This is a genomic window from Actinomadura vinacea, from assembly GCF_039532545.1.
Classification (GTDB): Bacteria; Actinomycetota; Actinomycetes; order Streptosporangiales; family Streptosporangiaceae; genus Spirillospora; species Spirillospora vinacea.
In genome coordinates this window covers 166,279-281,621 of record NZ_BAAARW010000016.1, presented here as the reverse complement: position 1 = coordinate 281,621, position 115,343 = coordinate 166,279, and the positions used below count along the sequence as shown (strand labels likewise).

103 protein-coding genes (1 of these 103 running past the window's edge) are annotated in these 115,343 nt (G+C 69.7%); 59 read left to right on the top strand and 44 right to left on the bottom strand.

Annotation, left to right across the window (positions count from 1 at the left end):
• Window positions 1-910, top strand: the 3' portion of a protein-coding gene (locus ABD340_RS22600) for an inorganic phosphate transporter (RefSeq protein WP_344591666.1). The gene continues 116 nt to the left of window position 1, outside the view; 910 of the gene's 1,026 nt are visible here — the last part of the coding sequence; its start codon lies off the left edge, out of view; the stop codon is at window positions 908-910.
• 221 nt (window positions 911-1,131) lie between these two features.
• Here ABD340_RS22600 and ABD340_RS22595 read toward each other — a convergent pair whose 3' ends face one another.
• Window positions 1,132-2,811: a bifunctional metallophosphatase/5'-nucleotidase gene (locus tag ABD340_RS22595; protein ID WP_344591375.1), complete on the bottom strand. Its 1,680-nt coding sequence runs from the start codon at window positions 2,809-2,811 to the stop codon at window positions 1,132-1,134.
• A gap of 116 nt (window positions 2,812-2,927) precedes the next feature.
• Between ABD340_RS22595 and mshD the strand changes: the two genes are divergently transcribed.
• Entirely contained in the window at window positions 2,928-3,785 is an 858-nt protein-coding gene (gene mshD, locus ABD340_RS22590) for a mycothiol synthase (protein WP_344591374.1), read from the top strand.
• On the opposite strand, the gene ABD340_RS22585 is transcribed toward mshD, so the two are convergent.
• On the bottom strand, window positions 3,766-4,392 hold the full coding sequence (locus ABD340_RS22585) for a hypothetical protein (protein WP_344591373.1): 627 nt from the start codon (window positions 4,390-4,392) through the stop codon (window positions 3,766-3,768). The two genes, mshD and ABD340_RS22585, sit on opposite strands and share 20 nt — an antisense overlap.
• Before the next feature lie 271 nt (window positions 4,393-4,663).
• On the opposite strand from ABD340_RS22585, the gene pstS reads away from it, so the two are divergent.
• The 4 genes from pstS (at window position 4,664) to pstB (ending at window position 8,556) form a co-directional block, all read left to right on the top strand.
• Complete coding sequence (gene pstS / locus ABD340_RS22580; protein WP_344591372.1) at window positions 4,664-5,767, top strand: phosphate ABC transporter substrate-binding protein PstS; 1,104 nt, start codon at window positions 4,664-4,666, stop codon at window positions 5,765-5,767.
• A 98-nt stretch (window positions 5,768-5,865) separates the two neighbouring features.
• The gene (pstC, locus tag ABD340_RS22575; protein WP_344591370.1) at window positions 5,866-6,846 is read left to right on the top strand and encodes a phosphate ABC transporter permease subunit PstC; all 981 of its coding nucleotides are present in this window, start codon (window positions 5,866-5,868) and stop codon (window positions 6,844-6,846) included.
• Complete coding sequence (gene pstA, locus ABD340_RS22570) at window positions 6,843-7,751, top strand: phosphate ABC transporter permease PstA (protein ID WP_425547421.1); 909 nt, start codon at window positions 6,843-6,845, stop codon at window positions 7,749-7,751. Before pstC ends, pstA begins: the two co-directional genes overlap by 4 nt.
• A gap of 28 nt (window positions 7,752-7,779) precedes the next feature.
• Window positions 7,780-8,556 (top strand): phosphate ABC transporter ATP-binding protein PstB, encoded by a 777-nt coding sequence (gene pstB / locus ABD340_RS22565; protein ID WP_344591369.1) that lies wholly within the window; start codon window positions 7,780-7,782, stop codon window positions 8,554-8,556.
• Window positions 8,557-8,802: 246 nt separating this feature from the next.
• Here the strand turns inward: pstB and ABD340_RS22560 are convergent, their stop codons facing one another.
• The 10 genes from ABD340_RS22560 to ABD340_RS22515 form a co-directional block, all read right to left on the bottom strand.
• The gene (locus ABD340_RS22560) at window positions 8,803-9,078 is read right to left on the bottom strand and encodes a hypothetical protein (RefSeq protein WP_344591368.1); all 276 of its coding nucleotides are present in this window, start codon (window positions 9,076-9,078) and stop codon (window positions 8,803-8,805) included.
• 340 nt (window positions 9,079-9,418) lie between these two features.
• Window positions 9,419-9,619, bottom strand: coding sequence for a hypothetical protein (locus ABD340_RS22555; RefSeq protein ID WP_344591367.1), 201 nt, complete (start codon window positions 9,617-9,619; stop codon window positions 9,419-9,421).
• A gap of 19 nt (window positions 9,620-9,638) precedes the next feature.
• The gene (locus ABD340_RS22550) at window positions 9,639-10,463 is read right to left on the bottom strand and encodes a protein kinase (RefSeq protein ID WP_344591366.1); all 825 of its coding nucleotides are present in this window, start codon (window positions 10,461-10,463) and stop codon (window positions 9,639-9,641) included.
• The gene (locus tag ABD340_RS22545; RefSeq protein WP_344591364.1) at window positions 10,445-10,966 is read right to left on the bottom strand and encodes an SPASM domain-containing protein; all 522 of its coding nucleotides are present in this window, start codon (window positions 10,964-10,966) and stop codon (window positions 10,445-10,447) included. The genes ABD340_RS22550 and ABD340_RS22545 overlap by 19 nt, the downstream gene beginning before the upstream one ends.
• A gap of 18 nt (window positions 10,967-10,984) precedes the next feature.
• Complete coding sequence (locus ABD340_RS22540; protein WP_344591363.1) at window positions 10,985-11,119, bottom strand: hypothetical protein; 135 nt, start codon at window positions 11,117-11,119, stop codon at window positions 10,985-10,987.
• Between the two features lie 268 nt (window positions 11,120-11,387).
• A complete protein-coding gene (locus tag ABD340_RS22535) occupies window positions 11,388-11,666 on the bottom strand; it encodes a hypothetical protein (RefSeq protein WP_344591362.1) in 279 nt (92 codons plus the stop codon).
• A complete protein-coding gene (locus ABD340_RS22530; RefSeq protein ID WP_344591361.1) occupies window positions 11,663-11,992 on the bottom strand; it encodes a hypothetical protein in 330 nt (109 codons plus the stop codon). Before ABD340_RS22530 ends, ABD340_RS22535 begins: the two co-directional genes overlap by 4 nt.
• A 51-nt stretch (window positions 11,993-12,043) precedes the next feature.
• Window positions 12,044-13,276, bottom strand: coding sequence for a helix-turn-helix domain-containing protein (locus tag ABD340_RS22525; RefSeq protein WP_344591360.1), 1,233 nt, complete (start codon window positions 13,274-13,276; stop codon window positions 12,044-12,046).
• Window positions 13,277-13,533: 257 nt separating this feature from the next.
• A complete protein-coding gene (locus ABD340_RS22520; RefSeq protein WP_344591358.1) occupies window positions 13,534-14,553 on the bottom strand; it encodes an alpha/beta hydrolase in 1,020 nt (339 codons plus the stop codon).
• A complete protein-coding gene (locus ABD340_RS22515; RefSeq protein ID WP_344591357.1) occupies window positions 14,546-14,797 on the bottom strand; it encodes a hypothetical protein in 252 nt (83 codons plus the stop codon). The genes ABD340_RS22520 and ABD340_RS22515 overlap by 8 nt, the downstream gene beginning before the upstream one ends.
• Before the next feature lie 99 nt (window positions 14,798-14,896).
• Here ABD340_RS22515 and ABD340_RS22510 point away from each other — a divergent pair, with 99 nt between their 5' ends.
• Complete coding sequence (locus tag ABD340_RS22510) at window positions 14,897-15,496, top strand: TetR/AcrR family transcriptional regulator (protein WP_344591356.1); 600 nt, start codon at window positions 14,897-14,899, stop codon at window positions 15,494-15,496.
• Between the two features lie 35 nt (window positions 15,497-15,531).
• Here ABD340_RS22510 and ABD340_RS22505 read toward each other — a convergent pair whose 3' ends face one another.
• The 4 genes from ABD340_RS22505 to ABD340_RS22490 all read right to left on the bottom strand — a co-directional run bounded on the left by ABD340_RS22505 (window position 15,532) and on the right by ABD340_RS22490 (window position 17,555).
• Complete coding sequence (locus ABD340_RS22505; protein WP_344591353.1) at window positions 15,532-16,743, bottom strand: methyltransferase domain-containing protein; 1,212 nt, start codon at window positions 16,741-16,743, stop codon at window positions 15,532-15,534.
• The gene (locus ABD340_RS22500; RefSeq protein WP_344591351.1) at window positions 16,740-16,868 is read right to left on the bottom strand and encodes a hypothetical protein; all 129 of its coding nucleotides are present in this window, start codon (window positions 16,866-16,868) and stop codon (window positions 16,740-16,742) included. The genes ABD340_RS22505 and ABD340_RS22500 overlap by 4 nt, the downstream gene beginning before the upstream one ends.
• Window positions 16,869-16,995: 127 nt before the next feature.
• A complete protein-coding gene (locus ABD340_RS22495) occupies window positions 16,996-17,319 on the bottom strand; it encodes a hypothetical protein (RefSeq protein WP_344591350.1) in 324 nt (107 codons plus the stop codon).
• Complete coding sequence (locus tag ABD340_RS22490) at window positions 17,316-17,555, bottom strand: hypothetical protein (protein WP_344591349.1); 240 nt, start codon at window positions 17,553-17,555, stop codon at window positions 17,316-17,318. Before ABD340_RS22490 ends, ABD340_RS22495 begins: the two co-directional genes overlap by 4 nt.
• Before the next feature lie 124 nt (window positions 17,556-17,679).
• Between ABD340_RS22490 and ABD340_RS22485 the strand changes: the two genes are divergently transcribed.
• Both ABD340_RS22485 and ABD340_RS22480 read left to right on the top strand, forming a co-directional pair.
• On the top strand, window positions 17,680-18,516 hold the full coding sequence (locus tag ABD340_RS22485; RefSeq protein ID WP_344591347.1) for a helix-turn-helix domain-containing protein: 837 nt from the start codon (window positions 17,680-17,682) through the stop codon (window positions 18,514-18,516).
• The gene (locus tag ABD340_RS22480) at window positions 18,513-18,722 is read left to right on the top strand and encodes a DUF397 domain-containing protein (protein ID WP_344591345.1); all 210 of its coding nucleotides are present in this window, start codon (window positions 18,513-18,515) and stop codon (window positions 18,720-18,722) included. Before ABD340_RS22485 ends, ABD340_RS22480 begins: the two co-directional genes overlap by 4 nt.
• Window positions 18,723-18,838: 116 nt before the next feature.
• Here ABD340_RS22480 and ABD340_RS22475 read toward each other — a convergent pair whose 3' ends face one another.
• Window positions 18,839-19,555 (bottom strand): winged helix-turn-helix transcriptional regulator, encoded by a 717-nt coding sequence (locus ABD340_RS22475; RefSeq protein ID WP_344591343.1) that lies wholly within the window; start codon window positions 19,553-19,555, stop codon window positions 18,839-18,841.
• Between the two features lie 206 nt (window positions 19,556-19,761).
• Here ABD340_RS22475 and ABD340_RS22470 point away from each other — a divergent pair, with 206 nt between their 5' ends.
• The 13 genes from ABD340_RS22470 (at window position 19,762) to ABD340_RS22410 (ending at window position 29,160) form a co-directional block, all read left to right on the top strand.
• Entirely contained in the window at window positions 19,762-20,022 is a 261-nt protein-coding gene (locus ABD340_RS22470; RefSeq protein ID WP_344591342.1) for a MoaD/ThiS family protein, read from the top strand.
• Between the two features lie 76 nt (window positions 20,023-20,098).
• On the top strand, window positions 20,099-20,791 hold the full coding sequence (locus ABD340_RS22465; protein WP_344591340.1) for an LmeA family phospholipid-binding protein: 693 nt from the start codon (window positions 20,099-20,101) through the stop codon (window positions 20,789-20,791).
• Window positions 20,792-20,838: 47 nt separating this feature from the next.
• The gene (locus tag ABD340_RS22460; RefSeq protein ID WP_344591338.1) at window positions 20,839-21,375 is read left to right on the top strand and encodes an RNA polymerase sigma factor; all 537 of its coding nucleotides are present in this window, start codon (window positions 20,839-20,841) and stop codon (window positions 21,373-21,375) included.
• Window positions 21,372-22,223, top strand: a complete 852-nt coding sequence (locus tag ABD340_RS22455) for a zf-HC2 domain-containing protein (protein ID WP_344591337.1) — start codon at window positions 21,372-21,374, stop codon at window positions 22,221-22,223. Before ABD340_RS22460 ends, ABD340_RS22455 begins: the two co-directional genes overlap by 4 nt.
• On the top strand, window positions 22,220-23,083 hold the full coding sequence (locus ABD340_RS22450; RefSeq protein WP_344591335.1) for an ABC transporter ATP-binding protein: 864 nt from the start codon (window positions 22,220-22,222) through the stop codon (window positions 23,081-23,083). The genes ABD340_RS22455 and ABD340_RS22450 overlap by 4 nt, the downstream gene beginning before the upstream one ends.
• A gap of 91 nt (window positions 23,084-23,174) precedes the next feature.
• Window positions 23,175-24,683 (top strand): hypothetical protein, encoded by a 1,509-nt coding sequence (locus tag ABD340_RS22445; RefSeq protein WP_344591333.1) that lies wholly within the window; start codon window positions 23,175-23,177, stop codon window positions 24,681-24,683.
• Complete coding sequence (locus tag ABD340_RS22440) at window positions 24,680-25,327, top strand: hypothetical protein (protein ID WP_344591331.1); 648 nt, start codon at window positions 24,680-24,682, stop codon at window positions 25,325-25,327. The genes ABD340_RS22445 and ABD340_RS22440 overlap by 4 nt, the downstream gene beginning before the upstream one ends.
• A 78-nt stretch (window positions 25,328-25,405) precedes the next feature.
• Entirely contained in the window at window positions 25,406-25,897 is a 492-nt protein-coding gene (locus tag ABD340_RS22435; protein ID WP_425547419.1) for a sigma-70 family RNA polymerase sigma factor, read from the top strand.
• Window positions 25,894-26,646 carry an anti-sigma factor family protein gene (locus tag ABD340_RS22430; protein WP_344591327.1) on the top strand — a complete coding sequence of 251 codons (753 nt, stop codon included), beginning with the start codon at window positions 25,894-25,896 and terminating at the stop codon, window positions 26,644-26,646. The genes ABD340_RS22435 and ABD340_RS22430 overlap by 4 nt, the downstream gene beginning before the upstream one ends.
• Before the next feature lie 109 nt (window positions 26,647-26,755).
• Window positions 26,756-27,199, top strand: coding sequence for a TlpA family protein disulfide reductase (locus ABD340_RS22425; RefSeq protein ID WP_344591325.1), 444 nt, complete (start codon window positions 26,756-26,758; stop codon window positions 27,197-27,199).
• A gap of 281 nt (window positions 27,200-27,480) precedes the next feature.
• On the top strand, window positions 27,481-27,918 hold the full coding sequence (locus ABD340_RS22420) for a DUF4395 domain-containing protein (protein WP_344591323.1): 438 nt from the start codon (window positions 27,481-27,483) through the stop codon (window positions 27,916-27,918).
• On the top strand, window positions 27,915-28,754 hold the full coding sequence (locus ABD340_RS22415; protein WP_344591322.1) for a sulfurtransferase: 840 nt from the start codon (window positions 27,915-27,917) through the stop codon (window positions 28,752-28,754). Before ABD340_RS22420 ends, ABD340_RS22415 begins: the two co-directional genes overlap by 4 nt.
• Before the next feature lie 97 nt (window positions 28,755-28,851).
• A complete protein-coding gene (locus tag ABD340_RS22410) occupies window positions 28,852-29,160 on the top strand; it encodes a DUF1416 domain-containing protein (RefSeq protein ID WP_344591321.1) in 309 nt (102 codons plus the stop codon).
• Between the two features lie 474 nt (window positions 29,161-29,634).
• Here ABD340_RS22410 and ABD340_RS22400 read toward each other — a convergent pair whose 3' ends face one another.
• From ABD340_RS22400 to ABD340_RS22370, 7 genes are all read right to left on the bottom strand, one after another.
• Window positions 29,635-31,191, bottom strand: coding sequence for an ATP/GTP-binding protein (locus tag ABD340_RS22400; protein WP_344591320.1), 1,557 nt, complete (start codon window positions 31,189-31,191; stop codon window positions 29,635-29,637).
• A complete protein-coding gene (locus ABD340_RS22395; RefSeq protein WP_344591319.1) occupies window positions 31,188-32,672 on the bottom strand; it encodes an SCO6880 family protein in 1,485 nt (494 codons plus the stop codon). The genes ABD340_RS22400 and ABD340_RS22395 overlap by 4 nt, the downstream gene beginning before the upstream one ends.
• Window positions 32,673-32,838: 166 nt before the next feature.
• Window positions 32,839-33,783 carry a hypothetical protein gene (locus tag ABD340_RS22390; protein WP_344591318.1) on the bottom strand — a complete coding sequence of 315 codons (945 nt, stop codon included), beginning with the start codon at window positions 33,781-33,783 and terminating at the stop codon, window positions 32,839-32,841.
• 231 nt (window positions 33,784-34,014) lie between these two features.
• The gene (locus tag ABD340_RS22385) at window positions 34,015-34,749 is read right to left on the bottom strand and encodes a DUF8175 domain-containg protein (RefSeq protein WP_344591316.1); all 735 of its coding nucleotides are present in this window, start codon (window positions 34,747-34,749) and stop codon (window positions 34,015-34,017) included.
• 22 nt (window positions 34,750-34,771) lie between these two features.
• Window positions 34,772-35,134, bottom strand: a complete 363-nt coding sequence (locus tag ABD340_RS22380) for a hypothetical protein (protein ID WP_344591314.1) — start codon at window positions 35,132-35,134, stop codon at window positions 34,772-34,774.
• A gap of 329 nt (window positions 35,135-35,463) precedes the next feature.
• Window positions 35,464-35,811, bottom strand: a complete 348-nt coding sequence (locus ABD340_RS22375; RefSeq protein ID WP_344591312.1) for a hypothetical protein — start codon at window positions 35,809-35,811, stop codon at window positions 35,464-35,466.
• 16 nt (window positions 35,812-35,827) lie between these two features.
• The gene (locus ABD340_RS22370; protein WP_344591310.1) at window positions 35,828-36,466 is read right to left on the bottom strand and encodes a DUF6668 family protein; all 639 of its coding nucleotides are present in this window, start codon (window positions 36,464-36,466) and stop codon (window positions 35,828-35,830) included.
• Window positions 36,467-36,918: 452 nt separating this feature from the next.
• Between ABD340_RS22370 and ABD340_RS22365 the strand changes: the two genes are divergently transcribed.
• The 7 genes from ABD340_RS22365 (at window position 36,919) to ABD340_RS22335 (ending at window position 44,515) form a co-directional block, all read left to right on the top strand.
• Window positions 36,919-38,169, top strand: a complete 1,251-nt coding sequence (locus ABD340_RS22365; RefSeq protein WP_344591308.1) for a C40 family peptidase — start codon at window positions 36,919-36,921, stop codon at window positions 38,167-38,169.
• Entirely contained in the window at window positions 38,166-38,789 is a 624-nt protein-coding gene (locus tag ABD340_RS22360; protein WP_344591307.1) for a hypothetical protein, read from the top strand. The genes ABD340_RS22365 and ABD340_RS22360 overlap by 4 nt, the downstream gene beginning before the upstream one ends.
• Window positions 38,790-38,845: 56 nt before the next feature.
• Window positions 38,846-40,621, top strand: a complete 1,776-nt coding sequence (locus tag ABD340_RS22355; protein ID WP_344591306.1) for a type IV secretory system conjugative DNA transfer family protein — start codon at window positions 38,846-38,848, stop codon at window positions 40,619-40,621.
• A 353-nt stretch (window positions 40,622-40,974) separates the two neighbouring features.
• The gene (locus ABD340_RS22350; RefSeq protein WP_344591304.1) at window positions 40,975-41,820 is read left to right on the top strand and encodes a YbaB/EbfC family nucleoid-associated protein; all 846 of its coding nucleotides are present in this window, start codon (window positions 40,975-40,977) and stop codon (window positions 41,818-41,820) included.
• A 132-nt stretch (window positions 41,821-41,952) separates the two neighbouring features.
• The gene (locus ABD340_RS22345; protein WP_344591302.1) at window positions 41,953-43,119 is read left to right on the top strand and encodes a S8 family serine peptidase; all 1,167 of its coding nucleotides are present in this window, start codon (window positions 41,953-41,955) and stop codon (window positions 43,117-43,119) included.
• A gap of 225 nt (window positions 43,120-43,344) precedes the next feature.
• A complete protein-coding gene (locus ABD340_RS22340; RefSeq protein ID WP_344591300.1) occupies window positions 43,345-43,656 on the top strand; it encodes a hypothetical protein in 312 nt (103 codons plus the stop codon).
• Between the two features lie 106 nt (window positions 43,657-43,762).
• On the top strand, window positions 43,763-44,515 hold the full coding sequence (locus tag ABD340_RS22335; protein ID WP_344591299.1) for a hypothetical protein: 753 nt from the start codon (window positions 43,763-43,765) through the stop codon (window positions 44,513-44,515).
• Between the two features lie 8 nt (window positions 44,516-44,523).
• Here ABD340_RS22335 and ABD340_RS22330 read toward each other — a convergent pair whose 3' ends face one another.
• From ABD340_RS22330 to eccCa (ABD340_RS22320), 3 genes are all read right to left on the bottom strand, one after another.
• Complete coding sequence (locus ABD340_RS22330) at window positions 44,524-45,294, bottom strand: GIDE domain-containing protein (protein ID WP_344591297.1); 771 nt, start codon at window positions 45,292-45,294, stop codon at window positions 44,524-44,526.
• Entirely contained in the window at window positions 45,291-45,875 is a 585-nt protein-coding gene (locus tag ABD340_RS22325; protein ID WP_344591295.1) for a hypothetical protein, read from the bottom strand. Before ABD340_RS22325 ends, ABD340_RS22330 begins: the two co-directional genes overlap by 4 nt.
• A gap of 163 nt (window positions 45,876-46,038) precedes the next feature.
• A complete protein-coding gene (eccCa, locus tag ABD340_RS22320) occupies window positions 46,039-50,016 on the bottom strand; it encodes a type VII secretion protein EccCa (protein ID WP_344591294.1) in 3,978 nt (1,325 codons plus the stop codon).
• Between the two features lie 618 nt (window positions 50,017-50,634).
• Here eccCa (ABD340_RS22320) and eccD (ABD340_RS22315) point away from each other — a divergent pair.
• The 7 genes from eccD (ABD340_RS22315) to ABD340_RS22285 all read left to right on the top strand — a co-directional run bounded on the left by eccD (ABD340_RS22315) (window position 50,635) and on the right by ABD340_RS22285 (window position 57,711).
• Complete coding sequence (eccD, locus tag ABD340_RS22315; protein ID WP_344591293.1) at window positions 50,635-52,032, top strand: type VII secretion integral membrane protein EccD; 1,398 nt, start codon at window positions 50,635-50,637, stop codon at window positions 52,030-52,032.
• A gap of 9 nt (window positions 52,033-52,041) precedes the next feature.
• Window positions 52,042-53,448, top strand: coding sequence for a type VII secretion protein EccB (gene eccB / locus ABD340_RS22310; protein ID WP_344591292.1), 1,407 nt, complete (start codon window positions 52,042-52,044; stop codon window positions 53,446-53,448).
• 297 nt (window positions 53,449-53,745) lie between these two features.
• Entirely contained in the window at window positions 53,746-54,066 is a 321-nt protein-coding gene (locus ABD340_RS22305) for a WXG100 family type VII secretion target (RefSeq protein WP_344591290.1), read from the top strand.
• Window positions 54,067-54,110: 44 nt separating this feature from the next.
• Window positions 54,111-54,404 carry a WXG100 family type VII secretion target gene (locus ABD340_RS22300; RefSeq protein ID WP_344591289.1) on the top strand — a complete coding sequence of 98 codons (294 nt, stop codon included), beginning with the start codon at window positions 54,111-54,113 and terminating at the stop codon, window positions 54,402-54,404.
• 247 nt (window positions 54,405-54,651) lie between these two features.
• Window positions 54,652-54,972, top strand: coding sequence for a hypothetical protein (locus ABD340_RS22295; protein WP_344591288.1), 321 nt, complete (start codon window positions 54,652-54,654; stop codon window positions 54,970-54,972).
• Between the two features lie 35 nt (window positions 54,973-55,007).
• Window positions 55,008-56,210: a hypothetical protein gene (locus tag ABD340_RS22290; protein WP_344591287.1), complete on the top strand. Its 1,203-nt coding sequence runs from the start codon at window positions 55,008-55,010 to the stop codon at window positions 56,208-56,210.
• A 103-nt stretch (window positions 56,211-56,313) separates the two neighbouring features.
• Window positions 56,314-57,711 (top strand): S8 family serine peptidase, encoded by a 1,398-nt coding sequence (locus tag ABD340_RS22285; protein ID WP_344591285.1) that lies wholly within the window; start codon window positions 56,314-56,316, stop codon window positions 57,709-57,711.
• Window positions 57,712-57,741: 30 nt separating this feature from the next.
• Here the strand turns inward: ABD340_RS22285 and ABD340_RS22280 are convergent, their stop codons facing one another.
• From ABD340_RS22280 to ABD340_RS22270, 3 genes are all read right to left on the bottom strand, one after another.
• Window positions 57,742-58,620, bottom strand: coding sequence for an ADP-ribosylglycohydrolase family protein (locus ABD340_RS22280; RefSeq protein WP_344591284.1), 879 nt, complete (start codon window positions 58,618-58,620; stop codon window positions 57,742-57,744).
• Window positions 58,621-58,686: 66 nt separating this feature from the next.
• The gene (locus tag ABD340_RS22275) at window positions 58,687-59,475 is read right to left on the bottom strand and encodes a hypothetical protein (RefSeq protein WP_344591282.1); all 789 of its coding nucleotides are present in this window, start codon (window positions 59,473-59,475) and stop codon (window positions 58,687-58,689) included.
• 125 nt (window positions 59,476-59,600) lie between these two features.
• Window positions 59,601-60,248, bottom strand: a complete 648-nt coding sequence (locus ABD340_RS22270; protein WP_344591280.1) for a hypothetical protein — start codon at window positions 60,246-60,248, stop codon at window positions 59,601-59,603.
• Window positions 60,249-61,090: 842 nt separating this feature from the next.
• Here ABD340_RS22270 and ABD340_RS22265 point away from each other — a divergent pair.
• Genes ABD340_RS22265 through ABD340_RS22255 form a run of 3 tightly spaced genes read left to right on the top strand, consistent with a single transcriptional unit; the run spans window position 61,091 to window position 62,918 of the window.
• Window positions 61,091-62,284 carry a MinD/ParA family ATP-binding protein gene (locus ABD340_RS22265; RefSeq protein ID WP_344591279.1) on the top strand — a complete coding sequence of 398 codons (1,194 nt, stop codon included), beginning with the start codon at window positions 61,091-61,093 and terminating at the stop codon, window positions 62,282-62,284.
• Complete coding sequence (locus ABD340_RS22260; RefSeq protein ID WP_344591277.1) at window positions 62,281-62,742, top strand: hypothetical protein; 462 nt, start codon at window positions 62,281-62,283, stop codon at window positions 62,740-62,742. The genes ABD340_RS22265 and ABD340_RS22260 overlap by 4 nt, the downstream gene beginning before the upstream one ends.
• Window positions 62,743-62,768: 26 nt before the next feature.
• Window positions 62,769-62,918 carry a hypothetical protein gene (locus ABD340_RS22255; RefSeq protein ID WP_344591275.1) on the top strand — a complete coding sequence of 50 codons (150 nt, stop codon included), beginning with the start codon at window positions 62,769-62,771 and terminating at the stop codon, window positions 62,916-62,918.
• Window positions 62,919-62,950: 32 nt separating this feature from the next.
• Here the strand turns inward: ABD340_RS22255 and ABD340_RS22250 are convergent, their stop codons facing one another.
• Window positions 62,951-63,901, bottom strand: a complete 951-nt coding sequence (locus ABD340_RS22250; RefSeq protein WP_344591273.1) for a DUF6177 family protein — start codon at window positions 63,899-63,901, stop codon at window positions 62,951-62,953.
• Between the two features lie 176 nt (window positions 63,902-64,077).
• Here ABD340_RS22250 and ABD340_RS22245 point away from each other — a divergent pair, with 176 nt between their 5' ends.
• Window positions 64,078-65,559, top strand: a complete 1,482-nt coding sequence (locus ABD340_RS22245) for a S8 family serine peptidase (RefSeq protein WP_344591271.1) — start codon at window positions 64,078-64,080, stop codon at window positions 65,557-65,559.
• 157 nt (window positions 65,560-65,716) lie between these two features.
• Here the strand turns inward: ABD340_RS22245 and eccCa (ABD340_RS22240) are convergent, their stop codons facing one another.
• On the bottom strand, window positions 65,717-69,736 hold the full coding sequence (gene eccCa, locus ABD340_RS22240) for a type VII secretion protein EccCa (protein WP_344591269.1): 4,020 nt from the start codon (window positions 69,734-69,736) through the stop codon (window positions 65,717-65,719).
• A 215-nt stretch (window positions 69,737-69,951) separates the two neighbouring features.
• Here eccCa (ABD340_RS22240) and eccD (ABD340_RS22235) point away from each other — a divergent pair, with 215 nt between their 5' ends.
• From eccD (ABD340_RS22235) to ABD340_RS22165, 15 genes are all read left to right on the top strand, one after another.
• Window positions 69,952-71,319, top strand: a complete 1,368-nt coding sequence (eccD, locus tag ABD340_RS22235; protein ID WP_344591267.1) for a type VII secretion integral membrane protein EccD — start codon at window positions 69,952-69,954, stop codon at window positions 71,317-71,319.
• A 7-nt stretch (window positions 71,320-71,326) separates the two neighbouring features.
• A complete protein-coding gene (gene eccB, locus ABD340_RS22230; RefSeq protein WP_344591265.1) occupies window positions 71,327-72,778 on the top strand; it encodes a type VII secretion protein EccB in 1,452 nt (483 codons plus the stop codon).
• A gap of 210 nt (window positions 72,779-72,988) precedes the next feature.
• Window positions 72,989-73,303, top strand: coding sequence for a WXG100 family type VII secretion target (locus tag ABD340_RS22225; RefSeq protein WP_344591264.1), 315 nt, complete (start codon window positions 72,989-72,991; stop codon window positions 73,301-73,303).
• Between the two features lie 14 nt (window positions 73,304-73,317).
• Window positions 73,318-73,608, top strand: a complete 291-nt coding sequence (locus ABD340_RS22220; protein ID WP_344591263.1) for a WXG100 family type VII secretion target — start codon at window positions 73,318-73,320, stop codon at window positions 73,606-73,608.
• Window positions 73,609-73,663: 55 nt separating this feature from the next.
• Window positions 73,664-74,296, top strand: a complete 633-nt coding sequence (locus tag ABD340_RS22215) for a hypothetical protein (protein ID WP_344591262.1) — start codon at window positions 73,664-73,666, stop codon at window positions 74,294-74,296.
• Window positions 74,297-74,355: 59 nt separating this feature from the next.
• A complete protein-coding gene (locus ABD340_RS22210) occupies window positions 74,356-75,495 on the top strand; it encodes a hypothetical protein (protein ID WP_344591261.1) in 1,140 nt (379 codons plus the stop codon).
• Between the two features lie 99 nt (window positions 75,496-75,594).
• Complete coding sequence (locus tag ABD340_RS22205) at window positions 75,595-75,996, top strand: YbaB/EbfC family nucleoid-associated protein (protein ID WP_344591259.1); 402 nt, start codon at window positions 75,595-75,597, stop codon at window positions 75,994-75,996.
• The gene (locus tag ABD340_RS22200) at window positions 75,993-76,301 is read left to right on the top strand and encodes a WXG100 family type VII secretion target (RefSeq protein ID WP_344591258.1); all 309 of its coding nucleotides are present in this window, start codon (window positions 75,993-75,995) and stop codon (window positions 76,299-76,301) included. Before ABD340_RS22205 ends, ABD340_RS22200 begins: the two co-directional genes overlap by 4 nt.
• A 9-nt stretch (window positions 76,302-76,310) precedes the next feature.
• Window positions 76,311-94,871, top strand: coding sequence for a WXG100-like domain-containing protein (locus ABD340_RS22195; protein WP_344591256.1), 18,561 nt, complete (start codon window positions 76,311-76,313; stop codon window positions 94,869-94,871).
• A gap of 451 nt (window positions 94,872-95,322) precedes the next feature.
• Window positions 95,323-96,012 carry a hypothetical protein gene (locus tag ABD340_RS22190; protein WP_344591255.1) on the top strand — a complete coding sequence of 230 codons (690 nt, stop codon included), beginning with the start codon at window positions 95,323-95,325 and terminating at the stop codon, window positions 96,010-96,012.
• 48 nt (window positions 96,013-96,060) lie between these two features.
• The gene (locus ABD340_RS22185; RefSeq protein WP_344591253.1) at window positions 96,061-96,882 is read left to right on the top strand and encodes a hypothetical protein; all 822 of its coding nucleotides are present in this window, start codon (window positions 96,061-96,063) and stop codon (window positions 96,880-96,882) included.
• Window positions 96,879-98,294 (top strand): MinD/ParA family ATP-binding protein, encoded by a 1,416-nt coding sequence (locus ABD340_RS22180; RefSeq protein WP_344591251.1) that lies wholly within the window; start codon window positions 96,879-96,881, stop codon window positions 98,292-98,294. The genes ABD340_RS22185 and ABD340_RS22180 overlap by 4 nt, the downstream gene beginning before the upstream one ends.
• Window positions 98,291-98,704, top strand: coding sequence for a hypothetical protein (locus ABD340_RS22175; RefSeq protein ID WP_344591249.1), 414 nt, complete (start codon window positions 98,291-98,293; stop codon window positions 98,702-98,704). The genes ABD340_RS22180 and ABD340_RS22175 overlap by 4 nt, the downstream gene beginning before the upstream one ends.
• Before the next feature lie 108 nt (window positions 98,705-98,812).
• Complete coding sequence (locus ABD340_RS22170) at window positions 98,813-100,285, top strand: LCP family protein (protein WP_344591248.1); 1,473 nt, start codon at window positions 98,813-98,815, stop codon at window positions 100,283-100,285.
• Window positions 100,286-100,533: 248 nt separating this feature from the next.
• Window positions 100,534-101,538: a glycosyltransferase gene (locus tag ABD340_RS22165; RefSeq protein ID WP_344591246.1), complete on the top strand. Its 1,005-nt coding sequence runs from the start codon at window positions 100,534-100,536 to the stop codon at window positions 101,536-101,538.
• Window positions 101,539-101,615: 77 nt separating this feature from the next.
• On the opposite strand, the gene ABD340_RS22160 is transcribed toward ABD340_RS22165, so the two are convergent.
• Window positions 101,616-105,239 (bottom strand): hypothetical protein, encoded by a 3,624-nt coding sequence (locus ABD340_RS22160; RefSeq protein ID WP_344591244.1) that lies wholly within the window; start codon window positions 105,237-105,239, stop codon window positions 101,616-101,618.
• Window positions 105,240-105,388: 149 nt separating this feature from the next.
• Window positions 105,389-106,519, bottom strand: coding sequence for an alpha/beta hydrolase (locus tag ABD340_RS22155; RefSeq protein ID WP_344591243.1), 1,131 nt, complete (start codon window positions 106,517-106,519; stop codon window positions 105,389-105,391).
• 102 nt (window positions 106,520-106,621) lie between these two features.
• Between ABD340_RS22155 and ABD340_RS22150 the strand changes: the two genes are divergently transcribed.
• Window positions 106,622-108,043: a family 43 glycosylhydrolase gene (locus ABD340_RS22150; RefSeq protein ID WP_344591241.1), complete on the top strand. Its 1,422-nt coding sequence runs from the start codon at window positions 106,622-106,624 to the stop codon at window positions 108,041-108,043.
• A 37-nt stretch (window positions 108,044-108,080) separates the two neighbouring features.
• On the opposite strand, the gene ABD340_RS22145 is transcribed toward ABD340_RS22150, so the two are convergent.
• The 7 genes from ABD340_RS22145 to ABD340_RS22115 form a co-directional block, all read right to left on the bottom strand.
• Window positions 108,081-109,184, bottom strand: a complete 1,104-nt coding sequence (locus ABD340_RS22145; RefSeq protein WP_344591239.1) for a methyltransferase domain-containing protein — start codon at window positions 109,182-109,184, stop codon at window positions 108,081-108,083.
• Window positions 109,185-109,350: 166 nt separating this feature from the next.
• The gene (locus ABD340_RS22140) at window positions 109,351-109,689 is read right to left on the bottom strand and encodes a hypothetical protein (protein WP_344591238.1); all 339 of its coding nucleotides are present in this window, start codon (window positions 109,687-109,689) and stop codon (window positions 109,351-109,353) included.
• A 34-nt stretch (window positions 109,690-109,723) separates the two neighbouring features.
• On the bottom strand, window positions 109,724-110,578 hold the full coding sequence (locus ABD340_RS22135; protein WP_344591236.1) for a helix-turn-helix domain-containing protein: 855 nt from the start codon (window positions 110,576-110,578) through the stop codon (window positions 109,724-109,726).
• A 3-nt stretch (window positions 110,579-110,581) separates the two neighbouring features.
• Window positions 110,582-111,097 (bottom strand): DUF6879 family protein, encoded by a 516-nt coding sequence (locus tag ABD340_RS22130; RefSeq protein ID WP_344591234.1) that lies wholly within the window; start codon window positions 111,095-111,097, stop codon window positions 110,582-110,584.
• A 73-nt stretch (window positions 111,098-111,170) separates the two neighbouring features.
• Window positions 111,171-111,302, bottom strand: a complete 132-nt coding sequence (locus ABD340_RS22125; protein ID WP_344591232.1) for a hypothetical protein — start codon at window positions 111,300-111,302, stop codon at window positions 111,171-111,173.
• A gap of 288 nt (window positions 111,303-111,590) precedes the next feature.
• A complete protein-coding gene (locus ABD340_RS22120; protein ID WP_344591230.1) occupies window positions 111,591-111,800 on the bottom strand; it encodes a DUF397 domain-containing protein in 210 nt (69 codons plus the stop codon).
• On the bottom strand, window positions 111,797-112,573 hold the full coding sequence (locus ABD340_RS22115) for a helix-turn-helix domain-containing protein (RefSeq protein ID WP_344591663.1): 777 nt from the start codon (window positions 112,571-112,573) through the stop codon (window positions 111,797-111,799). Before ABD340_RS22115 ends, ABD340_RS22120 begins: the two co-directional genes overlap by 4 nt.
• Window positions 112,574-112,761: 188 nt before the next feature.
• Between ABD340_RS22115 and ABD340_RS22110 the strand changes: the two genes are divergently transcribed.
• The 3 genes from ABD340_RS22110 (at window position 112,762) to ABD340_RS22100 (ending at window position 113,524) form a co-directional block, all read left to right on the top strand.
• Window positions 112,762-113,001: a hypothetical protein gene (locus ABD340_RS22110; protein ID WP_344591228.1), complete on the top strand. Its 240-nt coding sequence runs from the start codon at window positions 112,762-112,764 to the stop codon at window positions 112,999-113,001.
• A 33-nt stretch (window positions 113,002-113,034) separates the two neighbouring features.
• Window positions 113,035-113,202 carry a hypothetical protein gene (locus ABD340_RS22105; RefSeq protein ID WP_344591227.1) on the top strand — a complete coding sequence of 56 codons (168 nt, stop codon included), beginning with the start codon at window positions 113,035-113,037 and terminating at the stop codon, window positions 113,200-113,202.
• A gap of 79 nt (window positions 113,203-113,281) precedes the next feature.
• Window positions 113,282-113,524 carry a DUF4158 domain-containing protein gene (locus tag ABD340_RS22100; protein WP_344591225.1) on the top strand — a complete coding sequence of 81 codons (243 nt, stop codon included), beginning with the start codon at window positions 113,282-113,284 and terminating at the stop codon, window positions 113,522-113,524.
• Between the two features lie 91 nt (window positions 113,525-113,615).
• On the opposite strand, the gene ABD340_RS22095 is transcribed toward ABD340_RS22100, so the two are convergent.
• From ABD340_RS22095 to ABD340_RS22085, 3 genes are all read right to left on the bottom strand, one after another.
• A complete protein-coding gene (locus ABD340_RS22095; protein ID WP_344591223.1) occupies window positions 113,616-114,170 on the bottom strand; it encodes a hypothetical protein in 555 nt (184 codons plus the stop codon).
• Window positions 114,167-114,427 (bottom strand): TetR-like C-terminal domain-containing protein, encoded by a 261-nt coding sequence (locus ABD340_RS22090; protein WP_344591662.1) that lies wholly within the window; start codon window positions 114,425-114,427, stop codon window positions 114,167-114,169. The genes ABD340_RS22095 and ABD340_RS22090 overlap by 4 nt, the downstream gene beginning before the upstream one ends.
• A 107-nt stretch (window positions 114,428-114,534) precedes the next feature.
• Complete coding sequence (locus ABD340_RS22085; RefSeq protein WP_344591221.1) at window positions 114,535-115,146, bottom strand: TetR/AcrR family transcriptional regulator; 612 nt, start codon at window positions 115,144-115,146, stop codon at window positions 114,535-114,537.
• Window positions 115,147-115,343: the final 197 nt, after the last annotated feature.

Here is a 115,343-nt window from a genome sequence, read left to right as displayed (position 1 = left end):
GATCGCCACCTCGGTGTCCACCCGGGCGCTGACGCCCCGGGCGGCGCTGCTGATGGCGGCCGTGATGAACATGATCGGCGCGCTGCTGGGCGTCGAGGTGGCCAAGACGGTCAGCGAGGTGATCACCCCGCCGACCGGGCTGCACGGCCTCACCGTGGTCGCCGCGGGCGTGCTGGGCGCGATCACCTGGAACCTGATCACCTGGTACTTCGGGCTGCCCTCGTCGTCCTCGCACGCGCTGATCGGCGGTGTGGTGGGCGCCGGTCTCGCCTCGGCGTCCCAGGTCAGCTGGGACAAGGTGGTCGACAAGGTGGCCATCCCGATGGTGGTCTCCCCGGTCGTCGGGTTCTTCCTGGCCTACCTGGTGATGGTGGGCCTCCTGTGGACGTTCCGGCGCGCCCATCCGAGCCGGGTCGGCCGCCGGTTCCGGATCGCGCAGTCGCTGTCGGCCGCTTCGATGGCGTTGGGGCACGGGCTGCAGGACGCCCAGAAGACCATGGGCATCATCGTGCTGGCCCTGGTCACCACCGGGCACTCCGACGGCGGCACCGTCCCGCTGTGGGTGATCGTCTCCTGTGCCGGGGCGCTGTCGCTGGGCACCTACGCGGGCGGCTGGCGGATCATGCGGACGCTGGGCCGGAAGGTGATCGAACTGGATCCGCCCAAGGGGTTCGCCGCCGAGGCGACGGCCTCCGTCATTCTTTACGCGGCCGCCTACATCTGGCACGCTCCAATCTCCACCACCCACACGATCACCTCGTCGATCATGGGGGTGGGGGCGACCAAGCGGCTGTCCGCGGTCCGCTGGGGCGTGGCCGGCAACATCGTGATCGCCTGGGTGCTGACGATGCCGATGGCCGCCGCCGTGGCCGCCGTCGTCTACTGGCTCGTCCACCTCTTCGGCGCCTGACCGGCGGCGGTTGACCGGCGTGCCAGTCGACGATCCGCTCGACCCCGCGGGACGGCGAGAACAACATCTGGTACCGCGCGCTCCCGGCGGGCTGCCGCGAGGCCGACAGCGTGCGCGTCACCAAGACCGCGCCCTGAACGCCGCGTCCTGAAAAGCAGTGCCCTGAGAACGCTGGTGGCCGGTGAGGACGAGCCCCACCGGCCACCGTTCCCGCCGGTCCTCTACTGACCGGAGATGCGGTTCAGGGCGGGCGGCGCGACCGGGGAGTTCGCGCCGAAGTACGCGACGAACGCGTCCAGGTCGATCGGCCCGAGCACCTGGTCCTTCCCCTCGGTGAACGTCGTGAAGCCGTCCCCGCCGCCGAGCAGGAAGTTGTTGGCGGCGACCTTGTAGGCCGCGGCCGGGTCCACGGCCGCGCCGTCCACCGTGATGCCCGAGACGCGGTCCCCGACCGGCTTGCTCCGGTCGATGGTGAAGCGCAGCGTGGCCGAGGGCTGCAGGATCTTCTCGCCCGAGCCGGTCCACTGCTGCTCCAGCAGCTTGTCGAGCTGCGCGCCGGTCAGCGACACCACGCCCATGACGTTGTTGAACGGCTGCACCGCGAACGCCTCGCCGTAGGTGACGACGCCGTCGCCCTCGGAGCCGGACGCCTTGTGCACCAGGTCGGTCCGCACGCCGCCGGGGTTCATCAGCGCGATCCGCGCGCCGTGCTCCTTCATCGACGCCAGCTGCGCGTCGGCGATCACGTCTCCGAGCGCGGTCTCACCGGAGGGCGAGGCGGCCCGGGTCAGATCGGCGGTGATGTTGCCGATCGGCTTGTTCGCGATCGCCGAGACCCGGTCCTTCCACGTCTGGACGAACCGCTCGGTGGACGGGTCCGCCGGAACGTCCCGGGTGACCACGTGGTTGTCGCCCTTCAGGGACGACCGCACGACGTCGCCGCTGCGCCGGTCCACCTTGAAGTCGACCTGGCTGACGACCCGTCCGAACGACGACCCGGACGAGTACAGCCGGGGCCGTCCCGCGGGGTCGGTCACCGAGCACATGTACTGCTGGTGGGTGTGCCCGGACAGCACCGCGTCGATCTCGGGGTCGGCGTCCTTGGCGATGCGGGTCCCGGCGCCGGGGACGACCCCGCACGCGTCGGGCCGCTGCCCGGCCGGCGTCTGGTCGCCCTCGTGGACGAGCACGACCATCGACCGGACGCCCCGCTTCTTGAGCTCCTTGGCCGCGCGGTCGGCCGACGCGACCTCGTCGTCGAAGGTGAGCCCCTTGATGCCGTCGGCGCTGACGATCGACGGGGTGGTCTTGGTGACCAGCCCGATGAACCCGACCCGGACCCCGTTGATCTTTCGGATCGTCCAGGGCTTGACGGCCGGCTTCTTGTCCTGCTCCGTCAGCACGTTCGCGCCGAGGTAGTCGAACTTGGCGCCCTTCCACTCGCCCGCCGGGGAGCAGCCGTCGACCGGGTGGCAGCCGCCGTTCTGGATCCGCTGCAGCTCCCGGTAGCCCTCGTCGAACTCGTGGTTGCCGACCGCCGACGCGGTGACGCCCACCTTGCCGAGGAACTCCACGGTCGGCTCGTCGTGGTACGCGGCGGAGATCAGCGGCGTGCCGCCGATCATGTCGCCCTGCGCCACGGTCAGCGTGTCCCGGTTGGCCAGCCGCTTGAGGTGGGTGGCCACGTAGGCCGCGCCGCCCGCGGGGACGGACGCGCCGTTCTCGTCGATGGCGGTGCCCGAGCCGCCGGACGGCGGCTCCAGGTTGCCGTGGAAGTCGTTCAGTGACAGCAGCCGGACGGACGCGGTGGGGGCGGGCCCTGCCGCGGCCGGCTGTGCGGCCACCGCCACCGCGGCGGCCGCCGCGGTGGCACACGCCAGGATGATTCGTCTTCGAGTCATGCGGGCACCGTAGGAGAACGCGGCGTCTCCTTGCCTGCGCCTCCATGACGTTTGCATGTCGGTTTGATCAGACGGTCGGGAACGGTTGACGGGCGCGGCCGCATAGGCTGGCGATCATGAGCGAGGCACGGCTGACCGGATCCGAGATCACCCAGGTGCTCGCCCTGGTGGAGGCCGCCACGGCGGCCGACGGGGTGGGGCCCCTCTCCGAGCACGCGCTGCTGCGCCTGCGCGACGGCGGCCACGGCCTGACGGTCGGGTCCGGCGGGATCGTCGGGTACGCCCATCTGGACCCGGCGACCGAGGACGAGAGCGCCTCCGCCGAACTGGTCGTCCACCCCGCCCATCGCCGCCAGGGCCACGGCCGCGCCCTCCTGCGCCGCGTCCGGGACGAGGCCGCGGGCCCGGTCCGCGTGTGGGCGCACGGCGATCTTCCCGCGGCCGCCGGGCTCGCCGGATCCGAGGGCCTCGCGCGCGTCCGGGCCCTGTTCCAGCTGCGCCGCCCCGCCGCCGCCCCGCTGCCCGAGCTCAAGGTCGCCGACTCGGTGCGGCTGCGCACCTTCGTCCCGGGCCGGGACGAGGAGGCCTGGCTGGAGGTCAACCGCCGCGCCTTCGCCGACCACCCGGAGCAGGGCGCGTGGACGCTCGACGACGTCCGCCGGCGCGAGGGCGAGCCGTGGTTCGACCCGCTCGGCTTCTTCCTCGCCGAGAACGACCGGGGCCTGCTCGGCTTCCACTGGACCAAGATCCACCCGGACGGGCTGGGCGAGGTCTACGTGGTGGGCGTCGACCCGGACGCCCAGGGCCTGGGCCTGGGCCGCACCCTCACGCTCGCGGGCCTGCACCACCTGCGGCGCGAGGGCGTCCCGCAGATCCTGCTGTACGTGGACGAGTCCAACACCTCGGCCGTCCGCCTCTACGAATCGCTGGGCTTCACCCGCCACACCGTCGACGTCATGTACGGCACTCCCTGACGGGTTCGCAGGCGGTCTTCAGCAGGCCGGCCACGGTCAGCAGATCGCGGACGCGGAAGTACTCGGCGTCCGCGAACCCGGACGGACGGTTCCGCAGACGGCGTTCCAGCTCCTCACGGCAGACCTGGAGGGTCTCTCGATCCGCCGGGGCGAGTCCGCCCTCGGACGCGAGGCAGGCCGCCACGCAAGCGGCCAGGGCCCGTGCCGTCTGGTCCTTGCGGGTGAGGAGGGCCGGCAGTTGGCTGCCCTGCCAGTACCGGACGGCATGTAGGGCGGCCTCCTGCGGGGCGCCGTACCAAATGGTGGGGCTGAACGGCCCTGACCAGCGTGGCTTGCGGTGCCCCTCGCGCTTGGCGTCGCGGCGGGCCTGGTCGTACTCCCGGATCGCGGCGTGCCAGGCGGCGCGGCTGGACTCGATGAGGGCCAGGGCGCGGAGCAGCGCCGCCTCGTCGCGTTCGAACGGGCCGGCCTTGGCCTCCAGGTAGTCGAGCGTCGCGTGGAAGCCGATCGGCCGGTAGAGCTGGACGCAGGAGCGGAGCGCCGATGCGCGCCAGGCCTGTGGTAGTGAGGGGTCGCGGACCTTGCGGGCATGGACGGTGAAGCTCATGGTCCTCCGTGAACGCTCAACTGTCCGAAACGCCAGGTATGCCCCACCTTGAAGTGGCATGTGACCTGCGCTGTTTACCCGCTGTCTATGCCCCGGTGAGGCAACCTTCGCAGCGTCTGTGCTTCACGTTCATTCTCCGTTCACCTGGATCGGGGTGGCTGGTCACCTCCCGTGCCTACCGTCGCAGACGACGGTGGCCCCCTTACCTGGACAAACCTATCCAGCGCCCCCGCTCGGGACACCCTTACCGAACTTTAGAGGAGACCTACCGGTGAAGAACGGTTCTCGGCTTGCCGCCCTCGGCGGTGTGGTCGTTGCGGGCGCGCTCGCGCTCAGTGCCTGCGGGAGCGACAGCAACCAGGGCGGCAACACGGCCAACGTGCCCGCCGGCGACATCGACTGCGCCAAGGCCACGGTGAACTCCGCCGGGTCCAGCGCGCAGAAGAACGCCATCGAGGAGTGGACCAAGATCTACTCGCAGAAGTGCGCGGGCGCGAACCTCAACTACAACCCGAGCGGATCGGGCGCGGGCATCGAGGCGTTCACCCAGGGCCAGGTGGCGTTCGCCGGCTCGGACTCGGCCCTCAAGCCCGACGAGGTCACCGCCGCCAAGCAGCGTTGCCAGGGCAACAACGCCGTCAACCTGCCGATGGTGGTCGGCCCGGTCGCGGTGATCTACAACGTGCAGGGTGTGAACGGGCTCCAGTTGTCCCCGGAGACCATCGCCAACATCTTCTCCGGGAAGATCAAGACCTGGAACGATCCGGCGATCGCCAAGGAGAACTCGGGCGCCCAGCTGCCCAGCACCCCGATCAAGCCGGTCTACCGCTCCGACGAGTCCGGCACCACCGAGAACTTCACCAAGTACCTCAAGGCCACCGCGCCCAAGGCGTGGACCTTCGAGCCGGCCAAGAAGTGGGCCGCCTCGGCCGGACAGGGCGCCGCCAAGTCCGACGGCGTCACCGCCCAGGTGAAGAACACCGCGGGGACCATCTCCTACGTGGAGATGTCCTACGCGGAGACCAACAAGCTGTCCACCGCCAAGGTCAAGAACGGTGCGGGCGAGTACACCGCGCTGTCCGCCGACAGCGCGTCCAAGGCCGTGGCCGGAGCCAAGGTCGTCGGCACCGGCAACGACGTCGCCCTGGAGATCGACTACGCCACCAAGGAGGCGGGTGCCTACCCGATCGTCCTGGTGACCTACGAGATCGCCTGCGAGAAGGGGCTGCCGTCCGAGCAGGCCCAGTTCGTCAAGTCCTTCCTGACCTACACCGCCAGCGCGGACGGCCAGAAGGTCCTGACCAACATCGGTTACGCCCCGGTGCCCGCCCAGGTCCTGACCAAGGTGCAGGGCTCGATCAAGGCGCTGTCCTGACGCACGATCCCGACGACGACCGCCCCGCCACCGCTCAGTCCGGTGGCGGGGCCGCCGCGGGTTCCGACGAAGCCGCAGTCATCCGAGGAGGCTCTCCCGTGACCACCGAGACCGGCGTCAAGACGGCCGCCGGCGCCAAACATCGCGCCCTCGACCGGCGCATGAGCACCGGACGCGCCGGAGACAAGATCTTCGTCGGCGCGGCGCGCGGCTCGGGCATCATCGTGCTGGTGATCATGGCCGCCATCGCGGTGTTCCTGATCTGGAAGGCGATCCCGGCGCTGCGCGACAACCAGGCGAACTTCCTGACCTCGGAGGCCTGGGACCCCAACGCCCAGCCGCCCAAGTTCGGGATCGCGCAGCTGGCGTTCGGAACCGTGGTCTCCTCACTGCTGGCGATGCTGATCGCCACCCCGGTCGCGATCGGGATCGCGCTGTTCATCTCCTTCTACTCGCCGCGCCGGGTCGCGTCCGGGCTCGGCTACCTGGTCGACCTGCTCGCGGCCGTGCCCAGCATCGTGTACGGCCTGTGGGGCCTGATCTTCCTCTCCAAGCACATGGAGGGGATCAGCGGCTTCCTCAACAGCGTGCTCGGCTGGATCCCGCTGCTCGGCGGCGACAGCCCCGGCAAGAACTCGATCTTCACCGCGTCCGTGGTGCTGGCCATCATGATCCTGCCGATCATCTCCTCGATCTCCCGGGAGGTGTTCCTGCAGGTGCCGCAGTCGCACATCGAGGCGTCGCTGGCGCTGGGCGCCACCCGCTGGGAGATGATCCGGATGTCGGTGCTGCCCTACGGCCGCTCCGGCATGATCGGCGCCTCGATGCTCGGCCTGGGCCGCGCGATGGGCGAGACCATCGCGGTCGCGATGGTGCTGACCTTCGTGCCCGGCATCAACTGGCACATCCTCGAGGACGGCGGCGCCACCTTCGCCGCCAACATCGCCAACAGCTTCGCCGAGGCCTCCCGCACCGGCCAGGGCGCCCTCATCGCCTCCGGCCTCGTCCTGTTCGTGATCACCCTGCTCGTCAACATGGCCGCGCGCGCCGTCGTCGCGCGCCGCAAGGAGTTCGTGTGACCTCCGTGTCGACCGCCCCGCACAAGAGGGGCTCGCAGCTGACCTCAGTCTCCACCGGCCGCAAGGTCAAGGACCGGGTCGTCCAGGTCCTGGTGTACTGCGCGTTCGCGCTGGCCGTCATCCCCTTGCTGTCGGTGCTGTGGACCGTGATCACCAACGGCCTGGCCCGGCTGGACGGCACGTTCTTCTCGTTCTCCATGAACGGGCTGAGCGGCCGCGACGCGGGCGGCGGCGCCTACCACGCGATCATCGGCACCCTCGAGCAGGTCGTCATCACCAGCGTGATCGCCGTGCCGATCGCCATCCTCACCGCCATCTACCTGGTCGAGTACGGCAACGGCGGCCGCCTGGCCCGCACCATCAGCTTCTTCGTCGACGTCATGACCGGCATCCCGTCGATCGTCGCCGGCCTGTTCATCCTCGCCCTCTGGCTGCTCACCTTCGGGTTCGAGTACTCCGGATTCGCCGGCGCCCTCGCGCTGACCATCCTGATGATCCCCACCGTGGTCCGGGCCACCGAGGAGATGCTCAAGCTGGTGCCCAACGACCTGCGCGAAGCCTCCTACGCGCTGGGCGTCCCGCGCTGGCGGACGGTCTGCTTCGTCGTGCTCCCCACCGCGCTCACCGGCATCGTCACCGGCGTCATGCTGGCCGTCGCCCGCGTCATGGGAGAGACCGCCCCGCTACTGCTGACCATCTTCTTCACCAAGGCGATCAACACCAACCCGCTCGAGGGGCCGCAGGGCTCCCTGCCCACCTTCATCTGGGAGCAGGCGTCCGACCCCAACCAGAACTCCATCGACCGGGCCTGGGCCGGCGCCCTGGTGCTCATCCTGATCATCATGCTGCTGAACCTGGGCGCACGCCTGGTCGCCCGGTTCTACCGCCCCGCCGGCGGACGCTGACCGAACCTCGACAAGGAGCATTCACCCCATGGCCAAGCGGATCGAAGTCTCCGGGCTGCACGCCTACTACGGCGGCGTCCACGCCATCGAGGACATCTCGATGACGGTCGAGCCCCGCTCGGTGACCGCGTTCATCGGACCTTCGGGCTGCGGCAAGTCCACCTTCCTGCGCACCCTCAACCGCATGCACGAGGTCATCCCCGGCGCCCGCGTCCAGGGCAAGGTCATGCTGGACGACGAGGACCTCTACGCGCCCGCCGTCGACCCCGTCGCCGTCCGCCGCGTCGTCGGCATGGTCTTCCAGCGTCCCAACCCGTTCCCCACCATGTCGATCTACGACAACGTGGCGGCCGGGCTGAAGCTGAACGGCGTCCGCAAGAAGTCCCGGCTCGACGAGATCGTCGAGGAGTCGCTGCAGGGCGCCAACCTGTGGAACGAGGTGAAGGACCGCCTCTCCAAGCCCGGCGCCGGCCTGTCCGGCGGCCAGCAGCAGCGCCTCTGCATCGCCCGCGCCATCGCCGTCCAGCCCCAGGTCCTCCTGATGGACGAGCCCTGCTCGGCCCTCGACCCGATCTCCACCCTGGCGATCGAGGACCTCATCGCCAAGCTGAAGAGCCAGTACACGATCGTGATCGTGACCCACAACATGCAGCAGGCCGCCCGCGTCAGCGACCGCACCGCCTTCTTCAACATCGCCGGCACCGGCCAGCCCGGCAAACTCATCGAGATCGATGACACCAGCAACATCTTCACCAACCCGGAGCAGAAGGCCACCGAGGACTACATCACCGGCCGCTTCGGCTGAGCAGTATTTACCTGGGGGCCACCCCCAGACCCCAGGCGGGGCGAACGGCCCCCTCCGGTCGCTGGCGCTCCCTCCAGGGTCCGCCCACCCCGGCAGGGGGCCAGCCCCCCGCACCCCCCGGCAGGGCTCCGCCCCACACCCCGAATCGGTCCTCGCTCCGCTCGGGCCGCGCCCACTGGGCTCCCGCGAGGGCAGGGGGCTCCGCCCCCCAAAAAACTGCCTTGGCCGTTGTGAAAGCAGCGGGCTTCAAGGAACTCGGGCGTTGCGGTGCATGACCCACTGCTGGGCTGCGTTCAGAACGGCCTTGGCCCAGGGGTTGGTCAGGTTCCAGAATGCGTGCAGCCAGGCCGTGGCGACGGTACGGGCGTAGTAGTCGAGGTCGAGGGGATCGGCGTGCTGCCAGGCGGGAAGGTCGGCGACGACCGCTTCGGCCTGGCGCGGCGGGTGGCCTGAAGCGATCAGGCAGATGACGAAGTCGGCGGGATTGACGAACCGTGCGCCGCCAGTTGGCGCGGGCGCCATCGACCCAGTCGAAGGCCAGCAGGCGCCATCCACCGGCCTCGACCGCGTGTAGCAGTTCGGGGGCGATCGCGGTGACGTGCGGTGCGACGGCCTGCTCGCGGGCCAGTTGCAAGCCGGCGCGGGTGCCGTCATCGGGGGCGGCCTTGACGAACAGGCGGTTCCCCGCCCGGGTGGTGAACGCGGTGACCAGCGGTGTACGCCGGCCCTCCACGATCGTCTCCACCTTGGCCGGGGGACCGACTTGGTCGGCAACGGCCTCGCGCAAGGCGAGCGGCAGGCCCTCCCAGTCGACGCGTGCGGTGCGATTGAAGTCGGCCATGTGCGAGAGCCTGCCAGGTGATCAGGCCGTGGCGGGAGCGGACGCGCTCGCGGTCATGGCCGCTTGGTTCTCCCGCCGCTGCGGGTTGGGCTGGGTGGGTTTGACCATGCACGGGTCGGGTGGGCAGCAGCCGTAGCCGGGGCCGTCCCAGAACGCCTCGTCCACCAGGTAGCCGGTGGCGTACAGCGCGGGCAGCGTCGCGTCAATCTCCTCGGCCGTCATGCGCTGCCCGGGCGCCGTGCTAACCGGCCACAATGCCCCGGTGGCCCGCCCATTCCTGGGCTGCCACCAGCATCGCCTTCAGCCACGTCGTGTCAGGATTCCGTTCCACACGTTCCCGCCACATCCGCTGCGTGGCTGCGGCGAACGCATCGACCGCGGCTGGGTCGGCGGCCTTCCACGCTCGGCACTCGCTCACCCACGTCTCGGCGGCCTCAGCATCGTGCCCACTGGCGATCAGCTGCATCACCAGGAGTGCCGGGTCGATAAACGCTGCTCCCCGGGTGGGCCATGACCAATCGACCGCCCAGGTGTCACGATCCCCGATCAGCAGGTTGCTCTCGTGGATGTCGGTGTAGAGCAGCGCGTCGCCGCGGAACAGGTCGGCATCGCCGTCCTCGGCATATCGGTCCCAGCGGGTCTCCAGCCAATCGTGAGCGATGTCCGGCAATGCCAGCTGCCCGATGCTGTTGAGGATTTCGACGATTGCGGGCAGATCCGATGAGCCGGGGGTGAAGTCTGAGGGGCGGCCGTTGATGACTTCGAAGCCCAGCGCCACCCAGGCCTCATCCTCCGCACGCCACCGCAGAGCTGGTGAGATGGGCTGAACGAACCGGTTGACCAGGCCTTCCCGAATCAGAGAGTCGCGGCGTCCGCCCGGCCGATTGGGAACGGCCTTGACGAAGAACGGCCCCTGGGAGCACTCGACCATCCCCGTGAACGCGGAACCATTCCCGCGCGCGGTGGGGCGGATATCGGCAAGGTCGCCGGTGTGGGGACGGATCAGCGCCTCGAATCCTGGTCCGGGAAGGCTGGTCATCGCTTCCTTCAGGTCCTCGGGTTGCACTCACTCCCGGGGTGGCCGGGGGAGCACTCTCCATCGGGATCGCACGCCTGCGAGCGGGCGACGGTTCGGATCGAGGCGTTGGCCTCGGCCATGGCGGTGCCGGCGAGGATATCGGCCAGCGCTTGCTCGTGGACGTTCCCCACGCTCATCCAACTGGACATGATGCACGGGGACACCGAGCCGGACGGGCCGATGGCCGCCTTGCCGTTGCCGCACCGGCCGCACAGGCCGGCCTTGTCCGGGGCCTGGCCGTCGGCACCGCGGCCGAAGGGGCGGACATGGTCGACGTCGATCCTGTCGACCCCGATGACTTCCAGTTCGCGGCGCGTCTCCTGCACGCGCTGGGCGTTGCCCGTGTCGATGATCCCGATGCGGATCGGGATGCCGCGGCTGACCGCTCGCTGGATGTTGGCGTGGGTGCGAGCGTGCGGGGTGAAGGGTCGGCTCGCCGCCGATGAGCTGGATGCGCTCGATGCGGCAGGCGGCGGCCTGGTCCAGGACACGCTTCCAGTCCTGAGCGGTCATGGTGCCGTGGTCACCGTCGGGGCCCGAGGAGTGTAGCAGTGCGAGCAGGACAGCTGGCACTTGCGAGTCAGGTCGAGCCAGAGCATCCGGGTTCTGGTCTGCTCGATCGTCCGGTCGGCTGTGATGGTCATGCTCTTTCTCCGTTCGTGAACGGTGAATGGGGGTGGAGCTGTTGGGAGCCTCCTTCCGGTGTGGTGGCCCGTCCAGGGCACAGTCGGGTGTCGGCCGGGTCGTACGGGCGTGGCGGGTCGCGGCGCTGAGGGGGCAGTGCACCCCGCGACCCGCCACGCGATCGACGCACGGCCGCCCGATGAGTCCACGGGGAGGGAAGAACGGCCATACGACGTTGGTCACCCGCGGCCCGCAGGTGCGCGCCACAACCTGCGGGCCGCGGGCCGTCTACACGGGCGCTCGCCCCCGCACGAGCGCGCCCAACTCCCGCTCGACGTAGGCGACGGCGCGCGGAATGTCGTCGCACCAGGCCATGAGCTCGAGCGTGGACGAGCGGAACCACGGCCCCGACCGATGGGACATCACACGCACGGTCTCGCCGAAGCCCGGCATGGACGGGTGGAAGACCCGCAGCCGCACGGGACCGTCGTCATGCAAGGGAACGACACACCAACCCTCGCCGACGAGCGCCAGGCCGAGGGCCTCTAGGAGTTCGGCGTCGCTCATGTGCCGCTCCCGACGCCGGTCTCGTCGGGGTCGGGCTGGGTGCAGCGGCCGAGACAGGCGCCGGCGCCGATCTGGGCCACACAGGCACACGGCTCCGCGGGCGACGGCTCGGGGGAGTCGATCTCCCGCAGCTTCGCGCGCAGCTGCTCAGGAGCGTCCGCGATGATCTCCGTGACGTCGTTGCCTCGCCACCCCGGCTCCACGTCCGGGCGCCGCAGTGCCCACCAGCGGCCCGTGTCGCGCGCGTGGATGATCGACCAGTTGGGGAACTCACGGGCGAGCGCGCGCCTGGCCTCCACGGCGCCGGCCGATGTTGTCTGCGTCACACGCCAAGACTCGCCCCACCTGCAACAGCGAAGGGACAGGATTCCTGTCCCCTACACCAACAGACCGATCCTGTCCGCCAGCTCCCGCGCCGGGCGACGGAGCGCGCCCTTGCCTTGCGCGATCTCCCGGGTCATGCGGTGGGCATAGCTGTTGTAGCGGATCGTCTCCGGCGCGGCCTTGTAGGCGTCGTCCAACGTCCCGAGCGTCGCGGCCTCGTCACCGGCCAACTGCCACGCGCGAGCAACCTCGATCAGGTGACGGCCCCTGCGGGGTTGCGACGGGATCGCCGCGGTTGCTGCCCGCTTCGCCTGTTTGCGTGCCTCGCCGCCCTGTCGCAGTTCGACCGCAACTGTGACGGCGTGAGCGCCCATGATGACCCGGGAGAACGACGTCATCGGCTCGTAGTAGGCGGTCGGCAACTGCTGGGCGATCTTGTCGGCCTTGTCCCACCATCGCCACGCAGTGCCCTTCTCCCCCGCCCGCGCGGCTGTGTACGCCAGCTCGTGGTGCAGCGCCCCCCACAGCGCCCGCAGCCTTGTCCCGGCCTGCTCGACGTGCGGGGCCACGAGGTCGATTCCTTCGAGGTTCACGGCCTCGGCCGCGGCGAAGTCGTTCACGTCCCGATGCGCCTGCGTGGCAAGCCAAACCGCGCCGGCGAACGCGCGGGGGTCCTCCGACTCTTCGGCCGCCATGATGGACCGCTCGACCACGCGCCACAGCAGGTCCGCTGACGGCTGATAGGCGACGAAGAACTGGGCAAGGTTATAGATCTGCGCGAGTAGGGACAGGGCTCGGCGTCGCTCGGCACCCTCGTAGGCGCGGGCGGCGTGTTTGGCGTCCCGGATCAGCTCGGGCAGCAGCGAGCCCAGGACGGTGCGATGGTCGGGGGAGGCGTGCCGCGCGCGCCACGCCGCGTCGAGGCGGGCCTGGAGATGATCCAGGGGGGAGGGAGGCCCGGTCATCGACCCGGTGACCGAGTTGATCGCGTCGCGGACGCCGGCGAGCGCAGGGTGACCAGGGCTGCGGAACATCTCCGTGGGCAACGACCGGCTGCCGGTGAGGCGCGCGACGTCGGACAACTTGAGGGCCGCGGCAATGCTCAGCAGCATCGGGAGTTTCGGCTCGCCGATCTCTCCGCGCTCAACCGCCTTGACCCACCGGGTGCTCTTGCCGACGAGGCCGCCGAGGACCTCGCGGGACATTCCGCGCTTCTCCCGGTAATACTGGACGCGCTGCCCGACAGACAGGTCCGGGTCGGCGGGATCAGGTGTACGGTCGTTCATAGGCCCTGCACCTTCCTGAGGACGTCGCATTCCCAGGGTAAGGCGTAGGGCCGAAATACGTCATGGGCCTGGGCGCGGTCGGTGACCGTACGTGGCTCCCAGGGGCAAGACCCGAGTGACCAGGTGGCCTTCTAGCGGTTCTTGAGGGCTTGTCTTCTGCCTTGGGGCTGGGGCGGGAGCCCCAGTGAGTGCAGCCCGAGCGGAGCGAGGACCGAATTACCTGGGAGGCCTCGGTGAAGAGCCGGTTCTGCGGGCCCCTAGAGACTTTCGCTGAGGACCGCGGCGAGGTCGCGAGGGTTCTCGGGGCCGAGGTGAGGCGCGGGCACTGAGCGGGTGGTGAACCGGTTGCGCGGGGTGGCCGCGTCCGCTTCGGCGATCATGCGGTCCTGGAGGGGCAGGGGGATGGCCCGGTCGCGGGTGTAGCGGACGTAGGTGCGCGGGACGCGGCCCCAGGTCGCGGGGTTCCCGCGGGCGTCGTCGGTGGAGACGGCGGCCGCTTCGTCGGGTTCGAAGGTGTTGAGCGCCGCGAGGAAGGCCGCGTCGCTGTAGCCGGCGGCCAGGGCGGCCTTGGCGGCGGCGATGAACTTGCCGTCGGCCGAGCGCCAGTTGGTGCGGCCGACGCCCAGGTGCTCGGGGGTGGGCACGGCGGGGATCAGCGGCAGCAGCGTGGTGGCGGCCTGCGGGGTGAGGTAGCAGTCCAGGACGCTGCGGAGCCGGACGCAGCAGAACGCCGACAGGTACACCAGCCGTTCGATCAGGTCGGGTACGTGGTCGGCCACGCGGGTGATGGTGGCGCCGCCCATGCTGTGGCCGACCAGGACGACCGGCCCGTTGCGGGCGACGCGGCGCACGGTGCCGACCACGTGCCGGACGTTGTCGTCCAGCGAGGTCTTGCCCAGTATCGGTGAGGGGGCGGCGGCGAAGGCGGCCAGGTCTTGGGGTGCCTGGTAGGAGCGCGGGAAGTTGCCGGCCGGGCCGTGGCCGGGCAGATCCACCGCCAGCGCGCGATGGCCCGCCTCGGCCAGTGCGGCCACCAGCGGAGCGAAGGAGTAGGCGTTGCCGTTGGCGCCGTGAACGATCACGAAGGTCGGTTGCCTGCCGCGGTCGGCGGGACGAGCCGTGGCCGGGCCGCTGGCGGCGGTGGCGACGAGTGCGCTCGCGCCACCGGTCCCGGCCAGCGCGACGGCCGCCCGCAGCAGCCGCCGGCGCTCGGGTCGGCGCGGCGCCTTGGTGTGCGCAGTGCCGTTGTGGGCGGTGTCGTGTCCCGGCTCAACCATGGGCCCGCTCCCGCCCGCCTGCGTGGTGCCAGGCCAGCGCCCAGATGAGCAGCACGGTCCCGGTGGTGCCGAGCAGCAGGTCGGTCCACTGCGGCAGACCGGCGGCGCGCAGCAGGGCGGCCACGCCGAAGCTGGTGTCCCACAGCGACTGGGTGATGGCCGACCCGAAGCCCTGGACCAGAAGCAGTGTGCCCAGGATCCAGCGGGCGCTCTGCCCGCCCGAGCCCGTTCGTCGTTGCGCCATGCGGATGTCTCCGTCCTCCGATGCGCACCGACCGTTCCGATGCGCTTGCATCGGAACGTAGCATCGTTTCGATGCAAGCGCATCACTTAGACTCGGGCTGTGCCCAGACAGGTGGATCACGACAGCCGGCGCCGCCAGATCGCGCAGGCGGTCTTCGACCTCATCAGCGAGCGCGGCATGGAAGGCGCCACCCTGCGCGACGCCGCGCAACGGGCCGGGGTGTCCATGGGGGCCGTGCAGCGCTGCTTCTCCACCAAGGAGCAGATGGTCGCCTTCGTGATGGAGTACATGAACCAGCGCATCACCGAACGCGTCCAGGCGCAGATCCCCGACACCGCCGACCCCGCGGCGGCAATGACGACGCTGGAGCACACCCTCGCCGCGACCCTGGCACTCGACCCTCCGAGCCAAGCCGAAACCAGGGTCTGGCTGGCCTTCACCGCCCAGGCCGCCATCGATCCGGCCCTGGCCACCGTCCAACGCAACCAATACACCGGCCTGGCCGACCTCATCGCCCTGCTCATCGGCGCCGCACAAACCCACGGCCACGCCCGCCCAGACCTCGACCCCGTCCAGGAAGCCGAAGCACTGATCACCCTCACCGACGGGCTGAACATCCAATTACTACTAGGACGACACACCCCCGAATCCGCCCGCACCGCACTGCACCACCGGCTCGAGGCCCTCCGCACCCGATGACCTCCGCGAGGGGGTTGCCCTCCAAGCGGGAATGTTTACCGAGTTTGCGGACCGATGACGTTGTCGGCCGAATCGAGCCAAATGTGTTGACCCTGCGGCGTGACGGTCACGCCGTAGCGGTCGCGTCCAGGCTCACCTGCGTCTCGCCACCACTGGTAGGCACCGGTCACCTCGTCCCACAACCGGCGGGCGCCGTACTGGTCCACGGCGTAGGTGTCGTGTCCGGGCACGTATTCGACCACGGCCCACGAACCGGCGCCGCGTCCCCGGTCGGTTTCGATCAGCCAGTACGTCGCCTCGCCCGAGCCGTCGTCGGCCTCCCGGAGACGGGCCTGGCAGCCAGGCACCTTTGCGCCGATGCCCAGTTCCGCCCCGTACCCGGCTTGACCGATCGTGCGGGGGTCGATCGTGGTCCGCGTCCTGTCCGCGTCGTCTTCATGGTGGAGGTACGACCCCAGAGGGCGCGGGTCGTACCGCTGGCGACGAAGCATCATGAAGCTTGCGGCGTGCGGGAACCGGCCGGTCGCGGTCCCGTCGCCGGAGACTTCCAGCCGGGTGAGGTGCCCGTCTCCGTCGCTGAACTCGTTGATGCACGGGACGACGATGATGCCGCCCGGGCGGGTCTGTTCCACCCATGCGTAAGGAATGCGGGTGACCGAGCACGTGATGTGCACCCGGTCATACGGGGCCGCGTCCGGTAGTCCGGTCTCGCCGTCTCCGACGACCAGATGCGGGACGTACCCGGCTGCCTTGAGGTTCTCAGCGGCCTGAGCGGCGAGAGTCCGGTCGATCTCAATGGTGGCGACGTTGTCCGGCCCGAGCCGGGACGACAGAAGACCAGCGGTCCAACCGGTCCCGGTCCCGACTTCCAGAACCCGGTTACCGTCCTGCACCGACAGGGATTCCAGGAACTCGACCACCAGACTCGGAGCGGAGTTGGAAGAGGTGGGCCTCTTCCCACCGGAGGCAAGATCGCTCGCCCCGTCGTCGTACTGGGTGATCAGAACCGTGTCGCTGTAGACGGCATCCCACCAGGCGGCCGGACTGGCCTTGCGGTTCACCAGGTACGGCGGTTCTGAGCCACCAGGGGAAGCCCAGGCGACATCTGGCACGAACAGATGCCGGGGAACATCGCTGAGCGCTTCCCGCCAACGGGCCCCGGTGAGTGCGCCGTCAAGGGACAAGCGCCGGGTCAGACGCTCGATATAGGCGGCGATTTCACCGGGCGTAGGGTCGCGGTCGCTCATTTGCTCGACTTACCGTCGTCCTTGTTGTCCTTGGTGGAGTCGCCTGAGCCGCGCCGTCCGCCTTGAGGGGAACTGCCATCGGTCGGGGTCTTGCCGTCACTGTCCTCGCTACCGTGCTTGGCCATGTCCGAATCCTTTCCTGAGAGGGACTGTCAAGGCGTGACCTCCGGGCGATCCCTTGTCTCCCGACGGCCACATGTTCATGAATGCGCTGTCCGATCGCCCCGGTTTCGTCCAGGGCGCTGAGGACGCTCACCGGCTCACCTCGCCCAACTCGTGCGCGATCACATCGGCTGTGCCCGTGACGTCCCCGACCTGCGCGATCATTCGACCGTCTGTCAGCCACACGAACCACCACCCGCCCCTGCGGAAGTCGCACCCGACGTCGACCTTCCGGTGCGGTGACCCGTCACGGACGACGTACAGCCGCACCACGCCACGCCGCTCGACGAGCCGGCCCCCAATGCCGGGGTGCGCGTTGACCCCTGCCCAAAGCTTGGCCAGGTGCTCGCGCCGGTCGTTGTGCGGCTGGGGCTTGTCGACAGTTGCCGCATGCCGTCCCCTGCCGAAGCTCATCGGAACCCATCCCGCTTGCCCTTGGCCCGTTCGGCTTCCTTGAGCAGCGCGGCGCGCAGTTCCTCGGCCGTGGGCCACATGACGGTCGGGTCGACTCCCGCGCGCGGGTCGTGCAGCGAGGCGACCCACTCGCCGAGCAGACCGTCAGAACGGATCGCCCGAAATATCCGGTGACCGGTGAATTCCTCGCGAAGACGCGCGAGGGCTTGATCATCTGGATGTGTACGCGTGTCCATGACAGAGAACCTTCATGTTCGGCCTGCGTGGAGAAATGTTGTGACCAGACTCACGCGTTTGGCTACGCTCAGCTATAGCCCCAGCACACCCCAGATGGCACCCCACATCGGCAGGGACACCCCCATGGCCCAGGACGACGGCGGTTACACGCGAGATCCTTTGCTCCGGAGCTTCGGCGCGGTGCTTCGCGCCCATCGCGAAGCGGCGGGGTTGTCGCGGCCCCAGCTTGCCGAGGCGCTCGGGTGTCGGCCCGGATGGATCGAGAAGCTGGAAACCGCCCAGAAACCACCGTCCGAGGCCACGGCTGACGACCTCGATGTCTTTTTCAACACCGGCCCGGGACGTACCTTCTGGACCATGTGGCGAGAGATCAAGCGCGAGGGCAAGAATCTCGCCGCACCGCCCGGATTCGACAAGTACACGGAGTTGGAAGCCGAGGCAGGGGCTATTCGCAAGTTCGACCCTCAGGTGGTGTCCGGACTCCTTCAAACACCCGCCTACGCGCGGGCGACCCTGATAACAGGGCAACCACTGGATGAGGTGGAGGGACACGTTGCGACTCGCATGGAGCGACAAGAGCACCTCGCTTGCAACAAGAATCCGCGCAAGTGGTTCGTCCTTGACGAGGCCGCGCTACGACGGCCCGTAGGCGGCGCGGCCGTCATGAGGGATCAGCTCGAGCGGTTGATCGTGGTGGCCACCTCGGACCCCCGGACGGAGATCCGCGTGCTGCCGTTCAGCTCGGTGACTTATGCCGGGCTCGACGGCTCCTTTACCGTGCTGACCCTCGTCGGAGGCGTAGACGTCGCCTATCACGAGGGTCCCGAGATCAGCCAGGTGATTGAGGACGGAGCCACGGTGGCGGAGTTCAGAGTACGCTTTGACCTGGTGATGGGAGAGGCGCTGCGTAACGATGAGTCTCTCGCATTGATCAGGAAGATCCTGGAGGACTACACGTGAGCAACCCGGATCTGTCGGCCGTTCGGTGGCGCAAGAGCAGTCACAGCACTGGGCAGGGTGGCGATTGCGTTGAGGTCGCGAACATCGCACCTGCGATCGCTGTCCGGGATTCTAAGGACCCGGACGGCCCCAAGTTGATTCTCGATGCTGCCGATTGGCGTGTGCTCGCGCGCCGGATCAGGGCGAGCGAACGCGACTCGGCCTGACTGCACGCACTCGACGAGCCCTCGACCTGGTGGCCCAGGTCGGGGGCTTTATTTCGTGAGGCGACGTTCCGCAGGCAAGAGCGGTGGATTTCGCGGTGCAGGGGGCGTCGTTCCCACTAGGACGGGACGGCGGTGGGTTCTTCTTGGCCGCCTGGGCGGTGGTCTGGGACGAAGCGGTAGCCGACGTTGCGGACCGTGCCGATGAGGGACTCGTATTCGGCGCCCAGCTTGGCGCGGAGGCGCCGGACGTGGACGTCCACGGTGCGGGTGCCGCCGAAGTAGTCGTAGCCCCAGACCTCCTGGAGGAGCTGGGCGCGGGTGAAGACCCGGCCGGGGTGCTGGGCCAGGTATTTGAGGAGTTCGAACTCCTTGAAGGTGAGGTCGAGGACGCGGCCGCGCAGGCGGGCGGTGTAGGTGGCCTCGTCGATGGTGAGTTCGCCGCTGCGGATCTCTCCGGGGACGTCGTCGGCTTCGGCGACGGCGGCGGCGCGGCCGACGGCGAGGCGGAGCCTGGCTTCGACCTCGGCGGGGCCCGCGGTCTGGAGCAGTACGTCGTCCAGGCCCCATTCGGGGCTGAGGGCGGCCAGGCCGCCTTCGGTGACGATGCCCAGGAGGGGGCAGTCCAGGCCGGTGGTGCGCAGCAGACGGCACAGGCTCTTGGACTGGACCAGCTCGCGGCGGGCGTCGACGAGGACGACGTCGGCCGGTGGCGCGTCGATCAGCGCGGACGCCTCGGCCGGTGCCACCCGTACCGAGTGCAGCAGGAGGCCCAGCGCGGGCAGGACCTCGTCGGAAGGTTCCAAAGCGTTGGTCAGCAGGAGCAAGCTGCTCAAGTGCCGCCTCCTCGCCTGAAAAAAGACGTAGGACCCAGGCGGTCCATCGTCGAGCCCGGCCAGGCCGACGGCTCGCGACGTGGTGCTGGGTCTTCGGATGAACTCCCTGGCCCCATCGCCCGGATCCCTCTTCGGAGAGCATATCCGAGGTGCGGTTCGGGGCAATGGGGGCATCCTGGCGGCCACGAAGATGAGACTCTGGGGTTATGGCCAAGGGAACGATCAGATACTGGGCGGCCGCGAAGGCCGCCGCGGGGGTCGATGAGGAGCCGTACGACGCGGCGACCCTGGCCGACGCGCTGGCCCGGGCGGCCCTCCTGGACGGGCGGGGCGCGGATTTCGGCCAGGTCGTCGCGCGCAGTTCGTTCCTTGTCGACGGCGCCCCCGTCGGGACGCGGCCACACGAGGCCATCGACTTGCCGGAGGGTGGCGTGGTCGAGGTGCTGCCGCCGTTCGCGGGTGGCTGAGATCACACGATTTATCCAATTCTTTGAAGTGAGCGTCTAGGGTGTGGCCGTCCGCGCCGTCACCTCGAGGAGAGCCATGCGGAAGGTACTGGTCGTTTTGCTGGTCCTGGTGATCGGCGGTGTCGTGGCCGCGGACCGGCTCGGCGTCCGGTTCGCCCAGGACGAGATCGGCCGCCAGGTGGCGACGCAGTACAACCTGCGGCAGCAGCCCGAGGTGAAGATCCACGGTTTCCCGTTCCTGACCCAGGCGGTCGGCGGTGAGTACGACCAGATCGACGTGACGATCGCCGACTGGACCCAGGCCGGGGTGACCCTCCGGGACGTGAAGGTCGAGATGCGGGGGATCGGCGCCCCGCTGGGCGATGTCATGTCGGGCAACGTCAACAACGTCACCGTCCGGACCGCGACGGCCTCCGTGGTGGTTCCGTACGAGGTGCTCCAGCAGCGCGCCCCCAAGGAGGTGCGCAAGATCGGGCCCAAGGGCGACGACCTGCAGGTGGACCTGTCCGGGCAGGTCCTGGGCTTTCCGGTGTCGGGCAACGCGGTGGTGTCGGTGAAGGCGACCGGCAAGGGCATCGCGATCACTCCGGTGTCGGCGAACTCCGGGCAGATCCCGCTCAGCGCCCTGCGGAGCCGGCTCACCTGGACGGTGCCCCTCACCAACCTGCCCGTCGGCTCGAAGATCAACGAGATCCGGCCCACCCCCGAGGGGCTGCGCGTGTCCGCGACCGCGAACGATCTGCGCATGAGCAACCTGCGCGGCACCTGACCGCCGCCCCCGTGAACCGGAACGGGCTCGCGTTCCGATGAGGGGGTGTGAGCGAGGTAGACGACGGCGCGCTGGTGCGGGCCGCCGCCGATGGTGATCGGCGGGCTTTCGAGGAGCTGTACCGCCGGTACGCGCCCTGGCTGGTGGCCCGGCTGCGCGGGCGGTGCGCCGACCCCGCGATCGTCGACGACGTCGTCCAGGAGACCTTCCTGGCGGTGTGGCGCGGCACCGCCCGCTACCGGCACGACGGCGATGTCGCCGGGTGGCTGTGGCGGATCGGCTCGCGGCGGCTGATCGACGCGTTGCGCGGTGACGGGGCGCGCGGGCGGCTGCGGCAGGCCCTGGCGCGGTTGCGGCATCGGGACGAGCGGTCGGCCGAGGAGCACGTGCTGGCGCGCGTCGAGCACGGTGATCTGGCCGGTTCGCTGGCCCGGCTGTCGCCCGAGTTGCGCGCGGTCATCCAGGCGACCGTGATCGACGGGCTGACCACCAAGGAGGCCGCCGCGCTGCTCGGCGTGCCCGCCGGCACCGTCAAGACGCGGGCGATGCGGGCCCGCAAGATACTGCGGCAGGAGTTGGCATGACGTGGCATCTGCCCGAGGAGGATCTGCGGGCGTACGCGGCGGGCGGGCTGGAGCCGCCCCGGCTGTGGTCCGCGGATCGGCACCTGATGGCGTGCGGCGAGTGCCGTGCCGGGCTCGGGGCGGCGTTCGAACCGGCGGACCTGGAGGCGGGCTGGGACCGGATCCAGGACGAGATGGACGCGCCGCGCCCCGGCCCGGTGGAGTCGCTGCTGCTCCGGGTCGGGGTTCCGGACCACACTGCGCGGCTGCTGGCCGCCACGCCCGTGCTGCGCGGGTCGTGGGTGCTGGCGGTGGTCATCGTCCTGGCGCTGTCGGCGCTGGTGGGACGGACGGCGACGCCGCTGCTGCTGCTGGCGACGGCGCCGTTGCTGCCGCTGGCGGGCGTGACGCTGTCGTTCGGGCCCGGGCTGGATCCGACGTACGAGATGGCGGTTGTGGCGCCGCTGCACACATTCCGGCTGCTGATGCTGCGGGCGGTGGCGGTGCTGGCGACCACGTTGCCGGTCGCGCTGGCGGTGAGCCTGGCGGTGCCGTCGTTCGCGGTGGTCACGGCGGGCTGGCTGCTGCCGGCGCTGGCGCTGACCGCGTTGGGGCTGGCGCTGATGCCGTGGCTGGGGCCGGTCGCGGCGCCCGCGCTGGTCGGCGGCGGCTGGATGGCGGCGCTGGTGCTCAACAAGCTGCTCGTCGAGGACGTGCTGTTCCCGTTCACCCCTGCGGGCCGGGCCGCCGGGACGCTGGCGGCGCTGGCGGCCGGCGTGCTGCTGGTGGTCGTGCGCGACCGCTTCGACCGCGTCCGTCGCCTCGATCTCAACCCTTCCTTCCGATTCGCGGCCAGGAGGCTGTCATGAGTACCCCTGAGCCGGTCGTCTCGGCGACCGGCCTGACCCTGTCCTATCGCGGTACGCGCGCGGTCGACGACGTGTCGCTCGACCTCGACCGGGGCGTGGTGGGGCTGCTGGGTCCCAACGGCGCGGGCAAGACCACCCTGCTGCGGATCCTGGCGACCGCGACGCCCCCGGACCGGGGTTCGCTGCGGGTGCTGGGACATGACCCGGGCACCGTGCGGGGCCGTACCGAGGCGCGCCGGGTGCTGGGCTACCTGCCGCAGAACCCCGGTTTGCACCCTGGATTCACGGCGTTCGAGTTCGTCGACTACGTGGCGATCCTCAAGGAGATGACCGATCGCCGGGCCCGGCACGCGGAGGTGCGGCGCGTCCTGGACGGCGTCGGGCTGGCCGAGGTGCGCGGCAAGCGGATCCGGGCGCTGTCGGGCGGCATGCGGCAGCGGGTGGCGCTGGCGGCGGCGCTGGTCGGCGATCCGGGGTTCCTGGTGCTGGACGAGCCGACCGTGGGCCTGGACCCCGAGCAGCGGATGCGGTTCCGGGAGCTGATCGCCGAGGCGGGCGCGGGCCGGACCGTGCTGCTGTCCACGCACCAGACCGAGGACGTGGCGATGCTGTGCCGCCGGGTGATCGTCATGGACCGGGGGCGGGTGCGGTTCGACGGCACGCCGCAGAAGCTGGCGGCGCTGGCGGGCGGCCGGGTATGGGCGAGCGCGGAGCGATCGTCCGGCGCGCTGGCCGGGTGGCTGACCGGTGCGGGCGAGTTCCGCAACGTCGGCGACCCGCCCACGGGAGCCCGCCTGGTCGAACCGACGCTGGAGGACGGCTACCTGCTGGCCCTCGACGAGAAGGGCGTAGCGGCATGACCGAGCGAAGCGAGGGCTTGAGCGCTGTTCTTGCCGGGGGGTGTGGGGGGTCGTCCCTCCACGGTGGATCGTCCCCCCACGAGGAGGAGGCATGACGGTTTTGGAGAGGCCGGTGGAGGCGGCGCCGGAGACCGGGGCGCCGGTGCGGGCGATGATGGCGCTGGCGCGGATCGAGGCGCGGCGGTTGCTCCTGCACCCGCTGGTGGTTCTCGCCGTGGTCGGGTACATGGTGCTGCTGCTGTGGCCGGGTGGGGGCTCCGAGTCGTATCCCGTCCTGCACGAGGTGGACCGCGAGTCGCAGCTCGGGCCGTTGCTGATCGGGCTGGCGGGCCTGCTGGCGGTGAACGCGGCGGTGCTGCGCTCGCGCCGGCACGGGACCGAGACGCACTTCGGGGTGCTGCTCCTGCCGCCGTGGTGGCGGACGGCCGCGCACGCGCTGTCGGTGGTGTCGCTGGTGCTGGTCGCCTCGGTGATCGTGGCCGGGGGGTTCGCGCTGGAGGCGGCCCGGGCCGGGGCCGTCGGGCAGGCTTCGTTCGCGGAGCTGGCGACCGGGCCGCTGATCGTGCTGTTCCTCGGTGCGGTGGGGGTGCTGCTGGCGCGGCTGGTCCCGTCGGTGCTCGTGGGGCCGCTGGCGGTGGTCGTGGTCCTGGCGCTCACGTTCGTGTTCGTCGGGCGCGGAGGGCCGTGGCGGTGGCTGGCGCCCCTGGTGGCCGACGAGGGGGTGCGGCCGCTGCCGTCCGATCTGCTGGGCAGGGCCGCGGGCTGGCATGCGCTGTACCTCGTCGCGGCCGCGGCCCTGGCGGCCCTGGCCGCCGTCTGGGCGGCGGGCGCGCGTAGGGCGGCCCTTCACGTCGCGGCGGCCGGTGCGCTGGCCGGCACCGTCGCGGCCGGGGTGATGCAGGGCGCGGGGCCGTCCGACGAGCTGGTCGCCGCGCGGGAGCGCGCCACCCGGGAGCCCGCCGCCGTGCAGGACTGCACGCGGCACGGCCTCACGACGTACTGCGCGTTCGGCGACTTCAAGCCCTGGATCGGCGAGTGGCGGAAGGTCGCGGACGGCGTGCGCGCGCTGGCCGGGCCGGCCGCCGCGACGCGGCCGCTCACCGTGCGGCAGCGGGTGAACGCGCTCAAGGGCCCCTCCGGCATGGACGAGCCGCCCCCGGCGCCCGGCGGCGAGGTGACCGTCGGCACCGCCTGGGACGGCGAGCGGCGGCTGGAACTCTCCGCGAGCGTCGCCCGGGGGTTCGTGGTGGGCTCCGAAAGCCACGACGGCGTCTTCTGCGACGCGCGCGGCATCCTCACCTTCTGGCTGGCGATCAAGGGCATCCCGGACGGCGAGGCGCGGTACCGGGAGGTCCAGTCCCAGATGGGCGGGGGCGGTGGCACGATCTGGGCGCCGGTGAATCTGCTGTCGGTGCGGGACCGCGAGTACGCCGTCGTCAAGGCCCTGCTCGCCCGGCCGGACGCCGAGGTTGCGGGACGGGTCAAGGCGTCCTGGGCCGAGCTCGTCCGGAAGGGCACCACCACCGACCGGGCGGCCGCCCTGCTCGGGGTGACCGCCCCGGCGGAGACGGCCGCCGACCGCGAATGGAACTGCGGATGACGCGAGGAACGGCCTGGGCGCTGCTGCGCCCAGTGACAAGAACGCTGCCGTGGACGGCGCTGGCGGGCGGAGGCGCCCTCGGCCTGCTGCTGTTGTCGGTGCCGATCGCCCTTTCGCTCGACCCCGACGTGGATTTCGCGCTCTACCTGCTGCGGATGGCGGCCCTCGCCGGGGCGCTGGGGGCGGCGTTCGTCCTGGACGACCCCGCCCGGTCCACCACCGAGGTGCTGCCCGTCCGGCGGCTGCCGCGGCAGGGCCTGCGGCTCGCGCTCGTCCTGCCGCCGGTCGCGGCGTGGTGGGCGGCGGCGTGCGCACTGGCCCGCGCGGGGGCGGGGCCGGACGGCGCGGAGATCCCCTTCGGCGCCGCGACGGTGGAGGCGGCGGCATTGTTCGCCGTGGCCCTCGGAGTGGCGGCGGGGACGGTGCGGTTCACCGGGGCCACCTCGCCGGGCCTCGCGGCGGGCGGCGCGGTGCTCGCGTTGGCCGTCGCGGCCGCCGTGCTCCCCGCCGACCTGGCGCTGGTGGTCCCGACCGAGCACGACCGGTGGGAGGAGGCGCACCGCGTGTGGGCGGGGGTGCTGGCCCTGGCCCTCGTCACCTGGACGATCTTCGCCCGGGAGCCCGCCGGCAGGCGTCCGGTCTGAAGAAGATCTGGAAAACCGTGTGAACCGGACGGGGCGCGCGTACGTGTGAACGGTGTGGGTCCGACCGCGGATGAAGGGTTGCTGCGCGCTCTCTACAACGAGCACGGCGGTCCTCTCCTCGGCTACGTCCTGCGCCTGACCGGCGGCGATCGTCCTCAGGCCGAGGATGTCGTCCAGGAGACGCTGCTGCGTGCCTGGCGGCATCCCGAGGCGCTCGACGGGCGCCCCGTCCGGCCCTGGCTGTTCACGGTGGCGCGCAACCTGGTGGTGGACGCGCACCGGGCCCGCCGCGCCCGGCCGCCCGAGACCGGCATCGACGAGCATCTGGTGATGACCGAGGCCGGGCCGGACGACATCGACCGGGCCCTGGAGTCCTGGACCGTCGCCGAGGCGCTGGCCGACCTCAGCCCGCAGCACCGGGCCGTGCTGGTCGAGACCTACTACCAGGGACGATCGGTGGCGGAGGCGGCCAAAACGCTCGGCGTTCCACCCGGCACCGTGAAGTCCCGCACCTATTACGCCCTTCGGGCGCTCAAGCTCGCATTGGAAGAGCGGGGGTTGGCCCCGTGAACGACTGCGCGGAGGTGCGCGCCTCGCTGGGCGTTTACGTCGTCGGCGCGATCGACCCCGCCGATCGCGCCAGGCTGGAGGCCCACCTGGACGGCTGCCCGGCGTGCCGGGACGAGCTGGCCGGGCTCGCGGGCCTGCCCGCCCTGCTGGGACGGGTGAACCAGGCGCAGCTCACGCAGGTGGCGGGGCCGCCTCCGGAACTGCTCGACTCCCTGCTCGCGCGGGCGGTGGAACGGCGGCGCGGCGTCCGCGGGCTGCTCGGACGGCTCGCGGGCGGCGGCAGGTCCGGCACCGGACGGCTGTGGTGGACGCCGGCCGCCCTCGCCGCGTGCGCGCTCCTGCTGGCCGGGGCGCTCGCCGGCGGCCTGGTGACCGAGCTGGCCCGGGACGGCCGGCCGGTCGCGCGTCCCACCGCCACTCCGGCCTCACCACCGGTCCCCGCCGAGCCCGGAGGCGAACGGCTCAACGCCGCCAACGCGTCCAACCAGGTGAAGGCCGTGCTGGTCCTCTACAAGAAAAAGTGGGGCACGAAGGTCGAGCTGCAACTGGCGGGCGCGCCGTTCGGAGGGCATTGCCGCTGGTACGCGGTGGCGCGGAACGGGCAGAAGGACATGCTCGGGAGCTGGTACGTGGCGTACCGGAAGGGCTACGGCGTCTACGAGAGCTCCACCATGTTCCAGCGCGAGCAGCTCTACTCCTTCGAAGTCGTCACCCTCGACGGCCAGCCGATCCTCAGCATCCCCGCCTAGGGCTGTTCGCGCGACGCTCTGGCACGCACGTGGACGCCGCTCGCGGCAGACAAGATCTACAAGGCGCGTGCTGGGAAGAGTCGGCGGCCGGGCATGGTTGCATCGAGGCGTGGAAGGCACACTCGTCGCGGTCGTGGTCATCGCGGTCGCCACCGTGTTCGGTCTCGTCCGGCGGCGACTCGACGGCAGGCTGCGCGTACACCGGAAGGGGAGTGCCGGCGTGACCGGTGCGGCGGACGACGGCGGCGGGCTCGAGGCGGCCGATCTGGGGGCCGACCTCGGCGAACGCGCCACCCTGGTGCAGTTCTCCACCGCGTTCTGCGCCCCCTGCCGGGCGACGCGCAAGATCCTCGGCGAGATCGCCGGGATGATCGACGGCGTGGCGCACGTGGAGATCGACGCCGAGTCCCGGCTCGATCTGGTCCGCAGGCTGGACGTGCTGCGGACTCCGACCGTCCTGATCTTGGACGCGCGGGGGCGGATCGTCCGCCGGGCCGCCGGACAGCCCCGCAAGGCCGACGTCATCGCGGCTCTGGGCATGGTCATCCAATGATCCGGACCCCGCTGACCTGCGCGAAAGGTAATGTCACTGTCTCGAAAGGCGAGACAGATGTGACAGCGCCACGGAAGTCGGCTTACCATCGGACCGTGCGTTACCGGACAGAGCAGCTGCTCACGAAGCGACGCGCGGTCGATTTCTGCCGCGTGTCCGCCGCGCTCTGTCGCCCGGCCTGAAGGCGCCGAGCCGCCTGACCCGTTCTGACGGGTAGCCGTTCCCGAGCATTCCGACGATTCAGCTCGTACGCACAGACTCCCTCCGCCAGGAGCACCCCGATGCAGGTTGATCCGCGTGGGCAGCGTTGGGCCGCGGCCATCACGACGGTGGTCCTCATCGCGGTCCTGGTGACGGGAAGCTGGGTACTGCTCGCCGTACAGGCCGCGGTTTTCGCGATCGCGACCGTCTGCGGCGTCCGGTACGCACCGTACGGGCTGATCTACCAGGCCCTCATCCGCCCCCGCCTCGGTCCGTCCGGGGAACTGGAGGACGCGGCCCCGCCGCGGGTCGCCCAGGGGGTCGGCTTCGGATTCGCCCTGGTCGGCACGGTCGGTTACGCCTTGGAACTGACCTGGCTCGGCATCGGTGCCACCGCCTTCGCGCTGGGGGCGGCGTTCCTGAACGCGGTGTTCGGGTTCTGCCTCGGCTGCGAGATGTACCTGCTGATCCGCCGCATCACCAAGAAGATCCGCTCCGACAGGGAGGTTCCCGCATGAGCCGCTCCGACGTCCTGGTGGACGCCGAATGGGTCGAGTCCCACCTCGACGATCCCGGCCTCGTTCTCGTCGAGGTCGACGAGGACGTCTCGGCCTACGACAAGGGCCACATCCGTGGCGCCGTGAAGATCGACTGGAAGACCGAGCTGCAGGACCCGGTCCGCCGCGACTTCGTCGACCGGACCGGCTTCGAGCAGCTGCTGTCGGCCAAGGGCATCGCCAACGACGACCTGGTGATCCTGTACGGCGGCAACAACAACTGGTTCGCCGCCTACGCGTACTGGTACTTCAAGCTGTACGGCCACAACAAGGTCCAGCTGCTCGACGGCGGCCGCAAGAAGTGGGAGCTGGACTCCCGCGAGCTGGTCACCGACGTGCCCGAGCGTCCCGGCACCGAGTACAAGGCCAAGGACCAGGACCTGGCCATCCGCGCCTTCCGCGACGAGGTCGTCGACGCCATCGGCAAGGACAACCTCATCGACGTGCGCTCGCCCGACGAGTTCAGCGGCAAGCTGCTGGCCCCGGCGCACCTGCCGCAGGAGCAGGCGCAGCGGGCCGGTCACGTCCCGACCGCGCGCAGCATCCCGTGGTCGAAGGCGGCCAACGACGACGGCACGTTCAAGTCCGACGAGGAACTGCGCGAGCTCTACACCGAGGCGGGCGTCGACCTGAACAAGCCGACCATCGCCTACTGCCGGATCGGTGAGCGCTCCTCGCACACCTGGTTCGCGCTGCGCGAGCTGCTCGGCCTCCCGGACGTGAAGAACTACGACGGTTCCTGGACCGAGTACGGCTCGCTGGTGGGCGTGCCGATCGAGCTCGGCGAACCCAAGTAACACGGCTCGGCCAGGCCGAGCGAGCCATCCGAACGACCAGACGACATCCGCCCGGCCGGCGGACGAGCTTTACCGTGAAAACGGAGATGGAGGAATCATGACCCAGGGCTGCGCAGCGCCCGCGCAGACGGCGCACCTTCCGGCGACCGTCGACCTGGCCAACGAGGCCGTCATCCAGGGCACCGTCACCCGTGACGGCACCCCGGTGTCCAGCGCCTATGCCCGCCTGCTCGACTCGACCGGCGAGTTCACCGCCGAGGTCGTCACCGGTGACGAGGGAGTGTTCCGGTTCTTCGCCGCCGACGGCGACTGGACCGTGCGCGTCCTGGCCGCCGGCGGCGTGAGCGTCGACAGCACCGTCAGCGCCAAGACCGGCGAGGTCGCCGCCCTCGAGGTCGCGATCTGATCCATCCGGACTCCACCGGTGCCGCCCGGCACCGGACCGAGCCCAGACCCCGGCCCCGCCGTCCGCCCCGCGCGGACAGCGGGGCCGGCTCTTTCCCGGGAGCCGACGCCTTTTCCGGGCGGCCCTCCTTGTCCGCCCTCCGAGAGAAGGCGGGTGGAGGCGATCGGCGGGCCGCCGGTGGCGGCACTTCAGTGGGTCGTCCCTTAGGGATCGACGTTCTGTTGCGCGCCGCCCAGGCACGCACCTCGCCGCGTTGTCGTCGGCCGACAGCCGAACCCGGGCGGGTGCGGCGCGGTTGGTGGGGCGGCCGGCTGGAGCGATCGTGCATGCCCGCGGCGCCCAGCTGCCGGTAACGGTCCGCTCAGCGGGCAGCGGTGGGACACGAGGGCCTCCTGCAGATGTCGCAATTTCACACCGAACCCGGCAGGCCCTCACCTGTTCAAGCACCCAGTCCGCGTGCCCGGAACAGCACACCTAGGCCGTTCTTGTGGTCGAGTTGGTCCAGCGCTTGTTGGTGTCGTTGACGTTCGCTTCGGTGGAGGTGAGTTCCACCTTGAACGGGATGCCGGGGCGGCCGCCGACCTTGACGAGGAACTTGCCGCGGCCGGGGGGCTCGCTGTCCTGGTTGAGGCTGGGATCCCAGGAGGGCGGCGACGACCAGTCCACGATCATCTTCTGCTCGGTGGACGACAGCCGGACCACTTCGTTCACCATGGGCATCTCCGACTGCGGCAGCCCGCCGCAGATCACCATGCCGGCGCGTTCGGCGAAGCCCTTGGCCTTGAGCTGGTCGGCGTGGTCGGCCAAGGCCAGGAGGTCGGCCATGGTGTGCGTGACCATCGCCTGCCCCAGGCCGCGTTGCCGGTTGAGGCGGGTGAGGGCGTCGACCCGGTCCACCAGGCCGCGTCCGGACCGCAGCACCCGCCACAGCTCGTCGAGGACGACGAAGAAGTGCCGCTGGGGCGCCAGGCCCTCGTCGGCCAGGGCGTGGGCGGCCTCCACCGCGCCGAACCCGTCCGACCAGCACGCCAGCAGGACGGCGGCCTGGAGTTCGGCGTCGGCGTCGTCGATCCCGCTGATGTCGATGCAGACCCCGCCCGGGTTGTCCAACTGGATCGCGGTGGTGGTGGGGTGCGCGAACGTGTCTCCCATGGGGCCGTCCAGCAGACCGAGCAGCGAGGCGTGCAACGGGTCGACGGCCTTGCGGTAGCGCTTCTCGTCGCCGCGGGACAGGGTGACCGAGCGGAGCCGGTACGGTCCCTCGTCGATCACGCGGATGAGGTCGGGGAGCACGGGCACGCCAGGGTGGCGTTCGTCCAGCACTCGCAGGGCGGCGTTGAGAATGGTGCGCTCGGTGTCGGCGACGGGGGCCGAGCGCAGGATGGTGATCAGCGCGGCGACCATGTTCAGCCGGCGGCCGTGCGCGTCGGCGACCAGCTTGGCGCGGGCCTGCTCCGGAAGCCTGGCCGCCACGGAGGCCGTCGCGCCGGGGTCGAGCACGTTCAGCGAACCCAGCCCGCGGCCCAGTTTGATGATCTGCCCGCCCATCGCCTGGATCAGGTCGACGTAGTCGGGCTTGAGGTCGCCGAGCACCATCGGGAACACGCCGTACCCGGCCATCCCCACCACCATCCGGCGGATCAGGGTTGACTTGCCCAGGCCGGGTTTGCCCAGCACCAGGACGGACGGGTTGTGGATCAGGTTGGCGCGCTGGAACCAGGAGATCGGATCGCAGCACAGTGTGGCACCGGAGGTCAGTTCCCGGCCGAGCGGCACACCCACCATCGGCGTCCCCGACCCCGCCCCGAACGGCCACAGCCCGCACAGCTGGACGGTGGTTCCGCGCACTTCCGGAGGCGTCTCCACGTAGGAGACCCGGCCGCCGCCGCGCCCGCCGAAACCCCGGTATCCGGGCATGCGCGCGGCTTTGTCGGGCTCCTTCGTTTTCTTCTGCTTGCCCTTGGCGCCGACGTCCAGGGCGGATGCTTCAGCGTCCGCGGCGTCGAAGAACGGTTCCAGCGGCCTGTTCACAGGGCCTCCCTTACCACTGAAGGCACCTGAAGATGATCGGGAAGGACGAGGCCCAGCGGCAGGGCCGCCGTGAACGCGGATGCCTGGGAGCCGTACATGCGGCGCAACCGCACGCGCGCGGGGGGCGCGAGCGTGTCGACGGCGGCCGCGGCGAGCTCGAGTTCCTGGGCCGAGCGGACGGTGGCGGTGACGAGCATGGTGAACCGGGTCAGCCCCGCGCCCTTGGCCTCCTCGATGGCCGACTGATCGCTGTTGACGACGGCGATCTCGTCCCGGGCGGCGGAGTTGGCGCCGGTGAGGCGGAAACGCGCGTCTTTGCGGTCCCGTTCCACGATGGTGGTGGCGGCGGCCGGATCGTAGGGACGGTAGAGGAAGGTGACGCGTTTACGGGCGATGTCGCGGTGCGGCGATACCAGCCCGGTCATCACGTTGGAGAGGACCTCGCCGCGAGGCGCCTCCGCCATGCCCCAGGTGATGGAATGGCCGCTGTCGTGCACATAGTGATCCCAGAATTCCTGCGCCGCGACCGGCCCGGCATTCTCCCAACGCGGTTCCTGGCCCTCCGCGGCCTCCAGGGCCGACTGCGCGTCCGGATCGTAGGCCATCCGCACGGCCGTGGCGAGCTGGCCGGCGGTCATCGGGCGAGCGGCTCCGGCACCGGTCATGCCCAGTTCGGAGGCCAGCCCGGCGACGCGGGTACCGATCTCCCGAACGATCTCGTCCTGGCTGCGGCGCTTGACCCCGGGGCGCGCCGCGGCCGAATAGGTGAGGGCGATCCGGGTGGAGACCCGGGCGCTCCCCTCCGGGTAGTTCCGGAGGATCTCTTGCAGGGCCGCCCGGGCCATGTCCGGGGCGTTCGGATCGGTGTTGGCGGTGACCTCCTCCCGCAGGCGGTACCCGAGGTCCGGGGCCGTCTCGATGGTCACGCTCGCGGCGGCCAGACCCGGTTCGAAGGCCAGCGCGCCCAGCCAGTGCCCCCAGTGGTCCACCCAGGTGTCGATCTGCTCCTGATCGACCAGCGAGGCGCCGTCGGCGCTGCATTCGAGCACCACGGTGTAGTGCTCGGTGGACGGGACCACGACCAAGGCGAACGGGCGCCCGTAGGAGTCCTGCGCCTCGACCAGCCGGGACGCGGCGAGCAGCCCCGGAAGCCGGTGGGAGCCGAAAGCGGTGATGCCCAGCGGTCCCGAACGGTAAAGGTGCCAGCCCTGGGAGCGGCCTGACCACCAGGCCATCCGGGCCGTCATCGCCTGGAGCCCGTTCCGGCCGTACCGGTCCTGGATCGTCAGCGGCAACATGACCAGCCCCATCACCGCTGCGCTGATCAGGCCGGCCAGGAGCGACACCATCGCGATCAACGTGACGACGACCATCCCGGCCATCAGGATCACGGTGCCGATCAGGCCGAGCCGCCAGATCCCCGGTGAGACCGGCTTGCGCCAGTTTCCGTAAGTATTGGGTTCACGATAGTTGGTTGCCATCAAGCACGCCCTATTCCTTTGGCATTCCGGTTCGTGCCGGCCTGCTCGCCCTTCCTGCTAACGCTGTGCTCCCAACGGGCCATCACAGTCGCAAGGGGATGGGCCTGGTTGATCGCCGTATCTCATCGACGGGCCAGGGCAGGTTCAGGTTCCAGCGGCATGGACCCTATTTTCCCTTCTGGGTCCACTTGAAGAATCTGGAGATGACTTCGGGCTTGAAGCCATGGACGTTCGCGGCCGTGCTCCCCACTACGAGGTGGCCGGCGGTACGTGCGTTACCGGCGACGCTGTGGCCGACGCTGTTGACTTCCGTGATCCAGGGCACGAATACACGCATGGTCGCGGGAAGTGCGAATACTGCTCCAGAGATGAGAAACAGGGCCATCATGGAGTCGACAAAGCTCTCACTGCGCAGCATGTGGAAGGCCCCAGCGTAGATTGTCGCGGCAATGGGCTTGTAAAAGGAGAACGCGAACGTCCAGGCGAGCGCCTTCTTGTAGGCTTGGTTCCCATGCGAGGTGAATCTCGCTGCGGCGAGCAGCGGAGCCACCCCGACCAGCACCACGATGATCGCGTTCCGGAACATCATCAGTGCGAACTGAATCATTGACGATATGAGCGACGTGAGCATCAGGCCACCGAGGATCATCCACTCTATGCCCTGCTGATTGCTGGCGGTCCCCAATAGCCGAAATCCCCGCGAAAGGGCGATGGCCCAGTTTCCCTCGCCCGGCTCTGCCGATTTTAGAATCCACGTTGAATACGCATCGCCGGCTGAATTGAGCAGGTTCACGCCGGCGGCCAGGGCGAATACGATCACGACGAGGTTGACGAGATCCTGAAATGCCGCTCGAAAGGGCTCGCCCTTACGCTGGATAGCTACTCTTCCGGCCGCCACAAGCAGACCGATCAACGCCGTGAAAGCGGTCAACCATCCAGTGCGCTCGCGCAGGAAAGTGAGCGTGCCTCCCGGGCGATCCGAGAGTGGGAGCGTAGGTATGTCCAGCCAAAATGTCATCAGCATCTGGAGCATTTGAACGGCGGACTTTGTGAGCTCCCCCATGAACCAATCTCTGAGGGCGTTGAAGATGGGATCGTACAAGAGGTTCATCAAGTCGCCCCGTCATCTAGGGTGGGTGTGCAGGGGTCGATCTCTGCCTCCCGGAATGTCGTCATGATCTCTGCTTGGAGAATCGTGTCGATCGGGCAGTGGATGCCGGCAATGAATCGCGCAGATCGCCTGCCCGAACCAGCAAAATTGCGCGGGCGTGCAATGCCGTATGGAGGTCCGACATTTTGGCCGAGGTCAGCGACTGAATCGGTGGGTGAAGTGCAGAAGTGCTCACACTCCTCCCCAGAGAATGTAGCCGTCCAATGACGGAATGGTGCGCCCCTGAGCATCGGTGCTCCCGTTCGACGAGAATTCGAGTTGCCAGTCGCTCCCGGACCATTTCACGGTCAGCGCGTTCGCCGACATTCGCCCTGTGAAAAAGCGCATGACGAGCTCGATCTCCGCCGCATGCTGACTGTAGGAGATGAACTTGAAACCTGCGATCTGCCCAAGACTGCCCGGCTTGATGGAATTTCCGGGACGCGTCCTCCCGAACTCCTTGATAAAGGCGTCCCTTCCTGGGCCTGGTACCACCTGCCGCTCGGTAACGGCACGCCATTCGTCGGAGAAGGCGGACCGGGTGCTGATCTGCGCAGCGGCAATGAGCGCCCCTGCGGGGGTCGGTGCATAGCAGCGCGCGATCTCCCCTTCGAGGACGAGAGGGCCGGCAGTACGCGAGTACGGCAACGCCACCGTCTTGTATATCTGCCAGGCCACCCCGGCAGGCGCTTTCCGGGGGACGAGCCGCCTGGCGTCCGTGGGACGGCAGGTAGGGGTAGAGCCGTTCGAATTCCCCGCCGATGGCTGCTGGGGCCGGCTCGTCGCCGATCCGCGGGGCTCCGCCTGCTGCGTGCCGGAATCGCGGATGAGGATGCCCACGGGGAGGAGGGCGACGACGGCGAGGAATCCGGCGGACAAGGTGAAGGTGGGCCCGCGGAACGGACTCTGTTTCTCTTCGGAGGTCATAGGGCGGAATGTTTCATTTTCGTTACCCCAGAACGCCGCCGATGATGGCCGATGCGGAACCGGCGACGGCGCAGGCGGTCATAACCCAGCCCAGGCCGGTCATGTGTGCGCCGGCCTCGCCGTTCTTATGCTTGATCGCCATCTGTGCGGCCACGATGAGCACTCCCCCGACACACAGCGCGAAAACACACCATGCTATCCATTCCAGGATTGTTGTCAGCGGGCGGGAGACGCCTTCATCGACCTGTTGCAAATCCGGCGGAGGGATGTTGGTCGGTAGCGGACCACCGGGCCTTTGAGCCGGCGTTGGAACGCTCGGTACTTTCGGCTTCTCAGTCGGTATCTCAGGATTGGACACGGCGATTGGGGAGATTGTGCCGGACATTTTCAGATCCGTAGTCGTCCTGCGGTGGAGCGCAGGACCGGCTGGAACGCCGGTGGTTGCGGGCCGCGAGAGGTGAACGGACATGCTGTCGGCCGCCCGGGAGCGTCCTGCCGGATGCTTGCTTGGAACGTTCCAAACCGCTTCGCCAACGGAGCCGTGGTGAACAGGGTTCGAGGGCCGGCCATGAGCGAACCCGATCGCGCCCAAGCCGGCGACCCCCACGACTGCGAGCAGAGTGATGAATCCTGCCGATGCGACGGAGACACGCCGTCGTCGCAGCCCCGAACATTCACGGCGCCTTCCGGAGACAGCGCGGGCGGGCGAGCTCATCATTCTTGGACGCTCAGGATTCCGGTGACGAGGAGCGACGCGGATGCGGCGAGGATGCAGGCGGTCAGCACCCAGACCAGGCTTGATGCGTGAGCGCCGCCCTGACCGCTCTGGTGTTTGATCGCCATCCGACCGGCGACGATGAGTACGCCTGCCACGCACAATCCGAAGACGATCCAGGCCATCCACGACAGCATCGCTTCCAGCTTTCTGAATCCCGGAGGAGGCGTGCCCCCACCGGGGGTGGGGACGACCTGGCCAGGGGTGAGGGCTCCCCCGATGTCCGAGAGGGGCATGTGTGCTGTGCCCTGAACCAGGTGTGCGGCGTTCTGAAGCAGCTCGCTCATCCACGGGATCATCACTTCAAGCATGTGCTTCCTCTGAGACTGTTCGGCGCAGGTCATTGGCCAGTTTTGAGTAGGCGGACGGCAGTTTGATCTGGGTCGGGGGTTCGCCGAGACGGAGGGCTTCCACCCAGGGAAGCTCCCACACCTGGGGGAGACCTCCGGCGATCAGACGCACTAGATCGTTGAGCGGTTTCGGTCTTTTTCCGGGTGCGTCGGCGACCACTGCCAACCCCAGCAGCCGCACGTTCGGGAGTACGCCCGCGGCCCACTGCCGGGTGGCGGCCTGAGCCGCGAGAAGCCCGGCGGCGTGGTCGCGCGCCACCAGAACCACTCGGGCCTGACCAGGGGCGTCGAGCGCCGGCCAATACTGACCGCTGCTCATTCCGGCGGGAATGAGAGTGATCAACGTGGTGATGCCGGATCCCCCGTGGCATGAAGAGAACCAGAGTGCCGGTCCAGGACCGGTGTAACTGGCCAGCCCCAGCGGGCTCGTGGGCGATGGCAGCAAATGCGCCGGCGTGATCGCTTTGCCGCGGAGTCGCCCGCGCTGGGTGGCAGCCTCCTGGTGGAGGGCGTTCGGCGCTGCGGCCGACGTGCTCGGCAGGCCCCCCGGGCCGGACGCTTGGCGTGGCCGGGCATCCGTCGGAACATGCATACTCATGTACTCCTCGTCGAGCAGATGATCGAATGTAACGTTCCAGAATGAGGATGTTCAGGCTGGAGTCAGCGGCAAGCATGGTATAGCGTGACCGTCCGCATGTATAGCGTGACAACGTACATCGATAGCGAAACGGGTGAAATGCGGTTGATCAGTGGCTGGACCGGTGGTTAGCCTCACCCGCTGCCGCGTTGTTGCTCAACCAGGTCGGGCGGGTCGTGAGTGCGGACCAATCAGATGATCAACGCCAGGGCGTGGATGACGACCCTGGCTTCCACTTCTGCGCGAGACGGGCGGTGGCCCTTGCCCCTGAGGTCGAACAGGCGTTCGGTCAGGAGCGAAGTGTGGTGAGTGTACATGGCATCGCGCGGGCTTGGCGACAGCGATGGCGACGGCTGCGGCGACGCGGTGCGGGCGTGCGCGACCAAGGCGCCGCTTCAGTGGGAGTCATGGCGGGACTCGGCTGCCTTGGCGGCATCGTCGCCGTCGTCATGGTGCCGTTCCTCATCGGCGGGGTATTGTCGGCCGTTCTTTCTTTGGGCGGCGGCTCTGGTGGCATGCCCATATGCAGCACGTCCGTCGTGACGGGTGCACAGCAGCCGAAGGCGTCCGGGGCGGCGAACTCCATACCCCGGAACTACTTTGATCTGTACCAGCGGGCGGCCGCAGAATGGAACGTTCCATGGACGGTGCTCGCCGGCATCGGATCGGTGGAGACCCACCACGGCACCTTGAAAGCGGCCGGCGTTCTATCCGGTGAGAACCATATGGGCGCCGGCGGGCCGATGCAGTTCCTGCAAGGCACGTTCGAGCGGGCAAAGGTGGACGGGAACGGGGATGGCGTAACAAGCCGGTATGACCCGGCTGACGCGATCTTCAGTGCGGCCAAGCTGCTCAAGCTCCATATTGTTCGCGGCGGTAGTCCGCGCAGGGATGATGGCGGCCTTAAAGAGCGGACGCTCACGCCGGAGGAGCTGCGCAGGTCGATCCATCGATACAATCCCACCCCGGACTACAGCTACCTCAACAAGGTGCTGGCGGCGCAGAACGGCTACGCCGAGGGCTACAACCTGGGGCCGGACAACGATGCAGGTCAGGGCTGTTCGCCGCTGGGTGTGGCCGCCGCTCAAGCGGGGCCTTTCGGTCAGCGGATCATCAATTCCGCGGTATTTTATGCGAGGCGGGATCCGGGTAAGCCGAATCCGCCTAATTGGATCGGCAGGCTAATTCCCTATTCGTGGGGCGGCGGAAACGGCAAGGGGCCTAGTCGCGGTATCCGTTCAGACGGCAATGACGGGACCATGACCGTTGGTTTCGACTGCTCTGGACTTGCGCTGCACGCCGTTTACCAGGCGTCCAACGGGCAGGTCACGATGCCCCGCACGGCGGGGGCGATGTTCCACAGCAACAAGGGGGTCAGGGTGCCCCGAAATCAGTTGGCGCCCGGGGACCTGGTCTTCTTCAACGGTTATGAGGACCCGGGGCACATGGCCATCTTCTACGGCGAGTTCGCTGGCAAGCGCTGGATGGTCGAAGCCCCTCAGGCCGGTGACTTCGTAAAGTTCAGCGAATTCGACACCAGATCGAACTATGTGGGATCCCTTCGGGTCGCCCCGCCTCCTGGCCTGGAAAGCCCGCGGCCTCCAGGCCCGCGGGGCGCTCTTTCCGGAGCGGGCGTCGGCGGAAGCGGTGCGATGTGACCGGTCTGTTGGCGGCCGGCGCCCGTTCCGCGTTCTGTGCCGTGTCGGCAGCCGTCCTTGCGGCCGGGTGCAGCGGCGGCGAGGGGGCGCAGTCGGGCGGGCGGTCGTCCGCACCGGGCGAGGCGACCGTCATTCCGACGGTCAGCGGCGGTACGCCTTTTCCGTCGCGGAGTCCTCGGATCCCCGGTGGTCTGCCGGATCCGGGCCGGGTCGACCAGAAGGATGCGACGGCGCTGTCGCGGGCGGCGCTGACGGTCATGTATTCGGTCGACAGCACCGTGGATGCGGGGTTGCTGAACGCGAAGCTGCGGGCGGTGGGCTACCTGGCCCCGGCCTACGCCGCCGAAGTCAGGGCGGAGCCCGTGCAGTACGTCCCCGAGGAATGGCGGCGTCACCGGGCCTATCTCGCGGTGCGGCTCCGACCGATCGAACGGGATGCGGGCGCGCCGAAGGACGGACCGACCGCGGCCTACCGCCAGTGGCGGTTGATCACGACCCCCACGGGGCGGGACGGCTGGCGCGGCCGTCCCAGTGAATTTGTCGTCTTCATGTCGCTTACCAGGTCGTCCAAGCGTGATCCCTGGCGGATCTCGGACACCACCTCCACGAACGGAGGGTAGCCGCGTGAACACTGGAGCGGCCGAAGCCGGATTGGAAATCGGAGGGAGGAGCCTTCGTGAGTAACGACGATGACGACCAGGTCTATGCCCTCTTCTTTGGCATCGCCAATGTGATCGTCCTGGCGGGCGCGGCGTTCAGTTTCCTGACCTGGCTGGCGGGTCAACTGTCCGGCGTGCTCGCGGGCGGCGGCTGGCCGGATTCCAGCCCGAAGGACTGCCTGAGGATCGCCTACAACTTCGTGCGGGATCCCGGTGATCCGCACGGTGCGTGGCCGCCCGCGGCGGCGGCCGCGCTGGGACCGGCCTCGGTGTTCTTCGTGTTCCTGATCCTGCTCCTCGCCGTGGCGACGGTGGGGATCTACTTCCTGGTACGGCTGTTGCTGAACGCGCGGCGTCACCGGCCGGTCCGGCGGATGCGCCTGGGCTTCGCGTCCGGCTGGGAGGTCCGCAAGCTGCTCAGCGACCGGACCGTCCTCAGCAAAGCCCGGCAAGTACGGCCGTCCACCGCGACCCGGCCCGCACGCGAGGTGAAGCCCGAGGACGTGGGCTTCTACATCGGGCGGGACATCAGGTCGCGGCGGAAGCTGTACGCCTCGATCGAGGACACCGCGATCATCGTCGCTCCGCCGCGGCAGGGGAAGGACGTGCACTTCGTCACGCCTTTCACCATCGATGCGCCCGGTCCGTGCATCGTGACCTCGACCCGGCGGGAGACGTTCGTCAACACCGCGAAAGTCCGGGCGCAGTTCGGTGAGGTGTTCGTGTTCGATCCCTTCAACTGGACCGGGTGGCCGAACCGGATGCGCTGGTCGCCGTTGCAGGGATGCGAGGACCCGAACGTGTGCGCGGTCCGCTCGGCGACGCTCGTCCAGTCCAGCCATCTGGAGATCAAGCGCGAGGGGGCCCACCTCACCGGGGTTTTGACCATCATCCGCTGCCTGCTGCACGCCGGCGCGATCGGCAAGGTCAACTTCCGGGAGGTGATGGGCTGGATCTACGAGGCCAACGCCGACGAGGCATTGGCCATCCTGCGTGAGAACGCGGAGAGGGCGGCCCCGGGGTATGCGGCGCAGTTGGAGTTCCAGAGGAGGGACGAGAACGTCTGGTCGACGGTGATCCAGGTGATGCACTGCTTCTCGCACCCGAACGTGCTGGAGGACTGCTCGCCGCCGCCCGGTGAGGAGTTCGACTTCATCAACTTCCTCAAGGGACGCAACACCCTCTACTTCGTCGGCAAGCAGCAGCCCGACTGGGGCGGGATCGCGCCGGTGGTCACCACGATCATCGAGCAGTACTTCCGGTCCGCCCGCGGCACGGCGATGAAGAACCCGACCGGGCGCCTCGACCCGCCGCTGACCTTCGAGCTGAACCAGGTGACCGACATCTGCCCGTTGGGCGGTCTTCCGGTGTACATGGGAGAGTCGGGCGGCTACTCCATCGCGGTCCACGTCTACATCACCTCCCTGGCCGACGCGCGTGCCAGATGGGGCAGCGACGGCGCCGCACGCCTGTGGGAGAACTCAGCGGTCAAAATCGTCTCGGGCGGCAGCGGAAGCGCCAAGGACCTGGACGAGCTCTCCAGCCTCGTGGGCAAGGAGAACGGGAAGCAGGTGCTGCCTCCCGAAGAGCTCAGGACCATGCCCTTCGGCCGCGCGGCAGTTGTCGCGGGCACGGCGCGTCCCGTCGAGATGTGGCTCACCCCTTGGTGGAAGCGCAAGGACCGGGACGCCATCGCCCAAGGCAAGGAGGCGGTCGAACACTTGATCAAGCAGCAGAACCTCCCGGTCCAGGACCCGGATCCGGAGGAAGAGGAGCCCAAGCCCGCGACCTGAGGCGCGTTCGGAAACGCTGGACAGGCCGGGATGGACCTGATGGGCCGCCGGTTCGAGTCCGGTGAGCGGCGCGACCAGCTTGGAGACCCCTTCCGGCAGTGCCGGAAGGGGTCTCCGCACCTGCGGCTGGGCGCGGCGACAACGTCTCCTGGAATGCGAACCGGCGGGGGAGGGGGAGGTCGGAAGCACGGCGGATGCCCGGTTTGTGGGCCGCCCTCGCGCTCGCGCTGCTGCGCATGGGGGCGCCGGGGAGCACCGGCTCAGCCTGATGAAGGGGCCGGTGGCCAGCGTGGCGTCGCTGCTCACCGTCAGCCTGCTGGTGATGCTCGCACTTCAGGGTGGCCCCGTGGGCGATGGGCAACGACGAGTCGGTGACCGGCGCGATGAGCCGGGCCGTGCTGCCCTTCGTGGTGTTCTACCTGGCCTGGGGGGAATGCAGGTCGACGACGCCCGGGAGTCCGCGGCCGTGGCGCCGCGGCTTCGCCGCGGGCGGATTGGAGGGGCAGGTTCAGGGGCTGGAGGAACAGCATCTGGGCCTGGCCATCGGCCTCAGCGTCGGGTTCCCGGCGCTCAAGCTCCTCGCGGAATGGGTGCTGCAGAAACGGCTGGTCCAACATCACAATGTGGAACAAAGCCCCAAATTGGAATGCCCGGCGCTCGTATGCTCGCTCGGGGTGCCGGCGGCCGTGTGCCGCGGTGCCGGGGAGACCAAGGGAGGGACAACCGGTTTGACGGAGTTCTCGGAGGCGGACCTGGATCGCGTGCTGGGCGAGGCCCGCGCGACGCTGGAGTCGATCCGCGCCCGCCGGCCGGAGGCCGCGGCCGGCGGAACGGAGGCGCCCGCGGGCGCCGGCACCGCCGCGGACGGCCGGATCAAGGTGACCGCCGCGCCGACCGGACGGCTGACGGAGGTGGAACTGGATCCCGAGGCGATGCGTCTGTCCTCTGACGAGTTCGGCCGGCAACTGGTCCTGGCGGTGAACGCGGCGCTCGACGACGCGCGCGCCAGGAGCGCCGCCGCGACCGTGGCGTCGGCCGGTACCGCGGGGAAGACGAAGAAGAAGCCGAAGGGCGCGAAGAGCGCCAAGGGCGCGACCGGCGAGGACGGGACGGAGGACGGTACCGAGCAGGATCCCGGGCTCCGGCAGATGGCGCTCCTCACCCAGGCGATCAACGAGGCGCTCGCCAGGATCGGCTGAGCCGCCGGCTCGCGCTGCCCGCTACGGCTTCATGATCGCCGTCCGCGACGATACCGGGACGGATGGTGCCGGTAATGTGCTCATATCGGATCTTGCGATGGCTCTCTGGAACCGGTCCGCGGGAGGGGTGGCATGAGGCGAGCACGATGGGCGGCGCTCACGTCCGCGCTGGGGGTCGGGCTCGTGTGCGCCCCGCCGCTGCCGCTCGCGCACGCGGCCGCGCCGGTCCAGCGGGCGGCCCCCTGCCCCCAGCCGCGTGAGGCCGGGCAGCCCAGGGCGCAGCTCCCGGCCCAGCTCTGGCCGCAGGAGCAGCTCAACTTCACCGAGGCGTGGGAGCTCACCCGCGGCCGCGGAGTGAAGGTCGCGGTCATCGACAGCGGCGTCGACGCCACCCATCCGCAGCTGCGCGGCAAGGTCAAGCAGCTCGACGTCACCAAGACCGGCACCGAGGACTGCGTCGGGCACGGCACCGAGGTCGCCGGGATCATCGGCGCGACCGACATGCGCCGCCAGGGCATCCCGTTCCTCGGGGTGGCGCCCGGCGTCCAGCTGATCTCGATCAAGGCCGCGGTCGGCGGCGAGCAGAACGACCCCAAGTGGGCGCCCGCGGCGATCCGGCGCGCGGTCGACCTCGGGGCCAAGGTCATCAACATGTCGTCCCAGTCCCCCGACTACGCCGAGCTGCGCGCCGCGGTGCAGTACGCACTGCAGAAGGACGTGGTCATCGTGGCGGCCGCGGGCAACCTGAAGGACCAGAGCCAGACCGCCCGCAACGCCTACCCGGCCAGCTACCAGGGCGTGATCGCGGTGGGCGCGCTCAACAAGGACGGCTCGCTGGCGACGTTCTCCAACCAGACCACTCCGGTCACCGTGACGGCGCCCGGGCAGTCGGTGGTGAGCACCTGGCCGCAGGGCACTTACCACGTGGCGGACGGCACCAGTCAGGCCGCGCCGTTCGTGGCGGGCACCGCGGCGCTGATTCGCTCGTACCATCCGAAGATGAACCGGGAGCAGGTCAAGCGGCAGATCGAGCTGACCGCCGACGGCTCCCGGGGGCAGGGCACGGGCTCCGGGGTGGTCAACCCGCTGCGCGCGGTGACCACGGTGGCGCGCGGCCAGGCCGCGGTGGCCAACGGCCCGCAGAAGGTGAAGCTCGACCAGCCGCCGCCGGACGACCCGGTCGGCCGCATGATCGCGCTGTCCATCGCCGGCGTGACGCTCACCGCGGCCGCGGGCGTGGCCGTCGGCTCGGTCGTCATCCCGGCCGGCCGTCGCCGCGGCTGGCGCGCCGAAAGCTGATCCACCCCGGCCACGGCTCCCGGCCGGTCGGCGCCGCGGCTGGCGCGCCGAAAGCTGATACCAGCCCGACCGCGACGGCGGCAAGGTGAACAGGGCGTTGATTCGGGAAGTCTTGATCTTTACGTCACGGCAGCCTTACTCTCAACGGCAAGATGACCGTTGTCGGTCGTTCGGGTACACGGTTCGGTCTTGAACGGCCGAGCATCTGGGGGTAAGGAGGCGCGCATGGCGCCCGAAGTCGAGAACAACCGGGAGTTCATCAGGCGGCACGGGGATGACATCGAGCAGCGGGTGAAGGCCAAACTCACAGAGGCCAAGCAGCTGTTCAGCGCCGACACTCACGGAAATTACATCGGCCTGTTCTGGTGGAGCGTCTGCGGCGTGGCCACCGCCGCCGCTTATCCGGGCGCGGCCGAGTTCGTCGAGTTGCACACCCAGAGCCAAATCGACTTCACCCGCTCGGTCGGCGTCGCACTGGACAATGTGGCGAAGACCTGGAAGGGCGCCGATGATGCCAGCGAGGTCCGCGGCGGTTGACGTTCGGGGTGCGCACGGTTACGGGCGGTCAGTCCGCGGAAGGGTCGGTTAAGTAATGTCGAAAATCGGAGATGCCGCCGATTTCACCGTGAAAAACGGATTTGAAATGACGATGGCGGCCAACATCCTGGCCTGGTACGCCGCCGCCGTCATCCCGAGTGCCGCGACCGCGGCGGCCGCCATCGGAAACGGCACCGGGTCCTCCGCGGACGTCAACCGGGTCGCGGCGCAGAAGTGGCTGCCGACCGCGGATCTCATCCGGGAGGCGCAGCAAGAACTCCAGGGCCTGGTCGACAGAATTCCCAAGGAGATGTGGAGTGGCGCCGACAAGGACGCCTACGCCGAGCGGATAAAGAACTACAGCGATCAGCTCGACGCCTTCGAGAGCTACGTCAAGATCTGCGGCTACACCATGGTCGTGGCGTCGTACGCGCTCGCCGCGTTCGCCGCGCTCAGCATGGCCATCGGCACTTTCCTCGCCGCGATCGCGACCATCGCACTCGCCGTCGCCGCGTTGCCGATCGCCGGTCAGGCGTATTACTCCTTCTGCGTCGCCGCGGCCGGCGTCTGCGGCACGATCATGACCGTGGCCTGCAAGGTCCTGCTGGCCCTCTTGAGCGCGGTGGCGGTGGTCCTGCAGGGCGGCGCGCTCGTGGAGGTCGGCGTCGAAATGGTCAACGGCTCGGACACCGCGTGGAACGACTTCAAGCACGCCGACGCCCTGCATTGGCGGGACTCGCTCCAGGCGATCATGGTCGGCGGAGTGTCCTTCGCGGGCCTCAAGGGGGCCGGAAGCACGGTCCGGGGCGGCACCAAGATCACTCCTGGCGGCATCAAGAACCCGCCCGGGACGCCCTGACCGGGCCTTCAAACGAGCTGAACGACCAGGCCGAGGCAGTAGGTGAGCGCGAGGCACAGCGGGCTCACCAGCAGGATCAGAATCCGCACCAGGGCCTTTTCGCTCCGTACTTCGTCAATCGGAGCGACGAGCGTCAGGAGAAAGTTCCCGGACGGCGGCTTCTCCAGCACGAGGCCGCCCTCGCTCATTCGCAGTATGCCCCGGATGTAGACGTCGGCGCCCTTGGGCAGGATCCATTCCTCGCGCCGCCAACCGCCGACGCCCCGCTTACGGAAACGGCGGTTCTTGTCGAATTCGTCCACGGTCTTGACGAGCCGGTCCGCGCGGATCTCATCAAGCTGCGATGCGGGGGACGACCCCAGAGTGAGTCCATCGGGAGATACCGCGACCTCGCCGGACGAGTCACGCAACACGAACGGGGCGGATGACCGTTGCCAGTCGGGGCGTCCCGAGGCCTTCGGTGACGGAGGCCCCCAGAAGGACGGGCCGTATTCGACGGTCCGGGACGTGAACCACACGCACTCGCTCCCGGAGAGCCGCGACTTCACCGGCCCGGCGGCGCCGGGTGCGGCGGAGCCGCGTATCCACACCTCCCGGCCGACGTGGTCCGCCCCGGCGCCGCAGCTCAGGACCGAAGGATCGCCGATGGCCCGGATCCTGCGCCGGCTGCGAAGGACGCCCCATGTCACCAGCGCCCCGTCCACCAGCAGCGCGATCGCCACAAGCATCAGCGGCGACGTGAGGTCCAGGCCCTCGCCGGCGGCGAGCGCGCCGCTCACCTCGTGTCCGGGTCTTCCAGCGACCGCAGCAGCCGCTGCATCGATTCGCTGGCCTGGCCCATCGACTGGGTGAACCGCTCTCGGGCGTCCTGGATCTTCTCGCGTGCCAGTTCGGGATTCTCGAGGTATTCGTCGGGGTTCGCCGCAATGCCGAGTTCCGCCACGACCTCGTTGAACTTGGTCTGCAGGTTCTGTATGGCCGCGTTCGTCGTCCGCTTGATGCTCGCCGCGAGATCTTCCGACGGAAGGCGCAGCGCACGCGGATTGATCTCGAGGACCGAGACGCCCGTGGTGCCGTACTCGACCCTGATGTACCCGTCCTCCGATTCCGCGACGCCCACTTGGGTTTTCCCCGCCTCGGCCAGGATGCCCAGATGTCTGAGCTTCTCGTCCATGTCGCCGAACATCTGGCGCATCTCGGATTCGGTGTATCCGGTGAACCGGCTCGGGTCGCTGAACTCCTCGGAAAAGTCCGTCAAGACCGGTCCTCCTCGATGCATCCGCACACAGGTTTTTCTGTTGTGCGCATCCTTAATGAGGGTTTCGAGTTCGGTGGATAATTCCGCCTCTTCGATCCTCACTTGATCAAGAACTATGGGTAAGGTGTGCGAGCTTATAGGTATGTCAAGGTTCTGTCCAGATGTGGCGATCCCGGGGCACCCGGCCATCGCACTGGACCGTTTATGCGCGAAGGTCCCGCACCCCCGATGAGGGCGCGGGACCTTCGCGGTGGACGGACCTGGATCAGTGCTGGATCTCCTCGGTGAAGACGGTCTGGATCAGGCGGGTGCCGGTGCGGCGGTCGACGTGGTAGCCGCGCCCGACCGGCAGCTTCTCCGGCTTGACGTTGCCGAGCAGGATGCCCTCCTCCTTGCTGCCCGACATCACCAGTCCCGGCGAGCCCATCTCCTTGACACGCGTGAGGGCCTGGTCGAACATGCCGCGTCCGGCACCGCCCATCGCCCGCGCAAGGATGATGTGCAGCCCGATGTCGCGCGACTGCGGCAGCAGCTCCACCAGCGGCCGCAGCGGGTTGTCGGACGTGGCGACCATCTCGTAGTCGTCGATGATCAGGAACAGGTCGGCGCCCGTCCACCACGACCGCGAGCGCAGCTGGTCCGGGGTCAGGTCGGCCGGCGGGAGCCGCTCCATCATCGCGCCGCGGATGTCGTTCACCAGCGAGGTCGCGGCCGGCGCGGACGCGGCGAACCCGATCTGGTGCTCGGTGGTCGCCACGTCCAGCAGCGACCGGCCGTAGTCGATGAAGATGATCCGCGCCTGCTCGGGCGTGTACCGGTCGGTGATACCGGTCGTGATGTGCCGCAGCAGGTTGGACTTGCCGCACTCGGTGTCGCCCACCATCAGGAAGTGCGGGTCGCTGGAGAAGTCGAGGTAGACCGGCGACAGCGTCTCCTCGTCGATGCCGATCGGGATCCGCAGCCCGGTCTCGGCCGGGGTCGGCAGCTGCGTGGCGGGCAGCACGTCCGGCAGCATCCGCACCTGCGGCGCCCGCGGTCCCTGCCAGTTCTGCGCGACCGCCTCGCACATCTTCATCACGCCGTCGTTCAGCGACTCGTCGGCGCCACCGCCGTCGATCCGGGGCAGCGCGGTGAGGAAGTGGAAGCCGTCCCGCGACAGGCCGCGGCCGGGCCGCCCCTCCGGCACGTTGCCCGCCATCTTCCGGTCCATCTCCGACTCGTACGGGTCGCCCAGCCGCAGCTCCAGCTTGGTGCCCAGCAGGTCGCGCACGTTGGTGCGGAACTCGGACCACTTGTTGGTCGCGGCGACGATGTGGATCCCGTAGCCCAGCCCGCGCGCGGCCAACTGGGTGACGGTCTCCGCCACCGCCTCGTAGTCCTGGCGCAGCGTCAGCCAGTTGTCCACGACGAGGAACACGTCGCCGTAGCCGTCGCCGTGGTACTCGCCCGCGGCCCGCATCCGCCGGTACGTGGCGATGCCGTCGATGCCCCGCTCGGCGAACTCCCGCTCCCGCTGCTCCAGCAGCGCCCCGACCTCCGCGACCGTACGGCGCACCCGGTCGGCGTCCAGCCGGGTCGCGATCCCGCCCATGTGCGGCAGGTCGGCCAGCGCGGCCAACGCACCGCCACCGAAGTCCAGGCAGTAGAACTGGACCTCGGCCGCCGTGTGCGTGAGGGCCAGTGAGGCGATCAGCGTGCGGAGCGCGGTCGACTTGCCGCTCTGCGGACCGCCCGCGATGCCGACGTGGCCCCCGCTGCCCGACAGGTCGAGCCAGTACGGGTCGCGCCGCTGGTGGAACGGCTTGTCGACGATCCCCGCCATCGCGTACAGCTTCCCGCGGCCTTCCCACCCCGCGGTGGTCAGGCCGTGCTGCTGGGTCACCGACAGCTGGGGGAGCATCTCGTTCAGCGGCGGCGCGTCGTCCAGCGGCGGCAGCCAGATCTGGTGCGCCTTCGCGCCGTGCCCGGCGAGCTGCCCGACCACCACGTCGAACAGGGACGCCTTGTTCTTGTTCTCCTCCGGCTGCGGCTCCGGCCGCCCCGGCTCCTCGATCACCTGCGGCCGGATGTAGCCCGACATGTACGGCACCACCTGGGCCGCTATCTGGCTTCCGGTATCTCCGCCGCCGCTCTGGACGGCCGTCTCGTCGACCGGGCCGGAGACGTAGGCGGCCTTGAACCGCACCATCGGCTCGGTCGCGAACTTCAGGTAGCCGTTGCCGGGAGCGGGCGGCAGCTCGTAGGCGTCCGGCACGCCCAGCACGACCCGCGACTCCATCGCCGAGAACGTCCGCAGGCCGATCCGGTACGACAGGTGGGTGTCCAGCCCTCGCAGCTTGCCCTCTTCCAGGCGCTGCGAGGCCAGCAGCAGGTGCACGCCCAGCGACCGGCCCAGCCGGCCGATCATCACGAACAGCTCGGCGAAGTCGGGCTTGGCCGACAGCAGCTCGGAGAACTCGTCCAGCACCAGGAACAGCGTCGGCATCGGCGGCAGGTTCGCGCCGTCCAGCCGGGCCTTCTCGTAGTCGCGCAGCGAGGCGTAGTTGCCCATCTGCCGCAGGTACTCCTGGCGCCGCACCATCTCGCCGTGCAGTGCGTCGTACATGCGGTCGACCAGGGGGAGCTCGTCCTCCAGGTTGGTGATGATCGCCGAGACGTGCTCGAGGCCGTCCATGCCCAGGAACGTCGCGCCGCCCTTGAAGTCGACGAGGACGAAGTTGAGGATGTCCGGCGGGTGCGTCATCGCCAGGCCCAGCACCAGCGTGCGCAGCAGCTCCGACTTACCGGAACCGGTGGCGCCGATGCACAGGCCGTGCGGGCCCATGCCGCCCTGCGCGGACTCCTTGATGTCCAGCTCGATCGGACGGCCGTCGGCGTCCAGGCCGATCGGCACCCGGAACCGGTTGCGCTGCGCCCGCGGCCGCCACACCTGCGCCGGGTCGACCGCGTACGGGTTGTCCACGCCCAGCAGCGAGGTCAGCGTCATGTTGCCCGACAGGACGTCGTCCTCGACCTCGGTGTCGGTGGCGCTGCTGCGGAACGGCGACAGCTGCCGCGACAGGCCCTCCGACTGCGCGATCGAGACGTCGTCCGGCTTGCCGATCGCGGTCGGGACGTCCTTGCCGGTGCGGTCCTTCTTCAGCATGTGGACGCGGTCGGGCGCCACGTTCAGCCGCAGCGTGCCCGCCTCGGTGGTGCCGCCGACGGTCTGCGACAGGTCGATCACGCAGACGCCCTCGATGCCGTCGGCGGCCAGCTGCGAGTCGTAGGAGGCCATCCCGCCGTCCACCACGACCACGTGCAGCGGCAGCTCGCCGGACGACCGCCCCGCCACGAACCGGGCCCGGTCCTTGACCTCCTGGCCGAGCATGATCTCCAGCTCGGCCATGGTCGGCGCGATCAGCCGCACCTGGCCGGCGGCGTCGTACTCGGTGGGGTGCAGGGCGTGCGGCAGCCACTTCATCCAGTCCCAGTAGGGCAGCTGCTCCTGCGAGGTGCAGACGCTGATCCGCACGTCGTCGGGGGTGTGGAAGGTGGCCAGCTGCATCAGCATCGCGCGGACCATCGCGCGGGCCGCCTCGCCGTCGCCGGACAGGAAGATCCGGGAGAAGGAGCGCAGGTTGATCGCCACCGGCAGGGCGGGGACGGTGGAGTGGGTGCGCACGAACCGGCGCAGCGCGCCCGCGCTCATCGGCTCCAGGTCCTCCACCGGCTTGGTCTCCGGCGGGATCAGCTGCACGCCCAGCTTCTGCGGGCCGGCGCCGACCCGGACCTGCCCGAAGTCGCCGTCCTCGGGACGCCGCTCCCACAGCCGGGCGCTCATCACCAGCGACCACAACCGGGACGGGTCGGGGTTGTACCACTCCAGCGCCTCGCGCTGCTGCGAGGCCGCCTTGCGGACCTTGGCGCGGACCTGGCCGAGGTAGCGCAGGTAGTCGCGCCGGTCGCCGTTCAGCTTGGACTTGCGTTCACCGCTGCGCTGCCCGACCTGCTGGAACATCATGCCGAACATCGACAGGCCCATCATCCCGCCCGCGATCATCTGGATCGGGTTGGAGTTGGGATTGAGGAACATGAACGCCATGGCGCCCGACCCCGCCGCCATCGGCAGGAACGTCAGCACGTTCCGGAACCCGTCGGTGATGACCTCGGGCAGCTCGGGCGGGGACTCCAACAGGATCTCGCCGCGCGGCATCTCCGGCGGCCTGCGGCGTTCCTTGCGCCGGACCACAACGGTGCTCACTGGCTCAGGCTCCCCTCATCGCTCGCGCGACAGTTCACGCGTGGTCATCTTACGGACGGGTCCTTGAGCGGTGGCATGCCGTGATCGTCACGATCGCGACACCCGCGCCACTCTCCGCGCTCCATGCGTGAGATGTCGCACGCCCCTTGAACGTTCCCTACTTGGCGATTTGTCATGTTCCCGCGCGCCTGGCAGGGCATTTCGAGGACATCAGGGCATCACCGCCCTGTCGTCGCGGTCCTGCAGTCGCGGCCCGAGCCGGGCCGCGGCCGTCGTCCGGAAGGGTTCATGACCTGGGCGGGACGGTATGACGAATTCCATGGAACGCCCGGGAGTCGGCCGCCCAAGCAAAGATCGAATACCCGCGCTCTCCGTGGCGGCGCACTTGTCCTCCCATATCTAAAGGGGGCAACCTAAAGATCGACGACACCGGCGGATGGGGGTGGTGCGTCAGATCGTGCGTGAGCCGTGCGCACGACGGCGGCGACAGGTCGGGTACCTCCTGACGCCCAGCCTCACAGGCTGTCGCGCGTGGATCGACTCACCGTTTATGTTGTTACGGTTTCCGCCGTGTCGGACTGCCCAGGGCGGCCCGTGCGAACAAAGTGAGGGAGATCAGTGGCTACAGTCACGGGGGCGGAGTTGTGCCGGGTCACGGTCGTGGCCCCCAAACGCCGCATCGACATCTCGCTGCCGGCACACGTCCCGTTCGCCCAGCTCTTCCCGGCGATCCTGCACTACTCGGGCAACCAGATGGCGGACGCCGGGCTGGCGCACGGCGGCTGGGTCCTGCAACGCCTCGACGAGGCCCCGTTCGGCGGCGGCACCACGCCCGCCCAGGCCGGCCTGCGCGACGGCGAGGTGCTCTACCTGCGGCCGGGGATGTCGCAGCTGCCCGAACTCGCCTTCGACGACGTCGCGGACGTGGTCGCGACCGCGCTCAAGGACCGGCGCGACCGCTGGCGCCCGGAATGGACGCGCAACTACTCGCTCGGCGTCGGTGCCGGCGGCTCCGGGGTCGCCGCGGTGATGCTGCTGCTGGCCGGACCGTCCTGGATCGTCCCGGCGATCTGCGCGGGCGTGATCGCGCTGCTGCTGGTGGTCGCGGCCGTGTCGGTCTCCCGCGCGGCGGGCGACACCCAGGCCGGCACCGTCCTCGGCTTCGCCGCCATGCCGCACGCGTTCCTGGCCGGGCTGCTGGGTCCCGCCCGCGACACCGCGTTCGGCGACTTCGACGCCCTGAACGTGCTGGCGGGCTTCGGCGCCGTGGTCCTGGTCGCGATGATCTGCGCCGCGGCCGTGTCCGACGGCCTGTCGGTCTTCTGGGGGACGGTCGTCGGCGGCCTGCTCGCCTCGATCGGCTCCGGGGCGGCGCTGCTGTTCGACGATCTCGATCCGGCCGGCATCGCCGCGTTCGTGGTCGTGGTCGCGATGATGCTGACCCCGCTCACCCCGACGCTGGCGTTCCGGTTCTCCAAGGTGACGCTGCCGCCCGTCCCGCAGAGCGCGGAGGACCTGCGGCGCGACACCATCATGGTGGACGGCCGGCAGGTGCTCACCCGCACCGCGCAGGCCGACCGGTTCGTCACCGGCTTCACCGTCGGGCTCGGGCTGACCGCGTTCCTCGGGCTGATCCCCTCGGCGTTCGACGACGGCTGGCTCGGCCCCGTCACCGCCGGCGTCATCTCGCTGCTGATGCTGCTGCGCTCCCGGCTGTTCCGCGGCCGCACGCAGCGGCTGGCGCTGCTGGTCCCCGGCATGGCCGGGCTGGGCGTGCTGGCGATCGCGATCGCCTGGGACGGCTCCATGCTCACGATGGTGGCCGCGGGCCTGGTCCCGGTGCTGGCGCTGACCGCGACCGTGGTCGGCGTCGGGCTGTGGCTGCCCGGCCGGCGCCCCTCGCCGTTCTGGGGCCGCGCCGGCGACATCCTCGAACTGCTCATGCTGATCGCGCTGGTCCCGCTGGCGGCGGGTGAGTGCGGGCTGTTCTCGTTCATGCGCGGGCTGGCCGGTTAGGAGCTCGTCGTGCAGACACGCAAGGACCTGCTGCAGGCCCATCGGCTGATGACCCAGCGCGCCTCGCTCGCGCTGATCTCCGGTGAGCCCGACAACCCCGAGCTGCCGCTGCGCCGGATGAACATCGGCGCGTTCAGCGGCGTCATGATCGCGATCCTGGTGTGCGCGGCGTTCGGCATCTTCGGGATCATCCGGCCGGGCGGTGCCAAGGGCCTCGACAAGCCCGGCATGCTGCTGGTCGAGAAGGAGACCGGGGCCCGCTTCATCTGGTGCGAGGGCAAGCTGTGCCCGGTGGCGAACTACGTCTCCGCCCGGCTGGTCGCGGGCAAGGACAAGAAGAGCCGCCGCACGGTCTCCACCGGCTCGCTCAGCAAGTTCGAGCGCGGCCCGCTGATCGGCATCCAGGGCGCGCCGAACACCCTGCCCGAGCCGAAGAAGCTCACCAAGGCGCCCTGGTCGGTGTGCGTGCGCACGGCGAACAGCACCTCGTCCGGCCGCCAGTCGCTGGTCACGCTGGTGGCCGGACGCAAGGTGGGCGGCACCCCGGTGCGCGACGACCAGGCGCTGGCCGTCGCGGCCGACGGGCAGAACTGGCTGCTGTGGCGCAACACGCGGCTGCGCCTGCCGCCGTACGCGCTGCCCACGCTCGGTGCCACCCCCGCCCAGATCTCCGGCAAGTGGTTCGACTCGGTGTCGCAGGGTCCCGACTACGCCGCGCCGCAGATCCCGGAACTGGGCCGGCCCGCGCAGGGGCCGACCGGGAAGGCGCAGGTCGGCCAGGTGTTCAGCGTCAGCACCTCGTCGGGCGGGGCGTCGTCGTACGTGCTGCTGGCCGACGGCCTGGCGCCCATCACCCCGATCCAGCGCGACCTGCTCGTCGCCGACCCGCGCACCCGTGCCGCGTACGGCGACCAGCAGGCCCAGGCGATCCAGGTGGACGCCGGGCGGGTCAACTCGATGCCGCAGTCGCGGCAGCAGGTGCGCGACGCGCGGCTGGACGGGCAGGCGCCAAAGATGGCGCCGTACCAGGAGACCAGCGCGCTGTGCGCGGTGTACGACGACCCGAGCGGCAACTCCGACGCCAAGCTGACCCTCGGCGGCACGCTGCCGTCCCCGCCCGGCGGGCAGCAGCCGGTGGGCGCGGACCAGCTGGTGTTCCCGCCCGGCAGCGCGGCGCTGGCCGGCCGGGTGCCGAGTCCGGGCAAGGCGAACGAAGTCAATACCTACTACCTGGTGGCCGAGGGCAAGCGATTCCCGATCAAGGACCCGCAGGCGGCGGAGAGCCTGGGATACGCGCTCCCCGGAAACGCCGCCAAAGTCCCGGCGGGCGTGCTGGACCTGATCGCACAAGGGCCGGTGCTGGATCCGTCGGCGGTCTCCACGACCGTTCCTCTGAACGCTCAACAGGCAAACTGATCAATCTTTTCGGATCGGGTCGAACTGGACGTGATCTGGATGCGTCTAAGTAAGTGAGTAAATGAAGGATCGGGCTGGAGAAGTGAGACGTCTGTCTCGGAAGGTAAGGGATGGACATATCACGATCAAGCCCCTAGCCTGGAGTTGAAGTGTGTGCTGTGGTACGCGACTCCCCGCCAAGATCATTCAAAGGGGTTTTCGTGCCGCGGAAACCGGGGGCCTATGGCGCGTTGACCCGGGCGCCTCTGCCCTGCCGATCCCCACGGGTCTCGGTATCAAGATCGCTGGAGGTGACGGATGGGGCAGAACTCTGCCGCCGACAGAGCAGCAATGCAGCAGGCCGCCGAGGACATCGACGCGTCGGCGAACATCATCAAGGGCCTGAAGGTCCAGCTCTTGCAGCACAAGGACGAGGTCCGCGCGGGGTGGGAGGGTAACGCCTCCATGACCTTCGACAAGGTCTTCACGGCATTCGACCAGGACTTCGGGAAGGTGCTGGCCGCCCTCGAGGGCATGTACACGAGCCTCACCCAGAACAAGATCACGTACGAGTCCAATGAAGAGATGACCGAGCAGGCTGTCAACAAGGTGCAGGACCTGCTGAACAACCGCACCTGATCGGCCCTTCCGACTCGGTTATCGGCACTGGATAAAGGAGAAAGATGGGCGACTACACCAGGGCGAATTTCAATGTCCTGACCGAGGGGGAGGCCCAGTTCACCAGGGCCGCCCGCGCCCTCATGGACGAGCTGAGCGACCTGGAGGGCAAGCTCAAGTCCAAGCTCAACATGTGGGAAGGCCAGGCGCAGGACGAGTACTGGAAGTTCCAGGGGCAGTGGCAGGCCGCCGCCCAGGACATGCAGCGGATCACGGGCGAGCTGGGTGCGGTGATCAGGAACGCGCACGACAACTACCAGGCGGCCGAGAAGAAGAACTACGGCGTCTGGGCCGGCTGAGCGCCGCTTTGGCGAGCAGTACCCGGAGTGCTGGGACGTGGCGGGCCCTGGTCGCATGTGGCCAGGGTCCGTTCCGCCGGTTGGAAGTCCGAACCGAGTGAGCTTCTGAGCCGTCTCATCTCCCGGGCGGCCGATGGGGAATAAGAGGTCGGCAATGGCCGACAGGAGGTAATCAGGGATGGCACCAGCTCCTGAAGGTGGAGGCAGCTACCCCCGGAACCTGCCTCAGGCGGGCCGGGAAATCAAGATGGACCACGATGCCCTGAAGACGATCGCCAACCGTCTCCAGGAAGACCTCGACCGGCTGCGCGACGCGCGCTGGAAGGAGGCCATCGAGGACTACGGCAATCCTGGTCAGGCCGCGATCGGCAACTACTCGGCGGGCACGGGTCTGCACAACACCACGCGGACGGCGCAGACGGCGATCGGCACGACCTTCTCCTCGTTCCTCGACGCCTACCAGAACGTGATCACGGCCCTTCGCGACACGAATACGAACACGCGCGACGCGGACGACGATTCGCAGGCCGGCGCCAACGCCGTCGGCGGTTCCCGGTTCGCCACATGAGCGTCTCGAGTTTTTCACCGAGAGGGGTGAAGTAAGTGTCACCACCACCCGCTCCGAGTGGGGGGCCCGGCGGCCAGCAGCAGATCCGCCAGGACGTCGGCGGCGCCTCCGACGGCATCGGCGGCTGGAACAGCCTCAAGATCTGGGAAGACCAGTTCGACAAGCTCAAGGAGCTGGTCGACGCCATGCGGCCCGGCACCGTGAAGACGGCCGGTGAGAAGTACACCGGCATGAGCAACGCCATGTACGACAGCGTGTCCCTTCTGCACAACCAGTCGTACAAGATCATCGAGGCCTGGGGCGGCGACGACGCCAGGCAGGCGATGGAGCAGATGAACAAGGCCTACCGCGCGGCCCTGGAGGTCTACGAGAAGGGCCGCGCGACCGGGCAGGCGCTGACAACGCACGCGCAGACGCAGACGCAGTGGCAGCAGGCGTACGGCTCGGGCAGCGCGACCGACAGTTGGGTCCGCGAGGTGGCCCGCTGGGGCGCCGGGCCGCTGGTCCCGGCCAGCATGGTCACCAGCTTCCTGGCCAACAACATGGGCGCCGGCGAGGCGATGCACCAGGTGAACGTCGGGACCGAGCAGTCCAACGACAGGTTCCCCGAGGGCATCCGCCAGGACATGCCCCAGACGAACCCGAACGTTCGCGACAACACCCCCGGTCCTCCCGACACCCCGGGCGGGCCCGGTTCGCCGAAGATGCCCGGTGGCGGCCCCGGTGGCGGTCCCGGCGGGATGCCGTCGGGCCCAGAGGCCGGCGATCTCCCCAAGGGCGGCGTGCCCCAGCCTCCGGAGTACCCCGGCGGTCCGGACGGTCCCGGCGGGCCTGACATTCCCGGCGGTCCGGGCGGTGGCCCGGGTGGCATCCCGGGCGGCGGGGGCGTCCCGGGCGGTGGCCCCGGCGGGCTCGGCAGCGACCTGGCCAGCATGCCCGGCGGCGGTCCCGGCGGCGGCGCCGGCGGCGGGCTCGGCGGTGGGGCTCCCGGCGGCATGCCGGGCGGTGGTCCCGGCGGCGGGCTCGGCAGTGCCGGCGGTGGCCCCGGCGCGGTCCCCGCGGGCGCGTTCGGAAAGGGCGGCATGGGCGCCGGCGGCATGCCCATGGGCATGCCCATGGGCGCCGGTGGCGGAGCCGGGGGCAACGACAACGAGCGCGAGCGTTCCACCTGGCTCACCGAGGACGAGGACGTCTGGGGCGGTAACGACGACACCACTCCACCAGTGATCGGCGCCTGACGCCAGACCGGGACGTCGACGACGTGATGACAGTGCGGGCAGGCCAGGAATAGCCTGGCCTGCCCGCGCCTTTCTTGGCGATCGCGGTGCGCGAGGAGTTCTGATGCGGCGTTGGAGCCGGGTTGTGGCCAGGTCGGCGCTGGCCTTGCTCGTGGTCGGAGGGGTGGCGTCACCGGGCTCGGCGGCGGCCGCGGCCAAACCGCTCCCACAGCAGTGGTGGTTCACCAGCTGGGGCGTGCAGGACCGGCTCTGGCCGTCGTCCAAGGGCCAGGGAGTGACGGTGGCGGTCATCGACACCGGCGTGCAGTCCGCTCTTCCCGACCTGTCAGGCGTGGTCCTGCCCGGGATGGACGCGGAGGGCGGCGGCGGTGACGGCAGGACCGACGTCGACCGGACCGAGTCCAACGGCCACGGCACGGCCATGGCCTCGCTGATCGCCGCGCAGGGGCGCGGCACCGGGCTGCTCGGCGTCGCCCCGAACGCGAAGATCCTGCCCGTCGTCGCGCAGAGCAAGCCGGCCTACGCCAAGGGCATCCGGTTCGCGGCCGGCCGCGGGGCGAAGGTCATCAGCCTCTCCCAGGCCGTGGCCGGGCCCTGTCCGGCCGATCTCCAGGAGGCGGTGACGTACGCGCTCGGCAAGGACGCGGTCGTCGTCGCCGGCGCCGGGAACGACGGCAACGGCTCGAACAGCTCGATGTCTCCGGCCAACTGCGCGGGAGTGGTCGCGGTCGGTGCGGTGGACGGTCAGTTCCGGCCGTGGGCGAAATCCCAGCGCCAGTCGTATGTGACCGTGGCCGGGCCCGGTGTCCAGACGAGCGCCATCCTGCGGGACGGGAAGGTCTCCTTCGGTAACGGGACCAGTGACGCGACCGCGTTGACGTCGGCGGCGGTCGCGCTGGTCAGGTCCAAGTTCCCGAACATGTCGAACCGCGAGGTCGTGCAGCAGGTCATCGGATCGGCGATGGACGTCGGCCCGCGGGGCAAGGACGACCAGACCGGTTTCGGATTCATCCGGCCGTACCGCATCTTGAACGGCACGGTGCCGAAGAGCGGGGCGAACCCCGTGTTCGACGCGTACGACCGGATGGCCAAGAACGCGCAGAAGACCGAGGCGCCCGCAGCGGGTGACGGGCCCAAGGGCGGGGCCGATATGGCGAGCGTCATCGTGCTGGCGGCGTGGGCCGGCCTCGGCGCGGTGCTCATCGTCGTCATGCTGTTCGTGGTGATGCGGCGGCGGAAGAAGGGCCGGCCCGCTCCGGTGGGGCCGGTGCCAGGAGCGACGCCGAGCTTCGGGGCTCCGTATCCGCCGCAGGGCCCGGGGCCGCACGGTCCAGGTCCGCAGGGGCCGGGGCCGCAGCCTGGTTATCAGCAGGGCTACCCGCAGCAACCGCCTCAGCCAGGTCCGCCACACGGTCCGCCACACGGTTCTCCGCAGGGGCCCCCGCCAGGTGGGCTTCCGCCGCAGACCTACCAGGACATCCCTCAGCAGCCGCCGCAGTGAAACGCGGAGGCGTTCGTCAACGGGAGACGGTCACAGCGTGAACCAGCGGGGAAGCGGTTCGCGTGCCTCGAGCCATTCCGTCGGGACGCACAGCGCGCCATGGTGGGCGGCGATGACGCCGCCGACGATCGCGGCCATGGTGTCCATGTCGCCGCCGACCAGGGTGCAGGTGCGGATGGCGGTCTCGTAGTCGTCCAGGTGCTCGCCGATCGTCCAGAGGGCGAAGGGGACGGTGTCGGGCGCGCTGATTCTGGAGCCGTTGCCGACCTCGTCCGCGACCTCGGACGCGGGCCGGTCGCGTAGTTCTCCGGCACGCCGGATCCCGTCGTGCACGTCGCCCGCCGGTGTGTGCGCGAGGACGGTCTCGAACAGGTCCGGGACGGCACGTCCGCGGTGGGCGGTGACGTGGGCGGCGGCCACCGCGATGGCGACGCCGCCGGCGATGCCCTCGGGGTGGGCGTGCGTGACCTCGGCGGACGCGGCGCCCTCGGCGGCGGCCTTCCGGAGGTCGTCGTGGAAGTAGGCGCCGAGCGGGGCGACGCGCATGGCGCCGCCGTTGCCCCAGGAGCCGGCGCCGTCGAAGAGCTTGGCGTTGATGGCGCGCCAGCCGCCGCCGTGGAGGACGTGGTCGATGAACTGCAGGGCGCCCATTCCGTAGTCGCGGAACGTCTCGGCGTGTGCGGCGAACGCCTTGGCCAGGGCGTTCTGGTCGACCGTCCCATGGCGGTCGAGGACGTCCAGGAGGGAACAGGCCATCTGGGTGTCGTCCGTCCAGGACCACACTTCGGGCGGGTGGATGGGTGCCCTGACGCGAAGGTGCGGCGGGAAGGCCTGGTTGCCGACCGCGTCCCCGACGGAAAGGCCCGTCAGGGCGTCGATCGCCAGGGCCAGCCGGGTGCGGTCTGTCATGATCAAATTATCGTCCAGGCCGCCATGGAGTGGCAATTAGGTTGTTCATCCGAAAACGGCCGGGAGTCAGCCCCGGCAGGTGGTGCAGGACGCCAGATATTGGACGATCTCCCGCGCGACCGTACCGGCGTCCTGGAGCGCCCGCGCCTGGCCGGTCGCGACCTTCCGGCCGTCCTTCTCGTCCGACATCGCGAAGGAGAAATCGACGAGCGTGTTCCCGGTGCGGACCATGACCAGGACGCTGCCGGACTCGTCCGAGCCGTCCTTCGAGGTCGAGTAGGCGGCGAACGCCTCGTGGCCGACGCCGGGAAGGTTCTGCGGGGTGACGCGCTTCTGCTGCAGCACTCGGTGCGAGGCGAGTTCGCGCTTGGCGGTGTCGGCGCCGCTGGCGACGGTGTCGTCCTGGTAGGCGGTCATCTGGAGCGTCAGGTGGCGGCCGGGCCGCCCCATCCAGCGGCACCCGGCGCGCGGGTCGGCACCCGGCTGAGCGGAGGGGATGGTCTCGGCCGACGGGATCAGCCTGCCGACGGTGGCGGCCGTCACGACCTCGCACGGGTCGGCGGGAAAGGACCGGATCATCGGCTTCTCGGCGGAGTGCCGGACCTCGCCGACCTTGCCGTTCCGTCCGGCGAGATCGCGCGCCGCGACGGCGATGACGGCGACCGCGAGCACGGCGAAGACGCCGGCGACGACGAGGAAGGCCTTCCGCCGGCTCCGTGACGCCCGTGGAGGCGCGGGCGGCGGGCCGTTCATAGGCGGAGGCGGGGCGGGGCGCGGCGACGCGTCCTGGGACGGCAGGAAGTCCGGTCTTGCCGCGGGACGGGCTGGTGGCGCGTTCTCGGGGCCCTGCGTCACGGAGCGCTCCTGCGATGTGGCCGTGCGGCTGGTCGTGCACGCGAGCGTAGCAACGCCCTAGGACACCGCCGGGAACACCGAGAGCCCGGGGCCTTGGGGGCTCCGGGCTCTCTGGGGGTGGGTATTCAGTTGGCCCAGGTGAGAGTGTTCGCGACGTCCACGCCCAGCTCGCCGGCGGTGTTGAAGACGGTGCCGGTACGGCTGCCGGGGTCGCTGCCGCTGGCCCAGTAGCCCTGGGCGTAGATGACGTACTCGCTCCTGGTCCAGCTACGGGTCCAGGACGGCGGCGTGCGGGTCAGTGCGGGCAGGCCACTGCCGGGCGGCGGGAGGAGCAGCGTCGGGTTGGCGCCCTCGCTGGTCTCGTCGCTGACCGCGGCGGCGGCGGTGGCGTCGGCGAACTTCAGGATGGAGACGACCGTGATGATGGTGCGGGTGGAGTTGGAGTAGAGCGCGGAGTCCATGTTCTGGACGCACGCGTTGCTGCGCAGCGCGCCCAGCAGGTCGGCGTCGGCGCGGCTGATGCAGCTGCCGTTGCGGATGACGCCGGCCCGCGTGAAGGTGTTGCCCTGCGCGGTGCTGATGGTCGGCTTGAGGATGGTGCTCATGTCCGACGTGGTGGCCTGCTGGGAGGAGTTCGTCGACGGGCTGGCCGTCGTCCTCGTGGCGATCGGCTCGTTGTCGTCATCGCCGTCGCCCCGCACCACGAAGAACACGCCGGCGCCCACGATCACCAGTACCAGGAGGGCTCCGACGATGAGGAGGGGGATCAGCACGCCGCCGCCTCCACCGCCGGGGGGCGGGCCTGGGGGCGGAGGCGGGAAGCCGGGGGGACCGTATGGGGGACCTTGCGGCGGAAATCCCGGTTGGCCGGGCTGATACTGGCCAGGCCATTCAGGGGGGTTCATCGCAGCTCCAGGCCGATAGTCATGTCAAAGCTGTGTTTAGCACTAAAGATCGGGCAAGACTACCCGGATAACCGGTTCCGGCACACGGTGGACCTGCGAAACGGCGAGCTGGAACACCTCTGGTCACTTCCTGCGCTCCGATCCGGCCCGGGTTGGCGCTGCGCGAGATCGCCCGAGTCTCGTAGGCTTGCGACGGAGAAAGGAGGCAGGTGTCGGACTCGGGTTGGCAGCAGGGCGTGCTGCATGATCTTGGCGCGTCGCAGCGAGGTCTCGCGGTCCTCGAACCGGGAGCGCCGGACGCGGATCCGCCCCCTCCCCCCGCGGTGGAGCGGTCCGAACCGATGTCCGCCGCGCCGGAGCCTGCCACCGCCCCCGCGGACGCGGTGCCACCGCCCCCACCTCCGCCACCTCCACCGCCCCCGCCGTCGTTCGTGACGCCGCAGCCCGCGGCCGAGGCCGCCCCGCCGCCTCCGCCCGCCCCGCCGGCGCCCGCGCCTGTTCAGGACGCACCCGCGCCCGCGGAAGACGCCCCCGCGCCTCAGCCTGCGCCTGCGACCCTCCTGGACGCGCCTCCACCGGCGCCGCCCGGTCCTGAGCCGGCGCAAGACGCACCCGCGCCTCCGCCTCCATCTCCTCCTGGGCCGGTGCAGGAGGCGCCCTCGCCGCCTCCGCCCTCGCCTTCTCCTCAGCCGCCTCTGCCCGATCCCCAGGTGGCCGCACCGCCGGGGCCGCCGCCTCCGCCGGCTCCTCCGCCGTTCCTGCAGCCGGACGTCGCGTCCCAGCAGAGTGCCGGCGAGCAGCCCGCGCAGGAGCAGCCACCCGAGTACCCGTCGATGGTGCGTCCCGAGACGGGTGCGTTCGGCGCGTCACTGGCGTTCGGTTTGCTCGCCGGGGTCGACCCGGACGAGCCCTTCGTCGCGGAAGCGGCGCCGCCGGGCCCTGCCCAGCAGGCACCCGCGCAGGAAGCCGCCGCGGCGGCGGGCCACCAAGGGCCCCGCCCGCCCGCTGAAGACCTGGTGAGCAAGGACCAGCACGGCGACCGGCTCGTCCGCCGGGTGGGCCGCGGGATGCGCAAGGCCGTCGGCGGCAACTCGTCGCGGGACGCCCAGTGGCAGGCCGCGTTCGCCGAGCTGATGCAGCATCCGGTACCCAGCTGCCGGCAGCTGGCGGTGGCCAGCGTGCGCGGCGGCGCGGGCAAGACGACGATGGCCGCGCTGCTGGCGACCGAACTGGCCCGCCACCGCGGCGACCGGGTGCTGGCCGCCGACGCCGACGCCGAGCTGGGCTCGCTGCCGCTGCGGCTCGGCGTGCACGCCGAACGTTCGCTGTTCGACCTGGCCGAGACGAACCCGCGCTCGTTCGAGGAGGCCGCGCAGTTCCTGTCGCGGACCGGCGACGGGCTGTGGGTGATGTCGTCCACGCGCGGCGGCCGGATCGCCGGGGAGTTCACCCTCGACACCTTCCAGACCGCGCTCGGCGCGGTCAACCGGTACCTGTCGGCCGCGGTGGTCGACTGCGGCGCGGGCATCCTGACCGAACTGAACCGGGGCATCCTGGCGGCCTCGCACGGGCTGGTGCTGGTCACCCCCGGCACGGTGGACGGGGCGCTGAGCGCGCGCGGCGCGCTGGAGTGGTTCGCCACCAACAACGAGCAGGGGCTGCTGTCGCGGACGGCCATCGCGATGGTCTCGCACGCCCCGCAGGCCAACACCAACCTTGAACGCGCCCAGCAGATGCTCACGGCCTGGGGGCTGCCAGTGGTGCACGTGCCCTACGACCGGCACGTCGCCACCGGGAGCGCGCTCGACATGACGAAGATCTCGGCAGCGACCCAGAAGGCCGTGAACCGGATCGTGCACGAGGTCTTCGCCCGTTCGCTCTCCGCGCCCGGAGCGTCCCGATGAGCACTGACCTGATCGCGCTGGTGCGCCGCCGTCCGGACGTGCACGCCGTGGCCGACGGCCTGGTCGCCATGGGGGAGCCGCTGGAACTGCGCGGCGGCGAGCCCGAGCCGACCCGGCTGTACGACGCGGAGGGCCGGCTGCTGGTGTCCATCGAGGATCCGGTGCAGGTCATGCTGCAGAGCGAGGTCGCGCGGCTGCTGGGGCCGGAACTGGCGTCCCGGGTGTCGACGCCGGTGTGGTGGGTCGACGTGCGGGCGGTGGGCGACCTGCCCGACGCGGTGCGGATCGCGCGCAAGTTCACCGAGGCGCTGGTGCACTGGGTGGGCGGTACGAGCTATCCCGACGGGCAGCCCGACGCACCGGCGCTGAGCTGGCGCGCGACGGACCCGTCGGAGCCGGACGCGAGCCCGTCGAGTGTGGAGGACACGGCTTTTCCCGGCGGGGTCATCGGCGGCTGATCGCCGGGGATTGCACGAAGCGGGGCATGCGCCGGATCGGGGCGGTCGGCTGCAACCTGCGTGAGCACGGCCTTCCGCCGGAACCCGGGTTGGTGGCCCACATCCGTGGCAACGGCTTCGAGCTGCCCGACGTCCTCAAGCACCTCGGCAGCGGCTTCGAGTCGGGGCCGTCGTGAGCGATCTGCCTCGCGAAGGTGGCGGGGGCCGGTCAGGCGTGCGCCGCGGTGGACTGCAGGTGCTGCATCAGCATGCGGTGGCGCTGCCAGCCGTCCGGGGAACGGCCGTCGCCCAGGGGGAAGAGGGTGAGCGGGTTGCCGGCGGGGCCGACCTGCTGGCCGGGGAGCCCGGCGGGGCCGGTGACGGTGCCGGTGACGGCCATGCCGATGGGGGCGGCGGCGCCCGTCCAGCGGGCCTCGACGGTGAGGTCGGCGCGGCCGGGGATGAGCTGTGCGAACAGCGAGGACAGCGGTTGCGCGGCCCCCATCGCGCCGATCAGCGAGGGCAGGTGCTTCAGCGGCGGCGTGTCCTCGGGGGCGTAGCCGACGGTGACCGTGGTGACCTCGGAGACCGCGCCGCCGTCGGCGGCGAACTCGCCGACGGCCTGGGCGGGGCGCGGGCCGTCGCCGACGACGATGAGCCGGGCGGCGGCGCGGCCGCGCACGTACTCGGTGAGGCGGTCGGGGTGCCACGGGTGCTGGAGCGGCTCGGCGGGGCCCCAGCCCGCCGGGGCCTTGCCGGTGAGCAGTTGCAGCAGCCGTTGGACGGGGCCGCCGAGGGCGCCGCCGGATCCGTGCCGGAGCCGGTAGGTGAGGCTGAGCTGGGCGCCGATCGGGGCGGTGGGCCTTGTGGTGAAGCCGGGGGCGTAGTCGCGGGCCTCCGGGACGGGCATGAACGTGCCGCCGCTCCATTGCAGGGGACGCCCGGTGAGGCCCTCGTAGTATCCGTCGGCGTTGCGTACGACCCACTGGACGCCGGGGCCGGACGCCACGACGCGCAGGGGCAGCGACAGCCGTGAGTCGAGCGGGGTGACCAACTGCAGGGTACGGCCGGATTCGGCGCAGTCGCCGATGGCGTCGGCCATCCAGGTGGTGAGCGGCACGACGGGGCGATCCTGCAGCAAGACCATGGCCTGGTCGGTCAGTACGTCTACGGTGCTCATCTTCACCCGAGTCTAGGGCCTGTCTCGAAATGGCCTCAGGTACCGCGCGGGTGCGTCACCTGGCCTGTGAAGCCATGCAGGAGGCGAGCGTAACCGGCAGGATCGCGCTCGCCCCGGGACTTTGAAGCGCAGTCTAGCCGCGCTCCGGGGTGCGTCCGGGACAGGGAGCACGGCTGGTGCTGGGCAGCCTCACAAGTTACGGCTTCTGGCGCGGCTCGACGGCTGGATCGACCGCCGCGCCGGGTGGGCGGCTCAAGGTGGTGGAACTGGACGCTGAGGCGATGCGTCTGTCCTCCGATGAGCTCGGCCGACTGCTGGTGCCGGCGGCGAACGCGGCGCTGGACGACGCTCGTGCCAGGCAGGCCGAGCCCGCGAAGGAATCGAACGACGAGGCGGCCGGGCAGCCTGGCCGGCGGTCGAACAGTGATCAAACGGGCAACGGGAGACTGAGCATGCGCGTCGCTGGGGTGGTGGCCGGAGCCGGGGCCGTTCTACTGACCACGGCGCTCGCGCCGCCGGTCGCCGTGGCGGCCGGGGCCGCGCCGGCGGTGCGGGCCGGGGCGCCGCCGTGCAATCCCGCGCAGGGCCGGCCGGCCGGTCAGATCAAGCAGCAGCCCTGGCCGCAGCGCCGCCTGGACTTCGAACAGGCGTGGACGGTCACCCGCGGCGAGGGCGTGACCGTCGGGGTCGTGGACAGCGGGATCAGCAGCAGGCATCCGCAGCTGGCCGGGAAGGTCGTCGCGAGTTTCGACGCCACCGGCACCACCCCCGAGGACTGCTTCCAGCACGGCACCGAGGTGGCCGGCATCATCGCCGGCAGCGACCTGCGGCAGACCCATGGCGTCCCGTTCGTCGGGGTGGCGCCGCGGGTCAAGCTGGTGAACGCCAAGTTCGCCGCGAGCGAGAGCACCCAGGACAACACGCTGCTGCCCAAGGCGATCAAGTGGGCGGCCGACCGCGCCCAGGTCATCAACGTCTCGGTGACCGCGCCCGACACCCCGGCGCTGCGTGCGGCGGTACGGTACGCCCAGAGCAAGGACGCGCTGATCGTGGCGGCCGCCGGCAATGTCACCGACCGGCAGCGCGGGCAGGAGCAGCAGGCATACCCGGCCGGTTACCCGGGGGTGCTGTCGGTCGCCGCCGCCGACGAGGCGGGCACCATCGCCGAGTTCTCCAACCTGAAGACGCGAGTGGACGTGTCCGCGCCCGGTGTCGGGCTCGTCTCCACCGGTCCCACCGGGTACATCGGCGGGCTGGGCGGCACCAGCTTCGGCGCGCCGTACGCCTCGGGCGTGGCAGCGCTGGTGCGGTCCCGCCACAAGAAACTGAACTACCGGCAGGTCATCCAGCGGATCAAGGGCACCGCCGAGGGCGATAACGGCAGCGGCAGCGGCAGCGGCATGATCAGCCCAATGCAGGCGGTCAACGGGCTGTTGAACGCCGGCCCGGGACACCCCGGCCGGCAGCGGGTGCCCGGAGCGATCGAACTCGGCGGGGCGGCGCCCGTCGACCACCGCTCCCGCGCCATCGCCGGCGGCATCGCGGCCGGCGCGATCCTGCTGGCCCTGCTCGTCGCGTTCGGCGGCGTGGTCATCCCGCTCGGCCGCCGTCGCGGCTGGCGCCCCGCCCGCGGCCACATCGCCGCGAGCGACGACTGACCGGCGCCCGGAGCGGAGCGGAGGGCGACGGTCAGTCTGCCCTTGCCGGGGAGTCTGAGGGGTCGCCCCCTCAGAAAGAAACTGACCTGACGTCGACCCGCGGCGTGTCCGCCGGGAACACCTCCCGCGGAGGCGAACACGCCGCGAGTCAACGGCCTCACCGGGTCATCGTCGTCGAGGTGGCACCGCCCGGGCGGCCCAGGAAGGCGGTCTGGATCAGCCGCCGGCCCGCGCGCCTGTCGACGAGGACGCCGCGGCCGGGCGGCTGCGGCGAGGGGCGCACGTCGCCGAACAGCTTGCCCTCCTCATCGCTGCCGGACATGATCAGCGCCGGGCCGGCCATGTCCTTCATCCGCTGAATGATCGGGTCGTACATGGACCGTCCCAAACCGCCCATCGCACGCGACACGATCACGTGCAGGCCGATGTCGCGGGCCTGTGGAAGCAACTCGGCGAGCTGCGCGAGCGGGTTGCCGGACGGGGTGGCCACCAGGTCGTAGTCGTCGACGATCAGGTACAGGTCCGATCCTGTCCACCAGGACCGGCTGCGCAGCTGCTCGGGCGTCAGGTCGGACGGTGGGAGTCGGCTCACCAGCGCCCCGTGGATGTCCTTGAGCAGGTCCTCGGCGGCGGTGGAGGACGCGGCGTAGCCGATCACATGGTCGCCCCCCTCGGCCACGTCCAGCAGGGCGCGGCGGTAGTCCACCAGGACGATCCGGGCCTCGTCGAGGCTGTTCCGCGCCTTGATCGACTGGACCAGCAGCTGCAGCAGGTTGGACTTGCCGCACTCGTTGTCGCCGACGACCACGAAGTGCGGGTCGTTGTCGAAGTCGAGCAGGACGGGCGACAGCGTGTCCTCGTCGATGCCGATGGGGATCCGCTTGCCGGTGTCGGCGACCGGCGGGAGCTGCGCGGCCGGCAGCACGGCCGGCAGCATCCGCACCGGCGGCGCGCCGGGCCGGCCGCGCCAGCCCGCCGTGACCGTCTCCACCAGGTGCCGCAGGCCGTCGGTCATGTCCTCGGACGTGCTCCGCCCGTCGATGCGCGGCAGCGAGGTCAGGAAGTGCATGCCGTCCCGGTTCAGGCCGCGGCCGGGGCGGCCCTCCGGCACGTTCACCGCCAGCTTGCGGTCGATCTCCGACTCGTACGAGTCGCCGAGCTTGAGCTCCAGCCGGGTGCCGAACAGGTCACGGATGGTGGTGCGGAACTCCGACCACTTGTTGGTGGCGGCGATGACGTGGACGCCGAAGCCCAGGCCGCGCGCGGCCAGGTCGGTGATGGTGGCCTCGACCTGCTCGAACTCATGGCGCATGGTCAGCCAGTTGTCCACGACGAGGAACACGTCGCCGAAGCCGTCCCCGGGGATCTCCCCGGAGGCCCGCAGCCGCCGGTAGGTGGCGATGCCGTCGATGCCGCGCTCGGTGAAGAACCGCTCCCGGGATTCCATCAGCCCGGCGACCTCGGCGACCGTGCGGCGCACGCGGTCGGGGTCGAGCCGGGTGCCGACGCTGCCGACGTGCGGCAGCCCTTCCAGGCCGGCCAGCGAGCCGCCGCCGAAGTCGAGGCAGTAGAACTGCACCTCCTGCGGCGTGTGCAGCAGCGCCAGCGAGGTGATCAGTGTGCGCAGCGCGGTGGACTTGCCGCTCTGCGGCTGGCCGACCACGCCCACGTGCCCGGCCGCACCGGACAGGTCCAGCCACATCGGGTCGCGGCGCTGGTGGAACGGGCGGTCGGCGATCCCGGCGAAGGCGTGCAGCCGACCGCGCCCGTCCCAGCCCGCGGTGGTGAAGCCGAACTGCTCGGTGTGCGCCAGCCCGGGCAGCGCTTGGTCGAGCGTGCCGGGCTCGTCCAGCGGCGGCAGCCAGATCTGGTGCGGGTCGGGCCCGGCGGCCGCCAGCCGCTTGACCACCAGGTCGAACAGGACCTCCTTGGGGCCGTCCTCCGTGGGGCCGGCCTGCTGCGGCTGCTGCGGGAGCTCCGGCGGACGGATGTACTCGGGCCCGAACGCGGTGATCTGCGGGGCCGTCTTGGGGGCGTTGCCGACCGACGACCGCTGGGGGTCGGTCTGCGGCTCGTAGGGGCCGGAGACGTAGGCGGCGCGGAACCGGGTCATCGTCTCGGTGCCGACCTTGAGGTACCCGTGGCCGGGTTCCTGCGGCAGTTCGTAGGCGTCCGGCACGCCCAGCACCACACGCGACTCCGCGGTCGAGAACGTGCGCAGGCCGATCCGGTACGACAGGTGCGTCTCCAGGCCGCGCAGCTTGCCCTCTTCCAGCTTCTGGGACGCCAGCAGCAGGTGCACGCCCAGCGACCGGCCCAGCCGCCCGATCATGGTGAACAGCTCGGCGAAGTCGGGCTTGGCGTCCAGCAGCTCGGAGAACTCGTCCAGCACGAGGAACAGGCTCGGCATGGGCTTGAGCGGCGCACCTTGCTCGCGGGCCTTCTCGTAGTCGCGCTGCGAGGCGTAGTTGCCGGCGCTCCGCAGCCATTCCTGGCGGCGCACCATCTCGCCGTGCAGCGCGTCGTACATGCGGTCGACCAGGGGGAGCTCGTCCTGCAGGTTGGTGATGATCGCCGAGACGTGCTGGAGCCCCTCCATGCCGAGGAACGTCGCGCCGCCCTTGAAGTCGACCAGGACGAGGTTCAGCGTCTCGGAAGAGTGCGTCATGACCAGGCCGAGCACCAGCGTCCGCAGGAACTCCGACTTACCGGAACCGGTGGCGCCGATGCACAGGCCATGCGGGCCGAAGCCGCCTTGCGCGGCCTCCTTGATGTCCAACTCGACCGGGCGGCCCTCGGTGTCGGAGCCGATCGGGACGCGCAGCCGGTTCCGCGGCGCCCGCGGCGGCCAGGCGGTGCGCGGGTCGAGCGCGCGGAGGTCGCCGGTCTGCATCAGCTCGGGGAACGCCAGCGGTGCCGCCAGCATGTCAAGTTCCTCGGCGCCACCGCCCGCGGACGCGCTGGCCCGCAGCGGGGCGAGCTGCCGTGCCAGCCCGTCCGCCTGGACCTGCGACAGCCAGTCCGGGCGGCCCAGCCGGGTCTGCCGGTCGCTGCCGGTGCGGTCGCGGCTCAGCATCGCCATGCCGTCCTCGGTGACCCGCAGCCGCAGCATCGTGTTGTCGGCGGTCGGGGTGACCGTGCCGCTGAGGTCGATGACCAGGACGCCCTCGATGCCGTCCGCGCCGATCTGCGAGTCGGGCGGCACCGCGCCGCCGTCCACGATCACCACGTGGTAGGGGAGGTCGTTCGGGGACATCCCCGGAGAGAAGCGCGGCCGGTCCTTCAGCTCGGCCGCGAGCATCCGCTCCAGCATCGACAGCGACGGCGCGATCAGCCGTACCGGCCCGGCCGCGTCGTTGTCGGTGGGGTGCATGGCGTGCGGCAGCCACTTGGTCCATTCCCAGTGCCGCACCGTCTCCCGCGACGCGCACACCGAGATCCGCAGGTCGTCGGGGGAGTGGAAGGCGGCGAGCTGCACCAGCATCGCCCGCACCATGCCGCGGATCACGTCCGGGTCGCCGGTCGGCAGGATCCGGGCGAACGACGGCATGGCCGCGGAGATCGGCAGGTTCGGGACGGTGGAGTGCGCCCGCACGAACCTGCGCAGCGCGCTCGCCGTCATCGGCTCCAGGTCCTCGACCGGCTTGGTCTCCGGCGGGACCACCTTCACGGCCAGCTTCTGCGGGCCGTACCCGATGCGGATGTTGCCGAAGTCCTTGTCGGCCGGGCGCCGTTCCCACAGCCGGTTGCTCATCACCAGCGACCACAGCGACTCCGGCGGCGGGCTGTTCCACTCCAGGGCCTCCCGCTGCTGCTCGGCCGCTTGGCGGACCTTGCCGCGCACCTGCCCGAGGTAGCGGTGGTAGTCGCGGCGTTCGGCGTTCAGCTTGGACTTGCGCTCGCCCGAGCCCCGACCCAGCTGCCCGATCATCATGACGCCCATGGCGAGCGCCATGCCGCCGCTGCTGACCATCATGATCGGGTTGCGGGTGCCGCCCCCCAGGAAGGTCAGCCCCATCATGACCGGCATCACGATCATCGGGAGAAAGGTCAGGACCTGCTGGAAGCCGGCGCTCTGGGCCTCGGGGAGTTCCGGCGGCGACTCCAGCAGGATTTCACCCTTCGGTTCGGGCGGCGCCTGCCTGCGCTCTGGCCGCCGTACGAGGATGGTGCTCACGTTGGGATTCCTCCGTAGGCAGGATTTGCGTGTCGGTTCCCGCATGCAGTCGGCATGCGCCGCACGGGAACGTAGCGATAGATTTCCGTACGATCGGGTGATCATTATCCTAAGCTGCGCATTGTGACTGCCAGTGGCACTGTAAGACGAGTCAGTCACTACCAGAGGGACTTGGAGGACTCGTGAACACGTCGGCCGCTCCCGCGCTTTGCCGAGTGACGATCGTCGCGCCGCGACGCCGTGTCGACCTGTCCATGCCGGCGGACGTGCCGCTCTCGTACATGCTCCCCACGCTGCTGCGCGCGGCCGGGGAGAGGCTCGGCGACGCGGGACTCGCCCACTCCGGCTGGGTGCTGCAGCGCTTGGACGACCCGCCCTTCGATCCCGCCCGCGACCTGACGGCGCTCGGCGTGCGGGACGGTGAGCTCCTGTATTTGCGGCCGCGCTCGGCGCGGTTGCCCGAGCTGGCGTTCGACGACGTGGCCGATGTGGTCGCCAGCGGGATCCGGGAGCGTCCAGACCGCTGGCGGCCCACCACCACCCGCTCGTTCGGGCTCGGTGTGGTCGGCGCGGCACTGCTGGCCGGCGCGGTGGTGATCGTTTTGTCGGGACCGTCTTGGAACGTTCCAGCCATCGCCGCCGGGGTAATCGCGCTGGTCACCGTGATCGCGGCCGGGGCGCTGTCGCGCGCACTCGGCGACGCGGGCGCGGGCGCGGTCCTCGGGTACGCGGCAATGCCCTACGCGTTCCTGGCCGGGCTGCTGGCGCCGGCACGCTCCACCCTGGAGCTGAACGCGCTCGGCTCCCCGCACATGCTGGCCGGGTTCGGGGTGCTGGCGTTCACCGCGGTCGTCGCGGCGTTCCTCGTCGTGGACGGGTTGCCGGTCTTCCTGGGCGCGGCCATCGCGGCGCTGTTCGGCGCGGTCGGGTCGGCCGTGGTGTTCTTCGCCCCGAGCCTGGAGCCCGCCGGCATCGCGGCCGTCGCCGCGGTCATCGCGATGGCGTTCTCCGCGGCGATCCCGTCCTTCGCCTTCCGGCTGGCCCGGGTGCCGCTGCCGCGCATCCCCGCCAATGCCGCCGACCTCAGGAACGACACCGCGTCCGTCGACGGCCGCGGCGTGCTGGCCCGCACCGACGCGGCCGACCGGTACGCCACCGGCCTGATCTCCTGCGTTGCGATGATCGCCCTGGGCGCGCTGGCGTTCCTGTTCAGCGCCGGCGGCTGGGCGGGCGCGGCCACGACCGGCGCGCTGTCGCTGTCGCTGCTGCTGCGCTCCCGGGTGTTCCGCAGCATCGCCCAGCGCGCCTGGCTGATGGTCACCGGGCTGATCGGACTGGGGCTGCTGGCCGTCGGGACCGCGCTGAGCCACGGGCAGGCGGTGTCGCTGGCCGCCGCGCTGGTCCCGCTGCTGCTGACCGGCGGCATCGTGACCGGCCTGGTGATGTGGCTGCCCGACCACCGTCCCACCCCGTTCTGGGGCCGGGCGGGCGACATCCTCGACGTGATCATCGTGGTCTCACTGATCCCGCTGGCGCTGGCCGTGCTGGACGTCTACGCGCGCGTGCGCGGGCTGGCCGGGTGAGCGGCTGATGGAGCAGAGCCGGAGGGATCTCCACCAGGCGCACAACCTGATGATGCAGCGGGTCGGGCTGGCGCTGCTGAGCGGCGAACCGGACGCCGCCGAGTCACCGATGCGCCGGAACACCGTGGCCGCGCTGTCCGGCCTGGTGATCGCGATCGTGCTGGTCGGGGTGGCGGCCATCGTCGGGTTCCTGCTTCCCGGCGGCGCCAAGGGCCTGGACAAGGGGGACATGGTCATCATCGAGAAGGAGTCCGGCACCAAGTACGTCTACGACACCAACTCCAAGAAGCTGCTCCCGGTCGCCAACTACGCCTCCGCGCTGCTCGCGGTGAACAAGCAGGGCACCAAGTCGCGTTCGGTGTCGCGCAACTCGCTGACCGGGTTCGAGCGCGGCCCCATGATCGGCATCCCGAACGCGCCCGACTCGCTGCCGGACGCCAAGAAGCTGATCAGCGGCCCGTGGTCGGTGTGCGTCCGCGAGGCCGATCCCGGCAACGGGGTGCGCCGTTCCATGACCACGCTGGCGGCGGGCCGCGAGGTCGGCGGCCGGACGAGGGGGGCCGACGAGGCGCTGCCCGTGCGGGCCGGCACGGAAAGCTGGATCCTCTGGCGGGACCGCCGCCTGAAGCTGCCGCTGCCGCCCGCCCAGATCTCCGCCATCACCGGCGGCGCCCCGCCCGTCCAGGTGGCGCCCGCCTGGCTGAACTCGATCCCGTCCGGTACCGACTTCGCGGCCCCGCAACTGCCCGGGCAGCGCGGCCGCGCGGTGCGCGGGCCCGGTGGCCGGCCGGCCCGGGTCGGCCAGGTGTACCGGGCCGACACCGGCGGCGGCGTCAACTGGTACGTCATGCTGGCCGACGGGTTCGCGCAGATCTCCGAGACGCAGGGCCGACTGCTGCTCAGCGACCCGCGGACCAAGGCCGCCTACCCGGGTCGCCTCGCCGAGGCGCTGCCCACCGACCTGCCCTCGGCCACCTCGATGCAGTCGCGTACCCGGCTGTTCAGCGACGGACTCCCCGCCACCATGCCCAAGTTCACCGCCTGGAACCCCGCCGAGCCGCTGTGCGCCGTGTACTCCGGGGGCAAAGAGACCAATGCCAAGCTCACCATCGGGGGCTCGCTGCCGCCGCCCTCGTCCACCGCGCTCGGCGCCGGATCGGGCGGCGGCGCCGCCGTCGACCAGCTGGTGCTGCCCCCGGGCGGGGCCTCGCTGGTGCGGCAGGCCCCCGGTGGAGCGGCCAACGCCACGGGCACCGGCGCGGTGGGCTCCCTGTCCATCATCAATGATCAAGGAATGCGCTTCGCGATTCCGTCGTCCGAAATAGCCGCCAATCTGGGTTACGACGCAGGACATGCCGCCCCGGTTCCCGCGAGTGTTCTTCAACTCATTCCCAGCGGCCCCGCCCTGGACCCCAGGGCGGCCACGATGCCGGTACGGAACTCCAGCTCAGGGGGTTAGTGGAGTGATCTTCGCGTGCTCCGGCGGAGCCCTTGGGCAGAGCCCGCGGCGCTTGGACGAAATTCGCTATCCGGCTGCCCTGGACATTCCGCAAGATCACTCCTAGGGTAGGTAGCCAATTTGGGTGCCTGGAACGTTCCAAAGTGCTCGCCTCAGAGGGGCGGGGCCGGCCGCGCCGGCGGGGCACCCACATCGCATCGGAGGTGAAACATGGGCGACCAGTCAGCACAGGATCTGGAAGGGATGCGGCAGGCGGCTCAGCGCATCGAGCGGTCTATGGGCGTCATCAAGGGGCTCAGGGGCAGGCTCGAGAGCCAGAAGGGCCAGATGATGACGGGCTGGGAAGGGCCGGCCGCCCGGAATTTCGATTCGCTCTCCAACGATTACCTTGGGCGGCTGAACGATGTGTCGCAAAGGTTGAACGCGATCCACGGGAAGCTCACGGAGAACATGAAGGACTACGAGCGGAGCGAGCAGCAGCAGCAAGAGGAAGTCGGCAAGATCGCAAGCATCATCAATCACTGACGGCGGGGACTGGCATGACATATATCCGGGTGAACGCGGCTGCCCTGCAGCAGGGTGAACAGGACTTCAAGCAGGGTGGCAACCAGCTGAAACAAGAGCTGACCGAGCTCCATGCGGACCTGCAGAAAACCCTGGCCCAGTGGGAGGGCAGCGTCCAGCAGGCGTACGAGTCGCAACGGCGGCAGTGGGACGAGGACGCGAACCGGAACGCCGAGACGGGCCTGAAGATCTCGCAGCTCATCAACGCGGTAATTGGAACGTACCAAGACACCAACCGCAGGGGCGCAGGTGTCTGGCAAGGCTGATCGGCCTCGCGAGAAGGGCGGGGTTCGGATCCGATGGTTTTGGTGGAGGTGAGAAGTGGGTTCACCAAGTGCTGGGGCGTACGACCCCGATGGTGGTCGAAATGACGGCAGCCGTACCGGGAATCTTAATGATTACGATCGCGAAGCAGTTGCGGATCTTACCAACGAAAGAGTCCGGCAACTGTATGACCACTACAGATCTTCCGGCCAGATAGAAAAGCACCCGGAACTCGCTGCTCAGTACCGGCTGAACCAGCGGGAGGAGCAGACCGGCGGAAAGACCGTCGAAGTCGAGAACTTCGACGGGTTCGAACAGAAGCCGGCCCCCGGCCGCCCGGGCTGGAACAAGGCGGCGGCAGAGGGTTTCAAGTTTGATGGGGACGCGCTGCGGTCCCTCAGTAAGACCATAGGCGATGATTTGCAGAGCCTTACCGGACGCCGCGACGGATTTCGCTTTCTCCAGACGTGGCCGGGCCCGGACGGGTGCGGCGGCGATGCGGGCAACCACACTAATGGCAGCAAGATGAAGGTGACCTCCGACCGGATCCGCGCTGCCGCCGAGGTGCAGTTGACCGCCGTCATGGATGCCATGAACGGCATCATGGAGAACTTGCGGGCCACCTGCGACCAGGTGGAAGACGGCGAGCAGGCCAACGTCGGAATGGTCAAGGAAACCTGGCGGGTCTAGCCGCCGGCGGTGTCGCGGCAGAGTCGGCTTTGTGTACGCCGTCAGGAAAGGGGGACAAGGTGACGGTTCCGGGTAAGGGCAGAGAGGAAATCTGGACCCAAGGCGCGGACGAGCAGCCCGCAAGATCGGAGGGTATCCCCTTCGGCGAGGTCAAGATGCGCTTCGTAAAGCTGGGCGAGGGTCCGGCGCAGAATTTGGGTAAGTGTTTTCTCGAGGCGGCCAACGCGCTGCGGGATTACCAGGGGAAGCTTGAGGGCTATGCCGACACCTTGATCGCGAACTGGGAGGGGAAGCCCGCCCAGCTGGCTCTGGACCAGTTGCGCAGAGTGTACGAGACCTGCAGTAAGACCGCGGATGTGTTTCTGACGGCGGCCAGGGCGTACACATGGCTCGGCTCAGAGATCCTGCCTTTCTACAAGGATCTGGGCCTGACCATGCAGGACGGCATGCTCAATACATCGGGAGACAACGAGTACGCCGCTGAAAGGTTGAGGGCGCTGCACGGGCGTGTCGCTCAGGCGCACAACCTTCTCCCGCAGGGCATCGACAGGGACCTGCCGGATCCGCCTCCCCAGAAGCCTGCCGGCAACACGCCCCGCCATCCCGGGGGTGCCGCGAGTCCCGCCGGTACCGCGAGCACACCTGGCGGCGGTGGCGGCTTCGGAGGCGGGGGAGCCGGGGGAGCCGGCGGCTACCCCTTCAGCCCCAACGCCCCCGGTTCGACTCCGTACCTGAGTCCTGCCGGCTCGCAGTTGGCCTCGGCCGCCGCTGGTCCCATCGGTGGTCCCGGAGATGGTCCCGGCGGCTTCCCCACGTACGGCCAGCCCGGTTTCGGCGGGAGCCAGCTGTCGAGCATGGGGGATGGTTCTTCGCCACCTGGCGGCGGTTTCGGCGGTGGCGCCGGAGGCGGCATTTCCAGCGGAGGCAACCTGCCGGGCGGTGCTCCGGGCGCCATGCCGATCGGAGGCCCGGGAATGGCCGGCATGGGAGGCACCGGCGGAACGGGGCCCGGGGCCACCGGTCGCGCGGGGACGGCAGGGATGTCCGGCTACCCCATGGGGATGGGACCGATGGGTGGGCCCCCCGGTGGGCAACCAGGCCAGGGCGAGCAGGAACACACGAACAACTACTTGCAAGCGCAAGAGGATGACGTCTTCAGCGCGGATGACGACACCTCCCCTCCCCTGCTGGGCGGCTGAGCTGGGTTGAGAAGCACGCGCGTGCGCGGACGGCTGTTGGACGGCCGTGAAGGCTTGCGGGCCTGACGGCGAGGATCGGAACGCAGGGGGTTTTGCCGCATGCGTGAGGAATGGCAACTGCACATCGACGAACTGCTCGACCAGTACAAGCAGCAGCGGCAGCAACTGGCGGACATGCAGGCCAAGCTGGCGTCCATCGGCGCCACCGGCGAGGCCGCCGACGGGATGGTCAAGGTCACCGTCGGTGCCCAGGGACAGCTGACCGACGTCGAGTTCGATTCCCGCGTGTACCGCAAGCTTTCCTCGGAGGAGCTGGCCGAGGCCGTGCTGGCGGCGTCCAACGACGCGGCTCGGCAGATCGGCGAGCAGCGCCGGGAGGCGATGTCCGGCACCGTCCCCGATGAGGTGCTCAACGGCGGCATCGACAAGCTGCTGCCCGATGCCACCGCACTTACCGACTTCGAGGCGGTCCGCGCACGATACGGCCTGCGTGCCCGATGACCGGTTTCAAGGTCGATCCAGAAGCGCTCCGCCGCTGCGCCCTCCCTTTTGAGACGGCGGAGTCGTCGCTGCGGGAGCTGGCGGCAACGGTCAAGACCGCTGTTTCCGCCGAGGGCGAATGCTGGGGCGGCGACAAAACCGGTGCCCAGTTGGGAGCGACCCTCAAACCGGGCCAGGAGGCTGCCTTGAAGGCAATGGAGGACCTTCCGGGCAACTTTCGGAAGATAGCGGACAGCATCCTCCGCATGGCCGACGAATTCGAGCGTGGCGAAGGCCGGAACGAAGAGGCCATCGGGAGCGTATGAGCCATGGGAATGGAGTTTCCCAGCGAGCTCCGGTGGCTGAAGTACATCGTCGGCTCGGAGTGGCCCGAGGGCGACGAGGACGCGATGCGCCGACTCGCCAGGATGTGGCGCGATGCCGCTGCTCGCCTCCGTGGCCTCCATGAGGAGCTGAACGCGGCGGCCGGCAGGGTCGGATCGACCGGAGAGGGCCCGGCTTTCGACGCCTTCAGGCAGTACTGGGAGCAGTACTCCACAGTGGATCCTCGTGTCATCCCGAGCCTGGCCGAAACGTGCGATCACCTGGCGAAGGTCCTCGAAGACGGCGCTCTCGACATCGAGGCCGCCAAGTACATGTTCTACGCCATGCTGATCATCACGGCGATCGAGGTCATCGCGCTGATCGCCGCCGCCTGGGCGACGTTCGGCGCTTCCATGGCCGGCATTCCGCTGGTGGAGATGACGGCACAGCTCGCCGCCCGCACGATCGCGCAGAAGCTGCTGACCGCGATCCTCCGGCACGCCGCCTCCGGGGCACTCGAGGAAGCCGCCCTCACTGCCCTCATCCAGGGCATTCAAGTTCTCGAAGGCAATAGGAAGGGGCTGGACGGGGGCGAGATCCTCACGGCCGCCAGGGACGGAGCGATCGGCGGCGCCATCTCCGGCGGCCTCAAGGCGGGCTCGGCAAGGGTCCCGGGACTCGGCGACGCGGCGGGCGACGGCCTCGCCGCCACCGTCGGCAAGCACGCTGTTCGCGACGGTGCCGGCGAGGCGATCGCCGGTGTGGCCTCCACGGCCGCCTCGGCCGGGCTCTCGGGGCAGGGGGTGACCTTCGAAGAACTGCTGATGGGGGCGTCCAGCGGCGCGGTCGGCGGCGGCGCCGACGGCGCGAAGGAAGGCTTCAAGCTCCGCACTCCCAACATGTCCGACCTCGGCGACGTCCGCGTCGCCGGGCCTCCCCCGGCCGCTCCCGCAGGCGCCGAGGCTGGTGGCCCAGGCGATCCCGGCGGCGGTGATTCCGGCAGGGGCACCGCACATGCCGGGGGGCCTCCTCCGGGAGCGCAGCCCATCCCCTACGGTCCTGCCGACGTTGCCCCGGGAACCGGAGGCGGTTCTGACACCCTTGCCCCCGTTTCTTCGGAGCCGGACCATGCCCTGGCCAGAGGCGGCGGCGACCTCGACGGCGGCGGAACCGGCGAGGGTAATCGGATCGCGGCCGTGTTGGGTCCCGGAAGCAGCGATGGCGGCGGGCCCGGTGCCGCTCCCCCTCAGGGCGGCGCTGCGGGGGAGCCGAACAAGATCGCGGCGGTATTGGACGGCGGTGGCCGTGGCGGCGGCTCCGAGCTCGCGGCCACCGGTCCCGCCGAAGGAGGCGGTGCCGGGGCCGGTGGTGCGGCTCCGGGCGGTGCTCAGGCCGGCGGTGCCCCCGCTGCCGGGACCGCCGGCCCCGTTCCGGGCGGCGCCCCAATGGGCGGTGTGGCTCCCGGAGGTGCACCGGTGGCCGGTGGCCCCGGGGTCGGCGCACCGAGCACGGGTGGACGCGGCGGCGGGCGTCCGACACCCGCCTCGACGAACAGTGAGACCGGCTCGACCGGGCCATCCTCCAAGACCGACGCGCCGTCGGCTTCGCGAGATCCCAGCGGCGGCCACGATGCGGGCACGCCGCCTCGAACTGAGGAGTCCGTCTCCCAGCCCGCTGCTTCACCCGAGACCGGGCACGCCCAGGCGTCGCCCCTCGGCTCCGACACACACGGCGACGGCGTCCATGCTTCGGACGGCATGCCTGATTCCGGTACCGGCCGTACGTCGTCCAGCGCCGACCAGCGCGCGGGAACGGGCGACACGGCGCCCGGCGCTGCGGACGAGGCCGGACGGGTTGCTTCCGGACCCGCCGATCAGGGCGGGCCGCGGCCCGGGGACCGCCGAGAGACGGAAGGGCAAGAGCAGAACGGCCAGGACGCGCCGCTTACGTCCGGGGTGGCCCCGGCGCAGCCGCTCCCGATGACGGGCCAGGCGGCAGGTCCCGCGGATGGCCGCCGCGCATCCGTGCCCAGGACACCGCAGGCCGCGCCTGGGCGTGCGGCGGATGGTTCTCGCCCTGAACAACAGCCGAGGGCCGTGGCGCGGGGTGGCGCGGGAACGCCCGAGCCCGCCCTTGCCCGTGGCGGTGCTGGGGAGCAGGGCGCCCCTGCTCCCCAGGACCCTTCGGCGGCGGGGTCGCCGGGTGGTGCGGACAGGCCGGAGACCGGGACGCCGGAGGCGTGGTTCGAACAATGGGATGCCCAGGTCGAGGCTCGCCGGGCGGCCTTGCAGGATGCCATCGCCTCGGGCCGCAAGGAGGTGCGGAAGCTCGGCGGCGGAGAGAACTCCAGGGTGACGTTGTTCGAGGGCGGAAATGGCGTCCGGTACGTTGAAAAAACTGTGACCAATGATGAAAACAGGCCGAAGCTCGACGGTGACGAGTACGGCTCGATTACCGCTCAGGCGATCGGCGCCCTCGCGCCAATTGTTATTCGCAAAGACCCTCATACCATATATATGGAATATGTAGACGGGGACGGCGGTCGTGGCCTGGACAAGTCCTTCGAGGCCATGGTGGACGAGGGGTATGGTCAGACCACCGACGGTTGGCTGCTCAATATCCTTGATGTACTGACCGGCAATCCCGACCGCAACATGGACAATCTAAAGGTGGTCCGGCCTGGAACGAGTCACAAAGGGGTCGAACTCGGTCCAGGGATCAACCAGAAAAAGTTGGGTCGGATCTGGGGGCTGGATTTCGGCGAGCTGTTTGTGAGTGGGCTCGAGAGGATGGCAAATCCTCGGGATAACCCCCTTATTCGCGGTCTTGTCGAGGGAATCAAGCGTGACGCAAATAATAAACCGGTTGATTACATCTGGAAAGAGAAGAGCAGTCTGAGTCGGCGCGATGCCGAGTCCATTGAGCGTCGCCTGGCCGGCGTGCAGCAGCAAATCTTTGATCTACCCTTCGCGTCCAGGGAATATGCAAAGATGAAGGCCCGGATGACGGCGATCAAGGAAAATGCTGCCGGCGTCGATTCGATCTTTGTTCAGAAGGCTCAAAGGCTGTCGTTGCGGGACGCGCCCGATACGCTCAGTTGGCGGTTGCGCGAGTATTGGCTTGTCGCCAACCAAGTCGGTACCGAGATCGGAGCCGGGCGGCTCTACCCGGAAGCCCCCCTTCACCTAAGGACCCATGCCAGGGAGGCGCCAGCGAATGCTGGTTCCTTCACGGTGATCGCGGATGGTGAACCTGGTGTGGTGCGCATGGGCTCCCGCCGGATCGACGATCCACAGGATCTGGCGGCTCTCCTCAAGCACGATCGGAATCGCGCGCCCGATCAGGATGTTGTTCTTCTGGTGCCCGGTCTTGGGGATGGGCCGTTCATCGAAGCGGTCGCTGCCGAACTCGGGGTCCGGGTTTCGGCGCCTTCGGGTGATTTCACCATCAAGGCGGATGGTGCGATCGATCCTCCGGGCCTGCGCACCGTTGGTGTGAACACCCACCGTGGGACTGTTCCTGCGCAGCAGAACACCCCCCAGGCCCCGCCGGGCCAGCAGATGCCCCCAGGAGGGCCTGCCGCGGGGCAGATGCGTTTCGTGCAGGGGTGGCAGCAGGGGCAGCCCCCGCCCCCGAGGCCGCAGGGGCCGGCGGTGGATCAGTACGGGCGTCCCATGCCCGGTGGACAGCAGTTCTCGCCTCTGCGTTTTCAGGGCGCTCCGTCCGCTCCCGGACAGCACGGCCATCAGTCGATGCCCGGTCGGCCTCCGGCGCAGCAGGGCATGCCCCAGCGACCGCCGAGGCTTGATGAGACGGTCCTTGGCCGGGCATATCAGCACCTGCCGCCGGAGGTGCAGCGTGCGCTGAACGATTGCATGGCCGGCCGGGGGGCGGGCAGGCAGTCTGGTTACTTCGAGTTGCTGCAGACGAGCAATCCTGGGCTGTGGAGAGCTTTTTACCAGGATCTCGGTGGGAAGCCGAGTTTCCAGTTGTTCGCCGAGCGTTTTGCGCAGTTCCGGCAGAACCCGCACCGGATACCCCGCGTGGCTCCCACGCCGCCACAGGTACCAGGGCAGCCGGGCGGGGTTCCCCCGCGGCCCCCCGGCCCAGCCCGCCCGCATACTCCCGGACAGGCCACTCCCAGTCACGCGCAGCCCCCGCATCCCGGGCCTGGTGAGGGTGGCGCCGGGGGTCCGCTGGCGCGCTTTGGGGACAGCCCGGCCGGTGACGGTGACCTGGGCAGCGTCAATGTCGGGGCGGTGGTGGGTGACCCGCCTCCAGAGGGGCTGCCCGAGAGGCTGCACGATGTGTGGAGCCGAAGTAGGGGGACGGCTGCCGGGCGCGCTTACTTTGGCCAGGGCCATGAAGCCCACCACGACATGGCCCAGCGGGTGGCGCCGGACCCTGACCGGTTCGTTCTTGACGTTCACGGTGATCGGGATGGGTTGTGGATTCGTGATCCTGAGGCATCCGAGGGAAAGCGTCGGCTCAGTATCGAAGATGCCGCCGCTCTGATCGAGAACGATCCGGGCTGGGAGCAGCGTCCCCGTCAGGTCATGCTGTTGTCGTGTGAGACCGGGGCCGGTGATGTCGCCCGGGACCTGTCGCGGCGGTTGGATGTTGCGGTCACGGCGCCGAAGGATCTGGCGTGGTCGGACGTGGACGGGAACGTTTACTCCACCTCAGGCCGCTGGACGGACGGAAGGCTTCATCCCAACCATCCGCCGGACAGCGAGTGGACGACCAGTCAGCCCGATGGCACGGAGACCCCAGCCGGTTCCGGTGGTTACGCGCCGGGGCATCCGCGGCCCAAGACGCAGTTCACACCGGAAGACCAGGCCGGCACCGCTGTACCGCGCCCGCAAACCGACGAGCAACCAGGCACGGATCCCGCAGGCTCGTACGGCGGCGCGCAGAAGCAGGACGGCGGCAGCGAGACGGACCAGCAGCCTTCACGCATTGAGGCGCTCCTCGCAGGATTGGTGGAGCCTCCGGACGCGGACGTCGTTGCGCCTGCGGTCGGCTTGACCCCCCAGCCATCGGATTCGGCGGGTACGGACGCCTTGGTGAGCCAGTGGGCGTTGGCGTCCTTCGCATCAGGGGTGCTGCCGGACCGGCTGCTGTTCGGCGGAGCAGAACGGCAGTACGAGCTGCGTGGCCTGAAGATCGGGTTTGAGTCGGAGCAGGCGTTGCTCAGCGCGGGCAACGGCGTCATACCAGGGGTGCGTCGTCTGCGGCGGCTCTGGGGAAAGATGGAACCGGGTTCGCAAGAATGGAATCTGCTGGATCAGGTGTTGACGGACCCCAATCCAAAGCAGCGGTTGCAAGAAATATCGCGAGCAGCTCGCCTGTGGAAAGATCTGCGCGAGATCACTGGTGATGATTCACCAACGGTGGAGACGGTCGACCAGCATCTCCGCCATCTTGATCGTGAGACCGACCACCTGCTTCCGGAGCCAGAGCGGGTGCATTGGGGGATGCATGCGCTTGATTTCGCGCAGTTGGTCGGGTTGCCGGACGATGTCCGGCTGGGTGACTGGGATCCCAGGTCTCTGGTAGGGACGAGTCGGACGACAGGTAGGCATGTACGGGGGACGCCGTACCCGGAACCGGTTGACGGGGACGGGGTGCCATATGGTTTCCGGCTTCATTTGGATGTGCCTGCGGGGGCGCAGGGGGTACGCGTAGACGGGCGGGTGGTCCTGTCGCGTACCACTCGGTACCAGATCACCGACGTTGTGCTGGCCGGAAGGGACGCCAACGGACGTCCCGTCTACGACGTCTCGGCCACGGTCTTCCCATCTGACATATCCACGCTGCCTGCCCACCTGCGAGAGGTCTGGCGTTGGAGTTCGCCAGTCGCCTCGGGTCGGTCGCTTCGCGAACCGGGCGATCCGTCGAGCAAAGCCGATGAGTCCTACAAGCGGGACCCGAACCTTTATGCCCTCTACGGGCATGGCTTTCCGGACAGGATGGTCGTCGGAGCGCAGGACTTGAGTCCGGAGGATGTCGCCAGCATTATCCGCCAGGATCCCAGGTGGGGTCACCGCACAGTCTTCCTGTACTCCTGCTCCACAGGTAAGGGGGATTTCGCCGCACAGGTGGCGGAACTGGTCCAAGTGCCGGTTATCGCGCCGACCGACATCGCCTGGCTCCAGCGGGACAGCCCGACCTACGCGACACCCAAGCGTTCCGATGAGTATGGCCTAGAACGACCATTGCTGCCGCCGACCGGTGACTGGATGGCCCACATCCCTGGTGGGCGCCGTATTTCGGTGGGATATGAAGGTTATGCTCCTGTGGGTGTGGGGCGGTTCCATGAGCGGGGGGAGTGGGAGCCGCCGCGTCATGACAACCGAGCACCCATCCGAATCGAGTTGGACCCGGGTGCGCGTGTCGCCGACCTCGAGGATCTGGCTCCGAACACGCTTTACCGTGTGGTGGAGGTTCGGAACGATCGGGAGGTTCTTCGTTCCCACGCCTATACAGGTGAGCGGGACGCCGATGGGCGGGCCTGGGTCACGCACGTCGAATTGGGGATCGAGTCCGCGGATCCTGCAAGGGCTGTTGCCGACCCGAACGACAATCCTGATCTGGCTGATCCCAGATTGTACCGTCGGATCGATCTGGGGTTGAGCGAACCCCTCTTCTTCGGACCGGACGTGCCGCGAGAAATGCCATTGTCCGCGCACGATGCCCAGCGCGTCGTTTCCTACGTGGGAGAGGGACTCGCGCTCTACGGGCCTGACGAGGAGGATATGCAGAACGCGGCGGTGGAAGTGCGGCCGGACCAGACCCTTTATACGGTCCATGCACACGGCGATGATCTGGGTGTGCTCGTGAACGGCCGCCCGCTGCGTCCGGCGGACTTGGCGGTGCTGGTAAAGGCCGCCCCAGGATGGGATGGCCGTTATCTGCGGCTGCTCGTGAGGGACTCCGAATCGGGAGTCAGTGAACAGTACGCTGCTGAGGTCGCCCGGCATCTCGGTGTCCGAGTGATCGCTCCAAAGGGGCGCGTGGAAGTCGACGCCAACCGCGACGCGCAGTGTGCCGCTGGCTGGCGCTTGGTAGCTCCGCCCCGCGAGTTGCCCACTGCCCCCGCCCGGACCGAGGTGGGAGTGCATCCTCTGGACGGAGCAGGCAAGCCCCGCTTCGGGCCGGAGGCAGGCGGAGAGGCGAGTCGAACGGACGGGAGTGCCGCCGAGCCTGAAGTGGGGCAGCGCACGCCGTCGCCGCAGGTTCGACCGGCGCCTGGACCAGTGCCGCCTGGAGTTGGCGACGGGCGTCCGGCTGCTCCGGGACAGGTCAGTTCCGATCGTGCGCGGCCTCCGCACCCCGGGCCTGGGCCGGCCGGCCCAGAGGCTCCTCTGGCGCGCTATGAAGACAGCCCGGCTGGTGACGGTGACCTGGGCGCCGTGGATGTTGGCGCGGTGGCGGGCGATCCGCCTCCAGAGGGGCTGCCCGAGAGACTGCATGATGTGTGGAGCCGGAGCAGGAGGACGGCTGCCGGGCGCGCTTACTATGGCCCGGGTCATGAGGCCTTCCACGACATGGCCCAGCGGGTGCCGCCCGACCCGAACCGGTTCACTATCGATATTCACGGTGACCGGGACGGGCTGTGGATCCGTGATCCGGAGAAGCTCGACGAAAAGCATCGGCTCAGCGTCGATGACGCGCGGGCACTGATTGAGAATGATCCGGACTGGAAGCAGGCCCCCCGCCAGGTCATGCTGCTGTCGTGTGAGACCGGGGCCGGTGATTTCGTCCAGCGGCTTTCCGACCGGCTGGGTGTCCCGGTCAAGGCGCCGACGCAACTGGCGTGGTCGGATCGGGACGGCCAGGTCTACTCCACCACCGGGACCGAAGAGAACGGCAGGCTGCGGCCCGACGACCCGCCGAACGGGGCCTGGGTCACGGCGTACCCCGGTGGCACCCCCGAAACAACCGAACACGGCGCCTTCGTCCCCAGGCCCCCGGATATCGAGCTTCCGCCGGAGCATCGGGCCGATCCCGATATTCCGCATCAGCAGGCGGACTGGGCGCCCCCGCGCCTGGCCGATCCGCAACCTTTGCGGATCACTCTGGAGCCGGACGAGCGCATCGCCGACCACCCGGGTCTGAAGCCCAACCGGATCTATTACGTCTACCGGGCGGGCGTTACGGGTGCGAACGTGCTGCAGACGATCGCCTACACCGACGGGGTGGACGGCGAGGACCACGGGCGCGTCACGCATGTGACCACTCCGCCGCCCGCTCTGAGCGAGCCGACCGCTTACGGCCAGGACCAGGTTGCCGGGGCGACGCCCCTCCCCGGCGGCAACCCCGACTTCCGCACTCCGGCGCCTGGTGTCGTCCACCGGATCGACCTGGGTGTCGGCGAGCCGTGGCTGTTCGAGGGGGACCCTGAGGACGGCGGCCGGTCCGCGTCCGCCGTCGGGTTCGACCCCCCGGCTCTCCCTGACCACCGAGTGGACGGGTTCGACGTCGGCGAAGGACCGTACTCTCTGCGGCCGGACCTGCCCGGAAGCAGCAGGATCAGGGTCTATGACCACCAGGGCGAGCTGCACGGTGTCTTCTGGACGAACGAGCACGGGGAAGTCACCCACGTCCGCACCTGGTACGGGAACAAAGCGAACGGGTTCAACCCGGATCTCGGCGCCGAGATGGCGGAAATCCTTCGGCACCGGGACCGGAAGCCCCCCTGCAAGAACGCCTACTACATGGTCGAGCCTCGCGAGAGGTTCACCGGCCTTTCCTCGTCCGACCTTGACCCGCCCGCCCGGCTGCGCACCGGCGACATGCGTTTGGACGGGCCGGACGGGCAGCGGGATCTGCGCGGCGTTTTCCTTTACCAGACCGGTAGCGGCGGCGAGACGGTCGCGGCCACCGGCCAGCCCCACTTCGGGGCGGGAAAATCCCAGCGGAACAGGAACACGCAGGCGTTGGTCGGCTGGGTGGGGGAAGTCGAATACCCTGACCAGCGGGTCGACTACCCGCTGTTCAACGGCGGGCACATCTTTGCGCACGAGGGCCGCGGTCCCGGCGAACTCATCAATTACTTCCCGCAGGACGAGGGCGAGAATCAGGGCGGGGGCCGACGCCGCGCGATCTACGACCTTACCTGGCGGGCGATGGAGAGGCACTTGGCCTCGCGACGGGCGCACGGTGTCCGGGTCGAGCGTTTCGAGGTCTTCCTCGAGCCCAATGCTCCGAAACTGACCCCCCAGGTCGTGCACGCGCGCTGGACGCAGATCGACGAAGGCCATGACCCGCCGGAGGTCGCCTCCCACTACCGCAGCTTCCATAACCTGACCGAGCAGTTGCGGATCCTGCACGGGATCACCACTTCTGACCCGCAAACCACCCCAGAGATCAATCTAGAAGCCCAACCGATGGCCCGTCCCGTTGGGCGCGGGGAAAATGGCAACCTTCCCCCGGGTATGCCCGAGTATGGCGCGGCTTTCGAGGACGTGCTCCGGAGCTTCCCGCCGGATGTGCAGCAGGCGTTGGCCGTTGTCGCGTCAGGGCGCGAGGAGGCCAGCGCTGCCGAGACGCACGTCCGGCAATACCTGAGCCGGCTGGAGGACGGATATGAGGCGTCTCTCAGGCTGGCCTACTTGAATGGGGGCACCTGGTCGACGCCGGACGAGATGCGCCGCAGCCTGGGTGCGGACCCCGAACTCGTCCAGCAGGCGGAACGAGCCGCGCAGTTGTGGCACTTCCTGAGCCGCGAACTGGGAGAGCCGACTGCGGAGGCGCTCGCCGCCCGAATCGAGCGGTTCGACTCGTCTGCTGATGATTCGTCTGCCGAGCCGGGTGCGGAGCAGGCTGAACCGGGTGCGTCGAGTGGGCGGATTGCGGCATTGATGGAAGGTGCCGCCCCGCCTGCGCATGCGGAGGGTGCTGGCCTGTCTGCCGACTCTGGTCGGGCTGATGGCACCTTCTGGCTGCATGCCTTCTCTGGTTCTTTGACTGATCCGGGTGATGGTGGGCCAGAGGGTCCGGAGGGGGATGCAGCGTCCGCTGGGGCGAGCGCGCCACGCGAGGCGGGTAACGCGGCTGCGGGTGCCGGTGACAGCGGTCCTGGGGACACCAATGGCAGAGGCACCCATGAGGGCGCAGAGGACGGCCGGCCGCACGACGTCCGGGATGGGAACGGCCGGGGGTCCACGGCGCATGGGGCTGACGATGATGTCGCCTCCCCAGCGGGCGAAATCGACCCCTCGGAGGAGGCGTGGCGGCACAGCGCTGAGACGGCGGCCGGTCGGGTGTTCTCCGCCTGGGGGCTGCCGTCTGAGCCATATGTGGCGCAACGGATGCAGCACGATCCGCAGCGATTCGTCCTGGACGGAGTCGGTGATGGCGACGAGCTGCTGGTGGGAGGACGCTGGCTGAACGCGACCGAGGTCGCGGAACTGATCCTGCGTGATCCGAACTGGGCCGGCCGCGATTTGCTCTTGCTGGTCAACGATTCCGGCCGTGGACGGTTGGCATTGGAGATCGCCCGGCAGTTGGGGGCCCGGGTCATCGCACCCACCGGGGCGGTTGAACTCGATCCTTCAGGACGGCCCATTCCCGCCGGTTGGATCGCAGTTGATCAGTACGGGAGGGTCGATCCGGAGCCGTTCCTACCCGCCCACCTGCACGACGTCTACTACCAGATCAGCCTGCGCACCCAGGCCGGCCGGGTGATCTTCATGCCGGACGAGACCTGGATGGACGGTACTCGGGTGCTTGATTGCGCGCGGGCCGTCCCGCCCGACCCGGACCGCTTCTACCTGGAAGTGCATGGCTTCCCCACCCGAGCGGAAGTCGGCGGGCGTGTGCTCAGCGCCGCCGACGTCGCCGCCGTCATTCGCCACGATCCGGAATGGAGGGCCCGCCCGGTCTTCCTGGTCTCCTGCAGCACCGGTGCCGATCCGGAGGGCGGGATCCGCCCGTTTGCCGCGGAACTGGCCGAGCTGCTGGGCGTCCCGGTCACCGCGCCGGACCGGATCGTCTGGGTTACCCTGTTCGGCCAAGTCTTCGCCGCGTCCATGCGCAAGCGTTGCTTCAGGAGGCCGGTCCCTCAGTGGCCGCCGGACGGAGCCTGGACCACGTTCCACCCAAACGGTGACCGTAGCAGCGGAAGCCACGACGCGTTTGCGCCCGGCCATTCGTTCCCGGAGCAGCCGCTTCCGCTTTCGGCGGGGGACAATGGAGCCCTGGCCCGTTCCGCTGGGGACGCCGGCGACGGAACGGCTCCGCGCAACGACAATTCCGCCAATGTCAGCCGCGGGAATTCGCCCCAGGACGCCGGTTCTTCTCAGGGGAGCGGAGACGGCCGGATCGAGCGTGCCCCGCTGGGCGACCATGCGGCCGGCAGGGAGGGTTTTGCTTCTGGCGGTCAGGGTCTGCGGTCCGCCCTGCCGGAACCGCACGCGGCGGATCCCGGTCTGCCGCATCAGCAGACGGACTGGAATCCGCCGGTTGTCGATGATCGGATCGAACGGATCGACCTGGAGCCGGGCCGGCGGATCGTTGATCGCACGGATCTGAAGGCGGGCCGGGTTTACTTCGGCTACCGGCAGGATGAATCGGGCGCGAGTGTGCTGCGTACGATCGCCTACACCCAGGACACGGATCCCGCGCGCAAGAACGACCAGGACGCCGGTGTATCCGACCCGGGTGAGACCGGTGTGGGGCAAGACGGTGTGCGTCACAGCGGCGCGAGCGATGGCCCCCGTGGATGGGTCACGCATGTCATCACCCTGCCCTCCGAACCCGACGCGGAAAGGCCGCCATATCCCGACGTCGTCTACCGGATCCAAACGGTCGTCGGCGCGCCGCATCTGTACAAGGGCATTTCCTTGTACGACCACGGCATTCCCCCTGCAGTCCATTTCAATCCGCCTCATCTCCAGGAGTGTGCGGAACAATACGATGTCTTTAACGCCGAGGTGCCGTACACTGCGCGAACGGACTTGCCGGCGAACCGCAAGATCATGGTTTTTTCCAAAGAAGGCACCAGGAAGAAGGGATTGCCGCACTGCATCGTCTGGACAAAAGAAAACGGCGATGTCACGCACGTCTACACCTGGCATGACGGGCGGCACCCTAATCCAGATCTCGGTAACGAACCGGTGCGGGGCGTCAAGGGCAGGACGCCCAGGCCGGAAGTGCAATATCGGATCGTCGACCGGACGGAGTTTTACCAGCGCAACCTGAACCGGGATCCTGCCTATGAATGGGAGTTCACGTACAAGACCGGTATTAATGGTACGGTGACGGCGGCCCATGGCTTGACCCCCGCACACGGGCCGACCGTCGGCAAGGTCAAGAATCAGGAGCCGCTCTCCGGCCCCTACGCTCTCCCCGTCGGCGAGGCCAAGAACCAAGAGCCGCTCTCCGGTTACGGGCAGCAAATCTTCCCGTCCGGCCCGAAGCAGGCCATCAACCACTTCGCCGAGGAGTGGGGCCTGAACCACGGCGATGACGGGCTGAGCGATGAGCAGTCCAACCCGACCTGGCGGGCGATGGAGCGGCACCTGGATGAGCTTTACCGTCGTGCCGACATTAAAGTTTTCAATATCGACTTCTTTGCTGAGCACAGTGATACGCAGGTGTCCCCGCCGGTTGTGCACGTTCGCTGGACGCAGATCGAGTCCCAGAACGGCTCGTTGCGGTGGTCCGTGCATTTCCGCAGCTTCTATAACCTGGACGAAGATCAGCGTTTTCAGCGCGGCCTCTACGTGCCGGGCATGGAGCCCGGTGAGCAGCCGGGCCAGGCGTCCTCGCCGGATCGCGACTCTGACGGAGACGGCCCGGGGGTGCGGCGGCAACTCGAGGAGCTGCTGGCTCGGCTGGTGGCTGCTCCAGCGGGGCCGGGTGGGGAGGCCGCGCAGGGTGACGGTCGGACGAGTGCGGGCCTCGCGCCGCGGATGCAGGTCCTGCTGGAGAAACTTGCGGTTGATCCGGAACTGGAACATTTCCTGCTTGGCCAGCCAGTGCGGGATTTCCTGGAAGATTTGCAGTTTGAGCAGTCCCTGCTGCGGCGTTTGACCGAGTTGCGCGCGCAGGTTTTGAAGGACAAGGCTGAGCTGGAGTTCGACGATCTGCGCATCCTGTCGGAGCTGGACGATCTCTCGCCGGTCCAAAGGTTTGTGCTGGACAGTGTGAAGGCCGATCCGGCTCTGGACCGGGAGCAGCGGTACGAGCGTTATCAGGAGCTGCTGGCGAACGGCCGGCTCGCGGACCAGGTGGAGGCCGTCACCAACGGGCTGTGGGGGTTCGAGCCCGTGTTCGGCGAGCTGCGCAAGTTGCTGCGGCAGCCGCTTGAGGAGCCGGTGTCGGTGGTGCTGGATCTGGGCGGCCGGCGGCCGGCCGATGGTGGGGCGCTGGGGGATGGGGATCCGCGTCGTCGGCTCGGGACGACCCGGACCGTGACTGGGATCGTGTCGGCGGTCCGGGATGAGGGGCCATCGGCTGAGGGCGACCGGCTCGTGGCGACCGAAGGTGTGTGGTCGGGGGGCAGGCTGTTCATGGACGGCCCCCAAATCAAGATCACCGGTGTCGCGGAGGTGGACGCGGATGCCGCCGGCGGGTCCGGTTACGAGTACGCGTCCACGCAGGTCCCGACGGCCGGCCATGAGCTCTTGCGATGCTGGCCGGACCTGCTGCTGCGCCTGGAACCGGGGCACCTGGACTTGGCTCTGGGACCGGTGGAGCGTATCGCCGACCGGACGGATCTCGAGAAGAATCGGGTTTACCAGGTGTACGAACAGGGCCGCCAGGCTCCTGATAACCCGAACGTAATGCGTGCGGTCGCTTGTACCGATGCGGCGGGTCGAGTCACGCATATCGTCTTCCCGATGGATGAGTCGGGTACCGGGTTTGCTTTCAATTTTGCGGACAACGCCGATCTCACCCGCCCGGTGCCCGGTATCATCTACGCGTTCAAGGAGCACCGGTACAAGGGTGAAGCTCTGGCCGGTAACGGTCCGCTCTCGCCGGCTGATTTCGCCCCGGGCGGCGCGGTTGCCAGGGCCGCATCGAGCGGTACGCCGACCGAGCCGACCGAAGATCGCGACTCCGCCGACGGTTCCGCCCCGATTGTTCCGCCGGTCGCCGCGCAAGACCCGCAGGCCGTGCCCGACTCGGGCCCTGTGGATGGGGCACGGTCCGTTGATTCGGCCAGTGGCGACGTGTTCGTTTCTGATGGCCAGAGTCTGCGGTTCGTCCTGCCGGAATCGCACGCGGCGGATCCCGGTTTTCCGCATCAGCTGACGGACTGGAATCCGCCGGAGGATGTCGATGATCGGCCCGTACGGATCGACCTGGGGCCGGATGAGCGGATCGTTGATCGCAAGGACCTGGAGCCGGGTCGGGTTTACCTCGGCTACCGGCTGGACGATTCGGGCGCGAGTGTGCTGCGAACGATCGCCTACACCCAGGGCACGGACCCCAGGCGCAAGGACGACCAGGGCGCCGGTGTTTCCGGCGCGGATGTGAGCGAGCCGGGTCGAGGCGGTCCCCGTCCCGGCGGCGAGGGTGCTGGGCGCCGGGGATGGGTCACGCATGTCATCAGCGTGCCCTCCGAAGCCGACGCCGAGAGGCCGCAGCCTCACATCGTCTACCGGATCGAAACGGGCATCGGCGCGCCGCATCTGTACAAGGCCGATTACTCCGACGTCAGGATCCCGCGCGCGGTCGATTTCGATCCTCCGCTTGGCCTCAAGCCTCTTAAGAGAAAATACGACGTCTTCAGCGCCAACGTGCCGTACACCGCGCGAACGGACTTGCCGGCGAACAGTCGGATCGCGGTCTTCAACAACGAAAAGGGCGTCAGTATCCGGAAGGGGGATCTGCACTGCATCGTCTGGACGAATGAAAACGGCGATGTCACGCATGTCTACACCTGGCAGAAGAGACGCATCTTTAATGTGAGCCTTAACCCGGATCTCGGTCCGGGCGGGCCCGCCGGGGACCGAACGCCCAGGCCGGAAGTGCATTATCTGGTCGACGATCAGCAGAAATTCAGCATGCGTGCGGCCCAGGGCTCGCTGCAACTTGCGATCAACTACGATAAGCGGTTTGCGTACAAGACCGGTATTGGTGGTATGACAAAGGCGGCCACCGGCCACTTCGTCTCCCCAGAGCGCCTCATCGAAGGGGACGAGAATCCGTGGCGGTTCTCCCCTAGCGGGCGAATCTTCCCGTTCGGCCCAGAGGAGGCCATCAACCGCTTCACCGAGGAGCGGGGCCTGAACCAGGCCGATGACGGCCTGGGCGATGAAGGGTCCAGCCCGACCTGGCGGGCGATGGAGCGGCACCTGGCCGACCTTGCCCGTGACGGCATCGAAATCGTGCGCCTCGACTTCTTTGCTGAGGACAGTGATACGCAGTTGTCCCCGCCGGTCGTGCACGTCCGCTGGGCACAGAACGACCCCCGGGACAAGTCGCAGGAGCTCACCGCGCATTTCCGCAGCTTCCGCAACCTGGACTATGAGCAGCGGGTCAAGCTCGGGCTCTACGAGTCAGGTCAGGAACGCGGTGAACAGCAGGACCAGGCGTCCTCGACATCGCCGGGCCGGGATCGCGACTCTGACGGAGACGGTCCGGGGGTGCGGCAGCGGGTCGAGGATCTGCTGGGCCGGCTGGTGGCCGCTCCAGCGGAGCCGGGCGGGGAGGCCGCGCAGGGTGACGGTCGGACGAGTGCGGGCCTCACGCCACGGATGCAGGTCCTGCTTGAGGAACTGGGGGCTGATCCGCAGCTGGAACAGTTGCTGCTTTATGACGAGCGAGTGCGGGATCAGCTGATGGATTGGCGGTCCGAGCAGAGCCTGCTACGGCGTTTGACCGAGTTGCGCGCGCAGGTTCTGAAGGACGCCGGCGAGCTGGAGTTCGACGATCTGCTCAAGCTGTCGGAGCGGGACGGTCTCTCGCCGGTCCAAAGGTTTGTGCTGGGCAGTGTGAAGGCCGATCCGGCTCTAAGTCGGGAGGAGCGGTACAAGCGGTATCAGGAGCTGCTGGCGAACAGCCGGTTCGCGGACCAGGTGGAGGCCGTCACCAACGGGCTATGGGGGTTCGACTCGCTGCTCGACGACCTGCGTAAGGTGTTGCGGCAGCCGCTTGAGGAGCCGGTGTCGGTCGTGCTGGACCTCGCACGTCCTGTGTGGCCGGCCGATGGTGCACCGCCAGGAGACCGGGATCCGCGTCTCCTGCTCGGGACGACCCAGAGCGTGGGTGGAATCGTGCCGGCCGCACGGTATGAGGGCCGATCTGCTGGGGGTGATCGGACGCGGTCTGGCTTTTGGCTGAGGCTGGAGGCGTCCGCAGGTGTGTGGTCGGGGGGCAAGCTTTTCACGAGCGACCCCGAAGGCGAGGTCACCGGTGTCGCGGAGGTGACCGCGGATGCCACCGGCGAGTCCGGTTACGAGCTCGCGTCCACCCAGATTCCGACTCCCGGGCATGAGCTGTTCCGACACTGGCCGGAATTGCTGCTTCGCCTGGGGCTGCTGTATCGGGAGTTGACTCTGGGACCGGCGGAGCGTATCGCCGTCCGGACGGATCTCCGGGAAAATCAGATTTACCAGGTATATCAGCGGAGGGGTTTGCATGTAGTGCGTGCGGTCGCTTGTACCGATGAGGTGGGTCGAGTCACGCATATCGTCTTCCCGATGGATGAGTCGGGTACCGGGTTTGCTTTCAATTTTGCGGACAACGCTGATCTCACCCGCCCGGTGCCCGGTATCATTTACGCGTTCAAGGATTACCGGTACAAGGGTGAAGCTCTGGCCGATCTCGGGCCGCTCTCGCCGGCTGATTTCGCCCCGGGCGGCGCGGTTGCCAGGGGTGCGTCGAGCGGTACGCCGACCGACCCACCCGAAGATCCGCGCCCTGGTGATCGCGACTCCACCGAGAGTCCCACCCCGTTCGAGGGTGGCGGCCAGAGGGGTGCGTCGGGCGCGAACGATGCCGAGCCTCCGATGCCGGGCAAGGAATACCGGGCGCAGTTCTGCAAACGCTGCAGTAAACGTCTTTCGGAGCGGGCCTTCCCATGCGAGTTCGGTTCCGCCTGCCCTTACGAGAGCAAAAGCAACGACGGCGTTTCCCGCGACGGCCGGGACAGTGACGGCACCGGTGACGATGGTCCGTACGGCGTCGTGCCGGAGGGGACGCAGGGGGCGGACGGTGGCGCCTCTACCTGGTACGGCTGGTATGCGGAGCCTTCGTCCGGCGCGGGGTCCGGGGCTTCGGGTGACTTCGGAGGGACGCCGGGTAGTGGTGCGCCGGAGTCCGGTCCGCGTCCGGTTGCCCGGGAACAGTGCGACGGCGGGCAGGACGGCGTTCGGCCAGGGCAGGGGGAGGGCCATCCAGGTGAGGCGGTCACGGGTGCGGAGCCCGCGGACGGGGAAGCGCGTCCGGATGGTGCCGCCCCCCGCGATGGCGCGAACCCGTCCGGGGCAGCCGAGCCCGGTGAAGGACAGAGTGACGGCCAGGGTGGCACCGTCCTCGCCTCGGCCGGTTCCGGTGGGAGCGGCGACGAGCAACCGGGCACAACAGAGGCGCCGGACGGCGGTGTGATGCCCTTCCACCCGCTTCCCAGCGGCCTCCCCGCTCCGGCCGGACGGAGCGGCGGCGGTCGGCCGCCCGCCGGGCGCCGGGGGAACGCCCCTCCGGAATGGCTGGACGGCGGGGCGCGGCCGGGGCTGTCCGCCGATACGTTCGACGGCCGCGTCCAGGGCGCGGGCACGGGAGGCGACGGAGCCGAGCCCGGCGGGACGTTCCGTGAGGTGCCGGAGGCCCTGCACGAGGTCGCCCGGCGGTACGCGGCCCAGCCGATGCCCGAGTCGTTCTTCAGCGCCGGGACGCCGGACACGGCGCACCACATCGACCGGCTGGCGCGGTCGCGGCGTGCGGCGATGCGGCTGGCGGACCTGAACGGGGGCCGGATGCCGGCCTCCAGGAGGGAACTGCTGAGGATCCAGCAGCGTACCGATCTGCCCCGTGACCGGCGTGGCCTGGTGGACGGGATGCTGTCGGCCCCGGCGCGTTCCCTGCGCGGCCTGCTCGACCAGTTGTGGAGGGACCACCTGGAGTGGGAGCGGCTGCGCGGCTACCTGGGCGAGGAGCCATCCGCCGAGGCGTTCCGGCGCCATGTCGCCGCGCTGGACCGGGCGCTGGACCGGCCCTTGCCGGAGGCGGCACGGGGCATGCTCGAGTTCTCGGATGTGTCGTCGCTGGTCGCCGGGGACGGCAGCCGGCTGGGCACGCGGGACGCCGTGGCGCACCTGACCGGTACCGTCCAGACCGCCGGCGCGCCACTCGTGGCCGTGCCGCTCCCGGGCCCGCACGGTTCGGATGAGCCCGCCGCCGTGGGCCGGGTACCGGGTTCCCGGCTCACCCTGGCGCTGCCGAAGGGCGCGCGAGGCCTGTGGGTGGACGAGGGCGGCCGGCCGAAGCTGATCCTGGCCGGGGGCACGCAGTACCAGATCACGCGGGTCGTCCCGGCCGGGGACGCGCGGGTCCGGCTGCGCGATGGGCGCTACTGCATCGACGCGGTGGTCGTCCCGCCGGGGCTGCCGTCATGAGCGCCGGTACCGCCCCGCCGCCGCCCGGCTACGAGCGCTGGACCCGGGAGCCGGTGATCTACTTCGAGGTGCTGCGCGGCGGCCGCGCGGGAGCATCCGGAGTGCGGCGGCGTCCCCGCGGACCAGCCGGAGCGGGCGGCCCCCAGCCTGGCCGCACTGTACGAGCTGACCGAGCCCGGCGTCCCCGCGCCGCAGGGGCCGCTGGTCCAGGACGGCAGGTTCCCGGACGGGACGCCGCTGGACCGCGTGCAGGACGCGGTGCCGTCCACCTACCCGGCGGAGCCCACCGGTCCTGTCCGGTACGTCACCGCCGCCAGGCGGAATCGTTCGACCCCGGGGAGATCCTCGCGTACGAGCACCATGACCAGCGTTTTGTCTATTCTGGGGGTCGCCTGAATACCGGCGGGGAAGCGTCGACCGTGCCAAGGAGCCGGTCTACCATCGCTACCGCGTGGAGAAGCCGCTGGTCGGCAGCCCGGTCCGGATGGCCCCGCTTCCGGCGTTCAGCGGCGATGAAGAGGCCGGGCGCGCTCGTACCGACCAGGGGCAGGGGTATTTCCTGGGCGCGGAGATCGGCGAGCTGGTCCGTTCGGGCGCGCTACGTGAGATCACCGGGCCGGGCGGGGAGCGGGCCCGGCCGTACAGACCCCGGATCACCGTGCGAAGGAGAACCGACCTGGTGGCCCCGCAAGCTTCCGTTGAGCAGCGTCCCCGGCCCTACGACGAGGAGCGCTATGACGAGCTCGTGCAGCGGCTCGGCCGGATTCTGATGCAGATCTCGCCGGAGGGGTGGGAGCGGATCGACCTCCAGGTCCGGATGGTCGCGTCGGTGTCCGAGGGCGCTCTGACCGTGGTGATGGCCGACGGCGTCCACGCCGAGGTGGAGCCGGTCCGCGATTTCAGTGAGATCGCCGCGGAGCTGCGGTCGATGTTGTACCGGCCGGACCGGGGTACCTGGTTCGGGATGCGGTTCACGATGAGCCCGCCGAGCGAGTACTGGGTGAGCTTCAACGACCGGTTCGACCCGGAGTGGTCGCCGCCGCTCCCGGCCGAGGCCTGGCGGCACGACCTGAGCGTCTTTCCCCGGGCCGACGAGCACATCCCAGCATGGCTGCGGGACAGGATCGCGGAGGACGGCTAGCGGGCCGGTGGCTTCGCGACGTCTGATCAAGGATTGGGAACGAGGACTGTGACGAACGAACCCCGGCCGATGGGGCCGGTCGAGCAGAACGAAGTGCTCCAGGAGATGACCCTGCTGCTGAGCCACGCCCTTCCCGCGGACTGGGAAGAAGCCGTCGTCGCCTACCGCGCGCTCGGCTCCTACACCGAGATGTACGGGCAGATCCAGCACAAGGGCAAGAAGCTGCCCAGCCCGTACCAGCCGCCCGCGGAGCTGACGGGGTTGTTCGCGCGGCTGCGCGAGGGCATGTACCGGCCCGGGTTCGGTACCTGGCTCACCGCCACGCTCAGGCTGACCTTCCCCGCCACCTACAACGTCCGGTACGACGGTGACAGCGAGCCGAGCTGGGTGAGGCGGCCGCCGGACGGGGCCGGGGAGGAGGAGCTCCAGAGGTTCCCCCGCGACCCGCAGCATGTCCCGGAGTGGCTGGGCGGCCGGCCGGCGGACGGGTCGGCGATCCCCGTCGCCAAGCCCTACGACGATTCCGAGCCCGACGGCACCCCGATCTTCCAGCGGCCCGAGGTCCCGGCCGAGGACCGGGACGCGCTCCTCGCCTACCTGGAGAAGGCGCCGATCATCCTGATGGCGCACAGCCTCAGCGAGGACATGATGGACCCCGAGCGTCCCTCCCGGGTCCCCATGACCTACCACACCGACGGCGTCTGGATCTGGCCTGGGGCGGTCGGCTACTACCTGCGTGAGCATGGCCTTCCCCCGGAATCCGAGCTGGTGGCCCACATCCGCGGCAACGGCTTCGAGCTGCCCGACACCCCGGACCACGTCCTGTCCGCCACCCTCAAGCACCTTTACAGCTCGTTCTCCAACGGATGAGGCCGCCCGACCAGAGTTGGCAGAGCGCCGTGCTGAGCGAACTCGGCATGTTCCAGACCGGGCTGGTCGTCCCCCGTGGTTCCGCTGTCAGCGGCCCGGTGGACGACGGTTCGGGGATGGCGCCGATCCATGACGCCCCGCCACACCAGATGGCCACCTCCCGGCAGCCGCCGCTGGAATCCACTCACCCGGCGGGACCGGAGGAGCCGCTGGTGCCGGTCGCACCGCAGCAGTCGGCCCGCCCGGCAACGGAGTCCGGGCAGGCTCCCGCCTTTCCCGTACAGCCCCCTGCTCCGCCGTCGCAGTGGCCCGTCGACCCCGTGCCGGCATCGGATGTCCCGAGCCCCCCGGAGCCCGGTGCGTTCGAGATCCCGCTGGTCGGTTTCCCGGCGGAACTGCTCGACGATCCCGCGCCCCTCGGGCCCGATCCGTCCGCTGGGCACCAGCCCCGGCAGGCGCGGCCACCCGAGACCGGCGCGCCCGCCAGTCCCTCCGCCGGTCCCCCGCGGCTGGAGGCCGCGGACCTGGTCGCCAGGAACCGGCACGGCGATCCCATGGCGCGGCGCGTCGGGCGCGGGATAAGGCACGTCGTCGGCGCCGGCGCGCAGGATCTCCGGCTGCAGGGCGAGGCGGCCGACCTGCTCGGCCGCCGGGTGCCCGGCCATCGGCAGATCGCCGTGGTGAGCGTGCGCGGCGGCGCGGGCAAGACGACCATGGCGGCGCTGCTGGCCACCGCCCTGGCACGGCACCGCGCCGACCGGGTGCTGGCGGTCGACGCCGACGCCGATCTGGGCTCACTGCCGCTGCGGCTCGGGGTGCGCTCGGAGCACTGCCTGTTCGACCTTGCGGAGCGGCGGCCGGAGGGCTTCGAGGAGGCGGCGCGGTATCTGGCGCGCACCGAGGACGGCGTGTGGGTGCTGCCCGCCACCCGCGGCGGCCGCATCGCCGGCGAGTTCACGCTGGAGACTTTCCAGGCCGCGCTCGGGTCGGTCAACCGCTACTTCGCGGCGGCCGTCGTCGACTGCGGCGCCGGCATCCTCACCGAGTTGCACGGCGGCATCCTCGCCACCACGCACTCCCAGGTGCTGGTCACTTCCGCCACGGTGGACGGAGCGCTGAGCGCCCAGGGCGCGCTGGAGTGGTTCACCAACAGCGGGCAGGGCGCGCTGCTGGCCCGCACGGTGATCGCGATGGTGTCGCACGCCCCGCACGCCGACGCTGACATCGACCGTGCGGTGCGGATGCTGAAGGAGGGCGGCATGCATGTCGTGCTGGTCCCCTACGACCGGCATCTGGCGATGGGCGGCACCCTCGAGCCGGACAAGCTGGGCGGCGGGACCAAGAGTGCGATCACCAAGGTGGCCGCCGACGTGTTCGCTCGCGCCCTCGGCCTGCCGGGGGTGGAGGGGTGAGCGTGGATCTGGCGGCGCTGGTGCGCCGCGAACCGGACGTCTACGCGGTGGCCGACGGCCTGGTCGCGATGGGCGAGCCGGTGGAGCTGGCCAGTGGCGATTTCAAGGCCGTGCGGGTGCACGACGCGGAGGGCCGGGTACTGGTGTCCATCGAGGACCCGGTCCTGGTGGAGGCGCCAGGGGAAGTGGCGCGGTTGCTCGGTGCGGAGGCCGCCCAGCGGTTCACGGCGCCGGCGTGGTGGGTGGACGTCCGTGCCGCCGCCGACGTGCCGGACGCGGCGCGGGTGGCGCGCAGGTTCGCCGAGGCCCTGGTGCGGTGGGCGGGCGGCACGATCTGGCCCGACCTGCCTGAGGAGCCGCCGCCGCGGAGCTGGAAGACCACCGGAGCCCCCACCGCCCCCGAAGGCTAGGCGAAGCGGCCTCAGCTATCGCGCGAGCGCGTTGCCTGTCTACGGGAGCGGGCCGAAGTTTCGCGTGACCGGGGTGGCCCGTGTCCCATGTGTGCTGAAATGTTACAGATGCAGCGCCTGGCGGCGCCCGACCGAGGTCGCGGGGGCGCCTACTACAACACCGGCGCGCCACCGCCACCGGAGCCGCCGGTGCGGGGGCGCCAATGGCGCGTGCTCGGCTGGCTGTCGATCGGGCTGTCGGCGCTGCTGGTGGTGGGCAGCCTCACAGGCTACGGCTTCTGGCGCCGGCTCGACGGCCAGATCGACCGCGAGAACGTCGACGGCAAGCTCGGCGCCAACCGTCCGGCCAAGCTCAACAACTCGATGAACATCCTGCTCATGGGGTCCGACAGCCGGGCCGGGGAGAACGCCAGGTACGGCACCGAAGAGGGCCAGCGCTCCGACACCACGATCCTGCTGCACCTGTCGCCCGGCGGCGAGCGCGCCATCGGGATGAGCTTCCCGCGCGACTCCATGGTGCAGATTCCCAGCTGCAAGAAGACCGGCGGCGGCACCGCCCCGCCCCGGCTCGACATGATCAACTCCGCGTACGCGCAGGGCGGCCCGGCCTGCACCTGGAAGACCATCGAGTCCATCACCAACATCCGCATCGACCACTACGTCGAGGTCGACTTCGCCGGGTTCAAGCGGGTGGTGGACGCGCTGGACGGCGTCGAGATCTGCGTCCCGAAGCCGGTCAACGACCCGAAGGCCGAGCTGTACCTGCGCAAGGGCCGCCAGACCGTGCGCGGCGACCAGGCGCTCGGCTACGTCCGCACCCGGACCGGCGGGCTCGGCGACGGCTCGGACCTGTCCCGGATCCAGCGGCAGCAGACGTTCATGGCCTCGGTCGTCAAGAAGGCCACCGACAAGGGCATGCTGGCCGACCCGGGGAAGACCTACGGCTTCCTGTCTGCGGTGGCCAGCTCCATCAAGGCCGACGACCGGCTCACGATCTCGGCGATGCAGAAGCTGGCCGGAGGGCTGCGCGGGATGAGCGCGGGCAAGGTGCGTTTCGTCACCATCCCGGTCCAGGCCTACCCGCAGGACCCGAACCGGGTGCAGATCAACCCGGCGGTGGCGGGGCCGCTGTTCGAGTCGATCCGCCGGGACAACACCGTTCCGCAGCCGGCGCCTGCGCCGGTCCGGCAGCGCGGGCCGAACGCGCCGAGGCAGCCGCCGGTCCCGCCGGCGCAGGTCCAGGTGGCCGTCTACAACGCCACCCGCACCGACGGGCTCGGGCAGCGCACCGCCGAGCAGCTGAAGGAGAAGGGCTTCAAGGTCGTCAAGGTGGGGACGCGCAAGCCGGCGTCCGCCAAGGCCAAGACGGAGATCCTGTTCGGCCCGGGGGCGCGGCCGCAGGCGGCGGCGCTGGCCGCGGCGATGCCCGGGCACCCGCCCAAGCTGTTCGCCACGGGCAAACCCGGCCAGGTCTACCTCATCGTCGGCAACGACGGCGCGGACCTGCCGGGCGCCGCCAAGCCCCTCCCCAAAGTCGCCGGCGAGATTCGCGCAGACCAGGACGTGTGCCGACAAACCTGAGCCGTGGCGGGTTACAGCACGGTGAAAACCGCCGTGGATCCGGACCATCCGCGCGTGACCGTCCGGACCCGCCTGTATCTTGGCGGCGCTAAACCAACAAGCCACCCAATGCGTCTCAGTAGGGATGCATTAACGCAATCTTGGCCCGAGACCGCCCGCCAGCCCCCGACCCCTCACCGATTCCGGAGCCGTCCCTCGCACCGGGCTCCGCAGGATCGACCCACGGCCCTCTTCCGGAAGTGGAACGCATGCGCCCCGATCCCTTCGCCCTGCTCATGACCGTGTACAGCGGTGACCGGGTGGAGTATGTCCGGGCGGCCTTCCGCAGCGCGGTGGACGACCAGTCGCTCCCGCCCGGACAGGTCGTCCTCGTCCAGGACGGCCCGGTCGCCCCCGACCTGGAACAGTGCCTGGAGGAACTGGTCGGGTCCAGCCCGGTCCCGGTGACGTTCGTCCGGCTGGAGGCCAACCGCGGCCTCGGCCCCGCGCTCGACGCCGGGCTGCAGGCCAGCCGGTACGACATCGTGGCCCGGATGGACGCCGACGACGTGGCGATGCCGCACCGGTTCGCACTGCAGGTGCCGCTGGTGCAGGCGGGCGCCGACCTCGTCGGGGCCGGGCTGCTGGAGTTCGGCAGCGACATCGACGACGTCGTCGGCCGCCGCACGCCGCCCAGCGATCCGCACGACATCGCCCGCTACTCGCGGCTGCACGACCCGTTCAACCATCCGACGGTGGTGTACCGGCGCAGCGCGGTGATCGCGGCGGGCGGGTACGGCGACCTGCCGCTGATGGAGGACTACTGGCTGTTCGTCCGCATGATCGCGAACGGGGCGCGAGTGGTGAACGTCGCCGAGCCGCTGGTCTACTACCGGGTGGGCGACGGCGCGTACGAGCGCCGCGGCGGCCGCGACCTGCTGCGCTCGGAGCTGCGGCTGCAGCGCGAGATGCGCCGCGAGGGCTTCATCTCCCATCCGCAGTACCTGCGGAACGTCGTGGTGCGCGGCGGGTACCGGCTGGTGCCGACGCTGATCCGCCGCCCGGTGTACCGGTGGATCGTGGCGCCGTACGGGGCGCGCCGCAACCGCACGCGCCTGCGCGAAGAGCCCGAGCCGGCGCTCCCGGCGCTGCCGCCCGCCGCGTCCGCGTCCGCGGCCGCGCAGCCGCGCGAACGGTACGTCCCCCGCCACTCGCGGGACCTGGGCCACGCCTCCGAGCCTCTGTACGGCCCCCAGGACGGCCTGCGTCCCTGAGGGAATCCCCCGGGTAGACCCGGACCCCGGCACCACCGTCTGAGGACGCTCAGAGCGGCGGGCCGGGGTCGTGCGGGTCAGGGGACGGGACGGTCCCAGAGCACGGGCTGGTCGCGGGTCTGGTCGGCGGTGCGGCCCACGCCGAGGAGGCGGTCCTTGAACGTGGCCAGCCCGCCGATCGACTGGGCCCCGCCGCCCGCCAGGCCGGTGCCCTCGGGCTTGGCGGCCTGCCAGGACGAGCCGTCCGCCGACGTCCACGACACCACGTCGGTGCTGCCCTGGCCGCCGCCGGTGCCGGTGGCCGCGAATCCCTTCGGGGTGGCGGTGAGCGCGGTGACCTGGACGTTCGAGACGCCGTCCGGCACGGCCGGCTTGGTCTCCTTCCAGGTCTTGCCGCCGTCGGCGGAGACGTAGAACAGCGGCGCGCTGCCCGCGCTGCCCGCCGCCACCAGAGTGTTGCCCTTGGCCGCGACGTGCGTCAGCGCGGCCTCGGCGACCCCGCCGGGGAGCTGGAGCTGCTGCATCGTCCACGCCTTGCCGTCCGGCGAGGTCCACACGGCGGGACGGGCGGCGGGCGCGTTGCCGGCGCCCGGGTCGCGCACCCCGCCGACCGCGACGTAGCCGGACTGCCCGGCGGCGACGCCGCGCATCCAGCGGTTGGAGTTCGGCAGCGCGTCCAGGCCGTTGTCGCCGACGCTGCGGCCGCGCTGCCACGTCTTGAGGTCGGCGGAGAACCAGGTGGCGGCCGACAGGCCGTCCTCGCCGACGATGACGTAACCGGCCGGCCCGGACGCGGTGGCGTAGGTGGCCAGCGGGGTGTTCCTGGCGGGCTTGAACCGCTCGGCCGAGTCGCCGGCCTGCCATGTCGCGCCGTCGGCCGAGGTGACCACCAGAGGGCGGCGCGGGTTGGCCTGGTCGGTGCCGACCGCGAGCCAGCCGGCCCTGCCCTGCGTGACGCCCACCAGCTGCTGCGGGCCGGGCCGGGAGAGCACGCCCTGGCCGGCCTGCGCGCGGGTCCACGCGGCGCCGTCGGTGGAGGTCCACACCCCGGCGTCGCCGCGCGCGCTGCCGACCGCGACGGCCCGGTCGGACCCGGCCGCGATCGCCGCGACCGTGTGGTCGGGACGGACCGCGCCCGGCACCTTGGAGATGTCGACCGGGAGCGGCGTGCCGCCGGAGTCGTACACGCCCAGCATCGCGTTCAGCTCGCCGCCGCCGTTCTCGGCGCCGACCAGCACGATCTGCCCGGAACTGAGCGCGGAGCCGTTCAGCACCCGGCCGGGCTGGTTGGCCAGCGAGCCGGTGTCCTGCCAGGCCGAGCCGTCCGCGGAGCGGGAGATCGCGATGTCCCGGCCGCGGACGACGATGGCCGCGTAGCCCTCACCGGACGCCAGGATGCGGCTGGTCCGCTGGTAGCCGGGGGACGCCAGGCGCCCGGACTGCGTCCAGGTGGAGCCGTCCCTGGAGGTGAACGCCTGGCCGTAGGTCCTGCCGCCGCCCTGGATCTCGCGGATCGCCAGGAACCCGCCCGGACCGCCGCCGACGATCAGGCCGCGGGTGCCCTTGGGCACGGGCACCTTCGACTCGGTCCAGCTCTTGCCGCCGTCGGCGGAGCGGAACACCCGCCGGCCCTGCTGGAGCTTCCCGCCACCGGGGTTGGCGGTGTGCAGGCCCTCCAGGAGCATCACGTCGCCGCTGCCGGCGGCCTCCAGCAGGTTGACGGTGCCGCGCTGGATCGGCAGGCCGATCCGGTTCCCGGTGCGCACCTCCCAGCCGTTGCCGTCGGACGACGTCCAGACGGTCGGCTCGGCGTCACTGAAGTCGCCCTTCTTGGTGGTGTCGCCGAACGCCAGGAACCCGGCGTCGGACGCGACCGCTCGCCGCACCCGGGTGTTGGGCCCGAACGGCTGCCCGGCGTTGTCGGGCAGCCGGTTCCAGGACTTGCCGTCCTGGCTCGTCCAGACGGCGCCGCCGCCGGGTCGCGTGCCGATCGCGACCCAGCCCTTGGCCGAGCCCGCGACCACGCGCGGCACCTCGCCCTTGGCCAGGCCGTCACCGCCCGCGCCCCGCACCTCGCCCGGCTTGAACGTGCGGCCGCCGTCGCCGGAGACGAGGAACTGGCCGCGCGGGAGGCGCCCGTCGGATTCGGCGCCGACCGTGACGACCGTGCGGCCGACCGCCGCGGCGGCCGTGAGGTGCTGGTCGCGGCCGTCGGTGCGGGCGTTCGGGTCGATCGCGAACACCGAGCCGGCGAGCTTGGCGCCGCTCTCGTCGTCGGAACCGCCGCCGACCAGGTTGACCGCGAAGAAGCCGCCCGCGGCGACGAGCGCGGCCGCGGCCAGCCCGCCGATGCCGATGAGCAGCGCCTTCTTGTTGAGTTTGGGCCCCTTGCGCTTGGGCTTGGCCTCGGTGCGCCACGGCTCGTTGATCTGGGGCGGCGGCGAGATCGGCTGCGGCTGCGGCTGCGGCGCCTGCGGGCCGGGCATCTGCTGCGCCCACGGGAAGGGCTCGGCCGCGGGCGGCGACTGGTGCGCGGACTGCTGGGGCAGCGGCGGGCGCGGCGTGTCCGGGATCTCCTGGGCCCACGGGAACGGCTCGGCCCTCGTCACGGGCGGCGGGGCCGGGGCCGGCGGCGCGGGCGGTGCCGGGGGAGTCGGAGCGGGCAGCGGGGTGTCCGGGATCTGCTGCGCGTACGGGAACGGTTCCGGCGCGGGCGGAGCCGGGGACGGCGTCTGGAAGGCCGGCGGCACGGCCGGGGGCGGCACCGCGAACGGCGTCTCGGGAACCTCTTGCGCCCACGGGAACGGCTCGGCCCTCGTCGCCGGCGGCGGGGCCGGGGCCGGGGCCGGCGGCGCGGGTGGGGCCGGGGGCTCCTCGGCGGGCCCGGCGCCCGACTCCGCGAGCGACTTCGCGTTGGGCATCTGCTGCGTGGCCCGGGACTCCGGCGCGGACGGGAAGGCGGAGGTCTTGTCGTTGCCGGGCGCGGAGTCCGGTTCCTCGCCCGCGGGCTTCGCGTCGGGCCCGGGGACGGACGCGGCGGAGCCGATCACCTCCGGGCGGATCTCCTCCGTGCCCGGCTGCTCCTCGTCGGATTTCTCCTTCGCGGGCAGGTGCGCGGACAGGTCCATCACGGTCTCGTCCAGCCGCGGCCCTTCGCCCGAGCCCGAGCGCGCGTCCGGCGGGGGCGGGGTCGTGAACGACTGCGGGGGCGGCGGCACGGCGGGCGGGGTGCGCGGATCGAAGACCTGGGTGCTGTCGAAGTCGTCGTCGGGCGGGTCGAGCGTCGTCTGTTCGGTCTCCGGCGAGTCGAACGTCGTCTGTTCGGCCTTGGGCGGGTCGAACGTCGTCTGTTCGGTCTCCGGCGAGTCGAACGTCGTCTGCTCGGTCTTGGGGGGATCGAACGTCGTCTGCTCGGCCGGCGGCAGGTCGCTCTCCGGCGGGTCGAACGTCGTCTGCTCGGTCTCCGGCAGCTCGTCGTCCGGCTCGGGCTCCGGCTCGGGCTCGTCCGCGCCGGCCGGCGAGAGCGGCGGCAGCGGCGGGGGCTCGGGCAGCAGGTGGGCGCCCGGAAGGAGCTGGCCTTCGTCCAGCCACTGCGGCGGCGGTGGTGCGGCGGGCCCGCTTTCCGGGGCAGGCTGTTCGGGCGACTCGGCCTGGGGCCGGTCGCCGCCCGGCTCGTCGTCCGGAGTCTTGGGTGGAGTCACGCCCGTCGTCTCCCCGTGTTCTGCGAGTCATGGTCGGTGCGGCCATTGACACCGCGGGTGGCGTTCACCGGGGCGTCGAATGCGCCGTCTCGGGATCATATCGGCGCTGATGGCATGAACCCGCCGTTCCGCCCTCCGCCCCGGGCCCGCTAAACCACCTTCAGGCGGCCGCTCATCCAGCGTAGGAGTTCGGGCGTGAGGCGCTGGAAGGTACGCAGATTGTGGCCGCCGTCCCGCGGGAACAGCGTGGCGACCTGGAGCGGCGGCTTGGCCGCCTTGACGAAGCGCTGCGCCTGGTCGAACTCGGGTCCCTGCTCGGTCTGCGCGAGCAGCAGCGAGACGGGCGGCGCGGGGCGGTGCTCCAGCCGCCAGATCAGGTCGTTGTCGTCGCGGACCTGCCTGCTGCCGCCGTACAGGTCGCCCGTCGAGCGGTCCTGGACGGCGCGCAGGTAGCCGCCCAGCGACGCCCCGGCCGCGAACCGGTCGGAGTGCCGCATGGCGAGCTTGGCCGCGCAGTACCCGCCGGTGGACTGGCCCATGACGCCCCACCCCTGGCTGCCCGCCGCGACGCGGTAGGTGTCGGCGATGGCCTCCGGGACGTCCTGCGAGAAGAACGACTCGGCCTGCGGCCCGCCCGGGACGTCGGTGCATTCGGTGTCGCGCGGCGGCGCCACCATCGACCGGGTGATGACGTAGACGGTCGGCTGGATCCGGCCGGTCTTGATACCGGTGCTGGCGTCCTTCAGCATCCCCTGCCGCTTGATGATGCCGCGCGGGTCGCCGGGATAGCCGGCCAGTACCAGGGTCACCGGGAACCGGCGCCGCTCGAACCGCGGCTGGAAGTACTGCGGGGGCAGGTAGACGTACGCCTTGACGCGCAGCCCGGTGCGCGGGCCGGGGATGGTGACCTCGTCGAGCCGGCCGTCCCGGTCGTCCGAGCGCAGCCCGGAAGTGGCGCCGAGCGGCGAGATGACGCGCGGCAGCGGGCGGCCCGCGGCCGCGCCGGGGGAACCGGGTGCGCCTTCCCGTACCTTGCCGGGCCCGCCGCCGGTGGTTCCCAGCAGGTCGCCCCAGGTGACGTAGAAGAGGAAGTAGCCGTTCATCCCGGCGGCGAGCGCGAGGACGAGGGAGACCTGGCAGGCGGCCAGCAGCCCCAGCCGGGCCAGGACCTGTCTGGGCCCGCGGCCGGACGCTTTCGGCAGCAGCCGGACGGTCAGACCCGTCGCCACGATGGCCAGCAGGATGAGCGCTCCGATGAGCCAACCGCTCGTCAACTGCACCCGTACCACCTTTCGTACGCTCGCTCGCGGCGGTTACGGTCAGCTAGTTTGCCGTAGATCATCTGCTTTCGAGTGACAAGATCATTACTGGGAGGAGTCCGGGTGGTCCGGCGGCCGCTCCTCGCGTTCCTCGCGGGCGCGCTGGTCAGCGTGCTCGTGGCCGTGGTCAGCGCGCTGGCCGGCGGCTCGGACGGCCCGCCGCGCACGCCCCCGTCCGCGCGCTCCACCGGCCCGCCCGCACAGCAGCCGATGAACTCCGCCCGCCCCGAGCCCAAACCGGCGCTCGACTCCAACTTTCCCGACCCCGAGGTCGTCCGGGCCGGGAACACCTACTACGGATACGCCACCAACGACAGCGGCAAGAACGTTCCGATCGCGACGGCGCCGTCCGCCGCCGGGCCCTGGACGCGTACCGGCGGTGACGCGCTGCCCGCACTGCCCGGCTGGGCCGAACCGGGACGCACCTGGGCGCCCGACGTGTCCGCCCGCCCGGACGGCTCGTACCTCCTTTACTTCACCGCCGGGCGCAAGGGCACCGACGACCAGTGCATCGGCGCCGCCGTCGCCGCCTCCCCGGCCGGGCCGTTCACCCCCGACGCGCGGGGGCCGCTGGCCTGCCTCGACGGCAAGGACGTCATCGACCCCGCCGCGTTCGTCGACACAGACGGCGCCCGCTACGTCCTCTTCAAACAGGAAGGCGACGGGCGGAAATCGCCCGGCGGGCTGTTCCTCCTGCGCACGACCCCGGACGGGACGCGCCCCCAGGGGACGCCCACGCGGGTACTCGGCAAGGGCGCCGACGAGCCGATCCTGATCGAGGCCCCCGCACTGGTGAAACGGGGCGGCACATACGTGCTGTTCTACGCGGCGGGCGTCTTCTACAGCCCCGAGTACCAGACCCGGTACGCCACGGCCACCGCGATCGGCGGCCCGTACACGAAGGCGGCCACGCCGCTGCTGTCGACCGAGGGGTACGGGAAGCGGATCACCGGGCCGGGCGGGGCCGACATCGTCCACGACGGCGGCGACTCCTACCTGGTCTTCCACGGCATCACGAAATTCTTCGGCGGCGACCACGTACAGCGCGCCATGTACGTGGCGCAGCTCGGCTGGGCCAACGCGGCCCCCGTCGTGCGCGGCAGCCCCGTCCGCTACGAGGCGGAAAAGGGCCGCGTGTACGGCGCGCGCGTGCTCCGCAATGTGGCCGCGACGTCCGGAAACGCGGTCGTCGGCTACATCGACAACGCCCAATGCCTGGTCGACCTCGACGTCTACGCGCCCACGGCCGGGGCCTACCTGGTGCGGATCCGGTACGCCAACCGCACGCCGGGCGGCAGGGACCCGGCCGAGCACATCCTCACCGTCAACGGCGCGGCACCGATCGCGGTCGGCTACCCGCCGGGCGGACCGACCCCGCTGTGGAAGGACGCCACGGTCGAGGTCGGCCTGCGTGCGGGGTGGAACGTCCTGCGCCTCACCTACGGCAGCGGCTTCGCCGAACTCGACTACCTGGAAAACTCCTGAACGCAGTGGCTCAAGCGTGGCAAGGCCTGCGTCCTACTTATGGGGTGACCGGGTTGTCCGGGGAGTCAAGCCAGACGCGTTGACCATCGGGCGTGACGGACAGGCCGAACCTGCTCCGTTCCGGCTGCCCCCACCTCACCCACCGGAAGAGCGCGGCTTCTAGTTCGTCCCACAGGTCGCGCTCGCCGAACTGCTGCACATCCGTCCCGACGACCCGAGCGCCAGAGTCGCCCGCCCACAGCCAGCTTTCGAAGGGCGGTCCCAGTGCACGGATCACCGAGACGTCGGGCAGACAACCCGCGATGGCCACATCCGCCCCGTATCCGGAGCGGAAGATGCGGCGCGGGTCGAGTGCCGCGCTTCGCTCCCGGTACGGCCCCTCGTGCGTGGGAGCACTGGGAGTCCGCTGGTTGCGCAGCATCATGTACCGGGTGCCGCCGACGAACCTCCCGGTAGCGGTGCCGTCGTCACCCAGGGTCAGACATACCTTGTGGCCGGGCTCGAACTCGGGCATCCAGGGGAAAGCGATCACACCGCCTGGCCTGGTCTGCTCGACCCAGGAATAGGGAACCTTGCCGACTCCGGCGGTCACATGAACGCGATCGTAGGGGGCTCCTTCCTGCCGGCCTTCGGCTCCGTCGCCAAGTACGAGGCGAGGCGAGTACCCCGCCCCCTTCAGGTTGTCCGCCGCGCGTGACAGGAGGTCGGAATCGATCTCAACACTGGTGACATTGTCGTCCCCGACGCGGTAGGCGAGCAGTCCGGCGGTCCAGCCGCTCCCGGTCCCGATCTCAAGGACACGATCTCCCCCATAGGGGTTCAGAAGTTCCAGGAACTCCAGGACGACGCCAGGGGCGGACAGGGACGAGGTGTAGTCACCCTCGCCGCCGATCTCGGTCGCACCGTCATCGAACTGCGTGATGATCGACTGATCTTCGTAGGCCGCGTCCAACCACTCTTGCGGGCGCTGCTCACAGTCGATCCGGAAGCCCGGGGCGTTGTAGGGGTTGGCCCACGCCACAGGCGGGACGAACCAGTGCCGAGGCACAGCGTGCAACGCCGCACGCCACGCAGGTTCGGTCAGCTCACCGTTGGCCGTCAGCTTGTCGGCAAGAACCTCGATACGTTCAGGGACGTTCACTTCCCGCGCTTTCCGCCGCCTGGGGCCTGACCGTCGCCGTCCTCCTTCTTAGGCGGCTTCGGCTCGAAGGGCTTGTCCTGTTTCGGATCGCCCTCATGCTTGCCCATCCCGTCCTACCCTTCTGCCCGGCGTGGCCCGAGGCCACGCTCATGGAACCCCGTCCCGCCTACTGGCGAGCCGTCCCCACGTGAGCCCCGACCGTCCGAGCAATCACACCGGCCACACCGCCGGCGTCCTCAACCGTCCCGATCGACTCGCCGGTCTCAGCCCAGTTGGACCACCAAGCACCGTCGACGAAGTCGCAACCCACATCAACCGAACGGCCCGGCAACCCTGCATTGATCACGTGCAACACCGGCGTACCCTCGCGCGGCACCACACCGCACGACATCCCGCCATGCGCCACCACAGCCGCATCAAGCACCGTCAAGTGCGTTCGGCGCTCACTCGTGAGGGTGGGGTGATCCACAGGAACCCTGGCGTGTCGCGGACGGTCAAAGCTCATGACCAGGACGCTAAGAGCCCGGTCATGCCGGAAGCTAGGAAGTTGCAGATTGTTGCAGCAACTCGTCCCGGACCTGAAGGATCAGCTCCCGCGATGCGTCGCCGAAGAGGGCGGCGTGACGCATCTCGTTGAACACGGTGGCGTAGATGGCAATCTCTTCGGCGCGTGTGATGTCAAGCGCCGCCGTGAGCGTCTCAATTTTGACAAGTTCGTCGTCGAATATCCAAAATGCCGTTTGGGTGTGCGCGCCCATGCCGGCACTCGCGGGAATTATGCCAATCGAGACATTAGGCAGCGCTGTGGCCGCGATTACCCGATCAAGCTGTTCGAGCATCGTCTCGACTGAACCTATGCGACTACGTAGTGTCTGCTCCGCCAAGAGAAAGACAAATCGGTGATCCCCTTCCCGGAGAATGCGTTGACGTGTCAAGCGCGCAGCGGTTGCCGCTTCGCGGTCGTCGGGAAGGTCAAGCAGGCGAACCCAATATGCCATACTCTCCGTGGAGTAAGCGGACGTTTGCAGCAGTCCCGGAATGCTCCAATGCTCGTGAATACGAAAGAGCTTGGTCCGCGCATAAAGCGGCTCGATCACTTCCTGAAGTCGGCGCAGACCGGACCGGGCCTGCTTACGCCACTCCCGATACATGGTCTCAACCGCCCGAGCCTGGGCGATCAAGTCCAGGACCTGGTCATCCGCATCGCAGGCGGAGCACCAGGCGCGAATGTCCGCGTCAGATAGCCCCTGCTTCCCGTGTTCGACGCGGGATACCTTCGTGTAGTGCCAGCCTGTCAGTTCGGCAAGTCGACGACCCGACAGGGCCGCATCGTTGCGGATCTCTCGCAGGCGGGTACCAAAGGCTTCCTTGGCCTGCTGGGCTGGACTGGTCACTGCTCAGGCAGGCTTGTACTCGCTGTGCGGAATCGCCTTGCCCCATACGGCTTCGAACGCGTTGCGGCAGAGTTCGACGTCGTGGGGTTCGGTCGAGGTTGTAAAATCTATGTTCCGCCCGTTTCCGTCGTAGTGATGGAAGACAACGATGCTGTTGTCGAACATCCAGAAGTCATTACCCGGAAAAGCGATGGAAGATACATGGCGTCGAGGCATCCATCGGACTTCCGAACCTGCATCAAGATGCGGCTGCATGATGCTGTGCGACCAGAGCTGATAATCGGATAGCGGCTCGGAGACCACATGAACGCGGCGGAATGACTTCCCATTGTGGACACCTTCTCGCACGAGGTCGCACCAGTCGCGCAGCCATTCGAGATCGTCATGCTCTCCAGTTGCCCATTTCGCCATATGAGGAAGCTCGATCTCGGTTCCGTACGAGTCGCGCATCTCGAGATGGATGGCTTCACGATCGAACTTGGTGAAGAGGGCGTTGAACTCCTCGTACGAGAGTCCCATCAATCGCCTTTCTGGAAGAAGAACGGCACGAGCCGATCGGGGATCTCGCAAGCGATCTCCCCTTCTGGGATGTTCATCTGGCCAGAACGCCCGGATCAGTGACGACCCAGCCCTGAACCACCCAGCTACCCCTGTCGGTCTTGTAGAGCGTCGGAGAGCCCTGGGGCTGAGAGTCCGGGTCGACGGCCACGAGCGTAATCTTCATGAACACTCCCTGCCTTCCAAGGTGCGCGATGTTGCGCTCTCCAACAGCGTCCGGCAGCGCTTCCGTGGGTGTCAAGGGCTCTGGCCTGCATGGAAGCCGTCGAGTCCCCAGCGACAGGCAGGCAAGCCGACCCCGGCCACGAAGAAGCCCGCCAAGCTGTCGAACCCGGCGGGGTGAGAACCGTCCACCAGCACCTGTCGGGCGAGCCGGCGGCCTCGGACGCTTCCCCGGCTCGCTCGGCCTTGCCGCCGTCCGGGGGCTGCGTGTTCGGGGGCTCTTCGGGGCGATTCAGGCGAGGTCGTGCTCGCTGGCCTTGATCTGGCGTGCAAGCCTGTGCCAGGCAGCGGCGTTGAGTGTCAGCTTAGGTCCGTTGGGGTCCTTGGAGTCGCGTACGGCGACCATGGGGGCAAGGCCCGCGATCTCGACACACTGGCCACCCTGACCACTGCTGCGGCTGCTTTTGCGCCACTGGGCGGCCGACAGGTCCGGGGTGCTCACGTGTACTCCTCCAGAATCTTCCGGATCATCGCGAGAGACTCCTCAGTGCGGAGCGCCTCTCCCATCACGAGATCGAAGCGTACTCGGTATTCGGCGATTTTGGCCCCGTCCTCGATCACCTGGCTGATTTCGGGACCCTCGTGGTAGGCGAGGTCTACCCCACCCGGGAGACTCATCACGGTAAATGAACCGTCGAGTCCAGCGTAGGTCACAGAGGAGAACGGCAGTACCCGGATCTCGACGCGGGGGCTGGTGGTGGTGATCTCAACCAATCGTTCGAGCTGCTCCCGCATAACTTCAGGGCCGCCTACGGGGCGCCATAGGACAGCCTCGTCGAGAACGAACCAAATACGCGGGCCGTCGTCGCGCTTGAGGACCGCTTGCCGCTCCATGCGGGAGGCCACGCGGTCCTCAAGAGCATCGGGGTGTTGCCCCGCGCTCGTGACGGCACGCGCGTACGCGGGCGTCTGGAGGAGGCCCGGAACCACCTGCGCTTCGAATTCTCGGAGCGCCTCGGACTTCGCTTCTATCTCGACGTACCTGTTGAATCCCGGCGGTGCCGCGAGGTGCTTGCCCTCGCGCTTGATCTCCCGCCACATGGTCCAGAACGTTCGCGCCCGGCCCGTATCGAAGAAGACGTCCATGTCATCGGCCGTGGCCTCGGACGGGGGTTTCTGGGCCGTCTCCAGTTTCTCGATCCAGCCGGCCTTGCATCCGAGTGCCTCGGCGAGCTGGGGGCGCGACAATCCCGCCGCCTCTCGGTGGGCGCGCAGGACCGCGCCGAAGTTCCGGAGTAGCGGGTCCCGGGTCTAGGCGCCGTTGTCCTCGTTCATTGGGGGAGTTCCTGCGGGTCGTGGGGTGAGGGCTGGGGTGTGCTGGGGGTGTGGCTCAGCGTAACCCCGATGCGTGATCGTGGTCGCAGCATTTCGCCGGTCAATTCGACGCGAAGGTTCTCCCGATCATGGACAAGAAGACGCACCTCGACAACCAATCTCTCATCCGGCTTCGGGTGGATTTCGTCGGACATCGGATATTTCGGGCGGTCCGTTCTGACGGGCGGCTCGGTGAATGGGTTGCGACATTGCGCGACTCGAAGGCAGGAGTCGATCCGACCGTCATGCGCGGCACGGCCGACGAACTGCGGGCCGCTCTGGTTGAGGAGGCCGAACAGGCGAGGCGGGAGCGGGAGAGGTTCTGGTGAACGGTGCCGAGGAGGGCGAAGTGAGGTGAAGTGATGAGTTTCGACAGGGGACGGCACGCGGCGGCCGTCGACCGTCCGGCGCCGCACAACCCCCGGCGTGAGCAACTGAAGGCGCTGTGCGCGGCCATCAGGACGCATCCGAAGCTGGCGGGCGGGCTGGTGGAACGGCGCGGGGTTTGCTGGGTGGAGGTGACCTGGTAGGGGTGCCGGTAAGAAACGTGTCATGAGCCCCAAACGGCGTTGATCTTGCCGTGATGGGGCTGATCAATGCTGGGTGGCTATGACGCACCCCCCGATGCACATCGACGAGCTGGTCGAGCACTGGACGGTCCTGGACGAGGAACGTGCGCTGATCGCTGGGAAGCGTGGCGCCACGCGGCTGGGTTTCGCGATCTTGCTGAAGTTCTACACGCGGCACGGGCGGTTCCCGCGAGGGCGCTCGGAGCTGGCAGACGAGGCCGTTGAGCATGTGGCCAAGCAGGTCCAGGTGCCCGCCTCGGAGTTGGGCTTTACACCCACTTAGACGCCCAAGAAATACCCACTACTTGTTCGGCGAGGTGTCGTCAATAGGTGGACTTCTCGCACCTCGGATGCTTGGGTTCGATGCCGCTAAGTCAGGCCGGGACCGGCGCGGGCTGGACCCGCTTCGCGTCCCAGGCCAGCCACACGCAGGCGGCCGCGAGCAATGCACCGTGCGCGATCCGCAGTGCGGGCGGACCGAAGAACTGCGGCAGGAACAGCCCGAACCCGACCGCGAACAGGATCGCCGGCACCGTGCGCATCCGGGCCGCGACGAGGATCGCGCCCGCCGCCATGGTCAGCAGCCCGAGCCCGAACATCGTCATCGCGAACGGGTTGTAGCGCACGTCCTCGGCCAGGTCGAGGACGTTCGACTGGTTGGCCATCGCATGCAGGCCGAAGCTCTCGGCGCCGTAGTACGGCAGCGTCAGGCCGGCGCCGATCCAGAACACGATCGCCGCCACGCGGTTGATCGGCAGCAGTGCGATCGCGACCAGGATGAACCCGATCATCGCGCACAGGTGCGCGACGATCCACGCGGTGGAGCCCATCGCGGCGGCGGCACCCGAGGTGGTGGACTCGTCCTCCCACGGGCGGAGGGCGGGGTAGAGCAGGAACAGTACGCCTGCGGCAGACAGGGGGATCCTCATGATTTGTTCCTCAGGTTGGAGAGATACATCTGGATGAGCTGGTCGTAGGTGTCGTCGAGGTCTTCCGGCAGGCCGAAACCGCCCGCGGATCCGATGGACGCGAAGCCGTGCACGAGCACCCTCAGGCGCCGGGTCGCGTGCACGGCCGCCGAGCCCTCGAGCCCATAGCCGCACCGGGTGGAGGTCGGCCCACGCCGTGTAACCCGCCGAGCAGTGCGACCAGCGCAGCCAGGCCTGCAAGCAGGCGGCGCCGCCAGCGAGGGCCGGATTTCGTTGGGATGGGCGCCGAGGTGACGTCGGCTTGTGCAGGGGAGTCGGTCGTGGAGGGCATGGTGAGGCCTCTTTCGTTGAGGTGGTGCGTGGTTCAGGCGGATGCGCCGCGCAGTGTGCTGGCGACGAGGCGGTCGACGTAGGCCTCGTCGATGGGGCGGCCGGTGACGAGCAGCCGGTAGTACAGGGCGCCGGCGAGCTGGTCGAACAGGACCTCAGGCTCGACGTCGGCGTGGAGTTCCCCGCGTTCGCGGGCGTGTTCGAGCAGCGTCAGCACCAGGGCGTTGCGGCGGTGGAACATCGCCTGGACCGCTGCGCCGACGTCGGCGTGGCGGGCGGCCGCCGCGGCGACCTCGGCGACCAGGCCCGCGGAGGCGTCGCCCGAGGTGGCGGGGCGGCCGGCCTGCCGCATCCTGTGGAGGCCTGCGACGATCTCGCCCAAGTAGCGGGTGAGATCCGCGCGGACGTCCCCGGTGTACTCCACCGGCACGGAGTCCTGCAGCCGCGCGACCACGGTGACGATCAGGTGGTCCTTGGTGGGCCACCTCCGGTACAGCGTGGTCTTGGCGACCCCAGCCCGCATGGCGACCTCGTCGACCGAGAACCGGTCATAACCGCGATCGAGTAGCGACTCCAGCGCCGCGTCGAGGATGCGGGCGTCAGCCGCCTCAGACCGCGGTCGCCCGCGCCGTCCAGTCGGTCCCACTGCGCACTCCCCTTTTCGCTACGGACGTTGCGTAAATCAACCTAGACTGGTTCCCACATTTACACAACAGTCGTAGCGAAAGTCGCCCCGGATGGTCACCCGGAATCGGCGTCCCACTCCCGAACGTGGCCCTAAAGTAGGGATTGATCTTGGTGGCGTCCTCGTGCGGGATGTCGGTATTAGGTGATTTCCCGACA

Bases quoted from the DNA above. Each gene is read 5' to 3' on its own strand.
- ABD340_RS22440 (WP_344591331.1), top strand. From the start codon at position 24,680: ATGACGCGAGGAACGGCCTGGGCGCTGCTGCGCCCAGTGACAAGAACG.
- ABD340_RS22350 (WP_344591304.1), top strand. From the start codon at position 40,975: ATGGGCAACGACGAGTCGGTGACCGGCGCGATGAGCCGGGCCGTGCTG.
- mshD (WP_344591374.1), top strand. From the start codon at position 2,928: ATGAGCGAGGCACGGCTGACCGGATCCGAGATCACCCAGGTGCTCGCC.
- ABD340_RS22140 (WP_344591238.1), bottom strand. From the start codon at position 109,689: ATGAGCTTTGACCGTCCGCGACACGCCAGGGTTCCTGTGGATCACCCC.
- ABD340_RS22595 (WP_344591375.1), bottom strand. From the start codon at position 2,811: ATGACTCGAAGACGAATCATCCTGGCGTGTGCCACCGCGGCGGCCGCC.
- ABD340_RS22490 (WP_344591349.1), bottom strand. From the start codon at position 17,555: ATGGACACGCGTACACATCCAGATGATCAAGCCCTCGCGCGTCTTCGC.
- ABD340_RS22110 (WP_344591228.1), top strand. From the start codon at position 112,762: ATGGACAAGAAGACGCACCTCGACAACCAATCTCTCATCCGGCTTCGG.
- ABD340_RS22255 (WP_344591275.1), top strand. From the start codon at position 62,769: ATGCGCCGGATCGGGGCGGTCGGCTGCAACCTGCGTGAGCACGGCCTT.
- ABD340_RS22495 (WP_344591350.1), bottom strand. From the start codon at position 17,319: ATGAGCTTCGGCAGGGGACGGCATGCGGCAACTGTCGACAAGCCCCAG.
- ABD340_RS22410 (WP_344591321.1), top strand. From the start codon at position 28,852: ATGACCCAGGGCTGCGCAGCGCCCGCGCAGACGGCGCACCTTCCGGCG.
- ABD340_RS22205 (WP_344591259.1), top strand. From the start codon at position 75,595: ATGCGTGAGGAATGGCAACTGCACATCGACGAACTGCTCGACCAGTAC.
- ABD340_RS22520 (WP_344591358.1), bottom strand. From the start codon at position 14,553: ATGGTTGAGCCGGGACACGACACCGCCCACAACGGCACTGCGCACACC.
- ABD340_RS22390 (WP_344591318.1), bottom strand. From the start codon at position 33,783: ATGAACCTCTTGTACGATCCCATCTTCAACGCCCTCAGAGATTGGTTC.
- pstB (WP_344591369.1), top strand. From the start codon at position 7,780: ATGGCCAAGCGGATCGAAGTCTCCGGGCTGCACGCCTACTACGGCGGC.
- ABD340_RS22445 (WP_344591333.1), top strand. From the start codon at position 23,175: ATGACGGTTTTGGAGAGGCCGGTGGAGGCGGCGCCGGAGACCGGGGCG.
- ABD340_RS22380 (WP_344591314.1), bottom strand. From the start codon at position 35,134: ATGTCCGGCACAATCTCCCCAATCGCCGTGTCCAATCCTGAGATACCG.
- ABD340_RS22555 (WP_344591367.1), bottom strand. From the start codon at position 9,619: ATGACGGCCGAGGAGATTGACGCGACGCTGCCCGCGCTGTACGCCACC.
- ABD340_RS22300 (WP_344591289.1), top strand. From the start codon at position 54,111: ATGGGCGACTACACCAGGGCGAATTTCAATGTCCTGACCGAGGGGGAG.
- ABD340_RS22420 (WP_344591323.1), top strand. From the start codon at position 27,481: ATGCAGGTTGATCCGCGTGGGCAGCGTTGGGCCGCGGCCATCACGACG.
- ABD340_RS22505 (WP_344591353.1), bottom strand. From the start codon at position 16,743: ATGAGCGACCGCGACCCTACGCCCGGTGAAATCGCCGCCTATATCGAG.
- ABD340_RS22540 (WP_344591363.1), bottom strand. From the start codon at position 11,119: ATGACCATCACAGCCGACCGGACGATCGAGCAGACCAGAACCCGGATG.
- ABD340_RS22200 (WP_344591258.1), top strand. From the start codon at position 75,993: ATGACCGGTTTCAAGGTCGATCCAGAAGCGCTCCGCCGCTGCGCCCTC.
- ABD340_RS22105 (WP_344591227.1), top strand. From the start codon at position 113,035: ATGAGTTTCGACAGGGGACGGCACGCGGCGGCCGTCGACCGTCCGGCG.
- ABD340_RS22125 (WP_344591232.1), bottom strand. From the start codon at position 111,302: ATGAAGATTACGCTCGTGGCCGTCGACCCGGACTCTCAGCCCCAGGGC.
- ABD340_RS22170 (WP_344591248.1), top strand. From the start codon at position 98,813: ATGCAGCGCCTGGCGGCGCCCGACCGAGGTCGCGGGGGCGCCTACTAC.
- ABD340_RS22415 (WP_344591322.1), top strand. From the start codon at position 27,915: ATGAGCCGCTCCGACGTCCTGGTGGACGCCGAATGGGTCGAGTCCCAC.
- ABD340_RS22220 (WP_344591263.1), top strand. From the start codon at position 73,318: ATGACATATATCCGGGTGAACGCGGCTGCCCTGCAGCAGGGTGAACAG.
- ABD340_RS22225 (WP_344591264.1), top strand. From the start codon at position 72,989: ATGGGCGACCAGTCAGCACAGGATCTGGAAGGGATGCGGCAGGCGGCT.
- ABD340_RS22250 (WP_344591273.1), bottom strand. From the start codon at position 63,901: ATGAGCACCGTAGACGTACTGACCGACCAGGCCATGGTCTTGCTGCAG.
- ABD340_RS22500 (WP_344591351.1), bottom strand. From the start codon at position 16,868: ATGGCCAAGCACGGTAGCGAGGACAGTGACGGCAAGACCCCGACCGAT.
- ABD340_RS22295 (WP_344591288.1), top strand. From the start codon at position 54,652: ATGGACCACGATGCCCTGAAGACGATCGCCAACCGTCTCCAGGAAGAC.
- ABD340_RS22100 (WP_344591225.1), top strand. From the start codon at position 113,282: ATGACGCACCCCCCGATGCACATCGACGAGCTGGTCGAGCACTGGACG.
- ABD340_RS22345 (WP_344591302.1), top strand. From the start codon at position 41,953: ATGAGGCGAGCACGATGGGCGGCGCTCACGTCCGCGCTGGGGGTCGGG.
- ABD340_RS22340 (WP_344591300.1), top strand. From the start codon at position 43,345: ATGGCGCCCGAAGTCGAGAACAACCGGGAGTTCATCAGGCGGCACGGG.
- ABD340_RS22465 (WP_344591340.1), top strand. From the start codon at position 20,099: ATGCGGAAGGTACTGGTCGTTTTGCTGGTCCTGGTGATCGGCGGTGTC.
- ABD340_RS22260 (WP_344591277.1), top strand. From the start codon at position 62,281: ATGAGCACTGACCTGATCGCGCTGGTGCGCCGCCGTCCGGACGTGCAC.
- ABD340_RS22560 (WP_344591368.1), bottom strand. From the start codon at position 9,078: ATGGCGCCCGCGCCAACTGGCGGCGCACGGTTCGTCAATCCCGCCGAC.
- ABD340_RS22470 (WP_344591342.1), top strand. From the start codon at position 19,762: ATGGCCAAGGGAACGATCAGATACTGGGCGGCCGCGAAGGCCGCCGCG.
- ABD340_RS22195 (WP_344591256.1), top strand. From the start codon at position 76,311: ATGGAGTTTCCCAGCGAGCTCCGGTGGCTGAAGTACATCGTCGGCTCG.
- ABD340_RS22450 (WP_344591335.1), top strand. From the start codon at position 22,220: ATGAGTACCCCTGAGCCGGTCGTCTCGGCGACCGGCCTGACCCTGTCC.
- ABD340_RS22180 (WP_344591251.1), top strand. From the start codon at position 96,879: ATGAGGCCGCCCGACCAGAGTTGGCAGAGCGCCGTGCTGAGCGAACTC.
- ABD340_RS22395 (WP_344591319.1), bottom strand. From the start codon at position 32,672: ATGGCAACCAACTATCGTGAACCCAATACTTACGGAAACTGGCGCAAG.
- ABD340_RS22455 (WP_344591337.1), top strand. From the start codon at position 21,372: ATGACGTGGCATCTGCCCGAGGAGGATCTGCGGGCGTACGCGGCGGGC.
- ABD340_RS22585 (WP_344591373.1), bottom strand. From the start codon at position 4,392: ATGAGCTTCACCGTCCATGCCCGCAAGGTCCGCGACCCCTCACTACCA.
- ABD340_RS22515 (WP_344591357.1), bottom strand. From the start codon at position 14,797: ATGGCGCAACGACGAACGGGCTCGGGCGGGCAGAGCGCCCGCTGGATC.
- ABD340_RS22305 (WP_344591290.1), top strand. From the start codon at position 53,746: ATGGGGCAGAACTCTGCCGCCGACAGAGCAGCAATGCAGCAGGCCGCC.
- ABD340_RS22280 (WP_344591284.1), bottom strand. From the start codon at position 58,620: ATGACAGACCGCACCCGGCTGGCCCTGGCGATCGACGCCCTGACGGGC.
- ABD340_RS22385 (WP_344591316.1), bottom strand. From the start codon at position 34,749: ATGACCTCCGAAGAGAAACAGAGTCCGTTCCGCGGGCCCACCTTCACC.
- ABD340_RS22165 (WP_344591246.1), top strand. From the start codon at position 100,534: ATGCGCCCCGATCCCTTCGCCCTGCTCATGACCGTGTACAGCGGTGAC.
- ABD340_RS22130 (WP_344591234.1), bottom strand. From the start codon at position 111,097: ATGGGACTCTCGTACGAGGAGTTCAACGCCCTCTTCACCAAGTTCGAT.
- ABD340_RS22285 (WP_344591285.1), top strand. From the start codon at position 56,314: ATGCGGCGTTGGAGCCGGGTTGTGGCCAGGTCGGCGCTGGCCTTGCTC.
- eccB (WP_344591265.1), top strand. From the start codon at position 71,327: ATGGAGCAGAGCCGGAGGGATCTCCACCAGGCGCACAACCTGATGATG.
- ABD340_RS22525 (WP_344591360.1), bottom strand. From the start codon at position 13,276: ATGAACGACCGTACACCTGATCCCGCCGACCCGGACCTGTCTGTCGGG.
- ABD340_RS22535 (WP_344591362.1), bottom strand. From the start codon at position 11,666: ATGAGCGACGCCGAACTCCTAGAGGCCCTCGGCCTGGCGCTCGTCGGC.
- ABD340_RS22485 (WP_344591347.1), top strand. From the start codon at position 17,680: ATGGCCCAGGACGACGGCGGTTACACGCGAGATCCTTTGCTCCGGAGC.
- ABD340_RS22095 (WP_344591223.1), bottom strand. From the start codon at position 114,170: ATGAGGATCCCCCTGTCTGCCGCAGGCGTACTGTTCCTGCTCTACCCC.
- ABD340_RS22365 (WP_344591308.1), top strand. From the start codon at position 36,919: ATGGCGGGACTCGGCTGCCTTGGCGGCATCGTCGCCGTCGTCATGGTG.
- ABD340_RS22335 (WP_344591299.1), top strand. From the start codon at position 43,763: ATGACGATGGCGGCCAACATCCTGGCCTGGTACGCCGCCGCCGTCATC.
- ABD340_RS22375 (WP_344591312.1), bottom strand. From the start codon at position 35,811: ATGAGCGAGCTGCTTCAGAACGCCGCACACCTGGTTCAGGGCACAGCA.
- ABD340_RS22370 (WP_344591310.1), bottom strand. From the start codon at position 36,466: ATGCATGTTCCGACGGATGCCCGGCCACGCCAAGCGTCCGGCCCGGGG.